This is a genomic window from Oerskovia sp. Root22, from assembly GCF_001429135.1.
In the GTDB taxonomy this organism is placed as follows: Bacteria; Actinomycetota; Actinomycetes; order Actinomycetales; family Cellulomonadaceae; genus Oerskovia; species Oerskovia enterophila.
This window is the reverse complement of the sequence record NZ_LMIL01000001.1, coordinates 228,946-344,288: the sequence shown is the minus strand read 5'-3', so window position 1 is coordinate 344,288 and position 115,343 is coordinate 228,946. Positions and strand designations below refer to the sequence as shown.

At 73.0% G+C, this 115,343-nt stretch carries 98 protein-coding genes (2 of these 98 only partly in view); 66 read left to right on the top strand and 32 right to left on the bottom strand.

The features are described from left to right. The 8 genes from ASE15_RS01360 to ASE15_RS01325 form a co-directional block, all read left to right on the top strand. Positions 1 to 1,017, top strand: partial view of a folate-binding protein YgfZ gene (locus ASE15_RS01360; RefSeq protein ID WP_056760690.1) — the 3' portion only. 195 nt of this gene lie to the left of the window's left edge; 1,017 of the gene's 1,212 nt are visible here — the last part of the coding sequence; its start codon lies off the left edge, out of view; it ends in the stop codon at positions 1,015 to 1,017. Between the two features lie 84 nt (positions 1,018 to 1,101). Further along, on the top strand, positions 1,102 to 2,253 hold the full coding sequence (locus tag ASE15_RS01355; RefSeq protein WP_082618087.1) for an aromatic acid exporter family protein: 1,152 nt from the start codon (positions 1,102 to 1,104) through the stop codon (positions 2,251 to 2,253). Positions 2,254 to 2,329: 76 nt separating this feature from the next. Then, positions 2,330 to 2,593 (top strand): type II toxin-antitoxin system Phd/YefM family antitoxin, encoded by a 264-nt coding sequence (locus ASE15_RS01350; RefSeq protein ID WP_056645128.1) that lies wholly within the window; start codon positions 2,330 to 2,332, stop codon positions 2,591 to 2,593. A 12-nt stretch (positions 2,594 to 2,605) separates the two neighbouring features. Next, a complete protein-coding gene (locus ASE15_RS01345) occupies positions 2,606 to 3,031 on the top strand; it encodes a type II toxin-antitoxin system VapC family toxin (protein WP_056645129.1) in 426 nt (141 codons plus the stop codon). A 9-nt stretch (positions 3,032 to 3,040) separates the two neighbouring features. Next, the gene (locus tag ASE15_RS01340; RefSeq protein WP_068626518.1) at positions 3,041 to 3,394 is read left to right on the top strand and encodes a DUF2516 family protein; all 354 of its coding nucleotides are present in this window, start codon (positions 3,041 to 3,043) and stop codon (positions 3,392 to 3,394) included. Next, the gene (locus ASE15_RS01335; RefSeq protein ID WP_056761390.1) at positions 3,391 to 4,398 is read left to right on the top strand and encodes an asparaginase; all 1,008 of its coding nucleotides are present in this window, start codon (positions 3,391 to 3,393) and stop codon (positions 4,396 to 4,398) included. The genes ASE15_RS01340 and ASE15_RS01335 overlap by 4 nt, the downstream gene beginning before the upstream one ends. Continuing rightward, on the top strand, positions 4,395 to 4,820 hold the full coding sequence (dtd, locus tag ASE15_RS01330; RefSeq protein ID WP_056760687.1) for a D-aminoacyl-tRNA deacylase: 426 nt from the start codon (positions 4,395 to 4,397) through the stop codon (positions 4,818 to 4,820). The genes ASE15_RS01335 and dtd overlap by 4 nt, the downstream gene beginning before the upstream one ends. 258 nt (positions 4,821 to 5,078) lie before the next feature. Continuing rightward, positions 5,079 to 6,638 (top strand): glycosyl hydrolase family 18 protein, encoded by a 1,560-nt coding sequence (locus ASE15_RS01325; RefSeq protein ID WP_235534070.1) that lies wholly within the window; start codon positions 5,079 to 5,081, stop codon positions 6,636 to 6,638. Positions 6,639 to 6,821: 183 nt separating this feature from the next. Here ASE15_RS01325 and ASE15_RS01320 read toward each other — a convergent pair whose 3' ends face one another. Both ASE15_RS01320 and ASE15_RS21030 read right to left on the bottom strand, forming a co-directional pair. Next, the gene (locus ASE15_RS01320; protein WP_056760681.1) at positions 6,822 to 7,823 is read right to left on the bottom strand and encodes a CorA family divalent cation transporter; all 1,002 of its coding nucleotides are present in this window, start codon (positions 7,821 to 7,823) and stop codon (positions 6,822 to 6,824) included. After that, positions 7,820 to 8,113, bottom strand: a complete 294-nt coding sequence (locus tag ASE15_RS21030; RefSeq protein WP_056645133.1) for a hypothetical protein — start codon at positions 8,111 to 8,113, stop codon at positions 7,820 to 7,822. The genes ASE15_RS01320 and ASE15_RS21030 overlap by 4 nt, the downstream gene beginning before the upstream one ends. A 462-nt stretch (positions 8,114 to 8,575) precedes the next feature. Here ASE15_RS21030 and ASE15_RS01310 point away from each other — a divergent pair, with 462 nt between their 5' ends. The 4 genes from ASE15_RS01310 to ASE15_RS01295 all read left to right on the top strand — a co-directional run bounded on the left by ASE15_RS01310 (position 8,576) and on the right by ASE15_RS01295 (position 17,616). Beyond that, entirely contained in the window at positions 8,576 to 11,605 is a 3,030-nt protein-coding gene (locus tag ASE15_RS01310; RefSeq protein WP_157277090.1) for a LuxR family transcriptional regulator, read from the top strand. Between the two features lie 186 nt (positions 11,606 to 11,791). Next, the gene (locus ASE15_RS01305) at positions 11,792 to 13,744 is read left to right on the top strand and encodes a glycosyl hydrolase family 18 protein (RefSeq protein WP_082618085.1); all 1,953 of its coding nucleotides are present in this window, start codon (positions 11,792 to 11,794) and stop codon (positions 13,742 to 13,744) included. A 263-nt stretch (positions 13,745 to 14,007) separates the two neighbouring features. Next, positions 14,008 to 16,668: a glycosyl hydrolase family 18 protein gene (locus tag ASE15_RS01300; protein ID WP_200960490.1), complete on the top strand. Its 2,661-nt coding sequence runs from the start codon at positions 14,008 to 14,010 to the stop codon at positions 16,666 to 16,668. Between the two features lie 237 nt (positions 16,669 to 16,905). Continuing rightward, entirely contained in the window at positions 16,906 to 17,616 is a 711-nt protein-coding gene (locus tag ASE15_RS01295) for a hypothetical protein (RefSeq protein ID WP_056760677.1), read from the top strand. Between the two features lie 79 nt (positions 17,617 to 17,695). Here the strand turns inward: ASE15_RS01295 and ASE15_RS01290 are convergent, their stop codons facing one another. Together ASE15_RS01290 and ASE15_RS01285 are read right to left on the bottom strand one after the other, a co-directional pair. Beyond that, a complete protein-coding gene (locus ASE15_RS01290; RefSeq protein ID WP_082618083.1) occupies positions 17,696 to 18,400 on the bottom strand; it encodes a hypothetical protein in 705 nt (234 codons plus the stop codon). A 182-nt stretch (positions 18,401 to 18,582) separates the two neighbouring features. Then, positions 18,583 to 20,421: a DUF4012 domain-containing protein gene (locus ASE15_RS01285; protein WP_056760671.1), complete on the bottom strand. Its 1,839-nt coding sequence runs from the start codon at positions 20,419 to 20,421 to the stop codon at positions 18,583 to 18,585. 131 nt (positions 20,422 to 20,552) lie between these two features. Between ASE15_RS01285 and ASE15_RS01280 the strand changes: the two genes are divergently transcribed. From ASE15_RS01280 to ASE15_RS01240, 9 genes are all read left to right on the top strand, one after another. Next, positions 20,553 to 21,149, top strand: coding sequence for an RNA polymerase sigma factor (locus ASE15_RS01280; protein WP_369800530.1), 597 nt, complete (start codon positions 20,553 to 20,555; stop codon positions 21,147 to 21,149). Between the two features lie 56 nt (positions 21,150 to 21,205). Then, positions 21,206 to 22,690, top strand: coding sequence for a hypothetical protein (locus ASE15_RS01275; RefSeq protein WP_056760668.1), 1,485 nt, complete (start codon positions 21,206 to 21,208; stop codon positions 22,688 to 22,690). Positions 22,691 to 22,981: 291 nt separating this feature from the next. Beyond that, entirely contained in the window at positions 22,982 to 24,202 is a 1,221-nt protein-coding gene (locus ASE15_RS01270) for an inositol-3-phosphate synthase (RefSeq protein WP_056760666.1), read from the top strand. Further along, positions 24,199 to 25,188 carry an SCO3242 family prenyltransferase gene (locus ASE15_RS01265; RefSeq protein WP_056760662.1) on the top strand — a complete coding sequence of 330 codons (990 nt, stop codon included), beginning with the start codon at positions 24,199 to 24,201 and terminating at the stop codon, positions 25,186 to 25,188. The genes ASE15_RS01270 and ASE15_RS01265 overlap by 4 nt, the downstream gene beginning before the upstream one ends. Then, positions 25,185 to 26,141: a sugar phosphate isomerase/epimerase gene (locus ASE15_RS01260; protein ID WP_082618082.1), complete on the top strand. Its 957-nt coding sequence runs from the start codon at positions 25,185 to 25,187 to the stop codon at positions 26,139 to 26,141. The genes ASE15_RS01265 and ASE15_RS01260 overlap by 4 nt, the downstream gene beginning before the upstream one ends. After that, on the top strand, positions 26,138 to 26,932 hold the full coding sequence (locus tag ASE15_RS01255) for an EboA domain-containing protein (protein ID WP_056645148.1): 795 nt from the start codon (positions 26,138 to 26,140) through the stop codon (positions 26,930 to 26,932). The genes ASE15_RS01260 and ASE15_RS01255 overlap by 4 nt, the downstream gene beginning before the upstream one ends. Further along, positions 26,932 to 27,810 (top strand): TatD family hydrolase, encoded by an 879-nt coding sequence (locus tag ASE15_RS01250; RefSeq protein WP_056645150.1) that lies wholly within the window; start codon positions 26,932 to 26,934, stop codon positions 27,808 to 27,810. The genes ASE15_RS01255 and ASE15_RS01250 overlap by 1 nt, the downstream gene beginning before the upstream one ends. Continuing rightward, positions 27,810 to 29,099, top strand: coding sequence for a metabolite traffic protein EboE (eboE, locus tag ASE15_RS01245; protein WP_056645152.1), 1,290 nt, complete (start codon positions 27,810 to 27,812; stop codon positions 29,097 to 29,099). The genes ASE15_RS01250 and eboE overlap by 1 nt, the downstream gene beginning before the upstream one ends. Continuing rightward, entirely contained in the window at positions 29,096 to 30,502 is a 1,407-nt protein-coding gene (locus ASE15_RS01240) for an alkaline phosphatase family protein (RefSeq protein WP_056645154.1), read from the top strand. The genes eboE and ASE15_RS01240 overlap by 4 nt, the downstream gene beginning before the upstream one ends. A 222-nt stretch (positions 30,503 to 30,724) precedes the next feature. Here the strand turns inward: ASE15_RS01240 and ASE15_RS01235 are convergent, their stop codons facing one another. Then, positions 30,725 to 34,345, bottom strand: coding sequence for a S8 family serine peptidase (locus ASE15_RS01235; protein ID WP_082618081.1), 3,621 nt, complete (start codon positions 34,343 to 34,345; stop codon positions 30,725 to 30,727). Between the two features lie 320 nt (positions 34,346 to 34,665). Between ASE15_RS01235 and ASE15_RS01230 the strand changes: the two genes are divergently transcribed. Next, a complete protein-coding gene (locus ASE15_RS01230) occupies positions 34,666 to 35,346 on the top strand; it encodes a hypothetical protein (RefSeq protein WP_056760655.1) in 681 nt (226 codons plus the stop codon). A 7-nt stretch (positions 35,347 to 35,353) separates the two neighbouring features. Here the strand turns inward: ASE15_RS01230 and ASE15_RS21330 are convergent, their stop codons facing one another. The 6 genes from ASE15_RS21330 to ASE15_RS01200 form a co-directional block, all read right to left on the bottom strand. Then, positions 35,354 to 36,994, bottom strand: coding sequence for an AMP-binding protein (locus ASE15_RS21330; RefSeq protein WP_056760652.1), 1,641 nt, complete (start codon positions 36,992 to 36,994; stop codon positions 35,354 to 35,356). Positions 36,995 to 37,164: 170 nt separating this feature from the next. Then, positions 37,165 to 37,833: a hypothetical protein gene (locus ASE15_RS20625; RefSeq protein WP_056645162.1), complete on the bottom strand. Its 669-nt coding sequence runs from the start codon at positions 37,831 to 37,833 to the stop codon at positions 37,165 to 37,167. After that, complete coding sequence (locus ASE15_RS01215) at positions 37,823 to 39,763, bottom strand: VWA domain-containing protein (RefSeq protein ID WP_056645164.1); 1,941 nt, start codon at positions 39,761 to 39,763, stop codon at positions 37,823 to 37,825. Before ASE15_RS01215 ends, ASE15_RS20625 begins: the two co-directional genes overlap by 11 nt. Then, complete coding sequence (locus ASE15_RS01210) at positions 39,760 to 40,860, bottom strand: hypothetical protein (RefSeq protein WP_056760648.1); 1,101 nt, start codon at positions 40,858 to 40,860, stop codon at positions 39,760 to 39,762. The genes ASE15_RS01215 and ASE15_RS01210 overlap by 4 nt, the downstream gene beginning before the upstream one ends. Beyond that, positions 40,857 to 42,479, bottom strand: coding sequence for an AAA family ATPase (locus ASE15_RS01205; RefSeq protein WP_056645168.1), 1,623 nt, complete (start codon positions 42,477 to 42,479; stop codon positions 40,857 to 40,859). The genes ASE15_RS01210 and ASE15_RS01205 overlap by 4 nt, the downstream gene beginning before the upstream one ends. A gap of 111 nt (positions 42,480 to 42,590) precedes the next feature. After that, positions 42,591 to 45,416 carry an HAD-IC family P-type ATPase gene (locus ASE15_RS01200; protein WP_056760645.1) on the bottom strand — a complete coding sequence of 942 codons (2,826 nt, stop codon included), beginning with the start codon at positions 45,414 to 45,416 and terminating at the stop codon, positions 42,591 to 42,593. Positions 45,417 to 45,575: 159 nt separating this feature from the next. On the opposite strand from ASE15_RS01200, the gene ASE15_RS01195 reads away from it, so the two are divergent. After that, on the top strand, positions 45,576 to 45,893 hold the full coding sequence (locus ASE15_RS01195; protein ID WP_231907757.1) for a YbjQ family protein: 318 nt from the start codon (positions 45,576 to 45,578) through the stop codon (positions 45,891 to 45,893). Positions 45,894 to 45,930: 37 nt separating this feature from the next. Here ASE15_RS01195 and ASE15_RS01190 read toward each other — a convergent pair whose 3' ends face one another. Together ASE15_RS01190 and pnuC are read right to left on the bottom strand one after the other, a co-directional pair. Continuing rightward, complete coding sequence (locus tag ASE15_RS01190) at positions 45,931 to 46,977, bottom strand: AAA family ATPase (RefSeq protein WP_056760642.1); 1,047 nt, start codon at positions 46,975 to 46,977, stop codon at positions 45,931 to 45,933. Beyond that, entirely contained in the window at positions 46,974 to 47,603 is a 630-nt protein-coding gene (gene pnuC / locus ASE15_RS01185) for a nicotinamide riboside transporter PnuC (RefSeq protein WP_082618080.1), read from the bottom strand. The genes ASE15_RS01190 and pnuC overlap by 4 nt, the downstream gene beginning before the upstream one ends. Before the next feature lie 128 nt (positions 47,604 to 47,731). Between pnuC and ASE15_RS01180 the strand changes: the two genes are divergently transcribed. Further along, positions 47,732 to 48,172, top strand: coding sequence for an OsmC family peroxiredoxin (locus ASE15_RS01180; RefSeq protein ID WP_056760639.1), 441 nt, complete (start codon positions 47,732 to 47,734; stop codon positions 48,170 to 48,172). Between the two features lie 92 nt (positions 48,173 to 48,264). On the opposite strand, the gene ASE15_RS01175 is transcribed toward ASE15_RS01180, so the two are convergent. Beyond that, the gene (locus tag ASE15_RS01175) at positions 48,265 to 49,305 is read right to left on the bottom strand and encodes an NAD-dependent epimerase/dehydratase family protein (protein WP_056645178.1); all 1,041 of its coding nucleotides are present in this window, start codon (positions 49,303 to 49,305) and stop codon (positions 48,265 to 48,267) included. 180 nt (positions 49,306 to 49,485) lie between these two features. Between ASE15_RS01175 and ASE15_RS01170 the strand changes: the two genes are divergently transcribed. The 3 genes from ASE15_RS01170 to ASE15_RS01160 all read left to right on the top strand — a co-directional run bounded on the left by ASE15_RS01170 (position 49,486) and on the right by ASE15_RS01160 (position 53,177). After that, positions 49,486 to 50,409: a hypothetical protein gene (locus ASE15_RS01170; RefSeq protein ID WP_056645179.1), complete on the top strand. Its 924-nt coding sequence runs from the start codon at positions 49,486 to 49,488 to the stop codon at positions 50,407 to 50,409. Next, a complete protein-coding gene (locus ASE15_RS01165) occupies positions 50,406 to 52,499 on the top strand; it encodes a YhgE/Pip domain-containing protein (protein WP_056760636.1) in 2,094 nt (697 codons plus the stop codon). The genes ASE15_RS01170 and ASE15_RS01165 overlap by 4 nt, the downstream gene beginning before the upstream one ends. Before the next feature lie 207 nt (positions 52,500 to 52,706). Continuing rightward, positions 52,707 to 53,177, top strand: coding sequence for a DIP1984 family protein (locus ASE15_RS01160; protein ID WP_056645184.1), 471 nt, complete (start codon positions 52,707 to 52,709; stop codon positions 53,175 to 53,177). Between the two features lie 61 nt (positions 53,178 to 53,238). On the opposite strand, the gene ASE15_RS01155 is transcribed toward ASE15_RS01160, so the two are convergent. Then, positions 53,239 to 53,841 carry a helix-turn-helix domain-containing protein gene (locus ASE15_RS01155; protein WP_056645185.1) on the bottom strand — a complete coding sequence of 201 codons (603 nt, stop codon included), beginning with the start codon at positions 53,839 to 53,841 and terminating at the stop codon, positions 53,239 to 53,241. Between the two features lie 238 nt (positions 53,842 to 54,079). On the opposite strand from ASE15_RS01155, the gene ASE15_RS01150 reads away from it, so the two are divergent. The 6 genes from ASE15_RS01150 (at position 54,080) to ASE15_RS01130 (ending at position 60,057) form a co-directional block, all read left to right on the top strand. Next, on the top strand, positions 54,080 to 54,841 hold the full coding sequence (locus ASE15_RS01150) for a GNAT family N-acetyltransferase (protein ID WP_056645187.1): 762 nt from the start codon (positions 54,080 to 54,082) through the stop codon (positions 54,839 to 54,841). 98 nt (positions 54,842 to 54,939) lie between these two features. Further along, positions 54,940 to 55,194 (top strand): hypothetical protein, encoded by a 255-nt coding sequence (locus ASE15_RS21785; RefSeq protein ID WP_255354216.1) that lies wholly within the window; start codon positions 54,940 to 54,942, stop codon positions 55,192 to 55,194. Further along, complete coding sequence (locus tag ASE15_RS21780; protein WP_255354215.1) at positions 55,191 to 55,445, top strand: GNAT family N-acetyltransferase; 255 nt, start codon at positions 55,191 to 55,193, stop codon at positions 55,443 to 55,445. Before ASE15_RS21785 ends, ASE15_RS21780 begins: the two co-directional genes overlap by 4 nt. 10 nt (positions 55,446 to 55,455) lie before the next feature. Then, complete coding sequence (locus ASE15_RS01140) at positions 55,456 to 56,034, top strand: GNAT family N-acetyltransferase (protein ID WP_056760633.1); 579 nt, start codon at positions 55,456 to 55,458, stop codon at positions 56,032 to 56,034. A gap of 30 nt (positions 56,035 to 56,064) precedes the next feature. After that, entirely contained in the window at positions 56,065 to 56,532 is a 468-nt protein-coding gene (locus tag ASE15_RS01135) for a carboxymuconolactone decarboxylase family protein (RefSeq protein WP_056645193.1), read from the top strand. A 681-nt stretch (positions 56,533 to 57,213) separates the two neighbouring features. Beyond that, entirely contained in the window at positions 57,214 to 60,057 is a 2,844-nt protein-coding gene (locus ASE15_RS01130; RefSeq protein WP_056761384.1) for an FAD-binding and (Fe-S)-binding domain-containing protein, read from the top strand. 21 nt (positions 60,058 to 60,078) lie between these two features. Here ASE15_RS01130 and gadC read toward each other — a convergent pair whose 3' ends face one another. Next, entirely contained in the window at positions 60,079 to 61,626 is a 1,548-nt protein-coding gene (gene gadC, locus ASE15_RS01125) for a putative glutamine/gamma-aminobutyrate antiporter GadC (RefSeq protein WP_056760630.1), read from the bottom strand. 188 nt (positions 61,627 to 61,814) lie between these two features. On the opposite strand from gadC, the gene ASE15_RS01120 reads away from it, so the two are divergent. Then, complete coding sequence (locus ASE15_RS01120; RefSeq protein ID WP_056761382.1) at positions 61,815 to 62,552, top strand: nitroreductase family protein; 738 nt, start codon at positions 61,815 to 61,817, stop codon at positions 62,550 to 62,552. A 118-nt stretch (positions 62,553 to 62,670) separates the two neighbouring features. Here ASE15_RS01120 and ASE15_RS01115 read toward each other — a convergent pair whose 3' ends face one another. The 6 genes from ASE15_RS01115 to ASE15_RS01090 all read right to left on the bottom strand — a co-directional run bounded on the left by ASE15_RS01115 (position 62,671) and on the right by ASE15_RS01090 (position 68,688). After that, a complete protein-coding gene (locus tag ASE15_RS01115) occupies positions 62,671 to 63,243 on the bottom strand; it encodes a GNAT family N-acetyltransferase (RefSeq protein ID WP_056760627.1) in 573 nt (190 codons plus the stop codon). A 109-nt stretch (positions 63,244 to 63,352) separates the two neighbouring features. Then, positions 63,353 to 64,126, bottom strand: a complete 774-nt coding sequence (locus ASE15_RS01110; RefSeq protein WP_235534069.1) for a 2-phospho-L-lactate guanylyltransferase — start codon at positions 64,124 to 64,126, stop codon at positions 63,353 to 63,355. Positions 64,127 to 64,203: 77 nt separating this feature from the next. Continuing rightward, the gene (gene cofD, locus ASE15_RS01105; RefSeq protein WP_235534068.1) at positions 64,204 to 65,139 is read right to left on the bottom strand and encodes a 2-phospho-L-lactate transferase; all 936 of its coding nucleotides are present in this window, start codon (positions 65,137 to 65,139) and stop codon (positions 64,204 to 64,206) included. Positions 65,140 to 65,212: 73 nt separating this feature from the next. Beyond that, complete coding sequence (locus ASE15_RS01100) at positions 65,213 to 65,926, bottom strand: maleylpyruvate isomerase N-terminal domain-containing protein (RefSeq protein WP_056645198.1); 714 nt, start codon at positions 65,924 to 65,926, stop codon at positions 65,213 to 65,215. A gap of 106 nt (positions 65,927 to 66,032) precedes the next feature. Further along, positions 66,033 to 67,250, bottom strand: a complete 1,218-nt coding sequence (locus ASE15_RS01095) for a homoserine O-acetyltransferase (protein ID WP_056645200.1) — start codon at positions 67,248 to 67,250, stop codon at positions 66,033 to 66,035. 73 nt (positions 67,251 to 67,323) lie between these two features. Continuing rightward, positions 67,324 to 68,688: a bifunctional o-acetylhomoserine/o-acetylserine sulfhydrylase gene (locus ASE15_RS01090; protein ID WP_056760622.1), complete on the bottom strand. Its 1,365-nt coding sequence runs from the start codon at positions 68,686 to 68,688 to the stop codon at positions 67,324 to 67,326. Positions 68,689 to 69,129: 441 nt separating this feature from the next. Here ASE15_RS01090 and ASE15_RS21705 point away from each other — a divergent pair, with 441 nt between their 5' ends. Next, positions 69,130 to 70,545 (top strand): NlpC/P60 family protein, encoded by a 1,416-nt coding sequence (locus tag ASE15_RS21705; RefSeq protein ID WP_157277089.1) that lies wholly within the window; start codon positions 69,130 to 69,132, stop codon positions 70,543 to 70,545. 132 nt (positions 70,546 to 70,677) lie between these two features. Here ASE15_RS21705 and ASE15_RS01080 read toward each other — a convergent pair whose 3' ends face one another. Continuing rightward, positions 70,678 to 71,181 (bottom strand): inorganic diphosphatase, encoded by a 504-nt coding sequence (locus tag ASE15_RS01080; RefSeq protein ID WP_056645206.1) that lies wholly within the window; start codon positions 71,179 to 71,181, stop codon positions 70,678 to 70,680. 290 nt (positions 71,182 to 71,471) lie between these two features. Between ASE15_RS01080 and dacB the strand changes: the two genes are divergently transcribed. The 21 genes from dacB to mshA all read left to right on the top strand — a co-directional run bounded on the left by dacB (position 71,472) and on the right by mshA (position 95,390). Then, positions 71,472 to 72,869 (top strand): D-alanyl-D-alanine carboxypeptidase/D-alanyl-D-alanine-endopeptidase, encoded by a 1,398-nt coding sequence (gene dacB / locus ASE15_RS01075; RefSeq protein ID WP_056760617.1) that lies wholly within the window; start codon positions 71,472 to 71,474, stop codon positions 72,867 to 72,869. 70 nt (positions 72,870 to 72,939) lie between these two features. Then, complete coding sequence (locus ASE15_RS01070; RefSeq protein WP_056761377.1) at positions 72,940 to 74,112, top strand: zinc-dependent metalloprotease; 1,173 nt, start codon at positions 72,940 to 72,942, stop codon at positions 74,110 to 74,112. A gap of 11 nt (positions 74,113 to 74,123) precedes the next feature. After that, positions 74,124 to 75,290 (top strand): tRNA lysidine(34) synthetase TilS, encoded by a 1,167-nt coding sequence (tilS, locus tag ASE15_RS01065; RefSeq protein WP_056760615.1) that lies wholly within the window; start codon positions 74,124 to 74,126, stop codon positions 75,288 to 75,290. Between the two features lie 5 nt (positions 75,291 to 75,295). Beyond that, positions 75,296 to 75,850, top strand: a complete 555-nt coding sequence (gene hpt, locus ASE15_RS01060; protein ID WP_056645212.1) for a hypoxanthine phosphoribosyltransferase — start codon at positions 75,296 to 75,298, stop codon at positions 75,848 to 75,850. A 234-nt stretch (positions 75,851 to 76,084) separates the two neighbouring features. Continuing rightward, positions 76,085 to 78,139, top strand: a complete 2,055-nt coding sequence (gene ftsH / locus ASE15_RS01055; RefSeq protein WP_056645215.1) for an ATP-dependent zinc metalloprotease FtsH — start codon at positions 76,085 to 76,087, stop codon at positions 78,137 to 78,139. 10 nt (positions 78,140 to 78,149) lie between these two features. Next, on the top strand, positions 78,150 to 78,752 hold the full coding sequence (folE, locus tag ASE15_RS01050; protein WP_056646542.1) for a GTP cyclohydrolase I FolE: 603 nt from the start codon (positions 78,150 to 78,152) through the stop codon (positions 78,750 to 78,752). Between the two features lie 82 nt (positions 78,753 to 78,834). Further along, complete coding sequence (gene folP / locus ASE15_RS01045; RefSeq protein WP_082618172.1) at positions 78,835 to 79,791, top strand: dihydropteroate synthase; 957 nt, start codon at positions 78,835 to 78,837, stop codon at positions 79,789 to 79,791. After that, complete coding sequence (gene folK / locus ASE15_RS21320; RefSeq protein WP_082618076.1) at positions 79,788 to 82,592, top strand: 2-amino-4-hydroxy-6-hydroxymethyldihydropteridine diphosphokinase; 2,805 nt, start codon at positions 79,788 to 79,790, stop codon at positions 82,590 to 82,592. Before folP ends, folK begins: the two co-directional genes overlap by 4 nt. Then, the gene (locus ASE15_RS01035; protein ID WP_082618075.1) at positions 82,592 to 83,101 is read left to right on the top strand and encodes a DUF3180 domain-containing protein; all 510 of its coding nucleotides are present in this window, start codon (positions 82,592 to 82,594) and stop codon (positions 83,099 to 83,101) included. Before folK ends, ASE15_RS01035 begins: the two co-directional genes overlap by 1 nt. Before the next feature lie 57 nt (positions 83,102 to 83,158). Beyond that, positions 83,159 to 83,695 carry a PH domain-containing protein gene (locus tag ASE15_RS01030; protein ID WP_056645217.1) on the top strand — a complete coding sequence of 179 codons (537 nt, stop codon included), beginning with the start codon at positions 83,159 to 83,161 and terminating at the stop codon, positions 83,693 to 83,695. Beyond that, entirely contained in the window at positions 83,692 to 85,317 is a 1,626-nt protein-coding gene (locus tag ASE15_RS01025) for a PH domain-containing protein (RefSeq protein ID WP_056760612.1), read from the top strand. The genes ASE15_RS01030 and ASE15_RS01025 overlap by 4 nt, the downstream gene beginning before the upstream one ends. Positions 85,318 to 85,320: 3 nt before the next feature. Next, positions 85,321 to 86,292, top strand: coding sequence for a Rossmann-like and DUF2520 domain-containing protein (locus tag ASE15_RS01020; RefSeq protein ID WP_056760609.1), 972 nt, complete (start codon positions 85,321 to 85,323; stop codon positions 86,290 to 86,292). Continuing rightward, on the top strand, positions 86,292 to 87,317 hold the full coding sequence (gene panC, locus ASE15_RS01015; protein ID WP_056760606.1) for a pantoate--beta-alanine ligase: 1,026 nt from the start codon (positions 86,292 to 86,294) through the stop codon (positions 87,315 to 87,317). Before ASE15_RS01020 ends, panC begins: the two co-directional genes overlap by 1 nt. A 53-nt stretch (positions 87,318 to 87,370) precedes the next feature. Next, complete coding sequence (panD, locus tag ASE15_RS01010) at positions 87,371 to 87,799, top strand: aspartate 1-decarboxylase (protein WP_056760604.1); 429 nt, start codon at positions 87,371 to 87,373, stop codon at positions 87,797 to 87,799. Positions 87,800 to 87,852: 53 nt separating this feature from the next. After that, positions 87,853 to 89,535: an L-aspartate oxidase gene (locus ASE15_RS01005; RefSeq protein ID WP_056646547.1), complete on the top strand. Its 1,683-nt coding sequence runs from the start codon at positions 87,853 to 87,855 to the stop codon at positions 89,533 to 89,535. A 49-nt stretch (positions 89,536 to 89,584) separates the two neighbouring features. Next, a complete protein-coding gene (gene nadC / locus ASE15_RS01000) occupies positions 89,585 to 90,496 on the top strand; it encodes a carboxylating nicotinate-nucleotide diphosphorylase (protein ID WP_056645224.1) in 912 nt (303 codons plus the stop codon). Positions 90,497 to 90,651: 155 nt separating this feature from the next. Beyond that, a complete protein-coding gene (lysS, locus tag ASE15_RS00995; RefSeq protein ID WP_056646549.1) occupies positions 90,652 to 92,163 on the top strand; it encodes a lysine--tRNA ligase in 1,512 nt (503 codons plus the stop codon). A gap of 80 nt (positions 92,164 to 92,243) precedes the next feature. Beyond that, the gene (locus tag ASE15_RS00990; RefSeq protein WP_056760600.1) at positions 92,244 to 92,438 is read left to right on the top strand and encodes a hypothetical protein; all 195 of its coding nucleotides are present in this window, start codon (positions 92,244 to 92,246) and stop codon (positions 92,436 to 92,438) included. 91 nt (positions 92,439 to 92,529) lie between these two features. Further along, complete coding sequence (locus ASE15_RS00985) at positions 92,530 to 92,865, top strand: Lsr2 family protein (protein ID WP_056645228.1); 336 nt, start codon at positions 92,530 to 92,532, stop codon at positions 92,863 to 92,865. A 105-nt stretch (positions 92,866 to 92,970) separates the two neighbouring features. Then, positions 92,971 to 94,125 carry a beta-propeller fold lactonase family protein gene (locus tag ASE15_RS00980; protein WP_056760598.1) on the top strand — a complete coding sequence of 385 codons (1,155 nt, stop codon included), beginning with the start codon at positions 92,971 to 92,973 and terminating at the stop codon, positions 94,123 to 94,125. Between the two features lie 29 nt (positions 94,126 to 94,154). Then, entirely contained in the window at positions 94,155 to 95,390 is a 1,236-nt protein-coding gene (gene mshA / locus ASE15_RS00975) for a D-inositol-3-phosphate glycosyltransferase (protein ID WP_056646551.1), read from the top strand. Positions 95,391 to 95,499: 109 nt separating this feature from the next. On the opposite strand, the gene ASE15_RS00970 is transcribed toward mshA, so the two are convergent. Beyond that, complete coding sequence (locus ASE15_RS00970; protein ID WP_056760595.1) at positions 95,500 to 95,937, bottom strand: nitroreductase family deazaflavin-dependent oxidoreductase; 438 nt, start codon at positions 95,935 to 95,937, stop codon at positions 95,500 to 95,502. A 124-nt stretch (positions 95,938 to 96,061) separates the two neighbouring features. On the opposite strand from ASE15_RS00970, the gene ASE15_RS00965 reads away from it, so the two are divergent. Next, positions 96,062 to 96,799, top strand: a complete 738-nt coding sequence (locus ASE15_RS00965) for a phosphoglyceromutase (protein ID WP_056646553.1) — start codon at positions 96,062 to 96,064, stop codon at positions 96,797 to 96,799. 176 nt (positions 96,800 to 96,975) lie between these two features. Here the strand turns inward: ASE15_RS00965 and phoU are convergent, their stop codons facing one another. Beyond that, the gene (gene phoU / locus ASE15_RS00960; RefSeq protein WP_056645233.1) at positions 96,976 to 97,644 is read right to left on the bottom strand and encodes a phosphate signaling complex protein PhoU; all 669 of its coding nucleotides are present in this window, start codon (positions 97,642 to 97,644) and stop codon (positions 96,976 to 96,978) included. 179 nt (positions 97,645 to 97,823) lie between these two features. On the opposite strand from phoU, the gene ASE15_RS00955 reads away from it, so the two are divergent. Continuing rightward, on the top strand, positions 97,824 to 99,206 hold the full coding sequence (locus ASE15_RS00955) for a cell wall metabolism sensor histidine kinase WalK (protein ID WP_082618074.1): 1,383 nt from the start codon (positions 97,824 to 97,826) through the stop codon (positions 99,204 to 99,206). Beyond that, the gene (locus tag ASE15_RS00950) at positions 99,203 to 99,907 is read left to right on the top strand and encodes a response regulator transcription factor (RefSeq protein ID WP_056760590.1); all 705 of its coding nucleotides are present in this window, start codon (positions 99,203 to 99,205) and stop codon (positions 99,905 to 99,907) included. Before ASE15_RS00955 ends, ASE15_RS00950 begins: the two co-directional genes overlap by 4 nt. Before the next feature lie 151 nt (positions 99,908 to 100,058). Here ASE15_RS00950 and ASE15_RS00945 read toward each other — a convergent pair whose 3' ends face one another. Continuing rightward, positions 100,059 to 102,062 carry a BCCT family transporter gene (locus ASE15_RS00945; protein WP_369800528.1) on the bottom strand — a complete coding sequence of 668 codons (2,004 nt, stop codon included), beginning with the start codon at positions 102,060 to 102,062 and terminating at the stop codon, positions 100,059 to 100,061. A gap of 372 nt (positions 102,063 to 102,434) precedes the next feature. Here ASE15_RS00945 and pstS point away from each other — a divergent pair, with 372 nt between their 5' ends. The 4 genes from pstS (at position 102,435) to pstB (ending at position 106,573) form a co-directional block, all read left to right on the top strand. After that, entirely contained in the window at positions 102,435 to 103,523 is a 1,089-nt protein-coding gene (pstS, locus tag ASE15_RS00940) for a phosphate ABC transporter substrate-binding protein PstS (protein WP_056761374.1), read from the top strand. 133 nt (positions 103,524 to 103,656) lie between these two features. Further along, positions 103,657 to 104,640, top strand: a complete 984-nt coding sequence (pstC, locus tag ASE15_RS00935) for a phosphate ABC transporter permease subunit PstC (protein WP_056645239.1) — start codon at positions 103,657 to 103,659, stop codon at positions 104,638 to 104,640. Beyond that, positions 104,640 to 105,728, top strand: a complete 1,089-nt coding sequence (gene pstA / locus ASE15_RS00930; RefSeq protein WP_056645240.1) for a phosphate ABC transporter permease PstA — start codon at positions 104,640 to 104,642, stop codon at positions 105,726 to 105,728. The genes pstC and pstA overlap by 1 nt, the downstream gene beginning before the upstream one ends. Before the next feature lie 65 nt (positions 105,729 to 105,793). Continuing rightward, entirely contained in the window at positions 105,794 to 106,573 is a 780-nt protein-coding gene (gene pstB, locus ASE15_RS00925; protein WP_056645242.1) for a phosphate ABC transporter ATP-binding protein PstB, read from the top strand. A 78-nt stretch (positions 106,574 to 106,651) separates the two neighbouring features. On the opposite strand, the gene ASE15_RS00920 is transcribed toward pstB, so the two are convergent. Further along, positions 106,652 to 107,179 carry a septum formation family protein gene (locus ASE15_RS00920; RefSeq protein ID WP_056760587.1) on the bottom strand — a complete coding sequence of 176 codons (528 nt, stop codon included), beginning with the start codon at positions 107,177 to 107,179 and terminating at the stop codon, positions 106,652 to 106,654. A 229-nt stretch (positions 107,180 to 107,408) separates the two neighbouring features. Then, positions 107,409 to 107,894 carry a hypothetical protein gene (locus tag ASE15_RS00915; RefSeq protein WP_139107879.1) on the bottom strand — a complete coding sequence of 162 codons (486 nt, stop codon included), beginning with the start codon at positions 107,892 to 107,894 and terminating at the stop codon, positions 107,409 to 107,411. Positions 107,895 to 108,273: 379 nt separating this feature from the next. On the opposite strand from ASE15_RS00915, the gene ASE15_RS00910 reads away from it, so the two are divergent. The 3 genes from ASE15_RS00910 to ispF all read left to right on the top strand — a co-directional run bounded on the left by ASE15_RS00910 (position 108,274) and on the right by ispF (position 110,190). After that, a complete protein-coding gene (locus tag ASE15_RS00910; protein WP_030144079.1) occupies positions 108,274 to 108,756 on the top strand; it encodes a CarD family transcriptional regulator in 483 nt (160 codons plus the stop codon). Positions 108,757 to 108,943: 187 nt separating this feature from the next. Beyond that, positions 108,944 to 109,681, top strand: a complete 738-nt coding sequence (ispD, locus tag ASE15_RS00905; RefSeq protein WP_056645248.1) for a 2-C-methyl-D-erythritol 4-phosphate cytidylyltransferase — start codon at positions 108,944 to 108,946, stop codon at positions 109,679 to 109,681. After that, positions 109,678 to 110,190, top strand: a complete 513-nt coding sequence (gene ispF, locus ASE15_RS00900) for a 2-C-methyl-D-erythritol 2,4-cyclodiphosphate synthase (RefSeq protein WP_056760584.1) — start codon at positions 109,678 to 109,680, stop codon at positions 110,188 to 110,190. The genes ispD and ispF overlap by 4 nt, the downstream gene beginning before the upstream one ends. 96 nt (positions 110,191 to 110,286) lie before the next feature. On the opposite strand, the gene ASE15_RS00895 is transcribed toward ispF, so the two are convergent. From ASE15_RS00895 to ASE15_RS00880, 4 genes are all read right to left on the bottom strand, one after another. Next, complete coding sequence (locus tag ASE15_RS00895) at positions 110,287 to 112,221, bottom strand: glycoside hydrolase family 127 protein (protein ID WP_056760582.1); 1,935 nt, start codon at positions 112,219 to 112,221, stop codon at positions 110,287 to 110,289. Between the two features lie 80 nt (positions 112,222 to 112,301). Beyond that, positions 112,302 to 113,234, bottom strand: a complete 933-nt coding sequence (locus ASE15_RS00890) for a carbohydrate ABC transporter permease (RefSeq protein ID WP_082618072.1) — start codon at positions 113,232 to 113,234, stop codon at positions 112,302 to 112,304. An 11-nt stretch (positions 113,235 to 113,245) separates the two neighbouring features. Then, positions 113,246 to 114,202, bottom strand: coding sequence for a carbohydrate ABC transporter permease (locus tag ASE15_RS00885; RefSeq protein ID WP_235534067.1), 957 nt, complete (start codon positions 114,200 to 114,202; stop codon positions 113,246 to 113,248). An 86-nt stretch (positions 114,203 to 114,288) separates the two neighbouring features. Continuing rightward, positions 114,289 to 115,343, bottom strand: the 3' portion of a protein-coding gene (locus ASE15_RS00880; RefSeq protein ID WP_056645256.1) for an ABC transporter substrate-binding protein. It continues 268 nt past the right edge of the window; the window shows 1,055 of its 1,323 coding nt (coding positions 269-1,323); the start codon falls outside the window, past its right edge; it ends in the stop codon at positions 114,289 to 114,291.

Genomic DNA, 115,343 nt, shown 5'->3' with positions numbered 1-115,343 from the left:
CGCGTCAAGGGACCCGACCGCCTCACCTGGCTGAACTCGATCACGTCGCAGAACCTGCTGGGGCTCGCCCCTCGGACCTCGACCGAGCTGCTCGTCCTGAGCCCCCAGGGGCACGTCGAGCACTCCGCAGGCGTCGTGGACGACGGCGAGTCCACGTGGCTCGTGACCGAGGGGTCGCACGCCCCGACCCTCGCGGCCTGGCTCGACCGCATGAAGTTCGCGCTGCGCGTCGAGATCACCGACATGACGGACGAGATCGCGGTGCTGGGCGAGCCCCGTGACGCAGAGGGCGCCGAGGGCGAGCCCGTCACCTGGCGCGACCCCTGGCCGCGCACCGCTCCCGGCGGCACGCGCTACGGCCCGGCGGACGACGAGCACCCCGGCGCGCACCGCGCGTGGCGTCTCGTCCTGGTGCCTCGTGCCGAGCTGTCCGACGCCGTCGCGTCCCGCGAGGCGGCCGGCTGGCGGCTGGCAGGGACGTGGGCGAGCGAGGCCCTGCGCGTCGAGGCGTGGCGTCCTCGTCTCGCGACCGAGGTGGACCACCGCTCGATCCCGCACGAGCTCGACTGGCTCCGGACCGCGGTCCACCTGAACAAGGGCTGCTACCGCGGGCAGGAGACGATCGCGCGCGTGCACAACATGGGTCGGCCCCCGCGTCGCCTCGTGATGCTCCACCTCGACGGCTCGGGTCACCTGCTGCCCGTCGCGGGCGCCGAGGTCCGGCTGCCCGGCGGAGAGCCCGGTGCGGACGGGGCCGCGCCCGTGGGGCGACCGGTCGGCAACGTGACGTCGGTCGCGCGGCACCACGAGCTCGGTCCCATCGCGCTCGCGGTCCTCAAGCGCAGCGCCCCCGAGGACGTCGAGCTCGTCGTCGACTGCGACGGCGGCGCGGTGGCGGCCGCCCAGGAGGTCGTCGTCCCGGGCGAAGGGGTCTCGGTCGACCGCCCGGCCCCGCGCGGTCCCGTGGCGCGCGGGATCACGCCCCGCGGGCAGGACGCCCCCCGGAGCATGATCTGATGACCGCGTCGCGGCCTGCCACTACCACTGCATGGACTGACACCGGGTTCCGCCGGGTCGCCGAGACCCGGTGAGCAGGAGCACATGACGCAGTCGCGGGACGCCTCCGACGGGACGGCGCTGCCGGAGCCGGGGGCCGTCGAGACGGCTCGCAAGGCGTTCCGTCGGCTGCTGCTCCGCGCCAGGCTCCGCCAGGGGCGCTCCCGGGTCCGGGCGGCGTTCTGGCCCATCATCCAGGCCTCGCTCGCGGCCGGGATCGCGTACGGGATCGCGCACTACGTGTTCGGGCACCCGTACCCGTTCTTCGCACCCGTCTCGGTGTGGGTGTGCCTCGGGTTCAGCCTGGACCGGCAGGTCCGCAAGGTGGGCGAGCTCGCGATCGGGGTCGCCGTGGGCGTGGGCCTGGGCGACCTGATCGTGCACTTCATCGGCTCGGGGTGGTGGCAGGTCGCGGTCGTGCTCGCGACCTCGGCCCTGGTCGCTCGCTTCATCGACCGCGGTGCGCTGCTGGCGACCCAGGCGGGCGTGCAGGCGATCGTCATCGTGGGGCTGCCCGCCGCACAGACGGGTGGTCCGGGCGGGCGGCTCGTGGACGCCCTCGTGGGCGGGGCGATCGCCCTGCTCGCCGCGACACTGACGCCGGGTGACCCACGCCGTCGACCCCGCATCCTGGGGGACGAGGCGACCACCGAGCTCGCGGAGACGCTCGAGCTGCTCGCGCGGGGGTTCCGCTCGGGCGACCTGGACGACCTGGACGCGGCGCTCGTGCGCGGCCGGGCGTCCGAGCCCGCGCTCGAGGAGTGGCAGGCCACCGCGACCAGCGCCCAGGAGCTGTCCCGCGTGAGCGCCGTGGGTCGTAAGCACCGCGCCGAGCTGGGCGACCTCGAGCGCAAGGCGGTCCTGGTCGACCGGGCGATGCGCAGCGTCCGGGTGCTCGCCCGCCGTTCCCGCCCTGTCGCCGGACCCGAGCACGACCTCCTGCCCGTCGCGGCCATCGTCGACCGGTACGCGGCGGGGACCCGGGTGCTGGCCGAGGCCATCGGGGCGGGCAAGGACCCGGTCACGGCTCGCGAGATCCTCGCGGAGACGGCCGCCGCGGCGGACCCGAGGACCGTGGGCGCGGGCGACTGGCAGGTCCAGTCGCTCGTCATGCTCCTGCGGTCCCCGATCGTCGACACGCTCGAGGCCGCGGGGATGTCGCCGCGCGAGGCGCGCGAGGCGCTCACCGAGCTCTGAGGGGCGCCCCGAGGTCCGCGAGATCCGATCGCGTGGAGGTCTACGCAATCCGGGCACGTGCCGGTACCTTCAGGGGATGGAGGTTTCCGTCAGCGCCCTGCGGGCCGAGCTGAAGTCGTGGATCGAGCGGGCACGTGACGGAGAGGACGTGGTGATCACCGAGCGCGGCATCCCCGTGGCGCGGCTGAGCGCGGTGGGGAGCGCGGACCTCATCACGTCGCTGACCAGGGACGGGCTCCTGACGCCGGCCACCGAGGAGCGCCCCGTCCACACGCCGCCGGCGCGCCCGGCCGCGAAGCAGTCGGCGATGTCGGGCCTCGTGCGCCGCATCCGACGCTGACCGGCGGTCCCCGTGGCACTGGTCTACTTCGACGCGAGCGCGCTCGTGAAGCTGTGCGTGGCTGAGCCCGGCTCCGAGCTGGCCAGCGCGCTCTGGAACCGCGCGGACGTGGTCACCACGAGCCGTCTGTCCGACACCGAGGTCCGGGCGGCCCTCGCCGCGGGGGAGCGGTCGGGGGTCCTCGACGCGACCGAGCGGGCCGAGGCGCTCGCGACGTGGGACCTGCTGTGGCCCGCGCTGCACCTGGTCGAGGTCTCCCCGGGGGTCCTGGACCGTGCGAGCGCCCTCGCGGGTGCCGACCGTCACGCGCTGCGCGGGGCCGACGCCGTCCACCTGGCCTCGGCCCTGACCCTGCGGCACGACGACGCGATCTTCGCGGTGTGGGACGAGCGGGTGGCCGCGGCTGCCCGCGCGGAGTCGCTGCGCGTCCTGCCGTAGGCTCGGAGCGTGATCAGCTTCGGTGGAGCCCAGTGGCTCGTCCTCGTCGTCCTCGCGGTCGTGGTGTTCGTCGCCCAGGCGGTCGCGCTCATCGATGCGCTCCGGCGTCCCGCGAACGGGTTCACGGCCGAGGGAAAGCTCACCAAGCCGATCTGGTCGGCGATCCTGGGCGTCGCAGCGGCGATCGGGTTCCTCGGCCTGCCGCCGATGATGTGGACCAGCACGAGCTTCTTCAACCTCATCGCGCTCGTCCCCGCCTTCATCTACCTGGTCGACGTGCGCCCGCGCCTCAAGCCGTACGGGTTCGGGCGCGGCTCGGGAGGCTCCGGCGGGTCGCGCGGCGGCCGTCCGGGCGGGTGGTGACCCCCGTGCTGCGCTCGGCCGCTCCGCTCGCGGAGGTGGTTCGGGGCGACCTGGTCGAGTCCGTGCACCTGGGCCACCTGGTCACGCTCGATGCGTCGGGTGGTGTCGATCTCGCGGTGGGCGACCCGTCAACCGTGATCTGGCCCCGCTCGTCGGTCAAGCCGTTCCAGGCCGTCGCCATGCTCCGTCACGGGCTGTCGTTGCCGCCGCGCCTCCTGGCGCTGGCCGCTGCGAGCCACAACGCCGAGGACTTCCATCTCGCGGGTGCACGCGAGATCCTCGCGGGCGCGGGCCTCGACGAGTCGGCACTGCGCAACACCCCGGACATGCCTGTGTACCCGCCTGCCGCGTTCGCATGGCAGGAGCAGGGCAACGGGCCCGCGTCGATCACGCAGAACTGCTCGGGCAAGCACGCCGCGATGCTCGCGACGTGCGTCGCGGCGGGCTGGGACACCGAGACGTACCTCGATCCCGCGCACCCGCTGCAGGTCGCGATCCGCGAGACGTTGCTCGAGCTCACGGGCGACGACGCGTCCGGGCTCCACGTCACCGTGGACGGCTGCGGCGCCCCGTTGTTCTCGACGACGTTGCAGGGCATGGCCCGGGCCTTCGGCCGGCTGGCCGGTGCGCCCGTCACCGATCCGACGTCGCCCGAGGCCCAGGTCGCCCGTGCGATGTCCTCGTTCCCGGAGATGGTCGGTGGGACCGGTCGGGATGCGACCGACGTCATGCGGGCCGCGCCCGGGCTCGTGGCCAAGGACGGGGCGGACGGCGTGTACGGGGTGGGGCTGCCCGACGGTCGTGCGCTCGCGTTCAAGGTCCTCGACGGGTCGCCGCGCCCGCGGCCCGCGGTGCTCGTCGCCGCGCTCGCGGCGCTCGGTGCGGGCGGTCTCCCCGGCGCCGACCCCGCCGCGCTCGACCGCGTGGGCCGCACACCGGTCCTGGGCGGGGGAGCACCCGTGGGCGAGGTGCGCGCCGCGTTCGCCTCGGGCCTGGTCTCATGAGGGCCCTCGTGCAGCGGGTCACGCGCGCGAGCGTGAGCGTGGCAGGGGAGGTCGTGGGCCGGGTGGACCGGCCCGGCCTCGTCGCGCTCGTGGGCGTGACGCACGACGACGGGCCCGCGCAGGTCGAGCTGGTCGCGCGCAAGATCGCCGAGCTGCGGATCCTGCGCGACGAGCGGTCGGTGCTCGACGAGGGGGGCCCGGTCCTGGTGATCAGCCAGTTCACGCTCTATGCGGACACCAAGAAGGGCCGACGACCTTCGTGGAACGGCGCGGCCAAGGGGGATGTCGCGGAGCCGCTCGTCGCTGCCGTGATCGCCGAGCTGCGCGCCAAGGGGGTCGAGGTCGCGACGGGGGTGTTCGGCGCTGACATGCAGGTCGAGCTCGTCAACGACGGGCCCGTGACGATCCTGGTCGAGGCGTAGCAGACAGGCGTCGAATAGTTACCATTCGTACCGTTTCGACTAGTTCGCTGGCTTTCTACGGGAAATCCCTTATGTGACCGCTGTGAACCATGTGGAACACCCGTACATCTTTCGTGCACGAGCCTGGTTAGGTTCGAGGAGTTCAGCATCTGGGGCTCCGGAACGGACCGGGGCCAGCAGCACGGAAGACGAAGAGGCCTCCCTTTGCACGCAACTCGAACCACTCCTTCACGGGCGCGCCGCCGCGCGGTCGGCGCCGTGGTGTCCGCGACGACGCTCGCGCTCGTGGCGACCGGCCTGGTCGCGGCGGGCAGCGCGACGGCAGCTCCCGCTGCCCCCGCGGCAGCCAGCCCCAACGGCGAGAACGACATCAACGGCTACCGCAACGTCGGCTACTTCATGTCGTGGGCGCCCGAGAACTACGGCTACACGGTCAAGGACTTCCAGGAGTCCGGCCAGGCCGACCAGATCACGCACGTCAACTACGCGTTCGGGAACATCCACCCGACCGACCTCTCGTGCTTCATCTCCGACAAGGTGGGCACGCCCGAGGTGGGCGGCAACGACGGTGCGGGTGTCGCGGGCGCAGACTTCGTCGAGGCGGTCAGTGCCGAGGACTCGATCGACGGGGTGGCGGACACGTCCGACCAGGCCCTCGCCGGGAACTTCAACCAGCTCCGCAAGCTCAAGGAGCAGAACCCCGACACCAAGGTGCTCGTGTCGATCGGTGGCTGGACCTGGTCCAAGTTCTTCTCGAAGGCTGCCGCGACTCCCGAGTCGCGCGAGAAGCTCGTGTCCTCGTGCATCGACCTGTACCTCAAGGGCAACCTGCCCGTGATCGACGGTCGCGGCGGCCCGGCTGCCGCTGCGGGCGTCTTCGACGGGATCGACATCGACTGGGAGTGGCCCGGAGCACCGGACTGGTCGCAGCACCCCGAGAACCACATCGACCCAGTCAACGACAAGGCGAACTTCACGGCGCTGCTCGCCGAGTTCCGCAAGCAGCTCGACGAGTACGGCGCGTCGCAGGGCGAGGAGTACCTCCTCTCGGCGTACATCCCCGTGAACCCGACGGTCATCAACGCGGGCTGGGACGCCCCGGCGATCTTCGAGTCGCTCGACTACGGCAACATCCAGGGCTACGACCTGCACGGCGGATGGTCCCCGAACCTGGCCGGGCACCAGTCCAACCTGCACGACGACCCGACGTTCTCGGGGGACATCTCGGTCGAGCAGGGTGTGGACGTGTACCTGAGCCGTGGCGTCGACCCGCAGCAGATCACGGTGGGCATCCCGGCGTTCGGGCGCGGCTGGACCGGCGTCGAGGACGGCGGCACGAGCGGCGCCTGGCAGTACGCCACGGGCGTGGCCCCCGGCACGTTCGAGGCCGGCAACAAGCAGTACTTCGAGCTGCGTGACCTGGGCACCGAGTACTTCGACGAGGCGACGGGTTCGTCGTGGCGCTACGACGGCAACGAGTGGTGGTCCGTCGACACCCCGCGCGCGGTCGAGTTCAAGGCGAAGTGGGTCGCGGAGAAGGGCCTCGGCGGCTCGATGTGGTGGGACCTCGCGGGCGACTACGAGGACGAGCTGGTCGGCACCGCGGCGGACGTCTACCGTGCGTCGCCGACGGGCCCGGTCGACTCCGGGGCCGCCGGCGGCTGCTTCCCCGCGTGGAGCGCGGCGGCCACCTACACCGCGGGCGACGTGACGTCGCACGAGGGCGTCAACTACCAGGCGAACTGGTGGGTCCACACCAACGCTCCGGGCACCGAGACGTACTGGAGCCCGTGGCGCGTGGTCGGCGCGTGCGTCTGACCTGACGCGAGCCCTGCGCACCCGACGCCGTCGGGACCATGACCTGCCTGTCATGGTCCCGACGGCGTCGGCGCGTCCGGACGTGCCGAGCCCGGCAGCCCGGGTCCGGTGCAGACACCCGGGCCGCCCGGCCGCACAGGGACCCACGCGCGGCGTGCCTGGGTACGTGCAGGGTGCGAGCGGTCAGCGCAGCCAGCCTCGCCGCTTGATGTAGACGAGCGGGATCACGGCCGCGACGAGGGTCACGAGCACGATCCACGGGAAGCCGAGGTCCCACTCGAGCTCGGGCATGCGCGTGAAGTTCATGCCGTAGAACGACGTGATGAGCGTCGGGGGCAGGAACACGGCCGTGATGATCGTGAAGACCTTGACGATCTGGTTCTGCTTGACGTCGAGCGAGGTCATGATCGCCTGCTGCAGGTAGCGGACCTTGTCGTGCTCGAAGCTCGCGTGCTCCTTGACGCCGTCGATGTCCGCGATGAGGGTCTCGACGAGCCCGGCGAGCACGGGGTCCGTGTCGGCGATCTCGCTGCGCAGGTGCCGCGCGGCGCGCGCGAGCGAGAGCTGCGACTCCTGCGTGCTGGAGACGATCTCCTCGGCCCGGTTCATGCGCGAGATGGTGCCCTGCATGTCGGTCACGCCGATCTCCCGCCCGCGTCGGTCGTAGCCCAGCGTGGCCTCCTCGATCTGGTCCGACATCTCCTCGAGCAGGTCGCTCGCGTGGTGGATGACGCGCTCGGCGGCCTCGTTCAGCGCGTACACGAGGGCGTACATGACGCCGTAGGACGACTGGACGAGCCGCGGCGTGCGCCGCATCCGCGCGATGGCCTTGTCGAAGATCGGGTAGTGCCTCGTGGGTTGCAGGGTCGCGACGCGGTCGGGGGACAGCGCGAACACGAGCGTCTCGCGGGCGATCCGTTCCCCCTGCCGGTACGTCGCGACGACGGGCAGGTACACGTGCTCGTCGGTCTCCCAGACCCGCCCGCCGGCGACCGCGAAGTCGACCCCCTCGTCGCAGGCGTGCTCGAGCGCGGCGGGGTCCTGGGACGCGACCTGGAGCCAGTGGCGGCGCAGCGTACGGGGGTCGAAACGCTGTCCCGGGGCGGGGGAGGGGCGCGTGGTCGGCGTGAGCGGGGCCCCGTGCGTGCCGGGGGCCTCGAGCAGGGTGGGCGGCGTGGTGGTCACGGGGTCACCTCCTGCACGGTCCCGCGGCCCGACGACGTCGCGCCGGGTCCGGTGGTCGAGGTCACTGCGGTGGTGGGGGCCTCGGGAGCCGCGTCCGCACGGGAGGCCACGAGGTGGGTCCCGAGCAGGGCCGTGCAGATGAACAGGTAGAGGCCGATCGTGAAGGTGATCGACTGTCGTTCGAGGTTGGGTCGGGCGGGTGCGGGGTCGCCGCGTCCTGCACGAGGGTGCGGCACGCGACCGCTGAGCGTGGCGGGGCGTGCAGTGCTGAGGTGGGTCGTCGTCGACATGCTGGTCCTTCCCGGCGCCGTGCTCTCGACGGTGCCGACCGGACGCCGGGCCCGACGGCGCGCCGGAGCGCGGGGTCGAGGAACGGCGGGGGAAACGGTGCACGGAGCGCACTGGCGACCGCCCCCGGAGGGCCCGCCGGAAGGGCTGACGAAGGTCAGCGGGCAGGACGAAGGGGTGCGAACGCGCAGTGCGGGGATCTATGACTGCTGCCGTCCTGCATCGCTCTCACCTCCTTCTCATCTGCTTCTGGTTCCGTGCACGTACTGAGGTACCGAGCTTTCGGCGGTCAGGACGGAGGGACGAGGTCACCCTAGACCTGGTCTCAGGTGGCGGCAAGCCACCACGGGGGAAACCGTCGAGGATACGCACGGGTAACAGCACAGGATGCCTGGCTTTACGTCGGGTTGTTAACATTCCTGAGAGTCGTCCGGCCATCGTTGCCCCGGACGGGAGGGTCTGACATGCCAGCCAGCCAGCAAGACTTCCTGACCTCAGAGCAGGGACGCACGTCCCGCGCGGCCGCCGAGCACCGGCCTGAGCGGCTCTCCTCGCGCAGGGCGGAGATCGATCTCGCGTTGGCCGCCGTCGCGGACGGCCGCGGCGCCTTCGTGTGGTCGGGCGAGCCCGGCATGGGAGCGAGCACCACGCTCGAGCTCGTCCACGAGGCGCTCCACGAGACGCGGGGCCCCCATGCGCCCCTCGTCCTGCGGGTCGCGCAGAGCGTCGGTCCCCAGCGTTCGGGGGGAGCGGTGCGGTCGATCGTCTCCCAGCTGGCCCAGGCGACGGGGCACGACGTCCCCGACCGCCTGGTGCGCCCGCTCGACGTCGCGGACCCCGAGTACGGGTATCTCCCGGAGGTCGGCGCCGTGGCGCTCGCCGAGTACCTCGAGGAAGCGGTCCCGGACCGGACGGTCGTGCTGCTCGCCGACGACCTCCACCTCGTCGACGAGATCAGCCGGGCCGTGATCCTGGGGCTCGTGGCCCAGCGTCGCGCCTCGCTCGTGCTGCTCGCGACGTCGGTCCCGGGCGGGTTCGAGCGCCCGCTGCCGTACCCGGTCGAGGTGCGCGAGCTCGCGCCGCTCGGGCCCGCCGAGGCCCTGCACCTCCTCCTCGTCGAGGAGCGGCTCTCCGTGGCCCCGCACGTCGCCGCGAGGCTGTCGCGGCACCTCGCGGGGAACGCTGCGGCGATCTCGCAGACCGCCCGGACGCTCTCGACCGAGCAGCTCGCGGGGACCGCGATCCTGCCGGACCCGTTGCCGCCGGTCCCCGCGGTGCGCAGACTGCTCGGCGACCGGCTCGCCGAGCTCGCGCCCGAGGAGCTGCGGGCGCTGCTGATCGCGGCCGTCGCGGTCGTCGAGCGCACCGACATCCTCCTCGCTGCCTCGGGCCTGAGCATCGAGGAGGTCCTGGACGGTCCCCTCTCGGGGCACCTGTCGCTGGTCTCGGGGAGGTTCGCGTTCACGGACCCCCGCGTCCGGTCGCTCGTGCACGGCGAGGCCCGGCTCGCGGACAAGACCGCTGCGCACCTGCGCCTGGCCACGGTCCACACCGCGGTCGACGAGCAGGACATCGCGACCTGGCACACGGCGCTCGCGACCCTCGCGGGGGACGCCGCGCTGGTCCCCGGCCTGGTGTCCCTCGCGCAGCGGCTGCTCGACCGGGGTGACGTCGTCTGGGCGCACGAGGTGGCGCGCGAGGCCGCCAGCCAGGCCACGGGGCACGAGCGCGGGGAGGCGTACGTCCTCGCGGGCACCGCGGCGCTCCAGTCCGGGCACGTGCACGACGCCGCGGACTGGCTGCGACGGGCCGCCCGCTGCGACGGGACCGTGAGCGCGGCCCGGATCCTCGGCCCGCTGGTCGTCGCGCTCACGCACGTCCAGGGGCAGGTGCCCGACGACGTGATCGCGCCCTACCTCGCGCTCGCCGACACCGACGACGCGTGCACGTGCTGCGTCGACCGGGACGGGAACCCGCGCGAGGCCGCAGGGAGCTGTGAGATCGGGGACGTCGTGCGGGGGCTGACGAGCGCCGCGACGCTGCACGCCGAACGTGGTGACGGCGTCGCAGCCGCACAGGCGTTCGACGCGGCCAAGCGCCTGGCCCGACGCTGTACGCAGGGCGTCGGGGGACTGGACATCACCCGGGCCTGGCTCGCGAACTACGGGGTCGGGGAGCGCGGCGAGGGGCCGTGCGCTCCGGGCTCGGGCCTCACCGCGGAGCAGGAGGCCTACTCCCAGGTCAGCCGCGCCTTCTCGCTCGCCGACGAGGACGCGCTCGACGTCGCGGGCCAGGCGCTCGCGAGCGCGGTCGCGAACCTCGCCCCGGTGCACTCCGGGGGCCGATGGTTCGACACCCCGTCGGGGGCCGTGACCCCGTACGTCGAGGCGCACCTGCGTCTCGCTCAGGTCCTGGTCCACTTCTGGTCGGGGAACATCACCAAGGCGCGCCGCGAGCTCGAGGAGGCGGCCTTCCGGCTCCCGGTCGGTCTGCCGTTCGCGGGGACCGGGGTCGCGGTCGCACGGCGCCTCGACATGGCGGTCCACGGGAGCGTCGGGACGCTCGCGACGGCGCTCGAGGAGACGTGCTCGTGCCCGACGTCGCGCCCGGTCCGGCTCGGCCTCCTGGTCGACCGGGCCATCGGGGCGTCGTTCGCGCGGCACCACACCCAGGCGGCGACCCTGCTCGAGCTCGCTGCGGAGACCGACCGGCGCGACTGCGCGCACATGCTGCACTTGCCGGGCATGGACGACGTCGAGGCGTGGGTGCTCGCGGGACGGCCCGACGCGGCCGAGCGCGCCCTGGCCCGGCGCAGGGTCGAGGCCAAGGACCTCTCCCCGGCGAACCGGGTCGCGACGCTCGCCCGCGCGGAGATCGCCCTGGCGCGCTCGGAGGACGCGGTCGTGCTGCGCGACGCGGTCGCGTCGGCGGGTCGCGGCATCGCGTCACCGTTCGAGCACGGTCGCACCGAGCTGTGCCTGGGACGCGCCCTCACCCGGTGGGGGGACCTGCCTGCCGCGCACGAGCACCTGCTCTCGGCGGTCGAGCTCCTCACGCAGTCGGGCGCCCGGGCGTGGGCACGGCAGGCGCAGGAGGAGCTGGGCCGGGTCCTCGCGCTCCTCGACGACGGGCTCGCGACGCCCGGCGCCCGGGTCACCGCGGCCCCGCCCGGCGGTCCCGGCGCCCCCGGGGGAGCCGGGACCGGGACGGGAGCGACGTCGTCGGGCCTGGGGAGGCCACGGCTCGCCGCACGCGAGAGCGACGTGTCCGACGACGCGCTCGACGAGCTGCGCGGGCGATGGTCCGACGAGCTGACCGAGCGGGAGCTCGACGTGGCGCTCCTCGTCGTGCAGGGCGGCTCCAACCGTGAGGCGGCGGACCAGCTCTATCTCTCCGTCCGGACGGTCGAGGTGCACCTGGGACGCGTCTTCCGCAAGCTCGGGGTGCGCTCACGGGTCGAGCTCGCGGTGCTCGCGCACCGCGTCGGACGCTGAGGACACGTACGTCTGCGGGCAGTACGTACGGGGGAACACCTACGCGGCCTCGTGTATGTACGCGAGGTGAACAATGTGGGAAACGCTGATTCACGAGGGCATGCGCGCTCCCTAGGGTCGGGGTGTTCCTGGGCAACGACGTCCGGGGTCACCGGGCACAGAGCCCCCACCCAGTGAGGCAGACACATGCGACTGAGAACCCCACGAGGCCGCGCGAGGAAGGTGGCCGCGGGACTGACCGCGACGGCCATGCTCGCCGCGTCCCTGGTCGCCGGCACCGTCGCCGCGACCGCCGCCCCCCTCCCCGCAGCCACCACGACCGCCACCTCGGGCGACAGCGCGATCAACGGCTACCGCAACGTCGCGTACTTCACCCAGTGGGGTGTGTACGGGCGTGACTTCAAGATGAAGGAGCTCCAGGACTCCGGCGCCGCCGCCGACCTGACGCACCTCAACTACGCGTTCGGCAACATCCACCACCAGACCCTCACGTGCTTCGAGGCCAACAAGGCCCAGGGGACCGGCCCCAACGGGTCCGACGGCGCGGGCGACGCGTGGGCCGACTACGGCATGGGCTACACCGCGGCCAACTCGGTCGCAGGCGTGGCCGACGCCTGGGACCAGCCGCTCGCCGGCTCGTTCAACCAGATCAAGCAGCTCAAGGCCAAGAACCCGCAGCTCAAGGCCATGCTCTCGATCGGCGGCTGGACCTGGTCCAAGAACTTCTCCAAGGCTGCCGCGACCGACGCGAGCCGCAAGAAGCTCGTGTCCTCGTGCATCGACCTGTACCTCAAGGGCAACCTGCCCGTCGTCGACGGTCGCGGCGGCCCCGGTGCGGCGGCAGGCGTGTTCGACGGCTTCGACATCGACTGGGAGTGGCCCGGCTCGCTCAACGGGGAGGTCGGCAACATCGTCGACGTCGCGGGCGACAAGGCGAACTTCAAGGCGCTCCTCAAGGAGTTCCGCACCCAGCTCGACGCCTACGGCGCCACGACGGGCAAGCACTACCAGCTCAGCGCGTTCCTCCCGGCCAACCCCGACGACATCGCGTCCGGCGGGTGGAACGACCCGGAGAACTACCAGTACCTCGACTTCGGGAACATCCAGGGCTACGACCTGCACGGCGCCTGGAACAAGACCCTCACGGGCCACCAGGGCAACCTGTACGACGACCCGACCGACACGCGCCCAGCGAACAAGCGGTACAGCGTCGACAAGGCCGTCAAGGCGTACCTCGACAACGGCGTGCCGGCCAAGCAGCTCACGGTGGGCCTCGCGATGTACGGGCGTGGCTGGAAGGGCGCGACGTCGTCGGCGCCCTGGGGCGTCGCGACCGACGCGGGGCCCGGCACGTGGGAGGCCGGCAACGAGGACTACGACAAGCTGAAGAACCTCGGCACGGGGTACTTCGACCCGGTGTCCGTGGCCTCCTGGCGGTACGACGGCAATCAGTGGTGGAGCTTCGACGACCCGAGGTCCGTCGGTGTGAAGGGCGACTACATCGCCACCAAGAAGCTCGGCGGGGCCATGTGGTGGGACCTCACGGGCAACCAGGACGGCTCGCTGCTCAAGGGGCTCGCGACGAAGTTCCGTGCAGCCCCGGCAGGACCGGTCACGGGCGGCTCGACCGGTGGTGACCCGACGGGCACCGACCCGACCGGGACGGACCCGACGGGCACCGACCCGACGGGCACCGACCCGACCGGGACGGACCCGACGGGCACCGACCCGACCGGGACGGACCCGACCGGCGGGACGGGGACGGCGTGCGCGCCGGCCTGGTCCGCGAGCAGCCCCTACAACGGCGGCGCGACGGTCTCTCACAACGGCAAGAACTACAAGGCCAAGTGGTGGACCCTGAACGAGACCCCCGGCACGGCCGGGAGCCCCTGGGAGCTCGTCGCCGCGTGCGGCACGACCGACCCGACGGGTGGCACGACCGGCGGCACCACAGGTAGCACCGGCGGCACGACGGGCACGGGGACGTGCACCGCCCCGGCCTGGTCCGCCTCTGCGACCTACTCCGGCGGCGCGACCGTCTCGCACGCGGGCCAGAAGTACACGGCCAAGTGGTGGACGCAGAACAACGTCCCCGGAGCCGAGCAGTACGGCCCGTGGCAGGCGCTCGGCGCTTGCTGAAGCCGAGCCGGGGGCGGGCAACCCCGCCCCGCCCCCGGCTCACCCCGACCCCCGCCGACGACCGACGCCGGACGAGGCTCCGTCATCGGTGGGTACCACGGAGCGGTACCTCCGCTGCCGGGCCCGGGGTCCGTCGCGCGAGGACAGCTCCTCGCGCTCGACCGGCTCCGGGTTCGGCCCTCTCCTCCCGCAGGGCGACGCTCTGCGGCCCTCTGCGCTTCATGCACACCGTGTGTCGCGCTCCGCACAACGAAGGCAGATTCATGCACGTGAAACTCACCGGGCACCGCGCCCGGGTCGGCGCGGCCCTCGCGACGACGGCAGCGTTGCTCGCGACGATGGTCGTCACGGCCACCGCCACGTCCTCGACCGCGGCCACCGCCTGCGCGCCGGCGTGGTCCTCGACGGCCACCTACACCGGGTCCGCGACCGCGTCGTACGGCGGCGTGAACTACCGCGCGAAGTGGTGGACGCAGGGCAACGTCCCGGGCACCGAGACGACGAGCCCCTGGGAGTCCCAGGGTGCGTGCGGCACCCCGGACCCGACCGGCACCCCGGACCCGACCGGCACCCCGGACCCGACCGGCACCCCGGACCCGACCGGCACCCCGGACCCGACCGGCACCCCGGACCCCACCGGTACGCCGGACCCCACGGGGACGACCACACCGCCCGGGACCCCGGCGACGGGCCACGAGGCGTGCCGTCCCGACGGCATGTACAAGACCCCTGGCGTCGACGTGCCCTACTGCGACGTCTACGACGCCGACGGCCGGGAGAAGCTCCCCAACGGGCTCGACCGCCGTGTGATCGGCTACTTCTCGAGCTGGCGCACGGGCGCCAACGGGCAGCCCCGCTACCTCGCGAGCGACATCCCCTGGAACAAGCTCTCGCACATCAACTACGCGTTCGCCCACGTGGGCGCGGACAACAAGATCTCGGTCAACGCGCAGGCAGCAGGCAACCCGGCGACGGGCATGACATGGCCGGGCGTCGCCGGTGCGGAGATGGACCCGAGCCTGTCGTACCAGGGGCACTTCAACCTGCTCGCCAAGTACAAGAAGGCGAACCCGGGCGTCAAGGTGATCCCCGCCGTCGGCGGCTGGGCCGAGACGGGTGGCTACTTCGACGCCGACGGCAAGCGCGTCGCATCCGGTGGTTTTTACACCATGACCGAGTCCCAGGCGAAGATCGACACGTTCGCGGACTCGACGGTCGCGTTCATCCGTCAGTACGGGTTCGACGGCATCGACATCGACTACGAGTACCCCACGTCCAACAAGGGCGCCGGCAACCCGGACGACTTCGCGTTCTCGGACGCCAAGCGCGGCCAGCACTTCCAGGGCTACGTGAACCTGCTCAAGACGCTGCGCGAGAAGCTCGACAAGGCGGGGGCCGAGGACGGCGAGTACTACATGCTGACGACCGCGACGCCGTCGTCGGGTTGGCTGCTGCGCGGCATGGAGGCCTACCAGGTCGTCCAGTACCTCGACTACGTCAACCTCATGTCCTACGACCTGCACGGTGCGTGGAACGAGCACGTCGGCGGCAACTCGCCGCTGTTCGACGACGGCAAGGACCCCGAGCTCACGGCCGCGGGCGTCTACACGGCGTACCAGGGCATGGGCTACCTCAACGGTGACTGGGCCGCGCACTACTTCCGCGGCGCGATGCCCGCGGGCCGGGTCAACCTCGGCGTCGGCTTCTACACCCGTGGCTTCCAGGGCGTCCAGGGCGGCGTCGACGGCATGGGTGGCAAGGCGGTCCCACCGGCAGGGTTCTCGTGCCCGGCGGGCACCAACGGCAAGTGCGGCTACGGGGCCGAGGGCGTCGACAACCTCTGGTTCGACTCCGACCCCATGGGCAACGCGGTCCCGGCCGGCGTGAACCCGATCTGGCACGCGCTCAACCTCCAGAAGGGCATCGCGGGCGACTACGCGGCTTCCTACAAGGTCCCGACGGCGGTCACGGGCTCGTACGTGCACCACTTCGACCCGGTGACCAAGAACGAGTGGTGGTGGAACGCGAGCAAGAAGGTCTTCCTCTCGGGTGACACGACGCAGGCCATCGGCGCGAAGGCCGACTACGTCGCGGACACGGGCCTCGGCGGCATCATGATCTGGGAGCTCGCAGGCGACTACGGCTACAACTCGGCCAAGGGACAGTACGAGATCGGCCAGACCATGGTCGACCTCATGCACTCGAGGCTGAGCGCCACGACCGCCTACGGGGCCACCAAGGCCAACGCCGACCGCGTCATGCCGAAGCAGGCGATCGACATGAGCATCGACTACACGCAGTTCGCGCTCGGGGACAGCAACTACCCGATCAACCCGAAGGTCGTCTTCACCAACAGGTCGAAGACCGACATCCCCGCGGGGGCGACCATCTCGTTCCAGTACGGGACGACCGACACGGGCGAGATGAGCGACTGGTCCGGCATGAAGACCGCGACGGTCACGAAGGGGCACACGGGGCCGAACGTCGGTGGGCTCAAGGGCGACTTCCACACCGCGCAGTTCACGGTGCCCCTCGGCGGGATCCCCGCGGGCGGCAGCATCACGAACCAGCTGAAGTGGACCATGCCAATCGCGCAGTTCTCCAACGTGATCGTCACGATCGGCGGCGTGTCGTACTCGACGACGTACGACTACCCGCGGGGCGTCACGGTCGTCGAGCCCACCGGCGGCACCACGGGTGGCTCGACCGGTGGCAGCACCGGCGGCACCACCGGTGGTACGACGGGTGGCTCGACCGGCGGGACGGGGACGTGCCTCGCGCCCGCCTGGTCCGCGACCGAGACGTACACGGGGGGCAAGGTGGTCAGCCACTCCGGTCGCACGTGGACGGCGAAGTACTGGACCCAGGGCGAGGCTCCGGGCTCCCAGCAGTGGGGTGCCTGGGCCGACAGCGGCGCGTGCTGACCCTCTGAGCACGTCGTCGACCCCGCGGCCGGTCGGGCAGGGACTCTGACCAGCCCGTCCGACCGCGGGGGCGACGACCGGGGTACGGGTTTCCCCGTACCCCGCCGGCAAGGATGTGGGATTCCCTCATCTCCGTCCCGGCCCGGCATCAGTAGCGTGAAATCGTCCGAGGCCCCGGCGCGACTCTCCCCAGTGGGTCACGCCGGGGCCGACCTACATGAGTGAGGCAGTACCTCCGTGCACAAGCTCCAGCCGATTCTTCTTCCGGCCGCACCTGAGGCCGCCGTCGCGGCGGTTGCCCGGCCCGCCCGACGACGTCGCACCGGCCGTGCGCGCCTCGTCCCGATCGCGGGGGTCGTCCTGGGGGTAGGGCTCCTCGCGTCGGCCTGCACCGGTGGCTCGTCCGACAAGGCCACCGCGGACACGGACCCTTCGGGTTCTGGTCCTGCTGCCGCCGAGAACCACGACGAGCACGAGGGCCAGCACACGAACACCGTGGACGTGGGCCCGCTCGCGCTCTTCGCCGCCGACTACTGGTCGATTGTGCAGCCCTCGGAGGGGTTGACCCAGGTGCGTGCTGGGGGCTGCCCCGAGGGTGAGGCGTGCCCGAGCTTCGACGTCCTCAGCGGCGACGCGGTCGGTGAGATCGACACGACGCAGGCCTACGTCCCCGAGGGGGCGTTCTGCCCGGGCCCCGGCAAGCTCGAGGTGGGGGCGTCGACGGAGACCAGCACGCTCGACGTCGAGATCGACGGCGCCAAGGGCACGCTGACGCGCTTCGACCTCAGCTGCGTCGACGCGACCGGCGCCGAGCAGATGACGGTCGAGCAGCTGCAGTGGTTCATCCCGGAGTCGCCCAACGGTCCCACGCTGATCGCGGACCGTTGGGCCTTCGAGGGCCTCGAGTCGCGCCTCTACGCGGGCACCTGGGCGACCGCTTCGGCCTAGCCGAGGCCAGCCCTGGTCGTTGCACGTACGAAGGCCCCCGGTGATGATCACCGGGGGCCTTCGTGCTCTGCGGGGTTCGTCAGGCGTTGCCCTTGCGACCGCGCCGGGCGACGAGCACGAGTCCGCCTCCGACGAGCAGGAGGGCTGCGCCGATGCCGACGAACTTGCCGACCGTGGCACCGGTCTCCGCAAGGCCACCCTGGGAGTCCGAGACGTTGGCCACGGTCGTGACCTTCCCGTCGACGGTGGTTCCCGGGGGAGGCGTCGTCTTGCCCGGCGGGTTCGTGTTGCAGTTCGGGCTGGACGGCGGGTAGGCCACGGAGACCGTGGTCTCAGGGTTGACCTGGAACAGGACGTCGACCGTGGGGCGGACCCAGCCGAAGCTGCCGCCCTCGACCCATTCACCGTCCTCGAACACCCATCCCGGCCATCCCGTGGGCTCGCCGGCGGAGTTCACGGTGGCCCCGGGCCACAGGACACGCCCGGAGAGGGGCAGCCCGGCCTGGACGACGTTCTCGCCCGACGGGTTGAGCCACGTGATGGTGACGGTCTCGTTCGGCGTGCCCGTCACGTCGACGTCGTACACGAGATAAGGCACGTCGCCGTCGCACACGGGCTGGAGAACCGTGAGCTCGATCGTCGGGGGTGGTGTCGTCTCGACGTAGTCGCCGGTGTCGGGGGTCTCGAGGGAAGCGTTCGCCGCGGGGCCGACGAGAGCCGTCGCACCCACGAGCCCTGCGACGACGAGTCCTCGCGCCCAGAGTGTGGTCCTTGATGTGCTCATGGCGTCATCACCAGTCTTGTTCGTGGCGGTCGATGAATGGGAGGGTCAAAGCTCTGGTGCGCGTCGTACCGACAATGGACCCTGACTTGTCAGGGTATCCACTATCCGGCGCCAGATGGACGGGTGTCCGGGTGAAAATCAATCCTCGGGGAATTGTTGCTCCGCCGTGACATCCCCGCCGGTCATCCGCAGACCGGCACCTCGATCGTGGTGAGACCGCCGTGGTGGATGGTCGGGGTCGACCAGAGGTCGACCTGTCGGGTGTCCGACGAGCTGCTCGTGCCACCTGTCCCGTCGCTCGTGACCGTGAACGTGACGCTCGTGCTCTGTCCCGGAGAGAGCTCGCGCGGCAGCGTCGCGACGGCGCGGCCGTGACTCTCCACGACCTTGCTGCCGGTCAGTGTCCCGTCGGCGGTCGTGTTCACGATGCGCCCCCCGCGCGGTGGGTAGAGGAACAGGTCGGTTCGGATGTTTCCCGGAGGTGTGCCGGAGATACCGCCGCCGGTCACGTACCAGGGCAGGTCGGTCGCGGCGTCGGCGGGGGCGTTGGACGTGAGGTCCACGCGGAAGGTGTCCGTACGTCCGGAAGCGGAGCACTCGCTGGCCACGTGCTCGACGGTCGCGTCGAGGTAGTAGTCCATCTTTCCCGCGGTCGCGTCGTTGAGGAAGACACCGATCGTGTCCGCTGCGCGATCGGACGACGAGATGTCGCCGGAGATCACGGTGTCGCTGAGAAGGACCTGTTCGTCCTCGTGGCTCGACCAGACGAGGACGCGGTGCTCGCTGGTCGCGCGGCGGACCGCGTCCAGCAGGCTTGCGGGGTCGGTGCCGCCGGACAGCGCTGCCGAGAGGACGGTGGAGGCGACGTCGGCGAAGAACGCGTCGGTCTCCTCGCCCGGCTCGAGCTCCGCGTAGGCGTCCGAGAGGAGGGTCGAGACGGCGTTCCCCGCGTCGATGGTGGTCCCGGCGACGTCCACCGGTCCGGTCGCCTCGAGCAGGTAGGACAGGGCGACAGGGTCGAGCGTGAGGACGCCGTCGACCACCTGCCCCTGCGAGGCCTCCCACATCGCGGCGGCCAACGGAGCCGCTGTCGGGAAGTCGGGCGTGAAGACGGTGTCCTGGACGTAGACAGCCATGTTCGGGCCGAAGAGCTCCTCGTCGGCCGGAGCCAGCGGACGGATGCCCCCGGGGAACGGGCCCACAGCGCTGGTCGAGGCCTGTCCGCCGAGCGTGATGGTCCCGTTCTCGGTACCGATCACGGCGAACGCGCCCGGGATGCCGCCCGGCGAGCGCAGCTCGGCGCTGTTGAGGGCCATGACGAGGTAGGTCCGCGGCCCCTCGGCGCCGAGCATCGCGGGCAGGAGCGTCGTGGTGCGGTGCGCGCTCGTGACGAGTCCGTCGAGCGTGCCGACCTTGTCCTGGAGGTCGCCCACGGGCCCGGCGAGCTCGTCGTGCAGGTCGGCGACGTCGAGCGCGTCGACCCGGTCCACGACCGTGGACATGGTGCCCGCCGCGGACTCTATCTGCGGGGCGGCCGAGGTCAGCGGCGCGAGGTCGACCGTGCCGTCGTGCACCTGGACCCCGCCCTCGGACACCGTGGCCGCGGCGGCCGCGAGCGGCGGGAGCACGTCCTGGGTGATCTCGTCGAGCGCCCAGGCGGCGGTCGAGAAGGCGCGGACGTCGGCGCCGAAGAGCGGGGCGCGCCCCGCGAGCCACCACAGCGGGCCGTCCGTGCTGCTGCGTGCGTCCGCGGTGAGGGGCTGGACCTCGGCGAGGGCGGCCTCGGCTGCGGCGCCGTCCCCCGAGCGCAGTGCCTCCTCGACCGTCGGGACCTTCTCGATCGCCTCGGTGAGCGAGGAGCGGGCCGCGAGCGCGTCGCGCGCCAGGAGGCCGGCGCACACGAGGAACGCGACGAGCAGGAGGAACAGGAAGAGGATCACCCACCCTGCCGTGCGCCCCTTGCGCTTCGTCGGACGATCGGCGGGCTGCGGCGTCGGGACGGCGGCGTCGGGGGCGCTCATGCCCCCAGGGTAGAGGCATGATCGTGGTGGGCACGTGGTACGGCGGAACACGAACCACCTCGTGGTGCAAGGAGTCGCTCCGCCGCGACACAGGGAGGGTGATGATGCCGGCGATCCCACCTGGAGCCCCTGTGACGCCCCCGCCCCGCGACGACGCCTGGTTCGAGGCGCTGTTCACCGCGCACACGACGGCGGTGTACCGGTACTTCCGTCGCCGCCTGCCCGCCCAGGGAGGAGGGGCCGGACCGGACGCCGAGGACCTGACGGCCGAGGTCTTCGCGACCGCGTGGCGCCGTCGGGCAGACCTCCCTGAGGACGCCGAGCTCCCGTGGCTCTACCGCACCGCCGGGTTCGTCCTCGCGAACCACCGGCGCAAGATGCGTCCGGTCCTCGTAGCCGACGTCCCCGAGGAGCCCGACGACGTCGACCCGATGTCGCTCGCGCTCGGTGACGACCACGTCCGTCGGGTGCTCGGCGTGCTCTCGCCCCGTGACCGGCGCATCCTGCTCCTCAACGCCTGGGACGGCGTCACCGGCGACGAGCTCGCCGCGGTCCTCGGGGTGAGTCGGGGCGGCGCCGACGCGGCGCTGTCGCGGGCCAGGTCGCGCCTGCGTGAGGCCTGGGCCGCGCAGGCCCGGGCAGGCGACACGGGCGAGGTGCCGGTCGCGCAGGTCCGTGCCCGGACGGCGACGCCGACTCTTCGCCCGGTGCAAGACCCGGAGCGCTGACGACACAGACGGGGTAGAGGATCCGGGCCCCCGGATCGACGAGCTGGAGGCTCCCGATGAGCACCGACGACCGCACCCCTGGACCGGCCCCCGAGCCCCGCGACGAGGCGTACGAGCGCGTGCGCGACGCCGACCCGGCCGCGACGGCGACCCCCGACCTGGGGGCCATCGCGGCCAAGGACGAGACGGTCCGTGCACACCTGTCCGGCACGTTCGGCGCCTCGGGCGCGAGCGAGGCCGCGGCCCGGGCGGCGGACGCGGGGACGGGCGTGCCGTCGTCGAGCGGCGGCACGCTGCACGCGGGGGGCACGACGGCCGACGCCGACCTGCCGGACGAGCTGGCCGTGCACCGCGCGCGGCGGCGGCGCCGCTTCCCGCTCACGGCCGCTGCCGCGGTCGCCGGCGTCCTCGCGTTCGGCGTGGGCGGGTACGCCCTGGGGAGCGCGGGTCCGGGCGCCTCGGACTCCACGGCCTCGACCGCGGACGCGCCGATCACCCTGCAGGCGCCCGCGACCGAGCAGGGCGCGGCGTCGAGCACTGCGGCCGACAGCAAGATGAGCGGCCTCGGGTTCGGCGGGTTCGGTGGCCGCACGGTGTTCACCGCGTCGGGGCTCGGGACGGACGGCGGCTCGGCCCCCGCGTGGGCCCTCGACGCGGCCGGCGTGTTCTCGGCCGAGTCCGCGGCCAGGGTCGCCGCCGCGCTGGGTGTCACGGGCGAGCCGCGCCAGGAGTACGGGGCGTGGGTCGTCGGGGCGGACGACGGCACCGGGCCCGGGGTCACGCTCCAGCCCGACGGTCAGGCGAGCGTGTCGTTCAACGACCCGACCAAGGACCCCTGGGGCTGCGTGCTCGTGGACCCGGCCGTGGGGTCGGACTCGCCGAGCACCGAGGAGATGCAGGTCGATCCCCAGGCCGGCTGCGGCCAGGCGGACCTGGGCAAGGCGCCCGCGGCCGACGCGGCGATCGGGGCCGCGAGGGACGTCCTCACCTCGCTCGGGGTCGACCCGGCGGGCTACGAGCTCACGACCGACTCGTTCGACGAGGAGGGCCGGGCCGTGTCGGTGACCGCGGCGCAGGTCGTCGAGGGGCAGCGCACGGGGCTCGCGTGGAACCTCACGTACTCGGGGGCCGGGCTCTCGTCCCTCTACGGGTCGCTCGCTCCCACGGTCTCGATCGGCGACTACACGGTCGTCAGCCCGACCGCGGCGGTCGAGCGACTGGGCGACCCGCGGTTCGCGGGCTCCGGGATGATCGCGTACGCCCGCGGCGGGCAGGTCGGCGTCATGATGGAGGACTCGGCCGTGGCACCCGTCGAGCCGACCGAGCCGACGGTGCCCCCGACGGCCGGCGAAGGGGCTGCGATCTCCTGGCCCGTGAGCGACGTGACGATCACCGAGGCCCGCCTCGGCTGGGCCGTGCACTACCAGAACGACGGCGGCGCGGTGCTGGTCCCGTCGTACGAGCTGAGCGACGCCGAGGGCAACGCGTGGTCGGTCGTCGCGGTGACGGACGACGAGCTGGACTTCGCGCCGGTGGGCTGACCGCCGGGGGTGACGCACCCGGGTGCCGGGGGTGACGCGAGAGCGTTGCTCCCGGCACCTTTCTTTTGCCGCCATTTCCAAGACTCCACGGCAGAACCCTCCGGCTTTTGATTGACCATCGACAAAAGGGGGGTTAGGGTCAGGCCACGGCCTCGGCCCGGACAGCAGGAGCACGTCGCGCAGCAGCGAGAGTGCGCCCACCTCCGGGCTCGCAGGCCCGTCGGGGGCGACGAGGCCCTCGGCTCGCCACATCGACCCCGGTCCCCGGGGTCGACGGGACCAGGAGCGACGATGCACCTTTCAGCCCACCAGTCGACGTGGAACCACGGCCGCACCGGCATCTGGTTCGTCGGGGCCCGCGGGTCGGTCGCCACGACCGCGACCCTCGGCCTGGCAGCGATCGCCTCGGGGCTCTCCGCCCCCACCGGCTGCGTCACCGCGCAGGCCCCGCTCGACGACGTCGCCCTGCCGGCCTTCGCGGACCTCGTGGTGGGTGGCCACGACATCAGCGACACGCCCCTCGGCAAGAAGGCCGAGCAGCTCGTCGAGGCCGGCATGATCCCCTACCGCCTCCTCGAGGCGGTGCGTCCCCAGCTCGACGCGGTCGACGCGGACATCCGCCCCGGCTACGACGCGGCCCACCGCTCGGGCTCCCAGGCCGCTGCGGCCGAGGCGCTCGCAGCCGACATCGTCGACTTCCGCGAGCGCCACGGCCTGGCCCGCGTCGTGGTCGTCGACCTCGCCTCGACCGAGCCGCTCCCGGCCCCGGCCCCCGAGCTCGAGGACCTGGACCTGCTGCGCGCGGCCCTGGAGGACCCCGAGCGCGAGGTCCTGCCCGCGAGCTCGGTCAACGCGTACGCGGCGCTCCTCGCGGGAGCCCCCTACGCGGGCTTCACGCCCTCGGCGAGCATGAACCTGCCCGCGCTGCACGCGCTCGCGGCCGAGCGTGGCGTGCCGTTCGCGGGCCAGGACGGCAAGACCGGGCAGACGTGGCTGCGCTCGGTCCTGGCCCCGGCCATCACGGCCCGCGGCCTGCGGGTACTGTCCTGGGCGGGCTCGAACCTGCTGGGCGGCGGTGACGGTGCGACGCTCGCGGACCCGCACGCGGTCCAGAGCAAGCTCGTGTCGAAGAACCGCGGCCTGCAGGACCTGACGGGCAGCACGGTCACCCCGCTGCACATCGACAACGTCCCGGACCTCGGCGACATCAAGGTCGCGTGGGACCACATCCACGTCGAGGGCTTCCTGGGCTCGCGCCTGACGCTCCAGACGACGTGGAGCGCGTACGACTCGATGCTCGCGGCGCCCCTCGTCCTGGACCTGGCGCGTCTCCTGGCGCTCGCCGACGCTGCGGGCCTGTCCGGCCCCGTGCCGGAGATGGGCTTCTTCTTCAAGGACCCGTGGGGCTCGGACGTGCACTCGTTCGCCGAGCAGTCCCGCGTGCTGGGTGTGTGGGCGCACCGGACGAGCGCGCAGGCGGACGCAGTTCAGGCAGGGGTCGACGAGCCGTGACGCTGCGCGACTACCTCGACCTGGTCCGTGCTCCTGCGGTCCTGTCCGTGGTGGGGGACACCCTGGCCGGGGCGGCCGCGGGTGGGCGGCTGGGCTCGGCACGCACGGTGCGTGCCGGGGACGTGCGGGCGTGGCGGCTCGCGCTGCTGCCGCTGTCCTCGGCCTGCCTGTACGCGGGCGGGATGGCGCTCAACGACTACGCGGACCGCAAGCTCGACGCGGTCGAGCGCCCCGAGCGCCCGCTGCCCTCGGGGCGCGTCTCGCCGGCCCAGGCGCTCGGCGTCGCGACGGGCCTCACGGCCGCGGGTCTGACGCTCGCGGCGGCCGGGGGAGGACGGAGGTCGTTCGCCCTCGCGGTCCCGCTGGCCGCGAGCGTGTGGACGTACGACCTGGTCGCGAAGAACCACGCGTCCGGTCCGGTCGTCATGGCGGCCTGCCGCGGCCTCGACGTCCTCATGGGCGCGGGCGCCGGGAGGGTCCGCGCCGCGCTCCCGGCCGCGGCCGCGCTCACGGTGCACACCGCGGGCGTGACGGTCCTCTCGCGCGGTGAGGTCCACGGCACGACGCCGCCCCTCGCGGCGGCCGTGGCCGCGGGGACGGTCGGAGTCGCGGGGGCGGTGGCGGTCGGCGCGCTGCGGTCGCTGCGCTCCGGCCCGACGGCGGAGCCAGCCCTCGGGCGGTCCGGTGCGGGACGGCGTGCACGCGCCGTCGTCCCGGCGCTCGCCGCGCTCGCGTCGGCCGGGGTCTACGCGGCCTCGTGCCTGCCGCAGCAGGCGCAGGCGGTCGGCGCGCCCGACGCCGCGAACGCGTTCGCGGCGACGAAGGCGGGCATCCGCTCGATGGTGCCGCTCCAGGCGGCGCTCGCCGCTCGGGGCGGGAGCCTGGGCTCGGTCGCGGTCCTCGCCGCGGTCGAGGTCGTGGGTCGCGCGCTGCGCGCCAGGAGCCGGCGCAGCACGAGCCCGAACCCGGGACTGAGCGAGTCATGAGCTCGCCGACCAGCCGCTCCACCAGCCGCTCCACCAGCGCTGGTGCACCACCGTTCACCCTCGGGTACGGCACCAACGGCTTCACCGACCACCCGCTCGACGTCACGCTCGACGTGCTCGCGCACGAGGGCTACGGCGCCGTGGCGCTGACGCTCGGGCACCCGCACCTGGACCCGTTCGCGGACGATGCCGACGCGCAGGTCGCCCGGCTGCGCGAGCGTCTCGACGACCTGGGCATGCGCGTGGTCGTCGAGACGGGCACGCGCTTCCTGCTCGACCCGTTCCGCAAGCACCACCCGACGTTCCTCGATCCCGACGAGGATCTCGCGGACGTCCGGGTCCGCTTCCTGTGCCGTGCGGTCGAGGTCGCGGCGGGCCTGCGCGCCGAGTGCGTGTCGTTCTTCTCGGGGGTCCTGCCCGCGGGCACGACGGCGGAGGCCGGCTGGGAGCGCCTGCTCGCCCGGGTGCCGCGCGTCGTGGCCCACGCCCGCGAGCACGGGGTCCGGATCGCGCTCGAGCCCGAGCCCGGGATGCTCGTCGAGACCGTGGGAGACGCCCTGCGGCTGCGCGAGGACGTCGGGTCGCCCGCCGAGCTGGGCCTCACGGTCGACCTGGGGCACTGCGTGGTCGTCGAGCCCGACGGCGTGCGCGGCGCGCTGCTCGCCGCGGCGCCGCACCTGCTCAACGTGCAGGTCGACGACATGCGGCACACCGCGCACGAGCACCTGCCGTTCGGGGACGGAGAGCTCGACCTGTCGCTCGCCCTCGGCACGCTCGGCGAGATCGGCTACACGGGCGTCGCAGCCGTCGAGCTGCCCCGCCACTCGTACGACGCCCCCGGGCTCGCGCACCGCAGCATGACCGCGATGACCGAGGCCTGGGCCGCGTGGAGCGCGACCGACCAGACCTCTCCGACGACCACCGCATCCGCACCCCAGGAGGCACTCCGATGACCACCCCCGACCTGACCGCCGCACCGGGCGCCACAGCGACGGCGGGCCCGCCCGCAGCCGGTCACCCCGACGCCCTCGTGGGCCTGCTCACCGACGAGCAGGCCGCCTGGCTGGCCACGGCCTGCGGCGAGATCGCCGCGGACCCGGGCTCCGCCGTCGGGCACCTGGCACGGGCCGGGCGGGCCGTGGGACGCACGTCCCTCGACCCCGACCTGGACCCCGCCGGGGTCCTGCACGGGACGCTCGACGACGCCGCGCGCGCCCGCCTGGTCGTGGCGCTCGCGGACGCCCTGCCCGCCGACGGCGAGTCGCTCGCGGCGCGCCTGACCGAGACCTACCAGCGCGGGGACACGCCCGAGCGGCGCGGCGTGCTGCGCGGGCTCGACGCCCTCACGCTGGCCGGGCAGCCCGACGGCGCCCTGGCGCCCGCCGTGGTCTGCGCCGGGACAGCGCTCGCGGCCGACGCCCTGCGCGCCAACGACCAGAGCCTCGTGGCCGCCGCGGTCGGGCCGTTCGCGGCCGCGCACCTCGACGACCACGCCTGGCGCCACGCGGTCCTCAAGCTCGTCTTCATGGGCGTGAGCCTCGACGCGGTCGCCGCGCTCGACGAGCGCGCGGACGACGAGCTCGCGCGCATGGCGCGCGACTTCGCAGCCGAGCGTCGGGCCGCGGGGCGCGTCGTGCCCGACGACGTCGCCCGCATCGCACCCGAGGCGCCCAACAGGACCGGCGCCCCCACCCTGCCCACCGTGCCCACGACCTCTCACGCGAACCACAGCAAGGACGCCTGATGCGCATCTTCGACCCCCACATCCACATGACCTCGCGCACGACCGACGACTACGAGGTCATGTACGCCGCGGGCGTGCGCGCCGTCGTCGAGCCCGCGTTCTGGCTCGGCCAGCCCCGCACGACCGTCGGGTCGTTCGTCGACTACTTCGACGCGCTGCTCGGCTGGGAGCGGTTCCGGGCCACGCAGTTCGGGATCCGCCACCACGCGACGATCGCCCTCAACCCCAAGGAGGCGAACGACCCGCGCTGCACCGAGGTGCTCGACGAGATCCCGCGCTACCTCGACAAGGACGGCGTGGTCGCGGTCGGCGAGGTCGGCTACGACTCCATGACCCCCGCCGAGGACGAGGCGTTCACGCGTCAGCTCGCCATGGCGATCGACGCGGCCCTTCCGGTCATGGTCCACACCCCGCACCGCGACAAGCTCGTCGGGACCCACCGCACGCTCGACGTGGTGCGCGAGTCGGGGATCGCCCCCGGGATGGTCGTGGTCGACCACCTCAACGAGACCAACGTCGCGCTCGTCAAGGACGCCGGGGCGTGGATGGGGTTCTCGGTCTACCCCGACACCAAGATGGACGAGCACCGCATGGTCTCGATCCTGCTCGAGCACGGCACCGAGCGGGTCCTGGTGAACTCGGCCGCCGACTGGGGGCGCTCCGACCCCCTCAAGACGCTCAAGACCGGGCGCGCCATGCTCGCGGCCGGGTTCACCGACGACGAGGTCGACAAGGTCCTGTGGCGCAACCCCGTCGAGTTCTACGGGCAGTCCGGCAACCTGCTGCTCGACCCCGTGCCCGGTTTCGTCGAGGGCGAGGCGCCCGCGGCGAGCGCGAGCTTCGAGGGCAGCTCGGTGCTGCGCGGGGCACGGGTCTGATGCTGCTGTCCTACTGCACCAACGTCCACCCCGCCGAGGACCTCGACGGGGTGGTCGAGCAGCTCGCCCGGTACGCCGGGCCCGTGCGCGAGGCCGCAGGGCTCGACGTGCTCGGGGTCGGGCTGTGGCTGCCTGCCTCGCTCGCGCACCGGCTCTCGGCCTCGCCGCGCGCGGCCGACGACATGGCCCGGCTGCGGGCCGCGCTCGACGAGCACGGGCTGCAGGTGCACACGCTCAACGCGTTCCCCTACGGCGGGTTCCACGACGACGTCGTCAAGCTCGCGGTCTACTCGCCCACGTGGGCCGACCCCGAGCGGCTCGCCTACACCCTCGAGTGCGCCGAGGTCCTCGCGGCCCTCCTGCCCGACGGCGTGGACGGGTCCATCTCGACGCTCCCGCTCGCGTGGCGCGAGCCGGGCGGGGAGCCCTGGTCGCCCGCGCAGGACGCGATCGCGACCCGGGCGTTCGAGGAGCTCTCCGACGGGCTGCGCGACCTCGCGGCCCGCACGGGCAAGGTCGTGCGCGTCGCGGTCGAGCCCGAGCCCGGCTGCGTGCTCGACACGGTCGAGGACGTCGTGACCTGGCTCGAGGCACGTACCGGCGGGGCGGGCGAGGCCGAGGCGGAGCGCCCGGAGCGCCCGGGGCGTGTCGGGGGCATCGACCCCGCGTTCGTCGGGGTCTGCCTCGACACGTGCCACCTCGCGGTCTCGTTCGCCGACCCGGCCGGGGCCGTCGCGCGGATCACGGGGGCCGGGCTGCGGGTGGTCAAGGTGCAGGCCTCGGCCGCGCTCCACGTGGCCGAGCCGTCGGCACCCGAGGCGCGGGACGCCGTCGGGCAGTTCGTCGAGAAGCGCTACATCCACCAGGTGCGCGAGCTCGCCCCGAGCGGCGACGTCCTGCCCGTCGACGACCTGCCCGATGCGCTGGGCGACGGTGACGCGGTGCCCGGGCTGCCGGGGGACGGCCCCTGGCGCGTGCACTTCCACGTGCCCCTGCACCACGAGCCCGCCGCACCCCTGACCGCGACGACCGACGTGCTGCGCGAGGCCGTCGAGGCCGTGCGCGCAGCGCCCCACGGCGACGAGGCGCACCTCGACGTCGAGACCTACACGTGGGCCGTGCTGCCGCCCGACTCGCCGGCGTTCGGTTCTGCCGGGGCCGTCGAACCGCTCGTGGGAGGCATCGCCGCCGAGCTGCGCTGGGCCACCGACCATCTGCTCACCCCCGGTGCTGCCCCCGGCCCCGTGGAGACCGTGACCATCCCCGCACCCTCAGGAGTCCCCGCATGAAGCCCGTGCTGCTGCTCGACGTCGTCGGGCTCACCGAGAAGGCCCTCGCCCACATGCCCCGCCTGCGCCAGATGGCCGCGGGCGGCTGGCAGACCCAGCTCGCGACCGTGCTGCCCGCGGTCACGTGCAGCGTGCAGGCGACCATGATGACGGGCCTCGCGCCCGCCCAGCACGGAGCCGTGGGCAACGGCTGGTACTTCCGCGAGCTCGGCGAGGTGTTCTTGTGGCGCCAGCACAACAAGCTCGTCGAGGGCGAGAAGATCTGGGAGGCCGCACGCCGCTCGAACCCCGACCACCGGACCGCGAACGTCTGCTGGTGGTACGCCATGGGCGCCACGACCGACGTGACCGTGACCCCTCGGCCGATCTACCACGCCGACGGGCGCAAGTCGCCCGACGCGTACATCCGCCCGCCCGCGCTGCACGACGAGCTCACGGGCCGCTTCGGCGAGTTCCCCCTGTTCACCTACTGGGGCCCGACCGCCGCGATCGCGTCCTCGGCCTGGATCGTCGACGCGACCCGCCACGTCCTGCGCACGCACTCGCCCGAGCTGACCATGGCCTACGTGCCGCACCTCGACTACGACCTGCAGCGGTTCGGCCCCGACTCACCCGAGGCCGACGCCGCGGCCGCCGAGCTCGACACGGTCCTGGCCCCGCTGCTCGACGACGCGGCCAACAACGGGATCGCGGTCGTCGTGGTCTCCGAGTACGGCATCGCCGAGGCGAACCGGCCCGTGCACCTCAACCGCATCCTGCGCCGCGAGGGCCTGCTCGAGGTCTACGTCCAGGACGGCAAGGAGCAGCTCGACCCGTGGACGTCCAAGGCGTTCGCGGTCGCCGACCACCAGGTCGCGCACGTCTACGTCGACGACCTCTCGCGCCTCGCGCGCGTCGCCGACCTGCTGCGGGCCGTGCCCGGCGTCGACGAGGTCCTCGACCGCGAGGCGCAGGCCCGCTACGGGCTCGATCACGCGCGCTCGGGCGACCTCGTGGTCGTCGCCGAGCCGGGCGCCTGGTTCACCTACTACTTCTGGCTCGACGACGCCCGCGCGCCCGAGTACGCACGCGGCGTCGACATCCACCGCAAGCCGGGCTACGACCCGGCCGAGCTGTTCTTCGACCCCGCCGACCCCCTGGCCAAGGCCAAGGCCGGCCTCAACCTCGTCAAGAAGAAGGTCGGGCTGCGCTACGCCATGAGCACCGTGCCGCTCGACGCGTCCTACGTGCGCGGCACGCACGGTCGGCTGCCCGACTCGGCGGCCGACACCCCGCTCATCCTGTGCTCGGAGGCCGAGATCCCGGCGTCGGTCGCGGCGCTGGTCGAGCGCGGGGGACAGGTGCCCGCCGCGGCGATCAAGGGGCTCGTGCTCGAGATGCAGAACCTGGGCGTCAAGGTGTAGGGGCCCGTCGCCCCCTGGTGGGCACAGAGCTGTCAGGACGAGCGTGAACATGGGGCCACGCTCGTCCTGAACGGTCCCTCGGTGTCTTCTGGACCCGGGGACGCCAGAAGGGCGCGACCCGTGGGGTCGCGCCCTTCGTCATGCGCAAGAAGCTCTGGGGTCAGGGCCGGCGTGACCTCGAGGTCACGCCGACCCTGACCCGTCCCCCGAGGGGGCGAGGTGTCAGCCGCAGCTGATCGCCTCGTACCCGGCCTCGAACGGCGTCGTGACCTTGACGCCGTCGATGATCGCCGTGCCCGTGACCGTCGCCGCGCCGGCGTCGATCGAGACCTCGCGCGAGTTGAACGACTGCGACGCGGACTTGCCCGGCGCGACGTTCTTGAACGTCTTGGTACCGAACGGCGTCTCGACCACGACGTCGGCCTTGACGTCACCGTCGTTGACCGCGCGCACCGAGACCTGCGCCTTGCCCGACACGCAGCGCGACTGCGCCGTGACCGTGAGCTCGACCGACGCGTCCAGGGTGGAGACCCCGACCGTCTGCCAGCGCTTGCCCGCGCTCGCGTTGTGCAGGTGCAGCAGGAGCAGCTCGCCCGTGCCCGCCTCGGTGGCCGCGGCCGACCGGTTGACCGTGACGGGTGCGTCGTCGGCGCCCACGAACAGGAGCTGTCCGCCGCCGCTGAACCAGTACGCGGGGTCGTACGGGTCGCCCGTGAACGGTCCGACCCGGTCGATCGACTGGTCGGGCTGCGTCCCGTAGTACGAGTACGTCGCGACCGTGAACGACGGCACGGTGCCCGGCTCGATGCCGAGCTTGCCGATCGCGATCGGCACCACGAGCACGTTGCTGTCGAAGACCGACGTGTCGACGTTCGCCCAGACCGAGTTGACCGGCTCGAGCAGCACGCCCTCGCCCGCCCCGTACTCCTCGCCGTCCGGACCGGTCCAGTCCTTGAGCGTGTACGTGGTCGCCAGGGTCAGGTCCGACTCGTTGTACTTGCGGACCACGGTCTCGAACTCGGCCGAGCCGTCACCGTCCACGTCGGTCTCGACCGACGGGAACATGACCCCACCGAGCGAGGCCCAGTCACCGTCCATGGCCACGCCGATGCCGATCCGCCCCGCGCCCGGGTCGTCGCCCGCGGCCGCGTACTGCGGCGCGCTCGACGTGAAGCCGACAGCGCGGATGTCACCCGACGCGACCGCCGAGGCCGAGGAGCCCTCGGCCGCATCGGCCTCGAGCCGCGGGCTCGTCGCCTTGAGCTCGAACGGCGCCACGAGCGACGTCCAGCCGCCCGAGGCCACGCCGCGTCCGTCGAGGTCGAGCTCGGCCGACGTGTCCTGGTTCAGGAACGTGACGTCCTTGCCCGTCAGGTCGCTCACGAGCTTCGGCGCGGCCTGGACCGGGACGCGCAGCTCGCTGCCCGACTCCGGCGTCAGGACCAGGCGACCGGTGAGCATGCCGACGAAGTCGCGCGGCACGCCCGAGGTGGTCGCGGCCGACGTCGGGTCGAGCTGCTTCGCGAGCGTCGCCGGGTCGGCCGTCAGGGTCAGCGTGACCGTCCGGGTCTGCCCCGCGGGGATCGTGAGGTCCGCGGGCGAGACCGTGACGGTCGCGCCCCCTGCGGAGCTCGACGTCGTGAACGCCGCCGCGTACTTCACGGTCTGCGAACCCGTGTTCTGCACGTCGACCGTGCGGCGCTCCTTGACGGTCTTGTCCGCCACGGGCACGAGCCCGTACGACACCGAGACGAGCTCCTTGTCCTGCGCCGAGAAGGCGAGGGTCGAGTTCTTCACCGCGTCGACCGCGTCCACGCGCCCCGACCCCACGCGCTCGGGGCCGTACGCCGTGCCCGTGCCGCCCTGACCCGTCCACACGTCGTGCGAGGCCGTGTTCATGACGGCCGTCTTGACCTGCTGCGCGCTCCAGCCCGGGTGGGCCTCCTTGACGAGCGCCGCGATGCCCGCCACGTGCGGGGTGGCCATCGACGTGCCCGACTTGATGCCGGGCTGCGTGAGACGACCCGAGGCCACGGACGAGATCCCCGTGCCCGGTGCGGCGACGTCGGGCTTCACGACGCCCAGCGAGCCGTGCACCCCGCGCGAGGACCCCGCGTTGAGCGTGTCCCCGATCGCGGGGATCTCGACGAACGACGAGTTCGCGAGCGACGGGCCCAGTGTCAGGACGACGCCGCCCGCCTCGATCGCCGGACGCAGCGCGTCGTGGCTCGGGCCCGTGAGCTGCGCGCCCGGGATGCCCGCGTTGCCCGCGATCCCGGCCGCGAAGACCTCGAGCTCGGAGGACAGCAGGACGCCGACCGCGCCCGCGGCCTGCGCGTTGTTGAAGCGCGCCGCGCTCCCGCACGCCCGCGTGGCGTCGTCGTCGTCCCAGTAGAGGAACGCGATCTTGCCCGCCGTGGCGGTGGCCTGCGCCGGTGTCAGGGGCGTGCACCCGCTGACCGTGGCGCCCAGGAACGCGACCTCCGCGGTCACGTCGGCGTCGCCCGCGTAGCTCTGCGAGTTCTGCGCGGGATAGGAGCCCGCGACGCCCGCCGGGGCAGTGACCTCGACGCCGTCGAACGTCTGGGTGTTGCCCACCGAGTTCGCGACCGTGAGCGAGGTGCGCGCGTTGCCGGGCGAGCCCCCGACGTCGGTCACGTCGCCCGCGTTGCCCGACGCGACGACCGCGAGCGTGCCCAGGCGCGAGAGCTGGTCGATGAACAGGTTCTCCGGGTCGTCGGCCGGGCTGTTGTCCGAGCCGAGCGACAGGTTCACGATGTCGAGCCGGTCGGACAGGTCGCCGTCGCCGTCGGGGTCGGCCGCGAACTCGAGCGCGTCGACCACGACGTTGGTCGAGCCGCCCAGGTCACCGAAGACCTTGAGCGCGTACAGGCCCGACTCGGGGGCCGAGCCCGGCCCGACCGTCCAGTCGGAGATGTCGGTGAGGGTCGTGTAGTCGCCGTCGAACGTCGTCCCGTCAGCCAGGACGCCGTAGCCGCCCGTCGTGCCCGCGACGTGCGAGCCGTGACCCGAGCCGATCGAGTCGAGCGAGTCGATCGGGTTCTCGTCCGGCGTCGGGATCAGCGACGTGCCCGGCACGGTGCCCGACGCGTCGTAGTCGTACCCCGCGAAGTCGTACCCGCCGAGGTACTTGGCGTCGTCGAACGTCCCCGCGGGGACGGGACCCTGGCCCTTGACGCCGTACGCCTCGTCGTAGGCGGCCTGCGTGCCCGGGCCGCCGAAGCCCGCGTGCGTGTAGTCGATGCCCGTGTCGATGATGCCGATCCGGACGCCCTGCCCCGTGTAGCCCGTGCTCTGCCATGCCTCGAGGGCCCGCGTGAACGCGTCGGTGCCCTTGTTGGAGGGCGTCTTGGGGACGATGCGGTAGACCGTGACGACCTTGTCGTCACCTGCCAGGGCACGGACCTGCTCGGCGTCACCGGTCACGACGACACCGGGGACGAGCTTGCTCGTGACCGACACCTGCTGGGGCGCGCCCGCGGCACGGGCGCTGCGGGCGTTCGTCTGCGCGGGGACGACGCTGTCCGCGAGCTGCTCGACGACTGCCTGGTTGTCCTCGACCTGCGCGGCGCTCGCGCCCTGCTCCGACAGGTCGACCCCCGAGGGGGTGTCGAGCTGGACGAACGCGGTCACGGTCCCGGAGGACTCGGCGAGCGACGGGGCGACCTTGCCCTGGTCGAGCGCGAGCGACTCCGAGGACTGCGAGGTGAGGGTGGGGCCGGACGGGCCGGCCGGGTCGGACGGTGCGGACGCGGCGGGCAGCGCTGAGGCCGCGACCACCGCCAGTCCAGAGACTGCAGCTAACAACGAACGGTGCTTCATCGACACTCATTTCCCCGGTACGGACCGGTGGCGTTGAAGGTGCTTGGTGGTTCCCCCGTTGCGGTCGCCGACGGCTGTGTGCAGACGACCGTGCCTGCACGCTATAGGGGAAGCCGTGCGACCGCGCGTCACGCGGGCCCCGGGCAACAGATCCGGTGGCCGCGGGTGAACACAGGGGACAAACGGGACACTGCTCTGACCTACCCCTAGGATCGGTGCGGGGGCGTGGGACGAGGTTGTCCCGCTGTCGGTCCTCACCCACGTGTCGGTCCTTCGCGAGGTCGCGGAGGCTCCCGGCCCACGCTGTGAAGGAGCACCACATGTCACGACGCATCACGCGCTTGGCCGGCGTCTCGGCGGTCGTCCTGGTCCTCGGGGGGATCGGCGGGGCACCGGCCCTCGCGAGCGGTCCCGACCTGACGTCGCAGGGATTCCCCACCGACGACCAGGTCTGCACGGTCATCGCGCAGCCGACACCGGCCGGGCAGGACATCGCCCTCACCCCCGCGCCCACGACCGCGTGCTTCGACACGCTCGGCGAGGCGCTCGAGTCGGTCTCGGGGGAGCCCGTGACGGACCCGCGCGTCCTCGCGGGTGACATCACGGCCCTGCGGGGCTACGCGAACGAGCAGGCGGCCAAGGCGGCGGCCGCGCCCCAGGCGGCGAGAGCGGGCACGGTCACGACCGCCGCCGCGAGCTCCATGATGCTGGGCATCGCGTACAAGAACACCAACCAGACCGGTGGCGCCAAGGTCTTCTACGGCAGCAGCGGCTACGGGTGCATGACGGGCAACACCTACGGGTTCCCCAAGATGTCGACCTACCTGATGAACAACAACATCAGCTCCATGGCGACCTACGCCCGGTGCTGGTCGACGCTCTACGACGGCGAGAACTACTCGGGCACCACGACCAACTGCGTCCCGCTGTGCACGAGCCTCGGGTCCATGAACGACCGCACCTCGTCGATCGTCTTCCGCCCGGAGGGCAACATCGGCTGACCGGGACTCACGCCTGACCGCCGGGCACGTCGCTCGAGTAGCGGCGTGCCCGGCCGTGTCCCAGGCGGGCCGGCGTCGTGACCGTCACGACGACGTCGCGCCCGATCCACCGTCGCAGGGCGTGCGCAGCCGAGCCCGCTGCGGGTTCTCCCGGCCTGGACGCGCCGACCGGACCGTGGCCCGACGGCGCCCCGCCCACGGGTGCGTCCGGCACCACGGTCAGGTCGATCGTCCCGTCGGCGCGCTGGTGGAGCTGCCAGGCCGCGATCCCGGCCGCCTGGAGGACCTGGGTCGCATCGACCGAACCGAGCCAGCGCCCGTCGGCGTGCAGGTAGCGCACGGGCGAGCGCCCCTCGAGGTCGTGCAGCTCGACCCGCCCACCAGGCCCGTGGGGACGGACGATCCGTGCGCGGTCTCCCGTGCGGTAGCGCAGGAGCGGCAGGTAGGGGTTCTCGTCCGTGGTGACCACGACCTCGCCCGGCGACCCGTCGGGGACGGGCGTGCCGTCGTCGGACAGGATCTCGACCCAGACACGACGCGGGACGACGACGAACGGGCCGTCGTCCGCGCGCGAGGCCACCGCGCCCGTCTCGCGCAGGCCGTACAGGTCGATCACCGGGACGCCCCACGCGGCCCGCAGCCGGGCCCGCGCGGGCGGGGTGAGGTGAGCGGCCCCGCTCACGACCGCGACCGGGTGCAGGCCGAGCCCTTCGCGCGCGTCGAGGTCGGCCAGCGCCAGCAGCGGGAGGGGTGAGCTGCTGAGGACCTGCGGGTCGGTCCCGCGCAGGAACGTCGAGCGGTCGGCCGGGTCCCGCCACGCGCCGGGGTCGAGGTTCACGCGCGCCATGAGCGGCACGGCGACGTCGCTCGCGGCCCGACCCGAGGCCGCGTCGAAGCCCGTCATGGCCGACGCGTACGTGAAGGCGGCCCGCTGGTCGACGAGGTTCGCGAGACCCAGCCGGTCCTCGTGCGGTACCCAGGCCGCACCGGCGTCCCGGACGAGGAGGTGGAGGAGCGCGAGGTCGGCCGCGACCGCGACGGGGTGCAGCGGGACGACCACGGCCGCCCCGGTGCTGCCCGAGCTAGTGCCCTCGAGGACGCGCGACAGGTCGACGTCGACGGGCACGAACGACGCGAGGTCGGCCCGCAGGTCGTCGCGGGTCACGGGGGGCAGGTCGTCGAGCGGGGAACGAGCGTGGCTCCGGCGCTGGTCCCGGGCACGCCGGTAGCGCGGGACGACCGTGTGCGCGCGCTCGACGAGGTCCGTGACCCACGGGGGGACGTCGCGCTCGGCCGTCGTGCGGGAGGTGCCGGTGCGGAGCGCTGCGCCTGGGCCGGCGTCGTCGCGGCCGTCGTCCCCGGGGCCGGCGTCTCTGCCGCTGTCGGCCCCGGCGAACCGGCGCGCGGTCGCGGCGAGCACGGGCAGGTCGTCGGCCGTGAGCCGGTCGCCCGTCGCGTGCACCCAGACCGGTGCCGCCGGGTGGTGACGCAGCGCGTCGAGGCGAGCGGCGCCGTCGGGCGTGAGCGTGGGCCAGCGCTCGGCGTCGTCGAGCGCGACGTTGCCGAACGGTGCGTACTCGCCGAGCAGCGCGTCCGGGACACCGCTGGGGAGGTCGGGGGACGGGGGTGCGTCAGGGGCGGGGGGCACGGGACTCCTCGACGGGTGAGGGACAGGTCGTCGTCGGTCGTCGCACTGTACGTGAACGGTCGGGCTCCTGCGGGGACCGTGCGGGCGGCGCCCGGCGTCCAGGGGCTCGATGGGCTCGCGCTCTGCGACGCGTTCCCGAGCGCGGCTCGCCCCCTGGCCCGCGCGACGCCTCAGTAGTTCGCGTACTGCGCGGCGGCCTCGGCCGCGCGCTTGGCCGCGAGGGCCTTGGCGAGCTCCTCCGAGCGCCGGACCTCCTCGGCCATCTCCCGGTCGACGCGCCGCTGCTCGACCGTGCTGACCGCGGACCAGCGGTCCTCGGCGACCGCGTCGCTCTCGCCCGCGGGGCGCAGCCGTGCCGCGCGCAGGAACGCGCGTGCGGCCTCCTCGCGCCCCTCGGGGGACGAGACCCAGGTCTGCGGGTCGCGCACGGGCGCGAGGTCGTGCGCGAGGGCGTCGACCACGGCGAGGAGCCAGGCAGCGGGGCCGTCGGGCGCGGCCTCCCGCAGGTGGGGCAGGCGCGTGAGCTCGGGAGCGCGCACGAGCCAGACCGCGATCCCGGCCCCGGCGCGCGAGGCCGCGGGCGCCCCCGCCCCGCACGTGCGGTCGAGCGCGGTGCGGGCGTGCGCGTCGAGCTGCCACCAGCCGGGCACGCTCAGGGCCAGGAGGTCGACGGCGTCGCCCACCAGGGCGGGCACGTGCACCCCGGGATCGAGCACGTCGGGCGGCGTGAGCGTCAGGCGCTGCACGAGGACCGCGAGGGCGGGGCCCTCGACCGTGGGCCGGGAGGATCGGGGTCCGACGGAGCCGGCGGGCCCGGCAGAGGTGGTGTCAGCGGGCACGGTCCGCTCCCTTCGTGGTCCACAGCGTGCGGGAGAAGTCGCGCGAGAAGCGCACGAGGTCTTCGGTCGAGCTCACCGCGAACGTCCGGTAGCCGGGCGCCCAGCCGGCGACGCGTCGGGCGAGCTCGTCGCTGCCCTGCAGGACCAGGCTGCCGCCGCCCCCTGCGGCCCGGACGGCGCGCGCCGCGAGCGTGTCGTCGGACGCGGCTCGCGGTGCGGAAGGGTCGCGCGGCCAACCGCCCAGGTGGTCGAGGAACATCGAGCTGATCCCGTCGTCGGAGATGACCGACACGTGCGCGGGTCGGGTGCGCACGGCCGGGGCGCCCGTGACGGGGTCGCCCAGGTGGGTGCGTTCGAGCAGGGGGACCGGGAACGAGGTGCCGCCCCCGAAGTGCGCGACGATCGCCGCGAGGATCGCGTCGGCGTCGCGCGTGAAGCCGTCGGTGCCCGCGACCTGCTCGGGGCCGCTCCACGTCGTGGCCTGGACGCGCGCACCGGCACGCAGCGCGGACAGGGCCAGGACCGCCCCGGCCAGGGCGATGGGTGCGAGCCGCTGCTGGGGGTTGGGCATGGACCCCGACGAGTCGAGGTACAGGTCCAGGTCGTACGGGCGCGGCGCGGGGTCGTGCCCGTCCTGCTGCTCGTGCACGCGGCGCACGGTCGTGACCCCCGGGACGATCACGGGGGAGCGCAGCACGGTCGCGGCCCAGTCGACGTCGGCCAGGTCCTCGCCCAGGTCCCACTGCTCGTGCCCGCCGAGCAGCTCCTCGTCGACCGGGGAGTCCGTCCGGACGGGGAAGGGGACGAGGAAGCGCATGGCGTGCTCGCGGTACCAGCGCGCGGCGGACTGCGCGCTCGACGTCGTGAGGCCGAGCAGCCGCAGGACCGCGTCGTAGTGCGCGGGCGAGATGGCCTGGCCCAGGGCGTCGGCGGCCCCGGTCGCGTCGCTCGCCGGGACAGGGAGGGGACGCTCCTCGTCCGGGCCCGACGGCGTCGCGCCCGTCACGCGCGGATCAACCGCGGGGTGCAGCACGGGTCGCCCGAGCGTGGGGTCGGTCGCGAGGCCCGCGGGCACGGCTCCCGCGGGCTCCGACTGCGAGCACAGGATGCCGTGCTGCCCGCCGGAGAGGGCTGCGCCGCTCCCGCCGTCCGCCGCGGGACCTGCTCCGTCGGCCGAGCCCCCCGGCGCGGCGCCCGGCTCGTCGGACGGCGGGGCCACGAGCAGCGGGCGGATCAGGGCGGCGAACCCGCCCGCACCCCCCACGGGGTCGTTGGCGTAGGCCCGCACGAGGCGCGCGCACAGGCTCGCCTCGCGCTCGGGCACGGGGTGGTCGGGATGGGTCAGCGTCCCGCGGGGCAGGCCCCAGAGGATCTCGTCGGTCCGCATGACCATCTGCGCGAGCGGTGCCCGCCCTGCGCCGAGGGCCGCGAAGATCGCCGCCATGTCGAGGCCCGCGCGCCGCTGCAGACGGTCGTTGACCAGCAGGTCGGACCAGAGGTTCGCCATGGCCCCCGCGAGCGGGTCCAGGTCGACCAGGCCGTCCCGGACGCGCGAGAGGATCCGGGCGCTCGTCGTCAGGTCGCCGGGGGACAGCAGGTGGTGCCCGATCTCGTGCGCGAGCACCGCGACCGCGTGGTCCTCGAGCCCGCGCTCGGCGATGTCGTCGAGGTCGATGTGCACCTCGACGTCCACGGTCGAGAACCACGCGAACGACCCGACGTCCTGGGGCCGGTCGTCGCCGTGGTGCAGCACGGGCGCGTGCAGGCGGGTCTGCGTGCCCCAGGCGGCCAGGGCCTCGGGCCAGGCCGCGAGCCACCGGTCGCGGAGCCTCGTGCGCGACGGTGCGTGCCGCGTGCCGGCGCCGGGCGCCGGGGGGAGCGACGCGGAGCCGTCCGCCGCCGTCGGGCCCGGCGTGGGCGTACCCGTCATCGGGGTGCCCGTACCAGGTCGAGCGAGTACGAGTGCTCGCGGCTGACGAGCGTCAGGTGGGTCGAGGGCGTGAGCGTCGAGGCCTGCCCGGTCACGTCGTCGAGCCAGGGGACGCCGGCGGGCGGGGTGCGGTCGGTCGCGCCCGGGGCAGGCCGTTCCTCGGCCCCCGGGGCGGCGCGCAGCGCGGCCCACCCGTGGACGTCGCACACGAGCGTCCAGTCCTCGGCCTGGGGCCGGGCCGTGCGGACGGCCCACAGCAGGCCGGGCTCACCGGGCAGCGGCCCGACGACGAGCGGCAGCGTGAGCCACGGACCGCCGAACCCGCGGAAGCCCCCGAACCGGCTGACCGCGGGGGCCGCGCCGTGCGAGGCGGCCTGCCCGGGCCACCACCACGGGTCGTTCGCGTGCCGCTCGAGGACCGCGCCGACGTCGGTCCCCGGGGCCAGGTCGAGCGCCGCCGCGGCGACGGGCGAGGGGAGCGACGCCGCGGCGCGCAGCGCGGCCTGCCGGTAGCGGACGAGGCCGCTGCGCCACGCCGCGACCAGGACGACGTCGCGGACGGTGGCGGCAGGCGAGCCGGGCGCTGCGAGCCCCTCGGACGCCGGCCCGCCCCGGGCCGCGAGCGTCGCGGCTCCTGCGACCTCGGCCGCAGCGGACACACGCCGTCCCCAGCCGGTCGCGTCCCCGCGCGCCGCGACCGGGCGCGCCGCGTCCGTGAGCGCGGCCACCGTGACGGCCGGGGCGGTGCGCAGCCACGGCAGGACCTGGGGCGCGAGGGCGAGGACCGCCCACCGCTCGGCCGAGTCGGAGCGCCACCGGCGAGCCGCCACGCACCGGGTCGCCGTGGACACGAGCGCGTCCACGACGCCCGCGAGCTCGCCGGCGTCGAGCGCGGGAGCGAGCCCGTCGACGACCGGGCGCAGCTCGCGCACGGCCCCGGCCACGTCGTCGCGGTCCGCACCGAGCGCGACCGCGCGCGCGAGCACCGCGTTGAGGTGGTCGCGCTCTTGCACCAGGTGCTCCGCGAACGGCGAGCGCGTCGGGGAGTCCTCGCCGGGGCCGGGGCCGCTGCCGTCGTCGGGGTGGCGAGCGTTCACTGACCGCTCCAGCGCAGCCACGCGAGGTAGTTCGTGTAGCGCTGGTGCGCGTACTTCAGGACCAGGGCGTCCTCGTAGACGTTCCCGTGCAGCTTGACCGCGTCCTGCCACAGGGACAGCAGCCCTTCGATCTGCGCGGTGCGCCGCAGGACCTCGGCCTCGCCCAGCCCCTCGAGACCGGCCTCGACCGCCGAGAGGATCTCGGCCACGGGGTCGTCCTGGTCGAGCCCCGCGGCGTCGTACTGCTGGCAGGCCGTGTCGAACAGGTCACGGATCCACGAGACGCGGTCGGCGCGCAGGGGCTCGCGCTCCTCGTCGTCGAAGGGTGCGGACTGCAGGTCGGGGACCAGCTTGTCGTGCAGCACGAAGGGGAGCACCGCGCGCAGGTCCGCGAGGTCCACCTCGGCGTTGCCGCGGAAGAACGCCATGGCCTTGGCGTACGAGATGAGCGACTGCAGGGCCCGCACCGAGAGCCCGTTGAGGGTCTGCGCGCCGATGTCGCCCAGCCGGTCGCGGCCCGTGTCGGCCGCGGCCAGGAGGTGCGGGTCGATCCCCGCGAGCTTCGCGGTGTCCTTGGTGCGGTACTCGAACTGCCACGCGGCCCGCTCCAGCACCTCGAGCTGGCTCGCGAAGAACTCCAGCCGTCGCCGCACCGGGACCGGGATGCGCACCGCGAGCACGTCGCGGTGCAGGCGGTCGTGCTCGTCGGCGTCGAACACGATCTCGGGGGGCACGTTCTCCTCGGGACGCACCCCGCGCTCGGCGCGCGCGACCAGGTCGCCCAGGAAGCGGTTGTTGAACGGCAGCGCGTGCACGACGACGTCGATCCGGTCCCGCAGCGCGTCGACGACCTGGTAGGTCCCACCGCCCGCGTCGTCGTTCGCCGTGAGGTACCAGGCGGCGGCACCCGTCTCGTAGACCTGGTCGTAGACCTCGACGTAGCCGTCGGCCAGGACCGTCAGGAGCGCCGACTGCGTGCGCGTCGGGATGCGGTTGTACTCGTCGACGATCTTGACGCGCATGCCCAGCCACGTGCGCCACGCGACGTCGACGTCGGCGAGCGAGTCTGCCTGCACCAGGTCCTTGGGCAGGGGCGTGCCGAACAGGTCCGAGACCGTGAGCTGCGGGTGCCCGTGCTGCATCGCGCGCCGCACGTCCCGGACCGGGTAGCCCGCGAGGACGCCCATGAGGACGGCGCTCGCGGTCTTGCCGCGCCCCGGGCCGCCGACCATGAGGCAACGGCCCCGCACCGCGAACGTCAGCAGCGGGAGCAGCACGAAGCTCGAGTACGACTGGTCGCTCGGCAGGTTCAGGCGTGCCCGGGAGTCCCCGAGGCGGAACGAGACGTCCGGGGCCGTAGGGCCGGCCGAGAACTCGACGTCGTAGTGCGGGCTGATGATCGCGTGGTTGACGACCCAGAAGTACGCCTGGCGCAGCTTCTCGTCGAGCGGCGCGAACGTCGTCGAGCCGTGACTCGTCCCGGCTGTGCCCGGGGCGCCGGACACGGGCGTGCGGAACAGGTCCGCGACGTCCAGGTCGAACGGGTTCGTGGCCGCCGGCCCGGGGCGCGTGGGAGCGGAGGAGACGTGGTCGAGGTCCTGCTGCTCGGCGGGGGTCACGGAGCGATTCTGCCAGGAGAGTGCGTGGGGCTTCGCCGTGACGTAGAGGGTTCTCGTCGAGAAAGAGGTCTGGGGACCTCTACCTCGACGGAAACCCTCTACCTCGTCGATCTACCTCGACCGTGCGGCGGAGGTCCGCCTCCTTCCGAACGCCTTGGCGGCCTCGACGAGGAGGAACACCACGACCGAGAGCCCGAGCGTGATGCCCCACTCGCGCGGCCCGATCGGCGCCGAGCCGAACCACGAGTGCATGAAGGGCGCGTAGACGAACACGGCCTGCAGCGCGACGAGCGCGCCCGCCGAGTACCAGACCGCCCGGTTGCCCCGCAGGACCGCGAACGTGATGGACGACCGGTCCAGGAAGCGGCAGTTGAACAGGTAGGCGAGCTGGCCGAGCGCGAGCATCGTCACGGCCGTGGTCTGGGCCTCGGGGACGCTCATGCCCTGGTCGCGCTCGACGAAGTACACGGCCATGGTCGCGCCGCCGATGAGGACCGAGACGAGCAGGACCCGTCGCAGGTAGGCCGCGGTGAGGATCGAGGCCTTGGCGTCGCGCGGCGCGCGCGACATGATGTCGGGCTCGGCCCGCTCGTTGGCCAGCGCGAGAGACAGCGTGACGGCCGTGACCATGTTGATCCACAGGACCTGCACGGGCTGGAGCGGCAGCGCCCACCCGAGCAGGACCGCGACGAGGATCACGAGCGACTGCGCGCCGTTGGTCGGCAGCAGGAACAGGACCGACTTGCGCAGGTTGTCGTAGATCCGTCGCCCCTCCTCGACGGCCCGCTCGATCGTCGCGAAGTTGTCGTCGGCCAGGACCACCTCGGCGGCCTCCTTGGTCGCCTCGGTGCCCTTGATCCCCATCGCGACGCCGACGTCGGCCTGGGTCAGCGCGGGGGCGTCGTTGACGCCGTCGCCCGTCATGGCCACGACCTGCCCGCGTGACTGGAGCGCCGAGACGATGCGGATCTTGTGCTCGGGGCTCGTGCGCGCGTAGACGTCGACGTCCTCGACCACCGCGCGGAGCTCCTCGGTGCTCATGGCCTCGAGCTCGGCACCCGTCAGGACCTGGGGCGCAGGTGCTCCGTCCCCGGCGCCGGTCGGTGGCACGATCCCCATCTCGCGGGCGATCGCGAGGGCCGTGCCCGAGTGGTCACCCGTGATCATCTTGACCGTGATCCCGGCGTCCTGGCACTGGGCGATGGCCTCGATCGCCTCAGGGCGGGGCGGGTCGACGATGCCGACCAGTCCGACCAGCTCGAGGCCCTCCTCGACGTCCTCGGGGGAGAGCGTCGTCCGACCAGGGGCCGCACCGGCGCGCGCAGCGGCCAGGACCCGCAGACCCTGGGCGCCGATCGCGTCGATCTGCTCGTACCAGAGGTCGCGGTCGAGCGGCTCGGGCCGCCCGTCCGCGCCGGTCTGGGTCGCGCACCGGTCGAGCACGCGGTCCGGGGCGCCCTTCACGAGGACGTGGAGACCGCCGTCGGGGTCCTGGGTCAGCGTGGCCATGTACTTGTTCTCGGACTCGAACGGGACGAGCGCGACGCGCCGCCACCCGGTCGGGTCGAACCCGGCCTTGAGGCCCAGGGTCCGCAACGCTCCCTCGGTCGGCTCGCCCACGAGCCGCCAGCCCGGCGCGTCGCCCTCGCCGGCGTCGTCGTCGTGTCCGCCCTGTCCGTCGGTCCCCTCGGGGCCTCGGCCCCCTCCCTCCACGGTGGACCGGACGATCCGGGCGTCGTTGCACAGCGTCATGACCTCGGCCAGGCGCCGCAGGTCGGCGTGCTCGGCCAGCAGCGCGGGGGAGCCGTCGAGGTCGACCTCGCCGTCGGGCGCGTAGCCGATCCCCGTCACGGCGTACTCGTGCGCCGCGGTCCGCACGGTGCGGGCCGTCATCTCGTTCTTGGTCAGCGTCCCGGTCTTGTCCGAGCAGATCGTGGTCACCGAGCCGAGCGTCTCGACGGCCGGGAGGCGGCGCGTGATCGCCCGTCGTCGGGCCATCTGCTGCACGCCCAGCGCGAGCGTGATCGTCACGAGGGCCGGCAGGCCCTCGGGCACGGCGGCGACCGCGAACCCGATCGCCGCCGAGATCAGCTCGGGGGTGTCGAACCCGTGGACCACGCGCCCGATGACCACCATGACCACGGCCATCACGAGGATCAGGACCGCGAGCTTCTTGCCGAACGCGTCGAGCGTCCGCGACAGGGGGGTCTCGAGCGAGTCCACCTCGGAGATCAGGGTCTGGATGCGGCCGATCTCGGTCGTCTCGCCCGTCTCGACGACCACGCCCGTGCCCGTCCCCGCCGAGACCAGGGTGCCGGAGAACAGCATGCTCGACCGGTCGCCCACCCCGGCCCCTGTGGGGACGGGGTCGCTCGACTTGGACGCGGGCACCGACTCGCCCGTGAGCGCCGACTCGTCGACCCGGAGGTTGACCCCCTCCAGCAGCCGCAGGTCGGCCGGGACGCGGTCGCCCGACCGGACCCGCACGACGTCGCCCGGGACCAGGTCGTCGGCGTCGATCTGCGTCCAGGCGCCGTCGCGCCGGACCTGCGCGTGGACCGAGAGCATGCTGCGGATGCCGTCGAGCGCCTTCTCGGCCCGGCCCTCCTGGACCAGCCCGATCGCGGCGTTGATGACCGCGACCGCGAGGATCACCGTGAAGTCGATCCAGTCGCCCACGATCGCCTTGAGCACGGCCGACACGAGCAGGATGTAGATGAGGACGTCGTCGAACTGCGACAGCACCCGGCGCCACCAGGGCGTGCGCGCGGGCGGGGCCAGCCGGTTGGGGCCCACCTCGGCGAGCCGCGTCCGGGCCTGGTCGGCCGTGAGCCCCTCGTCGCTCGACCCGACCTCGGCCAGCACCGCTCGTGGCGGGAGCGCCCAGGGCGTCGGCTCGGCGGTCGCGGTCGCGGTGGGGGAGTCCGAGGCGCTCATGCGTCCATTCAAACCCCGCGGGCCCGCGACCACGCGGCGAGCCGCCGGGGTGGGACGAAGCGTTCCACGGCCCCTCGGCCCCACCGGGCGCGGCGACCGGGGACCTCCTACGGTGAGGGAGACGTCGCGCAAGTCGCGCGACCGTGAGGAGGACGTACCGTGCTGGTCTCCACCATGAACGATGTCCCGGGCCGGACCGTGCAGCAGGTCGTGGGCGAGGTGACCGGACTGACCGTCCGGTCGCGCAACGTCGGCGCGCAGATCGGGGCGGGGTTCAAGTCGATCGTCGGCGGCGAGCTCAAGGGCTTGACCAAGCAGCTCCAGCAGTCACGCGACGAGGCCGTGGCCCGCATGGTCGAGGAGGCCACGGCGCAGGGCGCCAACGCGATCCTCGCGATGCGCTACGACAGCGACGAGGTCGGCAACGGCTACCAGGAGATCGTGGCGTACGGGACGGCCGTGGTGCTCGCGCCCTGACGGCGGGGGTGCGCCGGAGGGGCGCTCGCGGCCCGGCTCAGTAGGCGTCGGTCCCGGCCTGCGTCATGGGCGCGGCCACGGCACGGGGCGTGGCGAGCAGCGGCCCGACGGCGTCGATCGCCCGGGCGAGCCTGCTCGCCCGGTCTCCGTGCACCTCGAGCCACGGCACGTCCTGCCCGGCCAGGACCTCCCGGAAGCGGTCCTGCATCGCGTGGCGGATGTGCTCGCCGTCGCGCAGCCCGTCCTGGACGAACGGGATCTCGTCGCCCGTGAGGAGGTAGAGGTCGGGACGGCGGGTCGCGGCGAGCGCCTCGACGCTCGCCGACCGTGAGCCGACGTAGCGCTCGTGCCACAGGGTCGTCGCGAGCACGTCGGTGTCGCACACGACCAGGGGGACCGGGGTCAGGGCCGCGGCCTCGTCCTCGCGCCGGGCCTGCTCCCGGGCGACGAGGTCGAACTCTGCGGTGTGCCACGGCGCCTCGAGCCCTCCCGGACGGACCTCCGACCACTCGCGGCCGAACTCGAGCACGGGTTCCAGGCGGTAGTGCTCGGCGAGCTCGGTGGCCAGGGTCGTCGAACCGGTCGACTCGGCACCGAGCACCACGACGCGGCGCGCGAACCACGCTCGGACCGAGGAGGGCAGCGCCCACCAGTGCGCCCCGGGGTCGGCGCGGACCGCGGTCCCGGACACCGAGACCACCGCGCGGCCCGGGTCGACCTGGACCCACTCGGCGTCGAACCGGCGGGCCAGCTCGACGCCGTACCGGTCCGACGTGAACACGGCGTCCACGGGGGCGTCGGCGGGGTCGAGGAGCGACTCCATGACCTTGACGTGCTCGGCCCACGCGTCGGGGCTCGCGTAGTCGACCGGGGCGTCGTCGAGTCCCGTGACGACGTGCGCGCCGGGCACCTCGGCCCGCAGCCACCCGGCGCGGACCTCGCCCGGGATCGACTCCTGCGAGGCCGTGAGCACCTGGACGGTCACGCGCTCGCACCGCGACAGCGCCGTGCGCACGAGGTTCACGTGGCCCGCGTGCACGGGGTAGAACTTGCCGATCACGAGGCCGTGCGCGAACCGGGTCATCGGGCGTCCTGCTGAACTGCGGGCACAGGGCCGTCGGGCTCCGTGGGCGTGCCCGCGCTCGTGTGCGTGCCGGCGCGCAGCTCTGCCGACCAGTCGCGCAGGCCCAGCGCGCACAGGCCGATGAAGCCCACGTAGAGGACGGCCGTCAGCCACAGCCCCTGGCTCGCGTAGAGGCCGACGAGCATCACGTCGGTCACGATCCACACCCACCAGCTCCCCACCCACTTGCGCCCCAGCATGAGCTGGGCGACCAGGCTCGTCGAGGTCGTCAGGGCGTCCCAGAACGGCACGGTCGAGTCGGTCCACGTCGACAGGACCCAGACCAGCAGCGCGGTCGCCGCGGCGGCGCCCACCGCAGCGGCGGGCCAGACCCACGCGGGGGTCCGTCGCACGGTCAGCGCACGGTGCGCCTCGCCGCCGCGCACCCACCAGTACCAGCCGAGCGCGCCCAGGACGAGGTACACGACCTGGAGCCCCGCGCCGGCGTAGAGCCCCGTCGAGGCGAACAGGATCACGTACACCGCGTTGTTCGCGAGGCCGATAGGGAAGGTCCACACGTTCTGCCGGACGGCCAGCCAGACGCACAGGGCGCCCGTCACGAAGCCGATGATCTCCTCGATGCTCACCGGGACACCCTAGGGGCACCCCGGCTGCCACGCGGGCGACGGACCCTTCTGCGAGCGGCCCGCCTCCGGGGTTACCGTCGGTACGCACGGTCCTGCACCCCTGATCCCCCGCTCGAAGGAGCCACATCATGGCAGTCCGCACCGCACGCACCGCATGGAACGGCACCCTCCAGGAGGGCACCGGACAGGTCGAGCTCACGAGCTCCGGCGTCGGGACGTTCGACGTCAGCTTCCCGCGCCGCACGGCCGACGCGGCCGAGGGAGTCACGAGCCCCGAGGAGCTCATCGCGGCCGCGCACACCTCGTGCTACGCGATGCAGCTCTCCGGCGTGATCGGCGCCGCGGGCGGCACGCCCCTCGCGCTCGACGTGTCGGCCGACGTCACGCTGACCCCGGACCCTGCTGGCGGCCTGCGGATCTCCGCGATCGCCCTCACGGTCCGTGGCGAGGTCGAGGGCCTCGACGAGGCCGGCTTCCTCGAGGCGGCGGAGACGGCCAAGGCCACGTGCCCGGTCTCCAAGGCGCTCACGGGTACGACGATCACGCTCGACGCGACCTACGAGTCCTGACCCGGACCCCGCGGTCCGCCGGGCGCGAGGAGGGCGGCTCGACCGAGCCGCCCTCCTCGCGCCCGGCGCGCCGCGGCTCGCGGCCGCCGACCCTAGTGCGGCAGCAGCGGCGGGCTCTGGGTCCCGGCACCCTCGACAAGCCCGTCGACGACCTCGGTGACGGTCGACCGGGCGTCGTGCGACGGTGCCCAGCGCAGCAGCCGGCGCGCCCGCGACGCGTCGAGGACCGGTACCGCGAGCGCGACGTCGAACCAGCCCGGGTCGAGCGGGACGGCTCGTGCCGCCCAGGCCAGGGCGACAAGGCGCCGCAACGACGTGGGCGAGACCTCACGGAGCTTTCCCTGCGAGACGATCGCGGCGACGTCGGGCCCTGAGAGGACCTCCGGAGCGGCGACGTTGAACGTGCCCGCGTGGCGCCCCACGAGGATCGCGCGGTAGGCCTCCGCGAGGTCGTCCGCGTGGACCACCTGGAGCCGCATCCCGCGCGGCCACACGAGCGTCGGCAGGAATCCCTTGCGGCGCAGCGGCAGGGGCAGGAGCCGACCGAAGAACAACCGCGACACCTCGCTCGCGGCGTCGCGCTGGAACGTGAACGGTGCGCGCACGCGCGTCACCACGACGCCCGGGTGAGCGGCCGAGAACCGGTCGAGGAGCTCCTCGACCTCGACCTTCTGGGCGCTGCTGACCGACCCCGCGATGCCCGCGGTGGGCCAGTACTCGTCACGCGGGACGTCGTCGAACGCGGGCGAGCACGCGCTCGCGCACGACGCGACGACCAGGTGCCCCACCCCCGCGCGCGCCGCGGCCGCGGCGACCCGTCGCGTGCCCTCGACGTTGACGCGGGCCAGCTCGTCCCGGTCGTGCGCGGGATCGATCGCCCACGCGAGGTGCACGACGGCGTCCGCGCCCACGAACGCCCCCTCGAGCCGCGAGGTCACGACGTCCTCCGGGTCCCTCAGGTCGCACCGCACCCACTCGGCGGTGTCGAACGGTGGGACGACCGTGCTCGAGCCGTCCGCGCGCGGCACCCGGCTCGCGACCCCCACGACCGAGGTCACGACCGGTTCATCCGCGAGCCGGCGCAGCAGGGCCGACCCGACGTTGCCGCTCGCACCGACGATCACGACGCGCATGAAGTCTCCTCTCGTCGCCCGTTTTCCCAGGCTACCGACGATGCGCCGCCTCGGCCGGGGGACGTGCGACCTTCACCCGGACGGCACGGGACAAGGTGCGCTCCCCGGCGGTCCAACGGAAGATCGACGGGAGGCCGCCGCGGCGTATCCCGGTGGGCCTCGCCACGAGAGGACCCGAAGGTGCAGATCACGTTGGACGACGTCCAGGTCGAGGGTCGGCGCTCGCCGATGCTCGAGGCCACCACCCTCAGCGTCTCGTCGGGCGAGTGCGTGCTCCTCGCGGGCGAGCCCGGGCACGGGCACACCGCGCTCGCGCTCGTCGCGACCGGGCGCCTCGCGCCGTACACGGGGACGGTCACGCTCGTGGAGGACGACGGCTCGACCACCACGTCCACGGCCGAGCTGCGTCGTGTCACGGCCGTGGTCGACGTGCCGGGCATCTCCGAGCCCGACGAGGCGCTCACGGTCGGCGACGTCGTCGCCGAGGAGCTCTCGCTCGCGGGCCGGCGGTCGCTGCCCGGCGACGCCAAGCGGTGGCTCGCGGACCACGACCTGCTCGACCGTCGGGGCGAGCGCATCGACGCGCTGCACGGCGCGGTGCGGACCGCGCTCCTGTCCTCGCTCGCGTCCGAGCGCAAGGACGTCCGGTTCGTCGTGCTCACGCTCCCCGACCGGCACAGCGGGGAGCCGTCGGGCTGGTGGTCGGTCGCGGAGTCCCTCGCCTCGCTCGGGTACGGGGTGATGGTCGAGTGCACCCGGTCCTCGGCCCGTGACCTCGGGGCGGAGCTGGCCCCTGCTCGCGGTGCGGACGCCCTGCGGGCCGCGCCCGTCGAGGCGTTGCGGACCCGGCCCGAGCCCGCGGTGCTCGCACCGGTGGGCGGTGGTCCCGAGGAGGAGGGCGTCGAGGAGACCGACCCGACCCGGCTCTTCGACCGCGAAGCCCCCGGCAGGCACCAGGCCACCGGCGAGGCCCCTGGTGACGCCGAGCCGCCGGGGCCCGCCGGTGCGGCGGATCCCGCTGGGCCCGTCGAACCTGCTGGGCCCGCACCCGCTGGGCACGCCGATCTCGACGCACCCGCCCCCGGGAAGGAGACCGACCGATGACCGCCATCCGCCTGGGCATCTCGGAGCTGCGGCGTATCAGCGCGGGCACGCTGCCGAAGCTCGCGATCCTCGCCATGATCGTCATCCCGACGCTCTACTCGGGCCTGTACCTGTTCGCCAACGAGAACCCGTACGACAAGCTCCAGGAGATCCCCGCGGCCCTCGTGGTCCAGGACCGCGGCGCGACGGTCGAGGACGCGGCCGACGGCACGTCGACCCAGACCAACTTCGGTGACGAGGTGGCCAAGCAGCTGCTCAGCGGCGACGGCGGGTTCGGCTGGGTCGAGACGAGCCAGGCCGACGCCGAGGTGGGCGTGCGCTCGGGGCGCTTCGACGCGGCGCTCATCATCGGGCCGACGTTCTCCGAGGACCTCGCCTCCTCGGGCAAGTTCGAGCCGCAGCAGGCGAGCCTGACCCTCATCACCAACGATGCCAACAACTACCTGGCCGCGACCATCGCCGACACGATCGTCGGCAAGGTCCGCGACTCGATCGCCGAGCAGGTCGGCACCGAGGCCGCCGACACGTTCCTCAAGGGCTTCGCGTCGATCCACACCAACCTCGCGAGCGGGGTCGACGGTGCGCAGAAGCTGGTCGACGGCGCCACGCAGCTCTCCGACGGGACCGTCCAGCTCGTCGACGGCACGGCCCGGCTCGCCTCGGGGGCGGGGGAGACGGCGGCCGGCGCCTCGAAGCTCGCGACGGGGGCCGACGAGCTCGCGACCGCGAGCGGCAGGCTCTCCTCGGGCGCGGCCACGCTGTCGGACGGTCTCGACACGCTGCGCAGCAAGACCGCGAGCCTCCCGTCCCAGACGCAGGAGCTGGCCGACGGCGCGCAGCAGGTCGCGGACGGCAACGCCCAGGTCGCGGGCTACGGGCAGGAGGCGGCCGCGGCGGCGAGGGACGTCGTCGGGCAGCTGGACACCGCACGCACGGACCTCGAGGCGCGCCTCGCCGAGCTCGTCGCAGCGGGCACCATCACCCAGGAGGAGGCCGACGCCGTCACACAGGTCCTCGAGGACGCGCGCGGCCCGGTCGAGGCCGCCGCGACCCAGGTCGAGGGCGCGTCGCAGAAGCTCGACGAGCTCAGCTCGGGCTCGGCACAGGTCGCGGCAGGGGCCGCGACCCTCGCGGGCGCGACCCCCGCGCTCACGCAGGGCATCGCGACCGCGGCGTCAGGAGGCGACCAGCTCGCCTCGGGCGCGGCACAGCTCGACGCGGGCGCGGACACGCTCGCGAGCGGGGCCGGCACGCTCGCCTCGGGCACGGCCCAGGTGTCCGACGGCGCCACGCAGCTGGCGTCCTCGAGCGTGACCCTGCGCGACGGGACGGGCGAGCTGCTGTCCGGCATGACCGAGCTCTACGACGGGCTCGTGGCAGGGCTGGGCAAGATCCCCGACGTCGACGAGCAGACGCAGGAGGACACCGCGAAGACGATCGGCAACCCCGTCGAGGTCAAGAAGGACACGATCGCCAACGCCGGGACGTACGGGGCCGGGCTCGCCCCCTTCTTCATGTCGCTCGCGGCGTGGATCGGGGCCTACGTGCTCTTCCTGCTCGTGCGGCCGCTGTCGACCAGGTCGCTCGCGGCCGGACGACCCGCGTGGCAGACCGCGCTCGGTGGGTGGATCCCCCCGGCCGTGATCGGGATCGCGCAGGTCGCGCTCATGTTCACGGTCGTGAAGTTCGCGCTCGACATCGACCCCGTCTACGCCGTGGGGACCGCGGTGCTGCTGGTGCTCGCGTCCGCGACGTTCGTCGCGATCCTCCAGGCGCTCAACGTCTACCTGGGGGCCGTGGGGCAGTTCCTGGGGCTCGTGCTCATGCTGGTCCAGCTCGTCACGGCCGGCGGGACGTTCCCGTGGCAGACGATCCCGGAGCCGCTGCGCTCGCTGCACCGGTTCCTGCCCATGTCCTACACGGTCGAGGGGCTGCGGCAGCTGCTGTACGGCGGGGACCTCGCGACGGTCGCGCGCGACGTCGGGGTCCTGCTCGTCGTGCTCGCGGTCGCGCTGCTCGCGACGACCTACGCGGCGTACAAGCAACGGGTCTGGAGCCCGTCGAGGCTGCAGCCCGAGCTCGTGCTCTAGCGAGCGGTCCCGGTCCGCGGGGCCGAGATCCGGCGGACGGGGTCGAACCGCCGGGACGACCCCCGTCGGCCGCATCTCGCGGCGGGCGGGAACCCGCGTGCCGCCATCGGCTCGGGCCGCAGTGCCGGGCGCAGTGCCGTGACGACGGTCCCGGGATAGGTTCGGACCCACGCCCCTGTCCCCCCGAGAACCAGGAGTCGACACACGATGAAGCTCGCCGAGGCCCTCGCACAGCGCGCCGACCTCCAGCGCCGGCTCGCCCAGGTGGCGAGCCGTGCGGTCGCCAACGCACGGCACCAGGAGGGGGACCGGCCCGCCGAGGACCCCGTGGCCCTGCTGGCCGAGCACGAGCGGCTCGCGGCACAGCTCGAGTCGCTCATCGCCCGGATCAACGCGGCCAACCTCGCGACCGAGGTCGAACCGGGTCTGACCATGACCGCGGCGCTCGCCCGCCGGGACGTGCTGCGCCTGCGGCACCGCCTGCGGACCGACCTCGCCGACGCGGCGTCGGCCTCCCAGGACCGGTTCACGCGCACCGAGCTGCGGTACGTGTCGGGCGTCGACGTGCCCGCCACCCGGGCGCAGGCCGACGACCTGGCGCGCACGCTGCGCGAGCTCGACACGCGCATCCAGCAGGTCAACTGGACCGCGGACGTCGAGGGCGACGCCGGGAACTGAGGCTCCGACGTCGTCGTGAAGCCCGTCGCGTCCGCTCAGGACGGCCGGACGGTGCGACGGATCACGGTGCCTCGTCGGCGCCTTCCCGCGGGGTGGACGCTCGGATGTGCATCCGTTCGCCATGCTTGCCGAAGAGGCTGAGGACCTCGACGTCCCCCTGACCTGCGGAGCCGAACCAGTGGGGGTTCTCGGTGTCGAACTCGGCGACCTCTCCGGGCCCCAGGGTCAGGTCGAGGTCGCCGAGGACCAGTCGCAGGCGGCCGTGCAGCACGTACAGCCATTCGTGGCCTTCGTGACTGCGCGGCGTGGGGTCCTTCTGGTCCGCGGGAATGGTCATCTTGTAGGCCTGGGGGCCTTCGTAGTGTCTGGAGAGGCGGACGTAGAGCCGGCCGCCGGTCTTCTGCTGCCGCTGGGGCATGCGCGGGTCGACGACGCGAGGTGGAGCCACCAGGTCGTCGAGCGGGGTCGCCAGCGCGACGGAGATCGGGAGGAGGAGTTCCAGGCTCGGCTTGCGCCGTCCGCTCTCCAGCCTGGACAGGGTGCTCTTGGAGATACCGGTGCGCTCACCGAGCTCCGCCAGGGTCAGGGCACGCTTCTGCCGGGCGCGCCGTAGGCGTGCGGGCACCTGGTCGAGCGTCGACGCGACCGCCGGATTCGAGTCCATGCGGCCACCCTAGGAAGCCGGTTCCTGTTCTGGCAAAAGTCAGTTGCTCTTCAAGATCGAGCGGGTCATCGTAGGAGCCCTGCCGACCTCGCTCGTCGCCCACCACGCCATCGGCACCGCCGGTCTTCGCGTCGTCCACCCGGGCCGGCGAGCACGCTCGACGTTCCTGCCCGCCCTCGCCGCAGCGCATCGGTCCACCGCGCGGAGGACCCGCCCGACTACTCATGGAAGGCCCGTCATGAGCCACTTTCCCGCCAGCGTCGTCACCACCTGGCGCAAGCCGTTCCTCGGCGAGACCATCCACAGGGACGGCAGCGTGAGCCTCGTCGTCAATCCCCGGCTGGACGAGGACCGATCCGTCACCGTCCTGCGCACGGCGGCCGACTCGCACACGGCGATCGCCGTGCTGCCCGACGTCGTCGAGAGGCTCGAGTCCACCGGCCTCTTCCGGTCTGGGCCGATCACCGAGGCGCGTGTCCGTGAAGCGCTCGTGGCGGGGGGAATCACCCTGCACGGCGCGGACAACCTCTACTACCTTCCGGCGACCCTTCGCGCGGGCGTGACCTCCGAGAGGGACCGCGAAGGCGTGCGGCTCCTCTCGCCTGCCGACACCGAGGCGTTCGAGGAGTTCGAGTCTCGGGCGACCGAGCAGGACCTGGACGACGCACAGGTGGGGATCGACGACTGGGCCGCTTTCGGGGCGTTCGGTCCTGACGGGCGCCTGTCGAGTGCGGGAAGCATGTACCCGTGGGGCGAGGGAGCCGTGTTCGCGGACATCGGGGTCCTCACCCTCGCCGAGGCGCGTGGGCAGGGGCAGGGGCGCGCCGTGGTCCGCGCGATGATGCGTCACGCCCTCAGTCGCGGCCTCGAACCCCAGTACCGCTGCCAGCTCGACAACGTCGCGTCCGTCGCCCTCGCGGCCGCGAGCGGCCTCGCGCTGTTCGGGACCTGGGAGGTCCCCACCCCTGAGGACGACCCGGCAGAGGACGACCGCAGGTGAAGCCGTCGCGAGGGCCTCTCGTGGCGAAGGGCCCGTGCCGGCGCTCTCGACGAGTATCGGATGGACCGAGCTGGGACGGTCGTGCCACGATCGATCTCATGGCTGCGAGTACCGAAGAACTCACTGTTCGCCCCGTCGAGGGGCCGTCAGAGTATCCGGCGCTCGTCGAGATCTGGCGCAGTGCGGTGCGGGCGACGCACGAGTTTCTGGACGACGCCGACTTCGAACGTATCGAGACCGACCTCTCTCCCGTCTACTTTCCCGCGGTGACCCTCGTCGTCGCCGAGCGCGGGGGGGGAGGCCGATCGGATTCGCCGGCGTCTCCGAGGGCGTTCTCGAGATGCTCTTCGTGAGGAACGAGGCGCGGGGCGACGGCGTAGGGTCGGCGCTGCTCGCCGAGGCGATCGCCCACCACGGCGTGACCAGGGTCGACGTGAACGAGCAGAACGCTGGTGCGCACGCCTTCTACCTCGCCCGTGGATTCCGTGTGGTCGCGCGCAGCCCGCTCGACGGTGACGGTCGCCCGTACCCGATCCTCCACCTGCGGATCCAGGAGCCCGTCAGTCCCACGGTCGACGGGCACGCTCGGCGTCATGAACACTGAAAGGCCCTGCATGAATCACTCGATCCGCACCGCCACCTCCCATGATCTTCCGGCCGCGGCGCGCACGCTGGCGGTCGCCTTCGCCGACTACCCGTGGACTCGATGGACCATTCCTGACGACAACTACGCGCACCGGCTCGAAGAGCTCCAGTCTCTGTATCTTTCTCATGCGATCGAGCACGGCCTGGTGCTGGTCGACGCCCACGGACGAGGAGCGGTCGCCGCCCTGCCGTCGAGCGCGCCGCCTCTCGCCGACGACCTGCAACGGCGGCTGCGCGAGCTGCACGGAGACCGGCTGGAAGCTCTGCTCGCCGCCGACCTCCCCGCACACCCGGTGCCGTCGTGGGAGCTTGCCACGCTCGGAGTGCGCCCCGAGGCGCGCGGTGCAGGCCTTGGCTCGGCCCTCGTCGACGCGGTCGTCGCGGAGGTGGGCCGTCTCGACCCGGGCTGCACCATCGCGCTCGAGACGTCCGACGACCGGAACGTGCGACTGTACGAGGGACGTCGATTCTTCGTGACAGCGCACACGACCACGGCAGACGGCCCGGCCGTGTACTCGATGCAGCGAACCCTGCCGGCCACGAGCTGACGGTCCGGACGAAGAGAGGGCAGCACCCAGATGGTCACGTCGACGGAGCGGAGCTCTCGGACGCCGCGGGTCAACATCAGCAAGGAGCACCCTGACGTCTATCGGCACGTCGCTGAGCTCAGCAAGGCAGCAGGAGCGGCCGCGGCAGGAGCCGGACTCGACCCACGGCTCGTCGAGCTGATCCGGCTGCGCGTGTCCCAGCTCAACGGCTGTGCCTTCTGCTGCCGTCTGCACACGCGCGACGCGCTGCGTGCCGGCGAGAGCGCGGACAGGCTCGCAGTGCTGCCTGCCTGGTGGGAGACGCAGTACTTCACGGACATCGAGAAGTCGGCCCTCGGACTGGCGGAGGAAGTGACACGGCTCTCCGTCCCTGCGCGCGACGACTGGAACGACGGGTCGCTGACCGCCGAGCAGGTGTCGGCGGTCAGCTGGCTCGCCGTGGTGATGAGCGCCTGGAACCGTGTCGCGATCCGCAGCGGCTACCGGGTCGCGCCCTAGCCGACGGCTCGTGGCGAACCCGCGCTGACAGCGGATGCGGAGGTCGTGGCCTCCCCGCCCGCGGCGCGCCCTGCGGCGACCCGCAGTACCGTTGCCACCGGAGCGGACGGAAGTCGGTAGCCACGAGCGGGAGCGAGCACGACCCGGCCCGGGCAGGGCACCTCCAGGAGCCGGTGGGCAGGCTTGCACAGGGTCTCCCTGGCACATCGCAGCCCAGCACGGCGCACACGTGCACCGCGCACCCGGCACAGCGCACCACCGAGTGCTGACCCGCACGTGGCGAGGGTGGGTCCGGGGACCTTCCGTCCGTTCCGCACGCTCGACGCCGCAGCGCACCGCGCCACCCGGAGCTCCAGCGCCTCGCGCCACCCCCCGAACCCCCGCGCCACCCCCGAACCCACGCTCCGCCGTCGGGCACCGTGCCCGCCCCCGTCCCGCGCCGGACCCGGATCCGGGACACTCCCCGGACGGGCGTCACCCCCTCCCGGGAGTGGTGGGAGAATCGCCGACGTGACTGCTGAACTCGACGCCGCAGGAGCCCCCGTCCCGCCAGAGCGCACCACGGAGGCAGACGCCCAGCACGCCGCGAAGGCGGCCGCCGCCGAGGAGTCCGCACGGTCCGCGGCCCGCAGCGAGGCCGAGCGCGCAGCGGACGCGGCCCGCGAGGCCGTCGCGACCGCGGTGCGGACCACGACGCGCGGCATCGTCGACACCTCGACGCGGCGCCGGGCCGAGTACTCGACCGACGCCTCGAACTACCGCGTCGTCCCCGAGATGGTGGTCTTCCCGATCTCGACCGACGACGTCGTCGCGACCCTCGACGTGACGCGCGAGCTGGGCGTCCCGCTCACGGCGCGCGGCGCGGGCACGTCGGTCGCGGGCAACTCGATCGGCCCGGGCGTCGTGATCGACTTCTCGAGGCACGTCAACCGCGTCCTGTCGCTCGACCCGGAGGCACGAACGGCCCGCATCGAGCCGGGCGTGGTCATGTCGACGCTCCAGAAGGCCGCGGCCCCGCACGGCCTGCGGTTCGGGCCCGACCCCTCGACGCAGAACCGCGCGACGCTCGGCGGCATGATCGGCAACAACGCGTGCGGCCCGCACGCGGTCGCGTACGGGCGCACCGCGGACAACGTGGTCGAGCTCGACGTGGTCGACGGCACGGGCCGGCGCTTCACCGCGGGCAAGGGCGACCCGACGTTCGCCGCGGTCCCGGGCCTCGCGAAGATCGTCAAGGACAACCTGGCGCTCATCCGCACCGAGTTCGGGCGGTTCGGCCGCCAGGTCTCCGGCTACTCGGTCGAGCACCTGCTGCCGGAGAACGGCTCCGACCTCGCCAAGATGCTCGTGGGCACCGAGGGCACGCTCGTGACGATCCTCGAGGCCACGGTCGCCCTGGTCCCGATGCCGAGCGCGCCCACGCTCGTCGTCCTCGCCTACGAGGACATGCCCACCGCGGCCGACGACGTCCCCGCCCTCCTCTCGCTGGGCCCGCTCGCGGTCGAGGGCCTCGACGCTCGCCTCGTCGACGTGGTGCGCCGCGCCAAGGGCGCGGACTCGGTCCCCGAGCTGCCGCCGGGCGGCGGCTGGATGATGGTCGAGGTCGGGGGCGCGACCCCCGAGGAGGCGTACGCGAACGCCGAGGCGATCGTCGCGGCGTCCGCGTCGACGTCCACGCGCATCCTGCCCGCGGGCCCCGACGCCACGGCCATGTGGCAGATCCGGGCCGACGGCGCCGGGCTGGCCGGGCGCACCCCCGCGGGCGAGCAGGCGTGGCCGGGGTGGGAGGACTCCGCGGTCCCTCCGGAGAAGCTGGGCGCCTACCTGCGCGACCTCGACGAGCTCATGGCGCGCTACGGCGTCGACGGCCTGCCGTACGGGCACTTCGGCGACGGGTGCGTGCACCTGCGCATCGACATCCCGCTCGAGACCTCGGGATCGGTCCTGCGCACCTTCATGACCGAGGCCGCGCAGCTCGTGGCCAAGTACGGCGGCTCGCTGTCGGGCGAGCACGGCGACGGCCGCGCGCGCTCGGAGCTGCTGCCCGTCATGTACTCACCCGAGGCCATCTCGCTGTTCGAGCAGATCAAGGCGCTGTTCGACCCGCAGGACGTGCTCAACCCGGGCGTGATCGTGCGGCCCAGCGCCGTGGACGCCGACCTGCGCCGACCCAGGGCGCTGCCGGTGCTGCCGACCAAGGGCGGCTTCTCGTTCAGCCACGACCACGGCGACATGACCCAGGCCGTCCACCGCTGCGTCGGCGTCGGCAAGTGCCGTGCGGACTCCTCGGCGTCGGGCGGGTTCATGTGCCCCTCGTACCAGGCGACCAAGGACGAGAAGGACGTCACGCGCGGCCGCGCCCGCGTGCTCCAGGATGCGATCAACGGCACGCTCGTGGGCGGCCTCACGTCGCCCGAGGTCCGTGACTCGCTCGACCTGTGCCTGTCCTGCAAGGCGTGCTCGGCCGACTGCCCCGCGGGTGTCGACATGGCCCAGTACAAGGCCGAGGTGCTGCACCGGACCTACCAGGGCAAGCTGCGCCCCATGAACCACTACGCCCTGGGCTGGCTCCCGCGTTGGGCTCGCCTCGCGGGCATGATGCCGCGGCTCATCAACGCGGTGCTCGGCATCCGTCCCGTCGCGAAGCTCGTGCTCACGCTCGGCGGCATGGACTCGCGCCGCGAGGTCCCCCGCTTCGCCGAGGTCCCCTTCCGCACCTGGTGGAAGCGCGGCGGCGCGACGAACGGGGTGCCGGGGCTCGCCGTCGGGCAGACGCCCGGGCGGCCCAGGACCAGCAAGCGGCCGCAGGTCGTGCTGTGGACCGACTCGTTCAGCGACGCGCTCGCGCCCTCGGTGCCGCAGTCCGCGGTCACGGTGCTCGACGCCGCGGGCTACGACGTGATCGTGCCCGACCAGCAGGCCTGCTGCGGCCTGACCTGGATCAGCACCGGCCAGCTCGACGGTGCCCGCAAGCGCCTCGAGAACCTGCTCCAGGTCCTGGGGCCGTTCGCGGTCAACGGGATCCCGATCGTCGGGCTCGAGCCGTCGTGCACCGCGGTGCTGCGCTCGGACCTGCTCGACCTCTTCCCCGACGACCCGCGCGCGAAGGCCGTCGCGGGAGCGACGAACACGGTCGCCGAGCTGCTCACGCGCCCCGAGACGCGCCCTGCACCCGGGACCGGGTGGAAGGTCCCCGACCTGTCCGACGTCACGGCCGTCGTCCAGCCGCACTGCCACCAGCACTCCGTCATGGGCTTCCAGGCCGACGAGAAGCTGCTCCGCGGCGCGGGCGCCACGATCGACACGCTCGCCGGGTGCTGCGGGCTCGCCGGGAACTTCGGCATGGAGAAGGGGCACTACGACGTGTCGGTGCAGGTCGCCGAGAACGCGCTCCTGCCCGCGCTGCGGGCCGCCGGGCCGAACGACATCTTCCTGGCCGACGGGTTCTCGTGCCGCACCCAGGCCGACCAGCTCGGGGGAGTGCAGGGCAAGGCGCTCGTCGAGCTGCTCGCCGAGCGGCTCTAGGACTCCCGACGTCGGCCGGGCTCACCGGTCCCGGTGGTCCGCCGCCCGGTCGCCCGGTGCGCTGCCCGGAGCTGCGACCGGGCTGTCCGGGAGAGGTGCTCCCACCGGTGCCTCGACCTGCCAGGTGAAGGGCGCGAAGTCGAGCGTCTCGTCGCGCCACGACGGCCTGCGGGCGCTGTACGCCCAGAACGGCAGCGCCACGAACACCACGCTGAGACCGACGAGCAGCCCCACGTACGTCGTCGCGCTGCCGACCTCGATCTGGGCGGGAGGCACGAAGCTCACGACGAGCGCGAGCGTGGCCGCGAGCAGCCCGCACCCACCGATGACCCACACCCCCACCATCCCGCCCGGCACGTGGTAGCGGCGCGGACGGCTGGGCTGCGAGTACCGCAGCGCGATCACGGCCGCGAACATCAGGACGTACGCGACCAGGTACAGGATCACGGTGAGCTGGCTCAGGAGCTGGTACGCGGCCTGGACCGACGGCAGGATCACGAACATCACGGACAGGGCCGTCACGATCGCCGCCTGCACGAGCAGGATGCGCGACGGCATGCCCGCGCGGTTGGTCCGGTGGAACCACCGAGGCAGGTAGCCCGCGCGGGCCACCGAGAGCAGGCCCGTCGCGGGGCCCGCGACCCAGGTCACGACGCCCGCGAGCACGCCCACGGCCAGCATCGCGGCCAGGACGGGCCCGGCCCAGCCGATGCCCGCCCAGTCGAGCAGCGTGTTGAACGCGGTCAGCAGGCTCTGCGTGAGGTTGATCTGCCCCTCGGGCACGACCACCGCGATCGCGAGGGTGCCCAGGACGAGGACGACGACGGCACCGAGCGCGGCCACGAGGATCGCGATCGGGTAGTTGCGGATCGGGTTCTTGATCGACCGCACGTGCACCGCGTTCATCTCCATGCCCGCGTAGAACAGGAAGATGCCCGCGGCGAGCACGATGTTCGAGAACTTCGACAGGTCCGGCACGAACGCGCCCCACGAGAGCTCGACCTGCGAGGGGTTGCCGCCCGCGAGATAGGCGGCCGCGAGGCCCACCAGGAGCGCGGCGGGCACGAGCGTCCCCACGATCCCGCCCCACTTCGCGACCTGCGAGAACGACTTGACGCCGCGCAGCGCGATGAGGGTCGCGAGCCAGAACACGCCGAGGACGACCACGAGCACGAACAGCTTGTTGCTCGAGATCTGTTGGGCGGCCTCGGCGTCGGACCCCGTGTAGGCGAGCGTGACCGCGGCGAACGTGAGGATGGTCGGGAACCAGATGCAGCCCTCGATGAAGACCATGAGGATCGCGAGGAACCCCCAGCGGCTCCCGAACGCCTCGCCGACCCAGCGGAACATGCCGCCCTCCTCGGGCCAGCCGGTCGCCAGCTCGGCGGCCACGAGGCCCACGGGCGCCAGGAAGAAGAGCGCCGCGAACAGGTAGTAGAACGTCGAGGCGAGGCCGTACTCGGCCTCGGCGGGCAGCCCGCGCAGGCTCACGACCGCGACGATGTTCATGACGGCGAGCCCGGCGACCGTGATGGTGCCCGCGCCGGGTCTCGTGCGTTCTTGGCTCACTGGCTGGGCCTTCCTGCGACGGGCTGGTGCGGGGTCGGGGCCGACGGCGCGACTCACGCATCCTGGCACCGGAGGGGCGGTGGCGCGCGGGGAGGAGCGGCGAGGGGGTCGTGGGACCGGCCGTGCTCGGTGCGGGCGGGCGCAGCGGGCGTCCCGCGGCGTGGGCGCGGGCTGGCAGCATGGTCGGCATGGAGTTCCAGGACGTCGTCCGCCGCCGCCGCATGGTCCGTCGTTTCACGGGGGAGCCGGTCGCGCCGCGGGCCGTGGAGCGCATGCTGCGCAACGCGGTCCGCGCACCGAACGCGGGCTTCACGCAGGGCTGGGCGTTCGTCGTCCTCGACCGGCCCGACGACGTCGCGCGCTTCTGGTCCGCGACCTCGCCCGTGGCGGCGGGAGAGCCGGGCGGGGGCGGGGAGGAGGTGGCCGCCGGGGGTGCGGCCGGCGAGGGGAACGCGTCCCCTCGCGGCGCTGCGAAGGAGAGCCGGTGGCTCGCCGGGATGCGGACCGCCCCCGTGCTCGTGGTGGTCCTGACGTCGCGTGACGCCTACCTGGCGCGGTACGCCGAGGACGACAAGGCGCGCGCCGCGGCTCAGGCTGCGGGCGAGGGGGAGTCGCCGTGGGACGTGCCGTACTGGCACGTCGACGCGGGCATGGCGTCGCTGCTCATGCTCCAGACGGCGGTCGACGAGGGGCTCGGGGCGTGCTTCTTCGGGGTGCCGCCCGGACAGGTCGAGGCGTTGCGCGCCGAGCTCGGGGTGCCGCGCGAGCTCCTGGTCACCGGGGTGGTCGCGGTGGGGCACGCGGCGGACCCGGCTCCTCGGGAGGGCGCGGCAGGGCTGGGGACCGGTGCTGCGTCGTCGGGCGGGTCGCCGACGAGGCGCCCACGGCGACCGCTCGAGGACGTGGTGCACCACGGCGGGTGGTGACCTGCAGCGGGTGGTGAGGGACTGCCGGAGATGACTGGAGGAGTGTTCTCGCTCCACGGACCAGTTGTCAGAAGTGAACCGGGGGATAGCCCGGTGCAGCTCTGACAGCTCGTCGGGGTCAGCGCAGGTCGAGCCGCATGAGGACGCGCGGAAAACCGTTGAGCACCGAGTCGGTCGTCGCCGCCTGGGTGAAACCCGCGTCCTCGAAGAGCTTCTTGGTGCCCGCGTACGCCATGGTCAGGTCGATCTTCCTGCCCTCGTTGTCGAGCGGGTAGCCCTCGACCGCGGGCGCCCCGTGCTCGCGCGCGAACGCGACCGCGCCCTCGAGCAACCGGTGCGAGATCCCCGCGCCACGGTGCCCGGGCCGCACCCGCAGGCACCACACCGACCACACGTCGAGGTCGTCGACGTGCGGGATCTTGCGGTTGCGCGCGAAGCTCGTGTCGGCGCGCGGGTGGACCGCGGCCCAGCCCACGACCTCGTCGCCCTCGTACGCGAGCACCCCCGGCGGAGGGTCCTGGCGGCAGAGCTTCTCGACGAGCGTCCCGCGCTCTGGGCCCACGAGCGCGACGTTCTCCTTCGAACCGATGCGGTAGCTCAGGCACCAGCACACGTTGGCGTCGGGCCGCTTGGGCCCGACCATCGTCCTCACGTCGGCGAACACCGTCGCGGGCCGCACCTCGATCCTCATGCGGTCACGATGCCACCGGCCGGGAGCGCCGGCAACGGAGCGTCGCTCACGCCGAGGTGCCCGACGAGCGCGACCGGTCCTACCGCCCCCGTCCTGACCGGCGCGCGGCTCAGGTGTCAGAACTGGCCCGGTCCATGGCCCGGTGGAGCTCTGACAACTCGTCCCGCGACCGCACATCCGCGGGCAGCTCGGCCCAGTCGTCGAGCGTGTCGAGGTCCACGGCGGTCCCGGTCCGGTGCACGACGGCGGCGCGCGCGCCCCGCAGGTCCGCCTCGGCCAGGTGGGCCTCGAGGCTCCCGACGCCGAACCGGAACGTGAACGGCGCGTCGGCGTCGAGCACCAGGAGGTTGGTGCCCGCACGCACCCGGTCGGTCGCGACCACGACGGGTGAGTCCTCGGTGAGCAGCGACTCGACGTCCTCGACCGTGAGGGCAGGGAGGTCGGCGTGGGCGACCAGGAGTCGCACGGGTCCCGCGGGACCGTCGACAGCTCCCGAGGTGCCCGAGGTGCCGACCACGACCTCACGGCCGACGTCGAGCGCGGCGTTCAGGCCGGGGCGGCTCGCAGGCTGCAGGACGATCTGGAGCCGGCCGGGGCCGTCCCGCTCGGCGCCGGGGCCGTCGCCCTCGACGGGCGCACCCGTCGCTCTCGGCGAACCCGGGGCGTCGTCCAGGGGCGGCGGCGCGGGCGGCACCAGGCTCCCCAGCGCACGCCATGCGAACCGGGGGTCCGACGTCACGACCAGCACCCGCTCCACGGCCTCGCTCGCGAGCAGCGTCCCGACCACGTGCCGTGCGAGCACCGCGATCAACCGGCTCCGCTCCGCAGGATCGAGCACCGCCGCGAGCCGCGACTTGCCCGAGAACCCGTCGCGCAGCGGCACCACGGCAACCACCCGCTGCCGGGCTGGGGACGCACCCGCCGCACCGGCTCTCCCGCGGTGCGTGACGCCGTCGGGCGTCATGCCGATGCCGCGGCGAGGAGCTCGCGAGCCAGTCGTTCGCGTCCCTCCGCGCCACCCATGACCGTGTCCGTCACGAGCACCTCGAGGCCCAGGGCCTCGATCGCGGGCGCGAGGTCCCGGTCGGCCTCGTCGATGCACATGACGTCGACCAGCCCCACGTACAGGCGCGCGACACCCAGGGCCGAGACGTCGTGCCCCAGGCTCGCGAGCACCGACGCCGCCGGCCCCTTGAGCGCGCGGCCCCCGATGATCGGGCTCACCGCGACACGCCGCACAGTCGAGGACGCGAGGGCCTCGCGCACCCCCGGCACGGCCAGGACCGGGGCGATCGACAGGAACGGGTTCGACGGCGCGACGACCAGCAGGTCCGCACCGGAGACTGCGTCGAGCACGCCCGGCGCCGGGGACGCCTGCTCGGCCCCCACGAACGTCAGCCCCAGGACCTCGTCGCGGTGCTGGCGGGCGACGAAGTACTCCTGGAAGCCGAGCGGCCCGTCGGCCGTCTCGACCACGGTCGCCACGAGGCCGTCCGTCATGGGCAGCAGGCGTGCGCGGACCCCGAGCGAGCCCGTGATCTGCGCCGTGACCTCGGTCAGCGTGGCCCCGGCGCGCAGGCGCGCCGTGCGCACCACATGGGTCGCGAGGTCCTTGTCGCCCAGCGTGAACCAGGTGTCCTCGCCCAGGCGTCGCATGGCCTCGAGCGTCGCGTAGGTCTCCCCGGCCAGGCCCCAGCCGCGCACGTCGTCGGCGAGTCCCGCGAGCGTGTAGGTCACGGTGTCGAGGTCGGGGCTGATCGCGAGCCCGTGCAGCTCGACGTCGTCGGCCGTGTTGACCACGACCGTGAGGTCGGCCCCCGCGAGCTCCATGCCGTGGGCGAGCTTCGCGCCACCCACACCGCCTGCCAGGACCGTCACCCGCGCGTCGTTCACCACCGGTCGAGCATAGTCGGGCGGCCTGGGGCGGCCGCGACCTGGTGCGGGTCCGCCGCACCGAGGGCGGCGACCCTCAGAGCAGCGGCAGCATGCGCCCCAGGTCCGGGACCGAGTCCGAGGTGTGGAGCGGCGCGAGGGCGCGAGCCAGGTCGTCGGTGTCGTACGGGGTGCGGCCCGTCGCGAGCCGGACCCACAGGCGCGGGTCGACGACCTCGAGGCTCCACCCGCCGCGCGTCACGACGATGCGCAGCAGCTCGGCCGCGACCAGGTCCAGGGCGCCGCGGTCGACGGCCTTCTCCGCGACCCCGGGCAGGCTGCGCTCGAGGTCGTCGGCGTGCACGACGAGCTCGATGAGCCGGGAGACCACCATGTCGCGCAGCGTGATGGGCCCGCGACGGGCCTGGATCACGGTCTCGGTCGGGGCGAGCTCGTCGAGGCGCGCGAACGCCCGGCGCGCGTAGCCCGAGACCGCGGTGAGTCGGTCGGCGGCGATCTCCTCGTCGAGCGCACGGGTCACCTGGGCGATCTGCTCGGCGCGCTCGGGGTACGTGCCGAGGTACTCGGCGAGGGTCAGGGGGTTGGTGCCGGGCGCGACGGGCGTCGCGGCCACGAGCGCGTCCATGGCGCGCCCCAGGTGCGACACGAGCTCGCCCACGGTCCAGCCCGTCAGGACGCTGGGCTGGTCGACTGCGTCGTCCAGGGTGTCGTCGAGCGAGCCGAGCCACCTCTCCAGGCGGTCCCACTGGGCGTGGAGGGCGGCGGTGGCCTCGGTCAGGTCTGCGGTCATGGGGACATCGTGCCTGGTCGGGGGCGCGGCGTCACGCACCGCGCAGGCCACGGGGACCGGAACGGTCGATGCGCGGTCCAGGTCCGGCCCGGCGCGAGCGGGCTTCTCAGACCTGCGCGCGCTCCGCCAGGAACTGCGTGACGATCGGCCCGAGCTGGTCGAACTCGATGAGGAAGCCGTCGTGCCCGAACTCCGAGTGCAGCAGCCGCAGGGGCTGCGCGCCCGGGACCTTCTGCGCGATGCGTGCCGAGTCCTCGGGGAGGAACAGGCGGTCGGTGTCGACGGCGACGACGAGCGTGCGGGCCGTGATCTGGCCCAGGGCCTCGTCGACGCCCCCGCGGTCGCGGCCCAGGTCATGGGTCAGCATGGACTCGGTGAGCACGACGTAGGAGTTCGCGTCGAAGCGGCGCGAGAGCTTGTCGCCGTGGTGGTCCAGGTAGGACTGGACGGCGTAGCGCCCGTCCGTGAACGGGTCCTCGCCGCCCTGGGGCAGCCGGCCGAAGCGCTCGTCGAGCTCGCGGGCGCTGCGGTAGGTCGCGTGCGCGATCTGCCGCGCGATGCCCAGGCCCACGTGGGGTCCCTGGTCGTCGGGCACGTCGTAGTAGTCGCCGCCGCGGTACTTCGGGTCCGCACGGATGGCGCCGATCTGCGGGTGCGCCCAGGCGATCTGGTCTCCCGAGGTCTGCGCGGCCGACGCGATGACCGCGACCGACTCGACCGAGATGCCGGACTCGGGGCCGAGGATCGCCCACTCGAGCACGCGCAGCCCGCCCATGGACGCGCCGATCACGAGCGCCCACGACGAGATGCCGAGCGCCCGCGCGAGCTCGATCTCTACGGCGACCTGGTCGCGCGTCGTGATGCGCGGGAAGCGCCCGCCCCACGGCCGGCCGTCGGGGGCCGCCGAGGCGGGCCCCGTGGTGCCCTGGCAGCCGCCCAGGACGTTGGGCGCGACGACGAAGTACCGGTCGGTGTCGATCGGGGCGCCCGGCCCGACCATGGCCTCCCACCAGCCGGCCGACAGGTGGCCAGGGCCGGCAGGACCGACGACGTGCGAGTCGCCCGTCAGGGCGTGCAGGACGAGCACGGCGTTCGACCCGTCGGGCGCGAGCGTGCCCCAGGTCTCGTACGCGACGCGGACGTCCGGCAGGCGCCCCCCGGCCTCGAGGTCGAACGTGCCGACGTCCGCGAAGAGGCGGGCTCCGGCGTCGTCCCCCTCGCGCCACGCGGCCGTGGCCGGCACGGGCGCCTTGGCCCGTGCGCGCGAGTCCGACCCGCGCCGCGCGGGCGGGCGGGAGGACGCGGAAGGGGGTGGGGGAGTCATTGCCGACCACTGTACGGCCGGGGCACCGGGGGCGCCCCGGCCGTCCAGAATCGTCATCGTGGGTCCCGGTGCCCTACTCCGCCACGACCGAGGCAGCGGCCGCGGCGTCGGCTCCCTGGGCGGACTTGGCGGCGATGAAGCCCGCCTCGAGGTCCGCGAGGATGTCGTCGACGTGCTCGATCCCGACGGACAGGCGGACGAGGCCGGGCGTGACGCCCGCCGTGACCTGCTCCTCGGGGCTGAGCTGGGCGTGCGTCGTGGACGCCGGGTGGATGACGAGCGAGCGGACGTCGCCGATGTTGGCGACGTTCGAGTGGAGCGCGAGCGCCGAGACGAACGCCTGGCCGGCCTCGGCCCCGCCGTCGAGCTCGAACGTGACGATCGCGCCAGCACCGCGCGGCGTGTACTTCTGCGCGTTGGCGTACCAGGGGCTCGACGGGAGACCCGCGTAGCCCACGGACAGGACGTCGTCGCGCGACTCGAGCCAGGCCGCGACGGTCTTGGCGTTCTCGACGTGGCGCTCGACGCGCAGCGACAGGGTCTCGATGCCCTGGGCGATGAGGAACGCGTTGAAGGGCGAGATGGCCGACCCGAGGTCGCGCAGGAGCTGCACGCGCGCCTTGAGGATGTACGCGAGGTTCGCGCCCAGGATGCCGTCCACGCCCAGGTCGCGGGCGTACACGATCCCGTTGTAGCTGGGGTCCGGGGTGTTGAAGCTCGTGAACCGCTCGGGGTCCTTCGAGAAGTCGAAGTTCCCGGAGTCGACGATCACGCCGCCGATCGCCGAGCCGTGCCCGCCGAGGTACTTGGTCGCGGAGTGGATGACGATGTCCGCGCCGAACTCGATGGGGCGCAGCAGGTAGGGCGTCGCGACCGTGTTGTCCACGATGAGCGGGACGCCGACCTCGTGCGCGGCGGCGGCCACGGCCTCGATGTCGAGGATGTCGGCCTTCGGGTTGGGGATGGTCTCGGCGAAGAACGCCTTGGTGTTCGGGCGGGCCGCGTCGCGCCAGGCCTGCGGGTCGTGCGGGTCGGTGACCCACGTGGTCTCGATGCCGAGCTTGGCGAGCGAGTACTGGAGCAGGTTGTACGTGCCGCCGTACAGCGACGGGCTGGCCACGACGTGGTCGCCCGCCTCGGCGACGTTGAGGATCGCGAACGTGGTCGCGGCCTGGCCCGACGCGAGGAGGAGTGCACCCACGCCGCCCTCGAGGTTGGCGATGCGGTTCTCGACGACCTCGGCGGTCGGGTTGCCGATGCGCGTGTAGATGGGGCCGAGGTCCTTGAGGGCGAAGCGGTCGGCTGCGACGCCCGCGTCGGGGAAGACGAACGACGTGGTCTGGTAGATGGGCAGCGCGCGCGCCCCGGTGGTGGGGTCGGGCGTCTGGCCGGCGTGGATCTGGCGGGTCTCGAAGGACCAGCGGGGCTCGGTGCTCATGATGGCTCCTGGAAGGGGGGAGGGGAGCCGCAGAGGGGGCCGTTCCTGGCCGGGGTCCGCGGCGGGGCAGTGGGTGGACTGGTGCGCACGCGGGGGTGCGGGCCTTCCGGGCGAGGCTGGCGTGCTCCTGCCGACGTCGTGGTCGGCGGGTGCAGCTCGTCCCGGAGGGGGTCCGCAGGCAGGCGAACGTGCGCTGGGGGTCAGCTACACATTCGGCGGCAGGTCATGCTGTCGAGAGTAGGTCGGTATCTCATCCGGCGATACCCGCGTCTTGCCATGTGAGATTTGGGGGTCTCGCGAGACGGTCGCCTGACCCGGTGCGGGCCGTGGTCGGCTCGCGCGGCGCCGCGGCACCGGGGAGACTGGACGTCCGCCGCGCCCGCGGCGGCGCCCGTCCGCCCGCGCGGCAAGGGCGTGTCGTCGACCGATCGGGGAACCGTGGTGCGCCTGTTCCCCTCTGCCCGACGGCGCAGCGCGCCCCTCGAGAGCACGTCACCACGGCGGACGGGTCGCGCAGCGCTCGTCGGAGCCCTGGTCGTGACGCTCGGCGGCGGGATCGCCCCGGCCGTCCGGGCCGAACCCCCGACCGACGACGACGTCCGGTCGGCTCAGCAGGACGAGCAGGCGGCAGGGGCACGGGTGGCCGAGATCGAGGCCGACCTCGCCACGCTCGCCGAGCAGCGTGACGACGCCTGGATCCGGGCGGGCCTCGCGGCCGAGGACTACGCCGACGCGCAGGCTGAGCTCGACGCGGCGCGCGTCGAGGTCGACGCGGCGCAGACCGCCCTCACGACGGCCGAGGCCGGCGAGGCCGAGTCCCGCTCGGCCATGGGGGCCGTCTACCGCGCGTCCCGGCAGTCGGGCGGGTCGCTCGACGCCCTGCAGGTCGTCGTGGAGTCGGACGGGCTCGACCAGATCGTCGAGTCCGAGCGCGCCCAGAAGCTCACCGGCCGCAAGGTCCAGACCGTCGCCGACGGCCACCGCACCGCCCGGGCGCTCGCGGACGCCGCGAGGGCGCGGGCGACCGCCGCCGAGGAGGCGCGCGTCGCGGCCTCGGAGCGAGCCGAGGAGACGTTCGCCGCGGCGCAGGAGGCGCAGCAGGCGATCGAGGGCTCGATCCGGGCCGCAGCCGCCCGGCGCGACGAGCTCATCGCCGACCTCGCCGCAGCGCGTGCCACGACCGTCGAGGTCGAGCGGGCGCGCCAGGACGCGCTCGACGCCGAGCGCGAGCTCGCCGCCGAGCGTCAGGCGCAGGCCGAGCGGGACGCCCTGGCCGTTCCTGCGCCCCCGGCGCCCGACGCCGGGACGCCCGCTCCGCCGTCGGGCGGGGGGAGCTCCCCGGTGGCCCCGCCCGTCGTGCCTCCCGTGACGACGCCCGACCCCCCGGTCGCTCCGCCGGTGGCCCCTCCCGTGGCCCCTCCCGTGGCGCCGCCCGTGACGCCCCCGGTCACCCCGCCCGTCACGCCTCCCGTGACCTCGCCCGGCTCGGGCGCCGCCAAGGGGCAGGCCGCGGTCGACTGGGCGCGCACCAAGATCGGCGCGCCGTACCTGTGGGGCGGCAACGGGCCCGCGTACGACTGCTCGGGACTCACGTCGCAGGCCTGGGCCAGCGTGGGAGTGAGCATCTCGCGGACCTCGCGCTCGCAGTACGCGAAGGTCGCCAAGATCGGCTACGACCAGCTACGACCCGGCGACCTCATCTTCTACGGCAGCGATCCGCAGGACCCGAGCTCGATCTGGCACGTCGCGATGTACGTCGGGAACGGCCAGATGATCGAGGCCATCTACGCGGGCGTGCCCGTCAAGATCAGCGCGGTGCGCTGGAAGAGCTCGATGCCGTACGCGGGGCGGCCGTAGGGGCCGTCTCGACGGTGGTAGGTCGGAGTCCGGCGCCCTCGGACGCACGAGGACCCGGCCTCCTGGTGGAGACCGGGTCCTCGTGGTGGTTCGTGGCCGTTCGGCGGCCGACCCTGCGCGGTGTGCGGAGGGTCAGTGGCCGGGCGTGTGGTAGCCGCTGTCGATCGCGCGCTGGATGGAACGCTCGATCTCGGCCTCGGCCTCGGTGCGACCGGTCCAGTGGGCGCCCTCGACGGACTTGCCCGGCTCGAGGTCCTTGTAGACCTCGAAGAAGTGCTGGATCTCGAGACGGTGGAAGTCCGACACGTCGTCGATGTCCTGGCGCCACGCGGCACGCTGGTCGCCCGTGGGGACGCACAGGACCTTGTCGTCGCCCCCGGCCTCGTCGCGCATGCGGAACATGCCGAGCGCGCGGCAGCGGATCAGGCAGCCGGGGAACGTGGGCTCCTCGAGCAGGACCAGGGCGTCCAGCGGGTCGCCGTCCTCGCCGAGGGTGCCCTCGATGAACCCGTAGTCGTCCGGGTAGCGCGTCGAGGTGAACAGCATGCGGTCAAGGCGGATGCGACCTGTCGCGTGGTCGACCTCGTACTTGTTGCGCTGGCCCTTCGGGATCTCGATCGTGACGTCGAACTCCACTGTTCTCCTCCAGTTGAACCGGCGCACCCGCTCGGTCGCGGTGTGGCGGTCATGAAAATCGGCTGTCGTGCGCACGCGGCTCCGGCGGTTCCCTGCCAGGTGGAGGTGGGCCGTCCCGAGGGGCGGCGTGACCTTCGAGGAGAGACCGGGCCATCATGCGCCCTCTAGTGTGACACGAACGACCTGGGACAGCAGTGGCCGGACCCCGGGAACGTTGCGGTTCCTGAGTGATAATGCGCACGGAGAGCGGTCCCACCCGAAGGGCCGCCGGCAGGAGGGAAGAGGGTCAGATGGGTTGGGCAGCGCGGACGGGCATCACTGCGGGGATCGTGGTGGTGCTCGCGGGCGGCTACCTGACGGCCGACGCGTACGACGTCGTCCCCGGGATCCTCACGACCGCACCCGCGGTCGCGCCTGCAGCACCTTTCCCGACGCCTCCGGGCGCCGTGGACACCGCGTCACCTGCGCAGACGCTCCCGGTGCTCGACGAGGGCGCACCGGTGCCGGACGCGGCGGAGATCTCCGCCGGGCTCGACGCGCTCGTCAAGGATCCTCGGATGGGGAGCCGTGCCGGCGGCGTCGTGCTGGACCGGATCACGGGCGAGGTGCTCGCGCAGAGCAGCGCGGGCACACCCATGGTCCCGGCCTCGACGCAGAAGATCTTCACGGCCGCCGCGGCCCTCGCGTCGCCCGGTCCCGAGGTGACGCTCACCACGAAGGTGGTCGACGTCGGGGCGGGGACGATCGCCCTGGTGGGTGGCGGCGACATGATGCTCGCCGCTGGGGAGGGGGATCCCCTGGCGGTCAACGGGCGGGCGGGGCTCGCCGACCTCGCCGCCCAGGTGGCCGGCAAGCTCCGGCTCACGGGTGCGACGACGGTGCGGCTCGTGGTCGACGACCGGTACTTCTCGGGTCCCACCGTCAGCCCGGCGGTCTTCGCCGGGAACGTGACCGCGGGCTACGTCGCGCCCGTCACCGCCCTCGGGGTCGACGTGGCCCGGCTGAGCGACGCGGAGTACGCCAAGCGGAGCCCCGACCCCTCGCTCGCCGCGGCCGAGATCTTCGCGCAGCGGCTCGCCGACGTGGGCATCACGGTCACGGGCGCCCCCGAGCGCGGGGAGGCCCCGGCCGACGCGACGGTCCTCGGGTCGGTCGAGTCCGCGTCCCTCGAGGAGGTCGTGGGCTACTTCCTCCAGCACTCCGACAACACCATCACCGAGGTCGTCGGCCGCCTCGTCGCGATCGACGCGGGCCTGCCCGCGACGTTCGACGGCGCGACCCAGGCGGTCCGCGCGAGCATGGAGCGGCTCGGGGTGGACATGCAGGGGGCGGTGCTCGCGGACTGCTCGGGCCTCGGGGACGGCTCGGCCGTGACCGCGGACCAGCTCGCCGCGACGCTCATGCTCCTGACGGACCCTGCGCAGCCCGGGCTGCGGGCCGGCGCCGTGGGCCTGCCGATCGCGGGCCTGTCGGGGACGCTCGACGACCGCTTCCTGGCGTCGCCCGGCCGCGGTCTGGTCCGTGCCAAGACGGGCAGCCTGCCAGGAGTGACCTCGCTCGCCGGGACGGTCGTCACGGCGCAGGAGCGCCAGCTCGTGTTCGTCCTCCTCGCGGACGCGCTGCCCGAGGGCGGGTCGTACGGGGCCCGGCTGCTCATGGACGGGTTCGTCGGGGGCCTCGCGGACTGATCGCGTGCTGCGGGTCGTCTGCAACGGGCGCGACGGTCGACCGGCTGAGCGCAGCGGCTACGGTGGGGCGATGACGTCTCCCGTGCTCGGCACGCCGCTCGTCGACTGGTCCGCAGCAGCGCAGATCGCCGGACGGGTGGCCCGGCCGGGTCCCCTGGCCTCGCGCGACGAGCTCGCGGAGCTCGTCGCGGGCCTGCGGGCCGCGGCGTCGGACGCGGTCCCGCACGTCCTGCGCGTCACGCGCATGGTGCCGGCCGCCCCGCCCGGCAGCGCAGCAGCACCGGGGGGCGTCGCGAGCGAGGAGCCTGCCGAACTGTCGCAGGTGTTCGTGGTCGACCGCCCGCGCTGGGCGCGGGCGAACACCGAGGTCATGGCAAGCCTGACCGACGGAGTCGCCGACGCGCTGACGGGGAAGGACGACAAGCCGGTCTCGGCGACGACGGCCCTGGTGGGCGCGGCGCAGGTGGGGGCGGTGCTCGCGGCGCTGTCGGGCAGGGTGCTGGGACAGTTCGATCCGTACAGCGCCGCAGGCGGTAGCGTGGAGAGGGCCGCAGGCGGTCGCCCCGACGGCGGCACACCCCCTGGCCGACTGCTCCTCGTCGCGCCCAACGTCCTCCAGCTCGAGCGGGACCTGGACCTGGTCCCGGCCGACTTCCGCCTCTGGGTGTGCCTCCACGAGCAGACGCACGCCCTGCAGTTCGCGGCGGCCCCGTGGCTCGCCGACCACCTGCGGGCCCGCGCGCACGACCTGCTCGTGGGGCTCTCGGAGTCGTCGCGTCATCTGGCCGACGCCCGGTTGCGGGAGAAGGTCGCGACCGCGGGCCGCGTCGTCGTGCGTGCGGTCCGGGGCGAGGGCGGCGGCGTGGCCGAGGGCCTGCTCACGCAGGACCAGAAGGCCGTCCTCGAGGAGGTGTCGGGAGTCATGGCGCTGCTCGAGGGCCACGCGGACGTCATGATGGACGCCGTCGGGCGCCGGACGGTCCCCACGGTGCGTCGGATCCGTGCCCAGTTCGAGGCGCGACGCGACGGGCAGGGCAGCAGCACGCTCGACACGGTGCTGCGCCGCTTCCTCGGGATGGACGCCAAGCTCGCGCAGTACCGCGACGGTGCGGCGTTCGTCCGTGCCGTGGAGAGGCAGGTCGGGCGTGACGGCCTCAACGCGGTCTGGACGAGCCCCGGGACGCTGCCCTCGGCCCGCGAGATCGCGGAACCCGGCGCCTGGGTGCGCCGGGTCCACGGCTGACGGGGCGCAGGGTGGTCGGACCTCGTCCCGCGGACGCCGCGGCCCGCCGTGCGGTGCGTGCCGCGCTGCGTGACCTCGCGCCCGGCTCGCTCGTGCTCGTGGCCTGCTCGGGCGGGGCGGACTCGCTCGCGCTCGCGGCCGCGACGGCGTTCGTGGCGTCGCGCGACGGCCTGCGGGCCGGTGCGGTCGTCGTGGACCACGGCCTCCAGGGAGGGAGCGCCGACGTCGCGGCGCGCGCGGGCGAGCAGTGCCGCGCGCTGGGCCTCGATCCGGTCGAGGTGCGCGGCGTGCGGGTCGGGAGCCGGGGTGGGCTCGAGGCGGCCGCGCGGCACGCGCGCTACGCCCTGCTCGACGACGTCGCTCACCGCACGGGGGCGGCCGCGGTCCTGCTGGGGCACACGCTCGACGATCAGGCCGAGACCGTGCTGCTGGGTCTCGCGCGCGGGTCGGGGGCCCGCTCGCTCGCGGGCATGGCGGCCGAGCGCGGGGTCTACCGGCGTCCTCTGCTGGGGCTGCGTCGCACCGACACCGAGGCCGTGTGCGCTGCGAACGGGCTGACGTGGTGGACCGACCCCACGAACGGCGTCCCGGCCTGCGCGCCGACGCAGGCCGGAGCGGCCGACCTGCCGTTGCGCTCGCAGGTGCGCACCCGGGTGCTCCCGGTGCTCGAGGACGTGCTCGGCCCGGGGGTCGCGGTCACGCTGGCGCGGACGGCCGACCAGCTCCGCGAGGACGCCGACCTGCTCGACGACCTCGCGGCCCGGCTGCTCGACCGGGCGCGGGTCACCGAGCCCGACGAACCTCGCGAACCGGTCGGAGCGGACGTCGACGACCCGGCCTCGCGGGGCGCCCGGCCCGTCGGGACGCGTGACGAACGGCCGGTGACCCGACCGGACGTCGCTGTGGTGCTCGACACCCAGGTGCTGGCGGACGCCCCGGCCGCGCTGCGCCGTCGGGCACTGCGCGCCGCGGCCCAGGAGGCCGGGAGTCCCGCCGGTTCGCTCTTCGCGAGCCACGTCGCGACGCTCGACGCCCTGGTCGTCGCGTGGCGGGGTCAGGGCCCCGCGCACCTGCCGGGCGACCTTCGCGCCTCGCGCACCCGTGGGAGACTCTTCCTGGGGCCGGAACGGCCTCCCTCGCTCGCGCGAACCCCATCAGCAGAACCAGCACAGGAGTGAAACCCGTGGACTCATCCGACGTCGGCAACGACCTCGAGAACATCCTCCTCACCGAGGAGCAGCTCCGCGGGAGGCTGGACGAGCTCGCCGAGCAGATCGACCGCGACTACGCGGGCAAGGACCTGCTCCTCGTGGGCGTCCTCAAGGGAGCGGTCATGGTCATGGCCGACCTCGCCCGCCGCCTGCACCACGACGTCGAGATGGACTGGATGGCCGTCTCGTCCTACGGCTCGGGCACCAAGTCCTCGGGCGTCGTGCGCATCCTCAAGGACCTCGACGCCGACCTCACGGGGCGCCACGTGCTCATCGTCGAGGACATCATCGACTCGGGCCTCACGCTCTCGTGGCTGCTGTCGAACCTGCGCAGCCGCGGCCCCGCGTCGGTCGAGGTGGCGGCGATGCTCCGCAAGCCCGACGCCGCGAAGACCGAGGTCGACGTGCGCTACATCGGCTTCGACATCCCCAACGAGTTCGTCGTGGGCTACGGCCTGGACTACGCGGAGAAGTACCGCAACCTGCCGTTCGTGGGCACGCTCGCCCCGCACGTCTACTCGTCCTGACGCCTCACCCCAGCCCCGACCGGTGACGGCGGCGGGGGCGACGACCTCGGTCGCGCCCCCGCCGCCGGGCACCGCGGGGCGAGCCCGCGGCTCAGGCCGTGACCCGCGCGGGACGCCGCTCCTCGAAGCCACGCCCTGGGCGAACAGACCAGCCAACTGCCAGGTTGTGCGTGTAACTTCACTGGCGGAACCATTGCGCGAGTGGAGGGATGCGGGGGCTCGTCCCCGTCGCCGATGAACATCAAGAAGATTCTCAGCGGGCCGATCGTCTGGATCGTGGTGGGTCTGGCGATCCTCGGGATCGCCTTCATGGCCCTGTCCGGACCCAGCGTCCACCGTGTCGACACCTCGACCGGGCTCGAGCTCCTCCAGGACGGGAAGGTCGAGCAGGCCCTCCTGGTCGACGGGGACCAGCGCGTCCAGCTCACCCTCACCGAGGACTACGAGGTCGACGGCAAGTCGCAGGGCAAGAGCGTGGAGTTCTTCTACGTCGCACCCCAGGGCGAGGCCGTGGTGAACGCCGTGACCGAGGCGAACCCTCCCAAGGGCTACAACTCGGAGATCGCGCGTCCCTCGTTCCTCGCGTCGGCGCTCTCGCTCATCCTGCCGTTCCTCATCATCGGGCTCGTGTTCTGGTTCCTGCTGTCCCGCATGCAGGGCGGCGGCTCCAAGGTCATGGGCTTCGGCAAGTCCAAGGCCAAGCTCGCCTCGAAGGACACCCCGCAGGTCACGTTCGCCGACGTCGCCGGCGCGGACGAGGCCGTCGAGGAGCTCTACGAGATCAAGGAGTTCCTCGCCGAGCCGGACAAGTTCCAGGCCGTGGGCGCCAAGATCCCCAAGGGCGTGCTCCTCTACGGGCCTCCCGGGACCGGCAAGACCCTCCTCGCGCGCGCCGTCGCCGGCGAGGCCGGCGTGCCGTTCTACACGATCTCCGGCTCGGACTTCGTCGAGATGTTCGTGGGCGTCGGCGCGAGCCGTGTCCGTGACCTGTTCCAGCAGGCCAAGGAGAACTCGCCGGCCATCATCTTCGTCGACGAGATCGACGCCGTCGGCCGCCACCGCGGTGCCGGCATGGGCGGCGGGCACGACGAGCGCGAGCAGACGCTGAACCAGCTCCTCGTCGAGATGGACGGGTTCGACGTCAAGACCAACGTCATCCTCATCGCGGCGACCAACCGCCCTGACATCCTCGACCCCGCGCTCCTGCGTCCGGGCCGTTTCGACCGCCAGATCGCGGTCGAGGCACCCGACCTCAAGGGCCGCGAGGCGATCCTGGCCGTGCACGCCCAGGGCAAGCCGATCGTCCCCGAGATCGACCTGGCCGCCGTCGCGCGCCGCACCCCCGGCTTCACGGGTGCGGACCTCGCGAACGTGCTCAACGAGGCCGCGCTGCTCACCGCGCGCTCGGGTGCCCAGCTCATCGACGACCGCGCGCTCGACGAGGCCATCGACCGCGTGATCGCCGGCCCGCAGAAGCGGACCCGCGTGATGAACGTCAAGGAGCAGAAGATCACGGCGTACCACGAGGGCGGTCACGCCCTGGTCGCCGCGGCCATGCGCTACACGGACCCCGTCACCAAGGTGACGATCCTGCCGCGTGGTCGTGCGCTCGGCTACACCATGGTCATGCCGCTCGAGGACAAGTACTCCACGACGCGCAACGAGCTGCTCGACCAGCTCGCCTACGCCATGGGCGGCCGCGTGGCCGAGGAGCTCGTGTTCCACGACCCCACGACGGGCGCCTCGAACGACATCGAGAAGGCGACCGCGATCGCCAAGAAGATGGTCACCGAGTACGGCATGAGCGAGCGCGTCGGCGCGATCAAGCTCGGCATCGGCGCGGGCGAGCCCTTCATGGGTCGCGACATGGGCCACACGCGCGACTACTCCGAGTCGGTCGCGGGCACGGTCGACCACGAGGTCCGCCGCCTGGTCGAGTCGGCCCACGACGAGGCCTGGGAGGTGCTCGTCCAGTACCGCGACGTGCTCGACCACCTGGTCCTCGAGCTCCTCGAGAAGGAGACGCTGAACCAGGCCGAGCTCGCCGAGATCTTCGCTCCCGTCGTCAAGCGCGACGCGCGTGAGGTCTGGCTCTCGAGCGAGCAGCGCTCGGTCTCGCAGCGGCCCCCGGTCATGACCGAGGCCGAGAAGGCCACGCTGCCCAAGGACCCGCAGGGGCACCCCGTCGTGGTCCCGCAGGACGAGGCCGCCGCGGCGGCCGACGAGCTCCCGCCCGAGCGCATCGGCGAGGTCCCCGCGGACCGCGTGGTCGACGACGGGCAGGTCTGACGTGGCCCAGGTGCCCGACCAGGGGCTGCGTGCCCCGGCGGACGTCCCCGAGTACGACGAGGAGCGGGCCCGCGCAGCAGTGCGTGAGCTCCTGCTCGCCGTGGGCGAGGACCCGGACCGCGAGGGCCTCCAGGAGACCCCGTCCCGTGTCGCTCGCGCCTACCGCGAGATCTTCGCGGGCCTGCGCCAGGAGCCCTCGGACGTCCTGACCACCATGTTCGACCTCGGTCACGAGGAGATGGTGCTGGTCAAGGACATCGAGGTCTACTCGACGTGCGAGCACCACCTGGTGCCGTTCCACGGCGTGGCGCACGTCGGGTACATCCCCAACGTGGACGGTCGCATCACGGGGCTGTCCAAGCTGGCCCGCCTGGTCGACGTCTTCGCGCGCCGCCCCCAGGTCCAGGAGCGCCTGACGTCGCAGATCGCCGACGCGCTCGTCGAGAACCTCGCGCCGCGCGGCGTGATCGTCGTGGTCGAGTGCGAGCACCTGTGCATGTCCATGCGGGGCGTGCGCAAGCCTGGTTCGCGGACCGTGACCTCGGCCGTGCGCGGCCAGATGCGCGACGGCGCGACCCGCGCCGAGGCCATGAGCCTGATCCTGGGACGGTAGGCACGACGCAGTGCGGTACACGCAGCACGGCACGGCCCCCGCTCTCCTGCCCGAGCTGGGGGACCTCGACCGGACGCTCGTCATGGGCGTCGTCAACGTCACGCCCGACTCCTTCTCGGACGGTGGCGAGTGGTTCGAGCCGCGCGCGGCGATCGAGCACGGCCTCGAGCTCCTCGCGGAGGGAGCGGACGTCCTCGACGTCGGGGGCGAGTCCACCCGCCCCGGTGCGGGGCGCGTCCCGGTGGAGGACGAGCTGGCCCGGGTCCTGCCCGTGATCTCCGCGCTCTCGGCCCAGGGGGCGGTCGTCAGCGTCGACACGACGCGGGCGCTCGTCGCCGAGCAGGCCGTCGCGGCGGGCGCGCGCATCATCAACGACGTCTCGGGGGGCCTCGCGGACCCGGACATGGCCGGTGTGGTCGCGCGCACCGGGGCCGTGTTCGTCGTCATGCACTGGCGCGGGCACGCGGACGTCATGGACGACCTCGAGCAGTACGACGACGTCGTGACGGACGTGCGCGACGAGCTCGCCGCACGCGTCAAGGCGCTGCGGTCGGCGGGCGTGCGGGACGAGCAGATCGTCCTGGACCCAGGCCTGGGGTTCTCCAAGGCGGGCTCCACCAACTGGCCGCTCCTGACGCACCTGGACGTCCTGCGGGAGCTGGGCTTCCCGGTCCTCGTCGGCGCGTCGCGCAAGCGGTTCCTGGGTCACCTGCTCGCAGGCCCGGACGGCGAGCCCGTCCCCCCGCTCGCACGTGACGGGGCGACCGCGGCCATCACGGCCCTCGCGGCGGCAGCGGGTGCCTGGTGCGTGCGCGTGCACGCGGTCCGGTCCTCGGCGGACGCGGTGCGGGTCGCCGCGGCGTGGACTCGGGCCGGGGCGACGGGGGAAGATGCCTCCGGGGGAACGGTCGCCGAGGCGGTCACCTCCGGCACACCGGCGGGACGAACGACCGCTGGCCCCGCAGACCTGCCCGACCGGGTGGCGCAGCGGGCGAAGGACAGCGGAACGAACGACAGCGACGACAGGAGTACGACGTGAGCACAGCGTTCCAGGGAGCGGTGCACGGGACCGACGGTCGCCCTCTCGACCAGATCCGGCTCACGGGGCTCAGCGCGACGGGGCACCACGGTGTCTTCGAGCACGAGCGGATCGACGGTCAGCTCTTCCGTGCCGACGTCGTGCTGCACCTGGACACGCGGCGCGCCGCGTCCGGGGACGACCTCGAGGACACCGTGAGCTACGCGGTCGTCGCGGAGGACGTCGTCGCGGTGCTGGCCGGTTCGCCCGCGGACCTCATCGAGACGGTCGCCGAGCGCGTCGCCGCGGTCGCGCTGCGCCACGCGTCGATCGAGGCGGTCGACGTCGCGATCCACAAGCCGCAGGCGCCCATCACGGTGCCGTTCGACGACGTCGAGGTCGTCATCCGCCGCGACCGCGTGAAGGTGCCCGTGGTCGCGGTCGAGCCCGTTCGTGTGGTCCCTCTCCCGGTCGGTTCGATCACCCCCGCGGTGCTCGGCAACGTCGCGGTCGGAGAGCCCGGCCCCACCGCCGGGACGCCGCTCGAGGCGCCCGCCGTGATGCCACCGTCGATCCCGCCCGCGGCGCCCGTCGCGGCCCCCGACCGTTCGACCGACCAGGGCTTCCTTGCGGTTCCGGAGGACCTCGGCGCTCCCGCGGAGTCCGTGACGAGCAGCATCTCCGACGCAGAGTTCGTCGAGGCGCTCGACTCGTTCTACAGCGCACCTGAGGACGCGCTGAGCGCGCCGGCTCCCGTCGACGAGGTCGCAGCGCAGCCCGCGGCCGTCCTGGAGGCCTCGGCTCCGCAGGACGCGCCCGTCGTGCCCGACGACGTCGCACCGGTCTCGTACGAGGCCGAGCCTTCGGCCGTGGTCGTGACCCCAGAGCCCGTCCCGGAGGCCGTCGAGGAGATCGCGCCCGTGCCCGAGCCGGTCGCTGCGGACGAGCCTGCCGACGAGGCGGCGCCCCTCGATGCCCCTGCGAGCGTCGAGCCGCTCGCGGGGTACGGAGCCGCAGCGTACGAGCCCGCACCTGCCGAGCCTGTCGTACCTGCCGAGCCGGTCGTGGCCGACGTGCCGGTCGCTCCCGCTGAGCTGGTCGAGCCGGTCGTGGCCGACGTGCCGGAGGTCGCTGCGGAGGACGCCGCACCGGCGGACGTCGCGGCTCCTGCCGAGCCCGCCGGGACCTCGGTCCCCGCGGTCCCCGTCGAGCCCGCCGCGGCCGAGCCGGCCGAGCCTGCCCAGCAGGTGGCGGCGCCGGTCGAGTCCCCGGCGCAGGACCCGGCGCCGATGGCACCCGTCGAGCCCGGTCTCGCGCACGTGCTGCCCGTCGAGATCGAGGCCGCCGCTCACGCCGAGCCGCTCGCGGTCGAAGAGGCCGTCGAGCCCGCCGAGACGGTTCCGTCGGGCGAGGCCGTCGACGCCTCGCCCGTGACGCCGCTCGCGGTCGCGCCCGAGCCGTCGCCCGAGCCCGTCCCGGTCCCGGCTCTCGAGCCGGCGGCGGGGGCAGCAGCCGAGCCTGAGCCCGCGCCCGTGGTCGAGACCGATCGCCTCGACGAGGCGCCGTCGGGCTTCGTGCCGGTCGTCCTCGCTCTGGGTGCGAACCTCGGCGACGCCCAGCAGACGCTTCGCGACGCCGTCACGGACCTCGACCGGATCTCCGGCCTGGAGATCACCGAGGTCTCGCCCCTCGCGCGGACCGCGGCGGTCGGCGGACCTGACCAGCCCGACTACCTCAACGCGATCCTGCTCGCACGCACCACCCTGTCCCCGCGGGCCCTGCTCAGGGCCTGCCAGGGAGTCGAGAACGCCCACGGGCGGGTGCGCGCGGAGCGCAACGGGCCGCGGACGCTGGACGTCGACCTGATCGTCTACGGCACCGTCGCGGAGATCACCGAGGACCTCGAGCTGCCGCACCCTCGCGCCCACGAGCGCGCGTTCGTCCTGGAGCCCTGGGCGCAGGTCGCCCCGGAGGCCTTCCTGCCCGGGCTCGGCGGCGGCCCGGTCGCGACCCTCGCCGCGACGGCTCCGGACCGTGGCGGCATCCGTTGGCTCGCGCTCGACTGGCTGACGGACGCGGAGCCCGAGCCCGCTCCTGCGGCGACACCGCCAGCGGTGCCCGTCGTCGAGCCGGCCGCCGCCCCGGTGCAGAGCGCCCCGGCACAGCCCGCTCCGGTCGAGCCCACAGCCCCTGAGGCTCCGGCTGAGCCCGAGGCCCCTCGGGCCTCGCACGACCAGCCCGCGTTCGTCGCGGCACCTGCACCGGCACCTGCACCTGCACCCGCCCCGGCTCCCGACGTCCAGGAGCAGCCGGCCGCGCCTGCGGTCCCGGCCGCTCCCGCCGAGCCAGCGTCCTTCGTCCCGGCCTTCCACCCCGTGCACCCGCAGGACGGCCAGGAGCCCCCGCACCCGCAGGTCCCGCCGTTGTGGGCGGACGTGTCCGCTCAGCAGACCCCGACCACCCCGGAACCGGGCTCGTCGGCGCAGGGCGCCACGGACCGCCTCGGCGGCGCACCGGCGGGCTCCTCGGACACCCCGGCCCCGGTCGCGCCGAGCTGGTCCGCCCTGACGGCTCCTGCGCAGCAGGTCCCTGAGGCACAGCTCCCGGCGCCGACGGCGTTCGCCCCGCAGCCTGTCGACGCCCCGGCCCAGGCCCCGGAGCCGGCCGCGCTGGCGTTCCGCCCGGTCCACGAGGCGCCGGCCAGCGCCTTCCAGCCCGTGCACCCGGCGCAGCCGGTCCCCCCTGCGCAGCCGGTCAAGCAGGAACCGATCACGGGCGTGCCCATGTCCTTCCCGGCCGACCTGCGCGGTCCGTCGAGCTGATGCAACGCACCAAGGTCACGACGCTCCTGCTCGTCACGGTCGCCACGACGCTGCTCGGGTGGCTCGTCGTCGTCGGGCTCGAGCGCCGTGCGACCTATCTGCCCGCGGTGCCGTGGGTCGTGGACGTGGCCCTGCTCGGGCTGGCCGCGGCAGTGTTCTGGGCGGGGTGGGCGGTCCGCTCGTACCTCAAGGGACGTCGGCCGTCGCTCGACCCGCTGCGCGCCGCGCGCACCCTGGTGCTGGCGAAGGCGGCGGCCCTCACGGGCTCGCTCCTCGCCGGGTGGTACCTGGCGCAGGTCGTCGCGGTGCTCGGCGACCTCGCGATCGAGGCGCGGCGCGACCGGGCGGTCGCCGCAGGGATCGCGGCCGCGTGCGCGCTCGTGCTCGCCGTCGTCGGGCTCGTGGTGGAGAAGTTCTGCCAGCTCCCGCCCGAGGACACCGAGCCGGGCCCGGGTGGTCGGTCGCGGGCTCCCGGTGACCACGAGCCCGAGGCCGACTCCGCAGGCTGACGCGCGTCAGCACGTCGGACGACGCGGTGGGCGCGCCCCGGATGGGAGGATGAGGCCATGACCGACCACGCCTCCGATCATCCCGTCGACCGGGTCCCGGCGACGGCACCCAGCGGACCCTTCGACCCGCCGGGGGTGACCTGGCAGGGCGTCTCGAGCCGGCTCGTCACCGCGCGGCTCGTCACGGTGGCGATCTCGCTCCTCGTGCCGTTCGTCCTGGGGGCCGTCTTCGCGCTGGTCTTCAGCCTCGTGTGGCTGTGGATCATCCCGGCCGTCGCTCTCGTGATCGGCATCTGGTGCGCCCTGGTCGTGCCCCGGCAGGTCCGTGCGATCGGCTACGCGGAGCGCGACGAGGACCTCCTGATCCGCAAGGGCGTGATGTTCCGCTCGCTCGTGGTGGTGCCCTACGGGCGCATGCAGTACGTCGACGTGCAGGCCGGCCCGCTGGCCCGCAAGCTTCGGATCGCGCAGGTCCAGCTGCACACCGCGTCGCCCGCGACCGACGCGTCGATCGAGGGGCTCGAGCCCGCTGAGGCCGAGCGCCTGCGCGACCGTCTCGCGTCCCGCGGAGAGGCACGGTTGGCCGGGCTATGACCGAGCGCAGCACTCCGCCCGAGTCTCCGCCGACCGACCTGACCTGGCACCGCGTCCACCCCGTGACCCCGGTGGTCCGTGGGTGGTCCGTGATCGCGGTCCTGCTCGTCATCGTCGGCAACCGCACCCTCGAGGGGCTCCCCGAGGGGCAGAACATGCTGGCCGGCAACGGCTGGTGGCAGATCCTGGGCGCGATCCTCGTGATCGGCCTGATCGGCCTGGGCTACTCGGCCCTGGCGTGGCGCATGACGACCTACGCGGTCGACGACGAGTCGGTCCGCCTGCACACGGGCGTCCTGTTCCGGCAGCAGCGCAAGGCGCGCCTCGACCGCCTCCAGGCCGTCGACATCGTCCAGCCGCTCGTCGCGCGGCTGTTCGGGCTCGCCGAGCTCAAGCTCGAGGTCGCGGGGGGCTCGGACTCGGGCATCAAGCTCGGCTTCCTCAAGCTCGACGAGGCGAACCACCTGCGGGCCGAGCTGCTCGCCCGGGCAGCGGGCCTGCGTCTCGGCACGACGCCCGCGCGGCCCGCGGCCGTCCCGGGGACCTCGGCAGGGGACACCGCCGGAAGCCCTGCCGTCGGTGACGCTCCCCGCGGTGACTCCGTCCAGGGGCCCCCCGTCGACGCAGCCGGCGCCGGTGCTCCCGGGGTGGGCGACGTCGTCGGGCACGTGCTCCTCGAAGCCCCCGAGGCCCCCGAGCAGCCCGTCATGGAGGTCCCTCCGGGCCGCCTGATCTGGTCGCTGATCCGTACCGTCGCCATGATCGTCCTGGTCCTGGCCGTGCTCGGCCTCATCGGCGTCGCTGTCGGTACGCGCGAGATCGGGACGCTGTTCACGGCGCTCCCGCTGGTCCTGGGCGTCGGCGGCTACCTGTTCGGCCGGTTCACGCGCGAGTTCAACTTCCGCAGCGCGATCTCGCCCGACGGCATCCGGCTGCGCCACGGCCTGCTCGAGACCCGTTCGCAGACCATCCCGCCCGGGCGCGTGCAGGCGATCCGCCTCACGCAGGGGCTCCTGTGGCGCAGCGCCGACTGGTGGCGCGTCGAGGTCAACGTGGCGGGCTACGGCCAGAGCGCGGACGGGACGACGAACAACAGCGTCCTGCTGCCCGTCGGCACGCGCGACGAGGCGCTGGGCGCGGTGTGGCTCGTCCTGCCGGACCTCGGCACGGTCGACCCGCGCGCGCTGCTCGACGAGGCGCTGTCAGGCATCGACGAGGGGGCCCACTTCACGACGGCCCCGCGGCGCGCCCGGATCCTCGACCCGCTCTCGTGGCGCCGCAACGGTTTCGCGGTCACGGGCCGAGCGCTGGTCCTGCGGCGCGGGCGCCTGGTGCGCCGGGTGGAGATCGTGCCGCACGAGCGCACGCAGTCGCTGGGGCTGCAGCAGGGTCCGTGGCAGCGGCGCCTGCGGGTCGCGACGTTCGCGGTGCACTCGGTGCCCGGGCCCGTCACGCCGTCGGTGCCGCACCTCGACGAGCACGTCGCGGGAGCCCTCATGGACGAGCAGGCCCGGCGCGCCCGCGAGGCGCGCGCGCACGCGGGGCCCGAGCTGTGGATGCGGCGCGACGAGGTCGCGGCGGCCGTCGAACGGATCGAGAGCGGTGAAGGAACAGGTGACTGAGGGATGACGGACCAAGGCATGCCGGAACGCCGGCGCCCCGGACGGCTGGGCGTGGGGATAGTCGGAGCGGGCCGCGTCGGGGCCGTGCTCGGCAGCGCGCTGCGCGCGACGGGCCACGCGGTGGTCGGGGCGAGCGGCATCTCCGAGGCCTCGCGCGAGCGCATCGAGATGCTCCTGCCCGGGGTTCCCGTGCTCGAGGTCGAGGAGGTCGTGCGGCGCGCGGAGCTGGTCCTGCTCGCCGTGCCCGACGACGCCCTCCCGGGCCTGGTCTCGGGCCTCGCCGAGGTCGGGGCGTGGCAGGGCGGGCAGATCGTCGTGCACACGTCCGGCCGGTACGGCGCAGGAGTGCTGGACCCGGCGCGCGCGCTGGGCGCGATCCCGCTCGCGATCCACCCCGCCATGACGTTCTCCGGCACCTCGCTCGACCTGTCGCGCCTCGAGGGCACGACGTTCGCGGTCACGGGACCGGCCCCGGTCCAGCCCATCGGGCAGGCCCTCGTGGTCGAGCTCGGCGGCGAGCCCGTCGTGGTCGAGGAGGAGGCCCGCGGGCTCTACCACGCAGCCCTCGCGCACGGGGCGAACCACCTCGTGGTCCTCGTCGCGCAGGCCGCGCAGGCCCTCGAGGCCGCTGGCGTCGAGCAGCCGGGGCGCGTGCTGGCCCCGTTGCTCTCGGCGGCGCTCGACGGCGCGACGCGTTCCGCCGACGCGGGCGGGGGAGCGGGCCCGGGGGCCATCTCGGCCCTGACGGGTCCGGTGTCGCGCGGGGACGTGGGCACGGTCGCCGAGCACCTCGAGGTGCTGCACGCGCTGGCCGTGACCTCGGCCCAGGAGTCGGCGCCGCACGTCGCCGCGACCGACGTGCCCGCGTCCTACCGCGAGCTCAGCCGCGGAGCCACGAGCCGAGCACTGGCCGCAGGGCGCATCGACGCCCGCCAGGCCCAGGAGCTGCTCGACGTCCTCGAGGAAGGTCAGTGATGTCCGTCCCCCCGCCCGTCACCCGGGTGCAGCCGCTCGTCGTCCGCACACGTGCCGCGCTGCGCACGGCCCTGGAGGCCCCTGCCGGGACCGCCGCCGGAGCACCCGAGGGGGCTGCGCCGTCGGGCACCGCGGGTCCCCGCCCGGACGCACCGCCGCGGACCGCTGCGCGAGCCGTCGTCATGACCATGGGGGCGCTCCACGACGGGCACCTGCAGCTCGTGCGCGCGGCGCGCGAGCGCGTCGGCCCCACGGGACAGGTCGTCGTCACGGTGTTCGTGAACCCCCTGCAGTTCGGGCCCGACGAGGACCTCGACCGCTACCCGCGCGACCTCGACGCCGACGTGGCGCTCCTCGCAGGGCTCGACGAGCCCGCACCGGGCCGCCCGGCCGTGGACCTGGTGTTCGCCCCTTCGGTCGAGGAGATGTACCCCGGCGGCGACCCGATCGTGCGCGTCACGTCGGGGCGCATCGGCACGGTCCTCGAGGGGGCCTTCCGCCCCGGACACTTCGACGGTGTCCTGACCGTGGTGCTCAAGCTGCTGCACCTGACCCGCCCGGACGTCGCGTTCTACGGCGAGAAGGACGCGCAGCAGCTCCTCGCGATCCGCCGCATGGTCGCCGACCTGAACGTCGACGTCGAGGTCGTCGGGGTGCCGATCGTGCGCGACGACGACGGGCTCGCGCTGTCCTCGCGCAACGCGTACCTGTCGGCGCAGGAACGGGCCGACGCGCTGACCCTGAGCCGGGCGCTGCGTGCCGGGGCCGCGGCCGCGGCAGCCGGCCAGGGCGGGGCGGGAGCCATCGAGGTGGCCTCGGGAATGCTCAACGAGCACCCCGGCGTTGTGGTCGATTACCTCGCACTGGTCGACCCGACTACCGTGGACGACCTGGAACCGGAGTACGTGGGACCTGCGCTGCTGCTCGTGGCGGCGCGCGTGGGCTCCACCCGACTGATCGACAACCTGGCCGTGGACGTGGCGCCCCCCGTCACCCGCACGGCCCGCCCAGGAGGCACGCAGTGACCCAGACGGGACCGCAGGACGGCACGCGCCGCCCCGCTTCCTTGCAGCGACCCATGATGATCGGGAAGATCCACCGCGCCACCGTGACGCAGGCGGACCTCCACTACGTCGGGTCCGTGACCGTGGACGTGGACCTCCTCGAGGCCGCGGACATCATCTCCGGCCAGCAGGTCGACATCGTCGACGTCACCAACGGCTCACGCCTGACGACGTACGCGATCCCCGGCGAGCGCGGCTCGGGCAAGGTCTGCATCAACGGTGCGGCCGCGCACCTGGTGCACCCGGGGGACACCGTCATCCTCATCGCCTACGGCATGATCGCCGACCACGAGGCGCGGCACTTCCTGCCGAACGTCGTGTTCGTCGACGGTGACAACCGCATCGTCGAGGTCAGCGACGAGCCGGGCCTCGTGCCCGAGGGCTACGACCTCGAGCCGAGCGGGCTGCCCATCGCCCCCTTCCAGTCCGCGTCGGCCGAGTGACCCAGGCCGTGCAGGTGCCCGTCGGCGAGTCCGCGCAGGGCTACCTGCCGGGCGTGGACGGCCGGGTTCCCCGCCGTCTCGCCCGCCGCCTGGCGGCGCCCGCCCCGGGGTGGACGACGACGGCCGACGCGATCGTCGTCGGCTCCGGCATCGCGGGGCTCACCGCGGCGCTCGAGCTGCGCACGCACGTCCCGCGCGTCCTGCTCGTGACCAAGGGTGAGCTGTCGTCCGGCTCGACCGTCTGGGCGCAGGGCGGCATCGCCGCGGCGCTCGACCCGTCGGACTCCCCGGCCGCGCACCTCGAGGACACGCTCGCCGCGGGCGGGGGACTGTGCGACCCGGCCGCGGTCGAGGTCCTCGTGACCGAGGGACCCGAGCGCGTGCGAGAGCTCGTGGGGCGCGGCGCGAACTTCGACCTCGCACCCGACGGCGACATCGCGCTCACGCGCGAGGGAGGCCACCACGCGGACCGCATCGCGCACGCAGGCGGCGACGCCACGGGCGCGGAGATCTCCCGGGCGCTCGTCGCCCAGCTCGAGGCCGTGCTCGCCGACCCCGGCATCGAGGTCATCGAGAACGCGCTCGTGCTCGACGTCCTGACCACCTCGCCCGACGCCCCGGGCGGTGAGCGGGCGTGCGGCGTCACGCTGCACGTGCGGGGCGAGGGCTCGCGCGACGGCGTGGGTGCGGCCCTCGCCCGGGCCGTCGTGCTCGCGACCGGCGGGATCGGTCAGGTCTTCCGCTCCTCGACCAACCCGCCGCAGGCCACGGGCGACGGCATGGCCGCCGCGCTGCGGGCCGGCGCGACGCTCGGTGACGTCGAGTTCGTCCAGTTCCACCCGACCGTGCTGTGGCTCGGCCTCGGCGCCAAGGGCCAGCTCCCGCTGATCTCGGAGGCCGTGCGCGGTGAGGGCGCGATCCTCCTCGACACCGACGGCCACCGGTTCATGCCCGCGGTCCACCCCATGGCCGAGCTCGCGCCGCGCGACGTCGTGGCGCACGCGATCGTGCGCCAGATGGCGGCCACGGGCTCGGACCACGTCCTGCTCGACGCCCGGCACCTCGGTGCCGAGTTCCTGCGCAAGCGGTTCCCGACGATCACCGAGCGCCTGCTCGAGCAGGGCATCGACCTGACCGAGGAACCGATCCCGGTCGCGCCCGCCCAGCACTACCACTCGGGCGGGATCGTCACGGACCTGCACGGGCGCTCGACGCTCGACGGCCTCTACGCCGTGGGCGAGGTCGCGTGCACCGGGGTGCACGGCGCGAACCGTCTCGCGTCGAACTCGCTCCTGGAGGGCCTGGTCTTCGCCTACCGTGCCGCGCAGGAGATCACCGCGCGCGTCGCGGCCGGCGAGCTGCCGCTCGGCGAGCCCGTCGAGCGGGCGGGCGAGGCCGCGCTCGTGCCCGCAGCGGCCCGTTCGCGGGTCCAGTCGATCTCGTCGGCAGGGCCCGGCGTGATCCGGGACGGCGAAGGGCTGCGTACCGCGGCGGACAGGCTCGCGGCGGTCCGCACGGACGCCCACCGGGCGACCGACGTGGTCGCCGTGCCGCAGACCGCCGAGTGGGAGACGACCAACGTCCACCAGGTGGCGACCGTCCTGACCGAGGCGGCGCTGCTGCGCGAGGAGAGCCGGGGCGGACACTTCCGCACCGACTTCCCCGAGGTCGAGCCCGCGTGGGCCCGGCGGATCGAGGTCACGCTCGGCGCCGACGGTGAGCTGCGGCTCGTCTGAGGTGCGGAGCGGGCGGGGTCGCGCGGCCGAGCAGCGGTAGCGTGAGCGCGTGAACTCTCCCTCTCTCATCGAGCCCGGTCTCGACCCCCGGTGGGTCGCCGACATCGTCACGCGCGCCCTCGACGAGGACCTCGGCCCCACGCCCGGACGGGACGTGACCACCCAGGCGACCGTGCCGCCGTCGGGCACGGGGACCGCCCACCTCGTGGCACGCGCCGACGGCGTCGTGGCCGGCCTCGTGGTCGTGGAGGAGGTCACCCGGCAGGTCGCCGAGCGCTTCGGGCTCGCTCCCGTCGCGGTCACCTTCGCCGCGCAGGACGGCGACGCCGTGACCCGCGGCCGTGTCCTCGCGGCCCTCACGGGCCCGGTCCAGGTCATCCTCACGGCCGAGCGCACGCTCCTCAACCTCGCGAGCCGTGCGAGCGGCGTCGCGACCGCGACCCGCGCGTGGGCCCGGGAGCTCGACGGCACGGGCGCCCAGGTGCTCGACACCCGCAAGACCACGCCGGGCCTGCGCGCCCTCGAGAAGTACGCGGTGCGCGCGGGCGGTGGCACGAACAAGCGCATGGGGCTCTACGACGTCGCGATGGTCAAGGACAACCACGTCGTCGCCGCGGGCTCGGTGGCGGGCGCGATCGAGGCCGTCCGCCGGATGTTCCCCGACGTCCTGATCCAGGTCGAGGCCGACACGACCGACCAGGCCATGGAGGCCCTCGACGCGGGCGCCGACTTCCTGCTCCTCGACAACATGCCCACGCCCGTGCTCGCGGACACCGTCCGCCGGGTGCGTGAGCGCGAGGGCGCCCCGGGCGGCCCCGCGAAGATCGAGCTCGAGGCCACCGGCAACCTGACGCTCGACCGGGCGCGCGAGGTCGCCGGGACCGGGGTCGACTACCTGTCGGTCGGGGCGCTCACGCACTCGGCGCCCATCCTCGACCTGGCCCTCGACCTGATCGGCTGAACCGCGGGGCCCCGGAGCCCGGTCGCGGCCCGCAGGCTGCACGAGCACCGCGGGGGAGCGCCGGAATCCCTTCCGGCGCTCCCCGGTAGAATCGACGCGTGACCTCCCCCGATCCCGCTGCCGCTGCCGTGCCCGCCTCCGACGAGACGCCCGTCGTGCCCACCGCCCCGGTGCCCGTCGACGAGTCCGACGACCTCCCCGAGCAGCTGCGGGTCCGGCGCGAGAAGCGTGAGCGCCTGCTGGCGCAGGGCGAGGAGGCCTACCCGGTCTCGGTCCCGCGCACGCACACGATCGCCCAGGTCCGCGCGGCGTACGAGCACCTGGAGAGCGGCCAGGAGACCGACGACGTGGTGGGCGTCGCCGGTCGTGTCGTGTTCCTGCGCAACACGGGCAAGCTCTGCTTCGTCACGCTCCAGGACGGTGAGGGCAACCGCCTCCAGGTCATGCTGAGCCAGGCCGTGGTGGGCGAGGAGTCGCTCGCCGCGTTCAAGGCCGACGTCGACCTGGGGGACCACCTGTTCGCCCACGGGCGCGTCATCAGCTCGCGCCGCGGTGAGCTGAGCATCTTCGCGGACGAGTGGAAGATCGCCGCGAAGTCGCTGCGCCCGCTGCCCGTGCTGCACAAGGAGCTCTCGGAGGAGAGCCGGGTCCGTCAGCGTTACGTCGACCTCATCGCCCGCCCTGCTGCGCGCGACATGGTCCGCCTGCGCGCGGGTGTGGTGCGGTCGTTGCGAGAGAACTTCCACGAGCGCGGCTATCTCGAGGTCGAGACGCCCATGCTGCAGACCATTCATGGCGGTGCGGCGGCCCGCCCGTTCACGACGCACATGAATGCGTTCGACATGGAGCTGTATCTGCGCATCGCCCCCGAGCTCTTCCTCAAGCGTGCGGTCGTGGGCGGTGTCGAGCGCGTGTTCGAGATCAACCGCAACTTCCGCAACGAGGGCGCCGACTCGACGCACTCCCCGGAATTCGCGATGCTCGAGGCGTACGAGGCGTACGGTGACTACAACACCATGGCCGAGCTGACCCAGAACCTGGTGCAGCGTGCCGCCCTGGACACCTTGGGAACCACGGTGGTCGAGCTTCCGGGCGGTGAGGAATACGACCTCGGCGGTGAATGGGCGCAGCTCAAGATGTACGACTCGCTGTCCGAGGCCCTGGGCGAGGAGATCACCCCGGAAACGCCGGTGGAACACCTGTCCAAGATCGCGGACCGCCTCGAGATCTCCTATGACACCAAGCGTGCCGGTCACGGCAAGCTCGTCGAGGCGATCTGGGAGCACCTCGTGGGCGACCACCTGTATGCACCGACATTCGTCCGCGACTTCCCGGTCGAGACGTCTCCCTTGACTCGCGACCACCGCACCGTCAAGGGGCAGGTCGAGAAGTGGGACCTCTACGTCCGCGGTTTCGAGCTGGCCACGGCCTATTCGGAGCTCGTCGACCCGGTCATCCAGCGTCAGCGTTTCGAGGCGCAGGCGCTCCTGGCGGCCGCGGGCGACGACGAGGCCATGCGTCTCGACGAGGACTTCCTCACAGCGATGGAGTACGCGATGCCCCCGTCGGGCGGCATGGGCATGGGGCTGGACCGCCTGCTGATGGCGCTGACCGGCCACGGAATCCGCGAGACGATCCTCTTCCCGCTGGTCAAGCCGGCTCAGTAGCCTCCCGCCGGCTCCGTGGGTGCCGGGTGCGTCGCGGGCGACGTACCCGGTACCCACCGGTCGGTCGTAGACTGGCGGGCATGACTGATTTCTGGCCGGCCGTCTATGCGCTGATCCCGTCGGTCGGGGTCGGTATCCTCTTCTTTTTCGCGATGCGCGCCATCATCCGTTCGGACCGCACGGAACGCCTCGCCATGGCCGAGCTCGACGCCCAGGCGGACGCGGCAGAGCGTCAGCAACGGGCCGCACAGGAATCGTCGACGACTTCTCGCTAGCCGGACACGCTGCTTTCGCTTTGACGTGATTCCGTGAGAATGGCACACTTCGAGATACCAGCATCAATTCTCGAAGACGCGAGGTAGCACAGTGGCACAGAAGGTTCAGGTAATTCTCGTCGACGACGTCGACGGTGGGTCTGCCGACGAGTCCGTGACGTTCGCCCTCGACGGCGTCTCCTACGAGATCGACCTCAGCTCGGCGCACGCCGAGGAATTGCGTGAAGCATTCTCGAAGTGGGTCGGTCACGCTCGCAAGGTCACGCGTGGCGCTGCTCGTCCGGCCGCCAAGAAGGCACGTTCCTCTGCTGCCGGCCCGTCGCGTGCGACGGAGATCCGTGAATGGGCCCGGAACAACGGCTACACGGTGAGCGAGCGCGGTCGTATCTCGGCCGACATCCAGCAGGCATTCGACGCGGCGAACTGAATTCGCCGACGTCTTCCCTCAGGGGCGTCCTGACCGGTTCTCCGCAGTGCGGAGGCCTGGTCAGGGCGCCCCTGACGCATGTCCGGGTGCTACTAGGCTCTGTGCATGACTTCTACCTCGTCGGCGCCCGTGGCTGCCGCGACCTCTCGGACCCTGTGGCTCGGCACGTACCCGGACGGGGCGGACGCGGGGAGCGGCGAGGGGATCTGGCGTCTCGAGGTCGATGCCGCGACGGGTGAGCTGGGCGAGCCTGCACTGGTCGCGGTCACGCCGTCGCCGTCGTTCCTCGCGCTCGACCCGGCCGGTACCCGGCTGTACGCGGTCACGGAGACCGAGCACGGTGCCGTGAGCGGGTTCGCCCTCACGGCGGACGGCGGGCTCGAACCGTTGGGCAGCGTGCCCAGCGGCGGCTCCTACCCGTGCCACGTCGTGGCGGTCGACGGAGCCCTGTGGGTCACCAACTACGGCGACGGCACGTTCGCGGTGCTGCCGCTCGACGTCGAGGGTGCCCCGACCGAGGCGCTGCGGCTCGGTCACCAGGGCACGGGACCCGACGCCGACCGCCAGGAGGGGCCGCACGCCCACTTCGTCGGGGCCGTCGCGGGGGACCCGGTCGTGGTGGACCTGGGGACGGACGAGCTGCGCAGCTACCCGCGCACGGTCGACGACCTGCGCGCCCAGGTGGAGGGCGGCGTGCCCGCGCGCGTCGTCGCCACGTTCCCGGGCGGTGCGGGCCCGCGCCACTTCGCGGTCCTGCCCGGCGCCGCCGGTGTCGACGGTGCTCCTGCTGCCCTGTTCGTCGCGACCGAGCTCGACGCGCGGGTGTACGTCCTGGTCCCGGCCGTGGACGGCTCGTTCGAGGTCGCCGGCTCGGTCCCCGCGACCGCGGCCCCGCTGCCTGAGGGTGGCCGCAGCTACCCGTCGCACGTCGCGCTGAGCGCGGACGGCTCGCGCCTGTTCGTCGCGATCCGCGGGGCGGACGTGCTCTCGACGTTCGCGGTCTCGCGCGACGCCCTGGGGCCCGACGCCGCAGGTCCGGTCCTCGAGCACCTCGCCGACACCCCGTTGGGCGGGGCATGGCCGCGGCACTTCGCGGTGCTGGCTCCTGCGGCCGACGGGACCCCCGAGGCCGACCTGGTGGTCGTGGCGAACCAGAACTCGTCCAACCTCACGGTCGTGCGGATCGACCGGGCGGACGGTGCGGGCACGCTCGTCGACGAGCTCGCGATCCCCGTCCCCGCCTGCGTCGTGGAGGCCTGAGCGTCGTGAAGGACTCGCCGCGCATCGCGATGCTCTCGGTGCACACCTCCCCGCTCGACCAGCCCGGCACGGGCGACGCGGGTGGCATGAACGTGTACATCACCGAGCTGTCGCGGGCGCTGGCGCGGCGCGGCGCGAAGGTCGAGATCTTCACGCGCGCGACGTCGTCGGCCCAGCCTCCCGTGGTCGAGGCCGAGGACGGCGTCCTGGTGCGCCACGTCGTGGCCGGTCCGTTCGAGGGGCTCGACAAGAACGACCTGCCCGGCCAGCTCTGCGCCTTCACGGCCGGGGTCCTGCGAGCCGAGGCACGACGGGACGCGGGGTGGTACGACGTGGTGCACACGCACTACTGGCTCTCGGGGCAGGCGGGCTGGCTCGCTGCGGACCGCTGGGACGTGCCGCTCGTGAACTCGATGCACACCATGGCCCGCGTGAAGAACGCCGCGCTCGCGCCGGGCGACGCCCCTGAGCCGCTCGGCCGGATCATCGGCGAGGAGCAGGTCGTCGCGGAGGCCGACGCGCTCGTGGCGAGCACGCCCGAAGAGTTCAAGGACCTCGTCGAGGAGTACGGGGCCGACCCCGCGAAGGTGCACGTCGTGCCGCCGGGTGTGGACCTGGACCTGTTCTCGCCCCCCGCGCCGGGGGAGACCAAGGAGGCGCTGCGGGCGGCCCTGGGGCTCCCGACAGCCGGTCGGCTCGTGCTCTTCGCGGGTCGCGTCCAGCCGCTCAAGGCGCCCGACGTCCTGGTCCGGGCGCTCGGCGTCCTCGCGGACCACGACGAACCGTTGCCGACCCTCGTGGTCCTGGGCGGCGCGAGCGGTCGCCTGACGGCCGTGCGCGAGCTCGAGGCGCTGGCCTTCCAGATGGGGGTCGCCGACCACGTGATCGTGCGCCCGCCCGTGCCCCGCGAGGAGCTCGTGCGCTACTACCGGGCCGCGGACGTCGTCGCGGTGCCCTCGCACAACGAGTCGTTCGGGCTGGTCGCGGCCGAGGCGCAGGCATCGGGCACGCCCGTGGTCGCCGCGGCCGTGGGCGGGCTGCGGACGGTCGTCGAGGACGGCGTGTCGGGGATCCTGGTCCCCGACCACAACCCGTGGACGTGGTCGCGCACGCTGAGCGACCTCCTCGCCGACGACGCTCGCCGCGCCGAGCTCGCGACCGGCGCCCGGCGCGTGAGCGAGCGCTACGGCTGGGACGCGACGGCCGAGGCCATGCTGTCGGTGTACGCGCAGGCGGCCGAGGTGCGGGCCGCGCGACCGCGCTGACGGGGGAACCCGTCAGCGGGGGCGACGGCCCGGCCCTCTGACGCCGTCGCCGGGCCGCTCCCGTCGGGGGGCCCCCTGCTCGGCCGGGCGCCCCCGACGACCGCTCCGGTCAGCCCCGGCGTTCGAGCACGAAGACCGGGATCTCGCGGTCGGTGCGCTCCTGGTAGTCCGCGTACGGCGGGTACGCCTCGACCGCGCGCTTCCACCACAGGGCCTTCTCCTCGCCCGTGACCTCGCGCGCCGTGTAGTCGTGGCGCTCGGGGCCGTCCTGGAGCTCGACGTGCGGGTCCGCCACGACGTTGTGGTACCAGACGGGGTGCTGGGGCGCTCCTCCGAGCGAGGCCACGACGGCGTAGTCACCGTCGTGCTCGACGCGCATGAGCGGGGTCTTGCGGATCTTCCCGCTCTTGGCGCCCAGGGTCCACAGGATGACGACGGGCATCCCGTTCATGGTCGTGCCCTTGGTCCCGCCCGAGCTCTCGTAGAGCTCGGTCTGCTTGCGCGCGCGGTCGTTGGGGCTCGGTGCGTACTCTCCGGTGATCGGCATACCGAGTGCAACGCGTGGCGCGCGTCACCATTCCCGAGCAGGTGATTCCCGTTCCGTAGATGTTCGGTGACCATTTCCCGGGACAGCGCTGCCACGGCCGCTGCGGTACGGGATGATGGTCACCATGACCTACACCCTCGTGCTGCTCCGCCACGGCGAGAGCGAATGGAATGCCAAGAACCTGTTCACCGGCTGGGTGGACGTCGCACTCTCGGAGAAGGGCGTCGAGGAGGCGAAGCGCGGAGGCGAGCTCCTCAAGGAGGCCGGCATCCTGCCCGACGTCGTCCACACCTCGCTCCTGCGTCGCGCGATCACCACGGCGAACCTCGCCCTGGACGCCGCCGACCGTCACTGGATCCCCGTGAAGCGCTCGTGGCGCCTCAACGAGCGCCACTACGGTGCGCTCCAGGGCAAGGACAAGAAGCAGACGCTCGAGGAGTTCGGCGAGGAGCAGTTCATGCTGTGGCGTCGTTCCTACGACGTGCCGCCGCCCGCGATCGAGAAGGGCTCGGAGTTCTCGCAGGACGCCGACCCGCGCTACGCGGGCGAGCCCGAGGTCCTCACCGAGTGCCTCAAGGACGTCCTCGAGCGTGAGATGCCCTACTGGGAGTCGGACATCATCCCCGACCTCAAGGCCGGCAAGACCGTCCTGGTCGCCGCTCACGGCAACTCGATCCGCGCGATCGAGAAGTACCTCGACGACATCTCGGACGAGGACATCGCGGGCCTGAACATCCCCACGGGCATCCCGGTCGTCTACGAGCTCGACGAGAACTTCAAGCCGATCGTCAAGGGTGGCACGTACCTGGACCCGGACGCCGCGGCAGCCGCGGTGGCCGCGGTCGCGAACCAGGGTCGCTGACCTCGACGCACTGACGCGAACGCCCGACGGCGCCGCTCCCCTCGCGAGGGGAGCGGCGCCGTCGGGCGTTCATGGTGCGGGGGAGACGTGCGTCCTGGTGCTCGGCGCCGGGAGAGGCGTCGCCGGCCCCTCGCTGCCGAGCACGTGGTCGGCAGCGGGAGGGACCCGGGGGACGGCTAGGCGCGCGCGGCCTGCCCGCGGTCGTCCGCGAAGTCGCCCGTGACGAGGAACGTCACGCGCTTGGCGATCGAGACGCCGTGGTCGCCGAACCGCTCGTAGTACCGGCCCACGAGAGTCACGTCGACCGTCTCCTGCGGGGTGCCCGTCCAGTCCGGGCCCAGGATCGCCGCGAACGTGTCCTGGTGCAGGTGGTCGAGCAGGTCGTCGTCGCGCTCGACGTTCGCCGCGACCGTCAGGTCGCGCGTCGTCAGGAGCGTCGTGGTGCGGCGCGCGACCCGGGTCGCGGCGTCGTGCATCTGGGCGAACGTCCCCTCCAGCAGGGGGTGGATCGCGTGCGCCGGGTAACGGCCGCGCGCGACCTGGGCGACGTGACGCGCGAGGTCGCCCATGCGCTCGAGCGTGGCGCTCATGCGCAGCGCGCTCACGACGACACGCAGGTCGGTCGCGACCGGCTGCTGCTGCGCGAGCAGCAGGACGCAGCGCTCGTCGAGCTCGCGCTCGAGCGCGTCGATCGCGTGGTCGGACGCGATCACGGACTGTGCGAGCTGGAGGTCTGCAGTGAGCAGCGCCGTCCCCGCCCGACTGATGGCAGACTCGACCAAGCGACTCATCTCGGCAAGGTCGTCACCGACCTGCTTGAGCTCGGCCTCGAAGATTTCCCGCATCGCATCCCTTTCATGGTGACCAGCAACCCCCACCATGTCAGGCCAGGTGAACGGGGAGGTGAACGGTCAGGTGAACGACAGGACGCCGCCAGGTGAACTCTTGGACGCGCGGTGACCGAACCGTCCAGGAACGGCCAGGAACGGTCGGGCGCGGCCGTCTCCGACCGTACGCTGGAGCCGTGGAAGGAATCCAGGAGGGCGTCGGGCTGCTCGTCGCCGGGGTCATCGGGCTGCTCGTCGGCGTGTTCGCGACGCTCGCGTTCCGGTTCAGCGAGCGCAGCACGCACCGCATGCCCGACGGCGAGGCCCCCGAGCTCGACGAAGGGCTCGTGCGCGTGCTCGCGGTGCTGCGCTCGGCCGCCGTGGTCCTCGACAGCGAGGGCGAGGTCGTGCGGGCCAGCCCGCCCGCCTACGCCCTGGGCGTGGTGCGGGGCGACGCGGTCGTGCACGCCGCGATCCTCGACATGATCGCCGAGGTCCAGCGCGACGGCGTGATCCGCGACGAGGAGCTCGAGCTCCCGCGTGGCCCCGTCGGTCGCGGCATGGTCATGCTCCAGGTCCGGGTCGCGCAGGTCGGACCGCACCACATCCTCGTGCTCGCGGAGGACCGGACCGAGGCGCGGCGCATCGACGCGATCCGCCGCGACTTCGTCGTCAACGTCTCGCACGAGCTCAAGACGCCGGTGGGCGCGCTCGCGCTGCTCGCCGAGACCGTCCAGGACGCGGCGGACGACCCGGTCGCGGTCCGCCGCTTCACGGGGCGCATGCAGCAGGAGGCCACGCGCCTGTCCGCGCTGGTCCAGGAGATCATCGAGCTCTCGCGCCTCCAGGTCGCCGGCGCGCTCCAGGCCGTCACGACCGTGCCCGTGCGCGGCGTGGTCGAGGAGTCCGTCGACCGGGCGCGCACCAACGCCCAGGGCAAGGGCATCGTCCTGACGGTCGGCGGAGACCTCGACGCGGTCGTCTACGGCGACCACGCGCTGCTCGTGACCGCGGTCCGCAACCTGCTCGACAACGCGGTCGCCTACTCGGGCGAGAACACGCGGGTCGGGGTCGGCGTGAGCGTCGTGGGAGACCTCGTCGAGATCGCGGTCGTCGACCAGGGCATCGGGATCTCCGAGGGCGAGCAGCAGCGCGTGTTCGAGCGCTTCTACCGGGTCGACCCCGCGCGCTCGCGCGACACGGGCGGCACGGGTCTGGGCCTGAGCATCGTCAAGCACATCGCGGCGGACCACGGCGGCGAGGTGACCATGTGGTCCGAGCCCGGCCGCGGTTCGACGTTCACCCTGCGCATCCCCGCGGCGGACCCGACCGCGGTGGAGGCCGCGTCGTCGGGGGGCGACGGCACTGAAGGCACTGCCGGCGCTGACGGCACCGAGAGCACCGAGGGCACTGGCCGCCCTGAAGGCGCCGGAGGCGCGCGGAGCGTCGACGGCACCGAGAGCACCCCCGGACCCGAGGGCCAGGCCCCGACCGACGTCGCCGCCCCCTCCGGGGCGGGCGACCCACAGACCGATCCCTACCCCGGCACGTCCCCCAGAACCAAGGAGGTGGGTGCGTGACGCGCATCCTGGTCGTCGAGGACGAGGAGTCGTACCGCGACCCTCTGACCTACCAGCTGGCCCGTGAGGGCTTCGACGTCGTCGAGGCGGCCACGGGGCCCGAGGCCCTCGCCGCCTACGACGCGGGCGGCGCGGACCTCGTGCTGCTCGACCTCATGCTCCCCGGCCTGAGCGGCACCGAGGTGTGTCGCGAGCTGCGCCAGCGCGGCAACGTGCCCGTCATCATGCTCACGGCCAAGGACTCCGAGATCGACAAGGTCGTGGGGCTCGAGCTCGGGGCCGACGACTACGTGACCAAGCCCTACTCGTTCCGCGAGCTCCTCGCGCGCGTGCGCGCCGTGCTGCGGCGCCAGGGCGGCTCGGAGGCCGCCGCGGGCGAGCCCGAGGACGACGGCGCGCTCGAGGTCGGTCCGGTCAAGATGGACGTCGAGCGGCACACCGTCTCGGTGCACGGGGAGCTCGTCTCGTTCCCGCTCAAGGAGTTCGACCTGCTCGAGCTGCTGCTGCGCAACGCGGGCCGCGTCCTGACGCGCGGGCAGCTCATCGACCGTGTGTGGGGGGCCGACTACGTGGGGGACACCAAGACCCTCGACGTGCACGTCAAGCGCATCCGCTCGAAGATCGAGCCGGACCCCGCGACCCCGCGCTACCTGCTCACGGTCCGCGGGCTCGGCTACAAGGTGGCCGACGGCGAGTCGTAGGACCGGCCCGCTGCGGGTGTCGCTGCGGTTCCGGCGGCCCGGAGGTGCTGGTCGGACTGCTGTGCCCGGAGGTGCTGGTTGGACTGCTGTGCCCGACTGGGCCCGGCAGTGCTGGCAGTGCCGACAGTGCCGGGGACGGTGGCGCCCGACCTCAGGGACCGCCCGTCCCGCCCGGCTCGGTGCCTCTCGACCCAGTGCCGCTCGGGCCGGCGGGCCCGCTCGGCCCCTCACGGTCCGCCCTGCGCCGCGGCCGCCCGCGCAGGGGGCCGCGGCGCTCGGGCGTCCGCTGCTCGTCGGCGGGCCTCGGCGGCCCAGGGACGTCGCTGCCGTAGAGCTCGTCCCACTGCTCGGAGATGGTCTCGGTCACGCGGCGCGTGACGTGCTGGGTGAGGACCAGGCGGGCCTGGGCCCGTTCGGCGCGCAGGATCGCGCTGTGCTCCTCGCGCAGCGCGATCACGGTCGACAGAGCCATCCCGATCATGACGACCGAGAACGGCAGGGCGATGAGGATCGCAGCCGTCTGCAGAGCGGTGAGACCACCCGAGATCAGGAGTGCCATCGCGAGGAGGCCGGACAGCACGGCCCACAGGATGCGGTTCCAGACCGCGGGGTGCGGGTCGCCACCCGAGGTCAGCATCCCGACGACGAACGAGCCCGAGTCGGCCGACGTCACGAAGAACACCCCGATGAGCACGATCGCAAGCACCGTGAGGACCGGGCCGCCCGGCAGGTCGCCCAGGAGCTGGAACAGCACGGTGTCGGTGTCGACGCTCCCGTCGGCGCCTATGAGACCGCCGTCGCCGAAGATCTGCCGGTAGAGCGCCGAGCCGCCGAAGATCGAGAACCACAGGAACGTCACGAGCGTGGGGACCAGGAGCGTTCCCATGACGAACTCGCGGATGGTGCGCCCGCGCGAGATGCGCGCGATGAAGACGCCCACGAACGGGGCCCACGAGATCCACCAGCCCCAGTAGAAGATGGTCCACGACGACTGCCACTCGAGCCCGGCGTCGCCCTGGAAGGCCGTCGTGTCGAACGTCAGGCGGATGACGTTCTGGAGGTAGTACCCCATGGACTGCACGTAGTCGCGCAGGAGGAACAGCGTGGGTCCGACGACGAGGACCGTGAGGGCGAGGACGCCGGCCAGGACCATGTTCCCGTTGGAGAGCCACTTCATGCCGCGCCCCAGGCCCGAGGCGACCGAGAGGGTCGCGACGGCTGTGATCCCGATGATGAGGCCGATCTGGAGCGCCAGGCCCGGCTCGGCGACGTTCAGGAAGCCGAGCCCGGCCCCGATCTGCAGCACACCGAAGCCCAGCGAGGTCGCGACACCGAACACCGTGCCCAGCACCGCGACGACGTCGACCACGTCGCCCAGGCGGCCCTTGACCCGGTCGCCGAGCAAGGGTTCGAGGGCCCACCGGATCGAGACGGGGCGCCCCTTGCGGTGGATCGCGTAGGCGAGCGCGAGGCCCGCGACGACGTAGATCGCCCAGGCGTGCACGCCCCAGTGGAGGTAGCTCTGTCCCATCGCGGCCTGCGCGAGTGCCGCCGGGTCGCCCGTGACGCCGGGCTTGGGCGACGCGTAGTGCGTCAGCGGCTCGGCCGCTCCCCAGTACACGAGCCCGATCCCCATACCGGTCGCGAACAGCATCGCGAACCACACGGGCAGCCGGAACAGCGGGGTCTCGTCGTCCTTGCCGAGCACGATGTCGCCGAAGCGGCTCAGGCCCATCCACAGCGCGAAGATGACGAACCCGGCCACGATCAGCACGTAGTACCAGCCGAACGCTCCGATGACGTCGGCCTGGAGCGTGCTCAGGACAGCGGTCGTCCCGTCGGTGAAGACCATCGCGAGCAGGACGAACAGCAGGATGAGCCCCGCGGCGGGGTAGAAGACGCGGGGGTACATGCGCCCGGGCGGCACGGGGACCTCGACGGCCACGGCCGCGGTGACGTTGTCTGCTCCGGCCTCCGTGCCCGACGCCGGGGCGGGAGCGGGGGAGGAGGCGCTGTCGCCCGCCGGCGCGGTCTCGCCCGCTCCGAGGGGGACGTCCGGCGTCGAGGACGACGCGGGTACGTCGGTCGACCGCGGCGCGGTCTCGTCCTCGCTCGCGCCGCTGCCGGGGTGATCGCTCGTGCCGTCGTCGCTCACGCGAGGTCTCCTGACGTTCGTCCGTGCGGGTCGTGCGATGCCCGTGAGCGAGGGGCCGACGACGTGCAGGTGCCGGCTCGGTCTGCTCGACGACCTGTTCCTGCCAGCGTTCCCGACCTGCCGGGATGAGGCAACCGCTGGCTCCCGGGAGGGGCCGTGGAAGCCCCTGGCGCGGGGGTTTATCCACAGGCCGCAAGAGTCTGTGCACTGTTCATCTGTCGTTCACCCGGACAACCGGAGCGCGTCACCCGGCCTGCTTAGCGTCGTTGTTGTCACCGGCGCTCGCTGGTGCCGCCCCCGCGTTGAACAGGATGGAAGAAGAGAGTGAAGCTCAGCCGATTCACCCGCGCAGGTTCCGCAGCAGCCGTCGGCATGCTCGCGTTGACGTTGGCAGCGTGCGGCTCGAACAGCACCGACTCCGGTGGCGACGCCACCACTGATGGCGCAGCGAGCGGCTCGACCGAGGACCTCACGGGCACGCTCGCCGGTGCCGGCGCCTCGTCCCAGGAGAAGGCCGTGGCCGGCTGGATCGCCGGCTTCGGCGACATCGCCCCCGGTGTGACCGTCAGCTACGACGCGGTCGGCTCCGGCGGAGGCCGCGAGCAGTTCCTGTCCGGCGCGACGCAGTTCGCCGGTTCCGACGCCGCCCTCAAGGAGGACGAGCTCGCGACCGCGACCGACCGCTGCTTCGGCGGCGAGGCGATCGAGGTCCCGCTCTACATCAGCCCCATCGCCGTGATCTACAACCTGCCCGGTGTCGACACCGAGCACCTCCAGCTCTCGGCCGAGACGCTCGCGAAGATCTTCAACCGCGAGATCACCACCTGGAACGACCCGGCGATCGCCGCGGAGAACGAGGGCGTCGAGCTCCCCGCGACCGCGATCATCCCCGTGAACCGTTCCGACGAGTCCGGCACCACGGAGAACTTCACCGAGTACCTCGCGGCCGCCTCGAACGGTGCGTGGCCGCACGAGGCCAGCGGCGACTGGCCTCTGTCCGGCGGTCAGTCGGGCCAGGGCACGCAGGGTGTCGTCGACACCGTCACGGGTGCCGAGGGCGCCATCGGGTACGCCGACGCCTCGCGTGCCGGTGACCTGGGCACGGTCGCGATCAAGGTCGGCGAGGAGTACGTGCCGTTCTCGCCCGAGGCCGCGGCCAAGGTCGTCGACGCCTCGCCGCGTGCAGCGGACGCGACCGACAAGCGCCTCGTCGTCGAGATCGACCGCACCACGACCGAGGCCGGCGCCTACCCGCTGGTCCTCATCTCCTACTCGATCGCGTGCGACACCTACGACAAGGCCGAGGACGCCGCGAACGTCAAGGCGTACCTGACCTACGTCGCCAGCGAGGAGGGCCAGGCGCGCGCTGCCGAGGCCTCCGTCGCCGGCTCCGCCCCGATCTCGAGCGCGCTGCGCACCGAGGTCCAGGCAGCGCTCGACTCGATCACCGTCAAGAGCTGATCGAAGAGCTGCACACGGTCGTACACCCAGGGGCGGGTCGCGTCGAGGCTGTCAGCCCGGCGCGGCCCGCCACGGGCGCGTGACCCCCGGATCGTCGTCCTACCACCGCCGCACCTCAGTCATCGGAGCATCAGTGGCCGTCACCTCTCCTCCCTCCACCCGAGCCGGGCTCGGGTCCGAGCCCCAGGTCCCCGCGACCAAGGGCGGCCTGGCCGGCCGGGTCTTCGCCGGCCTGTCGACCGGCGCCGGGATCCTCATCCTCGTGGTCCTCGCCGCGGTGGCCGTGTTCCTCGTCATCGAGGCGTGGCCCGCGCTGACGGCCAGCCCCGAGGAGCTCCAGGAGATCTCCTGGTTCAAGGCGGACTCGCTGCTCGCGTACGTCGGTCCGCTCGTGTTCGGGACGCTGCTCGCCTCGATCCTCGCGCTCGCGATCGCGGTCCCGGTCTCGGTGGGCATCGCGCTCTTCATCTCGCACTACGCGCCCCGGCGCCTGGCGCAGGGGCTCGGCTACCTGATCGACCTCCTCGCGGCCATCCCGAGCGTCGTGTACGGCCTGTGGGGCGCCCTGTGGCTGCTCCCGATCCTCAACCCGTTCTTCACGTGGCTGAGCGGGACCCTGGGCTTCATCCCGCTGTTCGCCGGCTACCAGGCCCCGGCCAAGAACATCATGTCGGCCTCGATCGTCCTCGCGGTCATGATCCTGCCGATCATCACGGCGGTCTCGCGCGAGGTGTTCCTCCAGACCCCGGTGCTCCACGAGGAGGCCTCCCTGGCCCTCGGGGCGACGCGCTGGGAGATGGTCCGCATGGCGGTCCTGCCGTTCGGTCGCTCGGGCGTGATCAGCGCCTCGATGCTGGGCCTCGGCCGCGCGCTCGGCGAGACCATGGCCGTGCTCATGGTCATCTCGCCCGGGTTCCTCTACTCGCTGTTCCTCCTCAAGCCGGGACAGCAGCAGACGATCGCCGCGAACATCGCCTCGAAGTTCCCTGAGGCGAGCGGCCTCGCGGTGAGCACCCTCATCGCGACGGGCCTCGCGCTGTTCGTCATCACGTTCGTCGTCAACATGATCGCGCGCTGGATCATCGCGCGCCGCAAGGAATTCTCGGGAGCGAACTGATGACGGTCACCGACCTCACCCCCGCCACGCCCGGCGTCCCCGACGGCTCGGGCACCCTCCAGCTCGTCGCGACGCAGAAGCGTCTGCCGCGCTGGGCGCCGTGGGCCTTCGCCGCGGGCGGCGTGCTCGTCGCTCTCGGCATCCTCGCGATCACGGGCACCCCCACGATCGCGGGCGTCCTGGGTCTGGGCGCCGTGCTCTACGCCCTGGGCCTCACGATCACCTCGCGCGTCGTCGAGGGCGCCCGCTGGGCCACCGACCGCCTCGCGACCACGCTCGTGACCTTCGCGTTCCTGCTCGCGCTGATCCCGCTCGTCTCGCTCCTGTGGATCGTGGTCACGCGCGGCGCGAAGCTCTTCGGGGCGACGTTCCTGTCGACCGACATGGTCGGCGTCTACGGCGACATGACGAGCGGCGGGATCTGGCACGCGATCGTCGGCACGCTCCTCATCACGGGCGCGGCGACGGTCATCTCGGTCCCGATCGGCCTGCTCACGGCGATCTACCTGGTCGAGTACGGGCGCGGCGCCCTGGCCCGCTGGATCACGTTCCTCGTGGACGTCATGACGGGCATCCCCTCGATCGTCGCGGGTCTGTTCGCGTTCTCGCTCTTCACGCTGATCTTCGGTCCCGCGTACCGCGCGGGGATCATGGGCGCGGTCGCGCTGTCGCTCCTCATGACCCCGGTCGTCATCCGGTCGGTCGAGGAGATGCTGCGCCTGGTCCCCAACGAGCTGCGCGAGGCCTCGCTCGCGCTGGGCGTGCCCAAGTGGCTCACGATCGTCAAGGTCGTCCTGCGGACCTCGATCGCGGGCATCGTCACGGGCGTCATGCTCTCGATCGCCCGGGTCATCGGGGAGACGGCCCCCCTGCTCCTCACGGTCGGTCTCATCACGCAGGTCAACTGGGACCTCTTCGACGGTCGCATGGCGACCCTCCCGGTCTTCGCCTACCGCCAGTACGAGCAGGGCGGCGTGGGGATCGACCGGGCCTGGGCCGCGGCCCTGACCCTGATCCTGATCGTCATGCTGCTCAACCTGATCGCGCGCCTCATCAGCCGCCTGTTCTCGCCCAAGACCGCTCGCTGAGCCGAGCCCAGCAGTCGAGCCGGACCGCGCACCTCGCGCGACCGGCCACCGGAAGGAAGCACATCATGTCCAAGCGAATCGACGTCTCGGACCTCAACGTCTACTACGGGGACTTCCTCGCCGTGGAGGGCGTGACCATGGCGATCGAGCCGCGCTCGGTCACGGCCCTGATCGGCCCCTCGGGCTGCGGGAAGTCGACGTTCCTGCGGACGCTGAACCGCATGCACGAGGTCATCCCGGGAGCGCACGTCGAGGGCAAGGCCGTCATGGACGGCCAGGACCTCTACGCGCCCGACGTCGACCCGGTCGCGGTCCGCCGCCAGGTCGGGATGGTCTTCCAGCGCCCCAACCCGTTCCCGACGATGTCGATCAAGGAGAACGTCCTGGCGGGGGTCAAGCTCAACAACAAGCGCATCTCCAAGTCGGACGCGAACGACCTGGTCGAGTCCTCGTTGCAGGGCGCGAACCTCTGGAACGAGGTCAAGGACCGTCTCGACCGCCCGGGCTCCGGGCTGTCCGGCGGCCAGCAGCAGCGCCTGTGCATCGCCCGTGCGATCGCGGTGCGCCCGCAGGTGCTCCTCATGGACGAGCCGTGCTCGGCGCTCGACCCGATCTCGACGCTCGCGATCGAGGACCTCATGTCCGAGCTCAAGGACGACTACACGATCGTGATCGTCACGCACAACATGCAGCAGGCTGCCCGCGTGAGCGACCGCACGGCGTTCTTCAACATCGCGGGCACGGGCAAGCCGGGCAAGCTCGTCGAGATGGGCGACACGGCGACGATGTTCTCCTCGCCGTCGGTGCAGGCGACCGAGGACTACATCTCGGGCCGCTTCGGGTGACCTCGCGGTGTGCCGACGTCGAGGGTGGCCGGTCGCCGGACCGCCCTCGACGTCGACGCCCTGGGTGGGCCGGGAGCGCTAGACCGCCGCACCCGCGAGCGTGCCCGTGACGGTCTCCGTCACGGACTCGGGGCCGACGAAGCACTGGATCACGCGATCGTCCTCGAGCTCCCAGCTCTGCTCGCTGGGGAACATGGGCCAGAAGATGAGCGTGGACTCGTCGTAGCTCAGCCCGACGAATGCCTCGAACTGCCCGTGGCAGTGCTCCATGGCCTGGTCCTCGACCGTGGTGGCTCCGGGGAAGTCGCCGTCCTCGAGCTCGAGCTCTGCATAGACCTCGCCGTTGTGGGGCTCGGCGCACGGTACGACGGGCAGGGACGCGAACTCCTCGGTCTCGGCGTCGGACTCCGCCTGGTTGATGCAGTCGCCGATCTGGAGCGAGAACACGTCGGCGTCGGAGGCCGCGGTGACCTCGCCGTTCGGCTCGTCGCGCTGGGCCTCTTGCGGGCCGAGGATCGCGCTGCAGCCGGAGACGAGGAGAGCCGACGTGAGGAGGACTGCGCCGACCGCGAGGGAGCGGGCGGGGCGGAGGCGGGCAAGAGCCACGGGCGTGCCGTTTCTACGAGGGGGGAGGCCACGACGGCCGATCCCGATGGCGGGATGCTATCGGGAGCCGCCGACACGCGTCAGGGTGATTTCTCCGGTCCGTCCCAGGAGGGAAGCACGACGGCGAGGCACCCCTCCTGGGGGCGCCTCGCCGTCGTGCACCGCTCGTCGCGCGGGGGACGGGCACCGACCTTTCCGTCGTTGCGGGGGCCGGGCCGTCAGCCGCGGATCAGGGCAGGTAGTCCTCGTACTCCGGCAGGAGGCCGTTCAGGACCGGGACCTCGGCGGTCTGGGTCTCGCCCGTGCTCGACGTCAGGGTCACCGAGATGGTGCCGCCCGGCGGCACGTCGATGTTGCCGAACTGCGCCTCGAAGCCGTTGTCGACGCTCAGGTAGACCGTCTCGCCGGCCTCGAGGGGCACGTCGATCGGGTCGGTCCCCTCAGGTGCGACCGTGATCTCGACGGGCTCGTCGGAGTCGTTGGCCATGCCGCCCAGCAGCGTGCCGGGCTCGCCCTCGGCGGCCGAGATGATGAGCAGGTTGAGCCCGCGCACCTCGTCGGTGAGGTTGATGCGGACGCCGTCGGACGGCGAGTAGGCGATGTCCGTCGTGATGGGCGAGCAGGCCGACACGGCGAGGACGCCCGCCACGATCGCGGGGATCGCGAGCACGAGCGATCGCCGAGGCGTGGTCAAGCGGGACGGGGTGCTGGTCACGTGCGCTCCAATGTGCTGCGGGCAGTCTCGGTGTGCGACGGGTGGGGCCGGTGCTCGGCGCCCGGGCGCACATGACCACAGCCTAGTCGCTCCGGCGGATGCACTGCTCGGGCAGCGCGGGGGACGGTACGAGGGGGCATGCCTGCGGCCGCCCGGTCGCTGCGTAGGGGGTGGCCTCGGGCGTCTCCCGCGCTGCGGAGACGTGCGCCCCACGGGCTCACGGGAGCGTGAACCGCTCGTGAACGGCATCGATCGCCAGGGTGCGGCGGGCGTGAGCAGCGGAATCACGGGGCTCTCGCGGGCCGCGAGCGAGGCGAGGGCTCGGAATCGCAGGGGCCCCCGTGGTAAGATCGACCTCCGCGAAAGGGGACATCTGCAGATGACGTTCACAGTAGGCGAGACCGTTGTCTACCCACATCACGGTGCCGCAAAGATCGAAGAGATCAAGACCCGCACCATCCGCGGGGAGGACAAGATCTACCTGAAGCTGAAGGTGGCTCAGGGCGATCTGACGATCGAGGTCCCGGCGGACAACGTCGACCTGGTGGGCGTCCGCGACGTCGTCGGCCAGGAAGGTCTCGACAAGGTCTTCGAGGTTCTTCGCGCACCATACACGGAAGAGCCGACCAACTGGTCGCGCCGCTACAAGGCCAACCTCGAGAAGCTGGCCTCGGGCGACGTGATCAAGGTGGCAGAGGTCGTCCGCGACCTGTCGCGTCGTGACGCAGACCGCGGCCTCTCGGCCGGGGAGAAGCGCATGCTCGCGAAGGCTCGACAGATCCTGGTCTCGGAGCTTGCCCTGGCCGAGCACACCGAGGAGGACAAGGCCGAGGCCATCCTCGACGAGGTCCTGGCTTCCTGAGCCGCGAACTCACCACGTACCACCGACGACGCACGGGCTGCTGGCAGCCCGTGCGTCGTCGTCTGTGGGCGCTCGGCCTCGCGGGGCTCCCGACCACGGCGGGTCGGGCAGGGCTTCCGGCCCCGACCGATCGTCTCGGCCGCGGTCCGACGACGGTCCACGAGCCGAGATCGTCTACCGTGACATCGTGACGACCCTCGCCATCCTGACCGCCGCCGGCTCCGGCACGCGCCTCGGTTTCGATCTCCCCAAAGCCCTGGTCCCGCTCCGTGGCCTGCCCCTCGTGCTGCACGCCGCGCGCCGCCTCACCGCGTCGGGCGTGGTCGACGCGCTGGTCGTCACGGCCCCGAACGGCCTCGTGTCCGCCATGTCGGACGTGCTCGAGCACGACCCGCACGTGAGCGTGCCCGTCGTCGTCGTCGCGGGTGGAGCCACGCGCCAGTCGTCCGTGGCCGCCGGGCTCTCGCGCGCGCGTGCGGACGTCGACGTGGTCGTCGTGCACGACGCGGCCCGCCCCCTCGCCCCGGCCGCCATGATCCGACGCATCGTCGAGACCGTGCGCGAAGGCCACCAGGCGGTCATCCCGGGGGTGCCGGTCGTCGACACGATCAAGGTCGTCGCACCGCGCGACCCGCAGCACGGTCTCCCGGACGGCGTCGACCGGGTGGCCTCGACCCCGGAACGCACCCTGCTGCGGGCCGTGCAGACGCCCCAGGCGTTCGACCGGGCGCTGCTCGTGCGTGCGCACGTGGCCGGGGCTGCCCGGGCCCGGACCGAGGCGACCGCGGCGACCGACGACGCGAGCCTGGTCGAGGCGCTGGGCGAGGAGGTCTTCGTGGTGCCCGGTCACGAGCTCGCGATGAAGGTGACGACCGCGCGGGACTTCTACTACATCGAGAAGCTGCTCACGGAGGACGCCCGATGAGTGCACACGGAGGACGTCCGACGAACCTGCCCCGCACCGGGATCGGGACCGACGTGCACGCGTTCGCGCCCGAGGGGCAGGAACGCGACCTGTGGCTCGCTGGGCTGCACTGGCCGGGCGAGCGGGGGCTGGCCGGGCACTCCGACGCCGACGTCGCGGCGCACGCTGCCGCTGACGCGCTCTTCTCCGCGTCCGGGCTGGGCGACCTCGGGTCGAACTTCGGGACGAGCGCGCCCGAGTGGGCCGGGGCGAGCGGGGCGTCGCTGCTCGCCGAGGCCGCGCGCCGGGTCCGCGCCGCGGGCTTCGAGATCGGGAACGTCGCGGTCCAGGTCATCGGGAACCGTCCCCGCCTCGGGCCCCGCAGAGCAGAGGGGGAGGCTGCGCTGAGCGCCGCCGCCGGGGCGTCCGTGACGCTCACCGCGACCACCACCGACGGGCTGGGGCTCACGGGCCGCGGCGAGGGCGTGGCCGCGCTCGCGACCGCGCTCGTGGTCCGCGTCGACGGCTAGCCGCACCGACCGGCTCGAGAGGGACGTCCTGGGGTGCTCGGGCGGTCCGGGGCCAGGACCCCCGGTCCCCGCCCGAGCACCCCAGGACGGGTCGGGTCAGGCCGTCGGCAGCCAGATGCGCATGGTCGACGGCCCGCGGTTCGCCCAGTCGTGGTACGGCGTCAGGACGACGTCGAGCGGCTCGCCGGCCGGACCCGTGCGGTCGCCCTGGCCCTCCGGCCCGACGCTCGCGTTCTCCGGGTACGGCCACGCACGGTCCGTCGACGCAGCCCTCCGCCCGGTCGCGACCACGACGCCGTCCTCCTCGCGCAGCGGCACGGAGGCGTCGACCACGAGCTCGGCGACGTCGTCGACCGTCTGGTCGAGCGACTCGGCGCACAGCACCTCGGGCCCGCGCTCGACCGCGACGCAGCCCCGCACGGCGTCGATCCTGTCGTCGGCCGTCACGACACGTGGCGACACGTCGAGCTCGAGGCGCACCTCGTCGCCCGCGAGGAAGGTCCGCCGGACCTCTGCGGTGCCCGGCCCGACGCTCCACGTCTCACCGCCCGAGGACAGGCGGGCCGAGGCCGACCACGCGGGCACCCGCACCCGCAAGGACCAGTCTCGGTCCGTGTCCCGCAGCACGCGGAAGGTCACGACCCCCGAGTCGGGGAAGTCGGTGTGGACGTCGACCTCGACAGGCGTGCCGTCCGGCAGCGCCGTGCGGATCTCCGCGTCGGCGTACTGGTGCACCTGGAGGCCGTCCTCGTCGACCGTCACGAAGTACGCGGCGAGGCTCGCGAACGTGCGTGCGACGTTGGGCGGGCAGCACGAGACCTCGAACCAGGGGGCCCGGAGGGAGGACGAGGCGCGTGCGCTCGCGACGTCCGCGGGTGCGACGGCTCCCGGGACCCGCTGGTGCAGGGTGTTCGTGTAGTAGAACGACGTGCCGTCGTGCGCCGGGGACGTCGCGACGACGTTGAAGAGCGTCCGCTCGACCAGATCGGCGTAGCGGCTCTCGCCCGTGGCGAGCAGCAGGCGCCAGCTCGTCATGATCGAGCCGATCCCGGCGCAGGTCTCCGCGTACGCCCGGTCGGGGGGCAGGACGAAGTCCTCCCCGAAGGCCTCGTCCTGGTGGTGCGAGCCCTGCCCGCCCGTGAGGTAGGTGCGCCGGGCGACGGTGTTCTCCCACTGGGTCGCGACCGCGTGCAGGAGGTCGCGGTCGCCTGTGTCCGCGGCGACGTCGAGAGCACCGGCCGCGAGGTAGTTGGCACGCACCGCGTGCCCCCGGAAGACGGTCGCCTCGCGGACCGGCTGGTCGTCCTGGAAGTAGGACCGACCGAACTCGATGTCGCGCAGCGTGCCGTGCCCGTGCCGCTCGACGAACAGCGCCGCCTGGTCGAGGTAGCGACGCTCGCCCGTGACCCGGGACAGCTCGGCGAGCGCGACCTCGATCTCGGCGTGCCCGCAGATCCCCTGGCGGCCGTCGGGCCCGAAGGTCGCGCACACGTGGTCGGCGGCCCGCCGGGCCACGTCGACCAGGAGCTGGTCGCCGCCCGTGCGGGCGCGGGCCACCGCGGCCTGGATCAGGTGGCCGTAGCAGTACAGCTCGTGCCCCCACTCGAGGTCCGAGTAGCGGTCCCCCTGGCCAGGCCGTCCGAACATCGTGGACAGGTAGCCGTCGGGCTCCTGCACGGCCGCCACGCGCCGGACGATCGCGTCGAATCGGGCGTCGAGCTCGTCGTCGGGCCTCCTGCCCAGCTCCCAGGCCATGGCCTCGAGGAGCTTGTAGACCTCGGAGTCGGAGAACTCGCGCCCGCGGCGGGCCGCGGGCAGACGGCCCTCGACCGCGGCGTCGAAGTTGCCCAACCACCCCTCCTTCTCGAGCCAGTGCTCGATGTGGGCCAGCGTGGCTGCGCGGTTCGTCTCCTGGCGGGCAGCCCAGAAGCCGCCCGTGATCCGGACTTCGTCGAGCCCGAGCGGACGCAGGACCGACGAGCTGGGGACGACCGGTCGGCCGCCGGTCGACCGGCTGGTGGTGGTGGTCACGGAATTCCTCCGGTGAGGTCGATGCCCACGAGGATGGGCGAGGTGATGGATGGGGCGGGACTGCGCGGGCGACCCGGAGGTCAGCCCTTGAGCGCGCCCGACATGAAGCCCTGGACGTAGTGCCGCTGCAGCAGCAGGAAGAGGACGACGCACGGCAGGGCCAGGACGACCACGCCCGCCTCGGTGGCCCCGTAGTCGACGATGCCCATGATCTGCTGGCGCATGTTGGCCACGGCCAGCGGGAGCGGGAGCTTGGACGAGTCGGAGATGAGGATCAGCGGCGCGATGAAGTCGTTCCAGGCCGCGAGGAACGCGAAGAGGCCGACCGTGATGAGCCCGGGCTTGACCGCGGGCAGCAGCACCCGCCGCAGGGCTCCGAACGACGTGCACCCGTCGACGAGGGCCGCCTCCTCCATCTCGGTGGGGACGGACTCGAACGAGATCCGCATCATGAAGGTCGCGAACGGGAGCTGGAACATCGTCAGGACCAGCGCGAGCCCGAGGAGCGAGTTCTGCAGGTGCAGGGCGTTCAGGAGGACGTAGAGCGGGATCAGCAGGGTCGCGTAGGGCACCATCAGGATCCCGAGCGTCAGCATGAAGAGGATGTTCTTGCCGGGGAACGTGAAGCGGGCGAACGCGTAGCCGCCGAGGAGCGAGGTCACCAGGGTGAACAGCACGGTCAGCCCGGAGACCACGACCGAGTTCAGGAGGTACTGCCCGATCCCGGCCTGGTAGCCCGCGAGGGTCACGTAGTTCCCGAACCCCCAGCCGTCGGTCTGCGCGCTGCCCGCCTGCGGCGAGACCGAGGCGACGCCGGCCCAGATGAGCGGGAAGAGGAAGATCAGGGCGAGGCCGCCCGTGAAGACGTAGTACGGCGTACGCAGGGCGAGGCCCCCGAGCGTCGTGGTCGGGGTTGCGCGCCCGACCCGTCGTCGTCGCCGTGCCGCCGCAGGTGGCGTGGCGGTCGCGGACGGGGGGACGGGAGCGGACGGGGTCTCGGTCGTGGTGGGCATGTCCGGGGTCCTCACTTCTCGTCCGTCTGGCGCATGCCGCGGAACTGCAGGGCGTTGATGACGATCAGGGCCAGGAGCACGAGGATCGACAGGGCGGCAGCACGGCCCAGGTCGTTCTGGCCCTGGAACGCCATGTTGTAGATGAGCTGGACGACCGTGATGGTGCTGTTGTCCGGGCCGCCCTTGGTCAGGATGTAGAACTGGTCGAACGCGAGCAGCGAGCCCGTGACGCACATGATCGTGCAGAGCATGAGCGAGGGGCGCAGGAGCGGCAGGGTGATGCTCCGGAAGATCTGGAACGGCTTGGCGCCGTCGATGCGCGCCGCCTCGTACACCTCGCCGGGAATGTTCTGCAGGCCCACCAGGAGCAGGAGCATGTAGAAGCCCGCGAAGCGCCACACGATGAGGAAGACGGTCGACCAGAGGGCCGCCGTGGGCGTGCCGAGGAAGGAGATGGGCTCGTCAACCAGTCCGAGCTTCTCGAGGAAGGGGCTGATCGGGCCGGACTGGGGGGAGTAGAGCGCGTAGAACAGGAGCGAGGCGGACGCCAGGCCGAGCGCGCTGGGGACGAGGAACGCGGTGCGCAGGAACCCCTTCCACCGCGTGCTCTCCTGGACCAGCAGCGCCATCCCGAGCCCGAGGCCCAGGAGGAGGACCGTAGCGATCACCGTGTACTTCAGCGTGAAGACGATCGAGGGCCAGAAGTACTTGTTGGCGACGACGTCCTGGAAGTTCTCGGGGAAGTTGGGGCCGCGGTTGCCCGCGAGCAGGGGCCAGTCGGAGACCGACATCTGCACGACGAGGAGGATCGGGACGATGAAGAAGAGCCCGACGAAGACGGCGGTGGGCATCGCGTAGAGCCAGCCCTGGGCTCCCCGGCCGCGCAGGGCGCTGCGCTTGCGGCGGCGCCCGGCAGGGCGGGCCGCGGGCCTCGGGGTGCTCACGGGGGCCGTGGTGTGCGTGGTCACGGGAGTCCTCTCTGACTCGGGTGGACCGTGGCGGGTGCGGCGGTGCGCACCCACCACGGTGCTCGTCCTCGGCGGACGGAGCTTGGCTACTGGTCGAGGACAGCCGTGATCTCGTCGTTGTCGGCGTCGATGTTCTTCGCGTCGCCGAACACCGCTCCACGGACGAGCGTCAGCCACGGGCTGTCGGGAGCGTTGAACGCCTGCTGGAAGTTGATCGCGACGGGCGTGCTGCCCTTGGCCGCGACCTCGTTGATCGTCACGAGGCGCGGGTCGACGGCCGCGTACTTGTTGTCGGCCAGGTCCGCGCGGGACACGACGTCGTTGTTCTTGGCCAGGACCTCGACCTGCGCGTCCTCGCTCGTGAGCCACGAGAGGAAGTTCCAGGCGGCCGCCTCGTTCTTCGAGTCCTTGGAGATCCCGATGCCGTCACCGCCCACGAACGTGGACTCTCCGCCGTCGGGCCCGGGGATCGGGGCGACGCCGACGTCGACCGTCTCGGCCGCGGTCGACAGCAGGGTCGCGGGGTACGGCATCACGCCGACCTTGCCCTCCTGGAAGGGGCCGGTCCACGTCGCGCCGGTCTCGTCCTTGGTGCCGGTGCCGATCGCACCCGAGTCGACCATGTCCTTGTAGACCGCGTAGACGTCCTTGGCCGTGTCGCTCGCGAGCAGGGACTCGGTGCCGTCGGCGCTCAGGACCTGGTCGCCGCCGGCCCAGACCGACGGGAACCACGTGAAGAGCGTGCAACCGCCGCAGTTGCCGCCGAAGTACGTGCCGGACACGCCGTCCTTGCCCAGCGCGCTGATGGCCTTGGCGTGCTCGCCGTACTCCTTGAGCGTCGTCGGCGGCTTCTCGGGGTCGAGCCCGGCCTCGCGGTAGAGGTCCTTGTTGTAGAACATGACCGAGAGGTCGAGGACGAACGGCAGGACGTACTCCTGGTCCTCGTACGTCCCGGCGTCGATGTGGCCCTGCGCGAGCTCGTCGGCGTAGGGGAGCCCGTCGATCCGGTCGGTGATGTCGGTGAACAGGCCCTGGGAGGTCCAGTTCGGGACGTAGACGATGTCCGCGGCGAAGAGGTCCGGGAGGCTCCCGCTGCCGGCCGCCGCGCCGACCTTCGCGACGTAGTCGTCGTTGGGCGTGA

Excerpts from the sequence above, each read along its gene's own strand:
- ASE15_RS01355 (WP_082618087.1), top strand. The coding sequence starts at position 1,102 with ATGACGCAGTCGCGGGACGCCTCCGACGGGACGGCGCTGCCGGAGCCG.
- ASE15_RS01350 (WP_056645128.1), top strand. The coding sequence starts at position 2,330 with ATGGAGGTTTCCGTCAGCGCCCTGCGGGCCGAGCTGAAGTCGTGGATC.
- dtd (WP_056760687.1), top strand. The coding sequence starts at position 4,395 with ATGAGGGCCCTCGTGCAGCGGGTCACGCGCGCGAGCGTGAGCGTGGCA.
- ASE15_RS21030 (WP_056645133.1), bottom strand. The coding sequence starts at position 8,113 with ATGTCGACGACGACCCACCTCAGCACTGCACGCCCCGCCACGCTCAGC.
- ASE15_RS01310 (WP_157277090.1), top strand. The coding sequence starts at position 8,576 with ATGCCAGCCAGCCAGCAAGACTTCCTGACCTCAGAGCAGGGACGCACG.
- ASE15_RS01305 (WP_082618085.1), top strand. The coding sequence starts at position 11,792 with ATGCGACTGAGAACCCCACGAGGCCGCGCGAGGAAGGTGGCCGCGGGA.
- ASE15_RS01300 (WP_200960490.1), top strand. The coding sequence starts at position 14,008 with ATGCACGTGAAACTCACCGGGCACCGCGCCCGGGTCGGCGCGGCCCTC.
- ASE15_RS01290 (WP_082618083.1), bottom strand. The coding sequence starts at position 18,400 with ATGAGCACATCAAGGACCACACTCTGGGCGCGAGGACTCGTCGTCGCA.
- ASE15_RS01285 (WP_056760671.1), bottom strand. The coding sequence starts at position 20,421 with ATGAGCGCCCCCGACGCCGCCGTCCCGACGCCGCAGCCCGCCGATCGT.
- ASE15_RS01275 (WP_056760668.1), top strand. The coding sequence starts at position 21,206 with ATGAGCACCGACGACCGCACCCCTGGACCGGCCCCCGAGCCCCGCGAC.
- ASE15_RS01270 (WP_056760666.1), top strand. The coding sequence starts at position 22,982 with ATGCACCTTTCAGCCCACCAGTCGACGTGGAACCACGGCCGCACCGGC.
- ASE15_RS01260 (WP_082618082.1), top strand. The coding sequence starts at position 25,185 with ATGAGCTCGCCGACCAGCCGCTCCACCAGCCGCTCCACCAGCGCTGGT.
- ASE15_RS01255 (WP_056645148.1), top strand. The coding sequence starts at position 26,138 with ATGACCACCCCCGACCTGACCGCCGCACCGGGCGCCACAGCGACGGCG.
- ASE15_RS01250 (WP_056645150.1), top strand. The coding sequence starts at position 26,932 with ATGCGCATCTTCGACCCCCACATCCACATGACCTCGCGCACGACCGAC.
- eboE (WP_056645152.1), top strand. The coding sequence starts at position 27,810 with ATGCTGCTGTCCTACTGCACCAACGTCCACCCCGCCGAGGACCTCGAC.
- ASE15_RS01240 (WP_056645154.1), top strand. The coding sequence starts at position 29,096 with ATGAAGCCCGTGCTGCTGCTCGACGTCGTCGGGCTCACCGAGAAGGCC.
- ASE15_RS01235 (WP_082618081.1), bottom strand. The coding sequence starts at position 34,345 with ATGAAGCACCGTTCGTTGTTAGCTGCAGTCTCTGGACTGGCGGTGGTC.
- ASE15_RS01230 (WP_056760655.1), top strand. The coding sequence starts at position 34,666 with ATGTCACGACGCATCACGCGCTTGGCCGGCGTCTCGGCGGTCGTCCTG.
- ASE15_RS01215 (WP_056645164.1), bottom strand. The coding sequence starts at position 39,763 with ATGACGGGTACGCCCACGCCGGGCCCGACGGCGGCGGACGGCTCCGCG.
- ASE15_RS01200 (WP_056760645.1), bottom strand. The coding sequence starts at position 45,416 with ATGAGCGCCTCGGACTCCCCCACCGCGACCGCGACCGCCGAGCCGACG.
- ASE15_RS01190 (WP_056760642.1), bottom strand. The coding sequence starts at position 46,977 with ATGACCCGGTTCGCGCACGGCCTCGTGATCGGCAAGTTCTACCCCGTG.
- ASE15_RS01180 (WP_056760639.1), top strand. The coding sequence starts at position 47,732 with ATGGCAGTCCGCACCGCACGCACCGCATGGAACGGCACCCTCCAGGAG.
- ASE15_RS01175 (WP_056645178.1), bottom strand. The coding sequence starts at position 49,305 with ATGCGCGTCGTGATCGTCGGTGCGAGCGGCAACGTCGGGTCGGCCCTG.
- ASE15_RS01165 (WP_056760636.1), top strand. The coding sequence starts at position 50,406 with ATGACCGCCATCCGCCTGGGCATCTCGGAGCTGCGGCGTATCAGCGCG.
- ASE15_RS01160 (WP_056645184.1), top strand. The coding sequence starts at position 52,707 with ATGAAGCTCGCCGAGGCCCTCGCACAGCGCGCCGACCTCCAGCGCCGG.
- ASE15_RS01155 (WP_056645185.1), bottom strand. The coding sequence starts at position 53,841 with ATGGACTCGAATCCGGCGGTCGCGTCGACGCTCGACCAGGTGCCCGCA.
- ASE15_RS01150 (WP_056645187.1), top strand. The coding sequence starts at position 54,080 with ATGAGCCACTTTCCCGCCAGCGTCGTCACCACCTGGCGCAAGCCGTTC.
- ASE15_RS21785 (WP_255354216.1), top strand. The coding sequence starts at position 54,940 with ATGGCTGCGAGTACCGAAGAACTCACTGTTCGCCCCGTCGAGGGGCCG.
- ASE15_RS01140 (WP_056760633.1), top strand. The coding sequence starts at position 55,456 with ATGAATCACTCGATCCGCACCGCCACCTCCCATGATCTTCCGGCCGCG.
- ASE15_RS01135 (WP_056645193.1), top strand. The coding sequence starts at position 56,065 with ATGGTCACGTCGACGGAGCGGAGCTCTCGGACGCCGCGGGTCAACATC.
- ASE15_RS01120 (WP_056761382.1), top strand. The coding sequence starts at position 61,815 with ATGGAGTTCCAGGACGTCGTCCGCCGCCGCCGCATGGTCCGTCGTTTC.
- ASE15_RS01115 (WP_056760627.1), bottom strand. The coding sequence starts at position 63,243 with ATGAGGATCGAGGTGCGGCCCGCGACGGTGTTCGCCGACGTGAGGACG.
- ASE15_RS01100 (WP_056645198.1), bottom strand. The coding sequence starts at position 65,926 with ATGACCGCAGACCTGACCGAGGCCACCGCCGCCCTCCACGCCCAGTGG.
- ASE15_RS01095 (WP_056645200.1), bottom strand. The coding sequence starts at position 67,250 with ATGACTCCCCCACCCCCTTCCGCGTCCTCCCGCCCGCCCGCGCGGCGC.
- ASE15_RS01090 (WP_056760622.1), bottom strand. The coding sequence starts at position 68,688 with ATGAGCACCGAGCCCCGCTGGTCCTTCGAGACCCGCCAGATCCACGCC.
- dacB (WP_056760617.1), top strand. The coding sequence starts at position 71,472 with ATGGGTTGGGCAGCGCGGACGGGCATCACTGCGGGGATCGTGGTGGTG.
- ASE15_RS01070 (WP_056761377.1), top strand. The coding sequence starts at position 72,940 with ATGACGTCTCCCGTGCTCGGCACGCCGCTCGTCGACTGGTCCGCAGCA.
- ftsH (WP_056645215.1), top strand. The coding sequence starts at position 76,085 with ATGAACATCAAGAAGATTCTCAGCGGGCCGATCGTCTGGATCGTGGTG.
- folP (WP_082618172.1), top strand. The coding sequence starts at position 78,835 with ATGGGCGTCGTCAACGTCACGCCCGACTCCTTCTCGGACGGTGGCGAG.
- ASE15_RS01035 (WP_082618075.1), top strand. The coding sequence starts at position 82,592 with ATGCAACGCACCAAGGTCACGACGCTCCTGCTCGTCACGGTCGCCACG.
- ASE15_RS01030 (WP_056645217.1), top strand. The coding sequence starts at position 83,159 with ATGACCGACCACGCCTCCGATCATCCCGTCGACCGGGTCCCGGCGACG.
- ASE15_RS01025 (WP_056760612.1), top strand. The coding sequence starts at position 83,692 with ATGACCGAGCGCAGCACTCCGCCCGAGTCTCCGCCGACCGACCTGACC.
- ASE15_RS01020 (WP_056760609.1), top strand. The coding sequence starts at position 85,321 with ATGACGGACCAAGGCATGCCGGAACGCCGGCGCCCCGGACGGCTGGGC.
- panC (WP_056760606.1), top strand. The coding sequence starts at position 86,292 with ATGTCCGTCCCCCCGCCCGTCACCCGGGTGCAGCCGCTCGTCGTCCGC.
- panD (WP_056760604.1), top strand. The coding sequence starts at position 87,371 with ATGATGATCGGGAAGATCCACCGCGCCACCGTGACGCAGGCGGACCTC.
- ASE15_RS00990 (WP_056760600.1), top strand. The coding sequence starts at position 92,244 with ATGACTGATTTCTGGCCGGCCGTCTATGCGCTGATCCCGTCGGTCGGG.
- ASE15_RS00980 (WP_056760598.1), top strand. The coding sequence starts at position 92,971 with ATGACTTCTACCTCGTCGGCGCCCGTGGCTGCCGCGACCTCTCGGACC.
- mshA (WP_056646551.1), top strand. The coding sequence starts at position 94,155 with ATGCTCTCGGTGCACACCTCCCCGCTCGACCAGCCCGGCACGGGCGAC.
- ASE15_RS00970 (WP_056760595.1), bottom strand. The coding sequence starts at position 95,937 with ATGCCGATCACCGGAGAGTACGCACCGAGCCCCAACGACCGCGCGCGC.
- ASE15_RS00965 (WP_056646553.1), top strand. The coding sequence starts at position 96,062 with ATGACCTACACCCTCGTGCTGCTCCGCCACGGCGAGAGCGAATGGAAT.
- phoU (WP_056645233.1), bottom strand. The coding sequence starts at position 97,644 with ATGCGGGAAATCTTCGAGGCCGAGCTCAAGCAGGTCGGTGACGACCTT.
- pstS (WP_056761374.1), top strand. The coding sequence starts at position 102,435 with ATGCTCGCGTTGACGTTGGCAGCGTGCGGCTCGAACAGCACCGACTCC.
- pstA (WP_056645240.1), top strand. The coding sequence starts at position 104,640 with ATGACGGTCACCGACCTCACCCCCGCCACGCCCGGCGTCCCCGACGGC.
- pstB (WP_056645242.1), top strand. The coding sequence starts at position 105,794 with ATGTCCAAGCGAATCGACGTCTCGGACCTCAACGTCTACTACGGGGAC.
- ASE15_RS00910 (WP_030144079.1), top strand. The coding sequence starts at position 108,274 with ATGACGTTCACAGTAGGCGAGACCGTTGTCTACCCACATCACGGTGCC.
- ispF (WP_056760584.1), top strand. The coding sequence starts at position 109,678 with ATGAGTGCACACGGAGGACGTCCGACGAACCTGCCCCGCACCGGGATC.
- ASE15_RS00890 (WP_082618072.1), bottom strand. The coding sequence starts at position 113,234 with ATGCCCACCACGACCGAGACCCCGTCCGCTCCCGTCCCCCCGTCCGCG.